Origin of the sequence: Aliarcobacter vitoriensis, assembly GCF_048320235.1 — a bacterium.
GTDB lineage: Bacteria > Campylobacterota > Campylobacteria > Campylobacterales > Arcobacteraceae > Aliarcobacter > Aliarcobacter vitoriensis.
In genome coordinates, this window is record NZ_CP182882.1 from 1,555,112 (window position 1) to 1,670,454 (window position 115,343).

The window sequence follows — 115,343 nt, forward strand, 5'->3', positions numbered from 1 at the left end:
GAATTGCTACAATAGATGAAATTCAAGATATTATAGAAATTTGTAAAAGTGTTGGAAACAATAATATCATACTTCTAAAATGTACAAGTGAATATCCAGCGCCATTATACGAAGCCAACTTAAAAACTATCTCAAATATGAAAGAAACTTTTGGAGTTGAAGTTGGTTTTTCTGATCACACAATGGGTTATATTGCTCCAGTTGTTGCAGTAACTTTAGGTGCAAAAGTTATAGAAAAGCATTTTATTATTGATAAAACAATGGGTGGAGTAGATTGTAAATTTTCTTTAGATAAAGAAGAATTCCATGAAATGATAAAAGCCATAAGAGATACTGAAAAATTAATTGGAACTGTAGATTATAGTCTAAATGAAAAAAGAAAAAAACAAAGGAGATTTGCAAGAAGTCTATATGTTTCAAAAGATATAAAAACTGGTGAAGTTTTTAGTGAAGATAATATAAAAAGTGTACGACCATTTTATGGACTTCATCCAAAATATTTAAAAGACATTCTAGGAAAAACTGCTACAAAAGACTATAAATTTGGAGATAGAGTTGAAAATAATTTTTAAAGATTTTATATTTTTAAACAAAAATGAAATTGAAGAAATTTTAGAGCTTAGAAACCAAACATATATAAGAGAAAATATGATTAATACTGAACTAATAAGTTTAGAAAATCATATTAATTTTATAAATTCTTTAAAGGCCTCAACAAATAAAAAATATTTTGCTATTTTTTGTGAAAATGAACTTTTTGGCTCAGTTAATTTTGTAAAAAATGAAAAAGAACTTAGTTGGGGATTGTACTTTAAGAATGACTCAAATCCTATTTTAAAATCAGTTTCAACTTATATATTTTTAAATTTTATTTTTGAAATATTTGATGAAGATATTCACTCCTTTGTAAAAAAGAGTAATCTACAAGCAATAAATTTTAATAAAAATTTTGGTTTTGAAAGTTTTAAAGAAAATATCGAATATTTTTATTTGAAACTTTCTAAAGAAAATTGGGAAAAACATAAAAACTCAAAATTAATAAACTCTATTAAAAAATATTTAGATAAAATAGAATATAACTTTAACTAAAGAGAAGAACTATGCAAAAGCAGATTGAACAAATAATAATTGAAACCCTAAAAGAATTAAATGAAGAGTTAGAAAATGAATTATTTATAAATCCAACTTCTAAAACAAAATTATATGGTGGAACTGGAGCATTAGATTCTTTAGCACTTGTGAGTTTTATTACTGATTTAGAAGATAAGATTTCTGATAAATTTGAAAAAAATGTAATTCTAGCAGATGAAAAAGCAATGAGTGCAAAAACATCTCCTTTTAGAAATATTGAAACTTTAACTTTATACATTAAAGATTTACTGGAAAATTAATGAGTAAAATTATACTTATAACTGGGACTTCAAAAGGTATTGGGAAAGCTATAGCAAACTATTATTTGGAAAAAGACAATATCGTAATAGGTTGTAGTAGAAGTGAAAGTTCTATAAATCATAAAAATTATAGACATTTTTCTTTAGAAATAAACAATGAAATAGCTGTTGTAAATATGATAAAAAATATAAAAAAAGAGTTTCAAAAGATTGATATACTTATCAACAATGCTGGGATTGCATCAATGAATCACATTTTGACAACTTCAATTGATACTATTTCAAAACTTTTTAATACAAATTTTATAGGAACTTTTTTGTTTACAAGAGAAGTTTCAAAAGTTATGATGAAACAAAAGAATGGAAAAATTATAAATTTTACAACAGTTGCAAAGCCACTTAGACTTGAAGGAGAAGCTGTTTATGCTTCAAGTAAAGCTGCTATTGAAACTTTTACTCAAACTGCTTCAAAAGAGTTAGCTCCTTTTAATATTACTGTAAATGCTATTGGCCCAACACCAATCCAAACTGATTTAATCAAAGCTGTTCCTAAAAATAAAATTGATGAACTCTTAAATAAACAAACTATCAAAAGATTTGGTACTTTTGAAGATATTATGAATGTGATTGATTTTTTTTGTGATGATAAAAGCAACTTTATAACAGGTCAGATAATTTATCTTGGTGGAGTAAATAACTAAATGAGTTTTGTAATAGAAAGATTTAAAAGTTTTAACCAAAAGAAAGCACTAATATTCGAAGATATTTCACATACTTATGAAGAGTTTATTCTTCAAATAGAAACTTATAAAAGAATTTTAAATGAAAACAAAATATCTTCAAAAGTAGTTGCAATTTTAGGGGATTACTCTTTTTATAATTTGGCACTTTTCTTTGCTTTATATGAAAATAAAAATATTATTGTTCCTATTACTACTAATATACAAAAAATTCAAGATGAGTTTATACAAGAGTCTTTTTGCAAATATGTTATAGAAACAAATAAAAAAGAACTATTGATAAAAAATTTGGAACAAAATCATTCTCACAATATGATAGAAAAACTAACAGCTAATAATAACTCTGGATTAGTTCTCTTTTCTAGTGGAAGTACTGGCAAACCAAAAGCTATGATTCACAATCTTGATAATCTCTTAAACTCATATAAAGATAAAAAAGAAAAATCAATGAATATGTTGGTTTTTTTGATGTTTGACCATATTGGCGGATTGAATACAGTTTTTAACGCTTTTTCTATGGGTACAACTTTGATTATTCCAAAACAAAGAGATGCTAAAACTATTTGTGAATTGATTGAAAAATATAAGATTATGCTACTTCCATCTAGTCCAACATTTTTAAATCTGATTTTAATTTCTGGTGAATATGAAAAATATGATTTAAGTAGTTTAAGGATGATAACATATGGCACAGAAACAATGCCAAAATCACTACTTTTAAAACTAAAAGAGACTTTTCCAAAAGTAAAATTTTTGCAAACTTTTGGAACAAGTGAAACAGGAATTAGCACAACTAGTTCAAAATCATCTGATTCTTTATTTATGAAGCTTGAAGATATAAATTCTGAATACAAGATAGTTGAAAATGAGCTTTGGTTAAGAAGCCAAACTCAAGTTTTAGGATATTTAAATGCTTCAATGGATAGCTTTACGAGTGATGGTTGGTTTAAAACAGGTGATTTAGTAGAAGTTCTTGAAGATGGATTTTTAAAAATTATTGGAAGAAGTAAAGAAGTAATAAATGTAGGTGGACAAAAAGTATTACCAAGTGAAGTTGAAAGTATTATTTTAAGTCTTGATGAAATAGATGATTGTATGGTTTATGGTGAAAAAAATGCTATAACTGGGCAAACAGTTGTTTGTGATGTAGTTTTAAATAAAGATATTGAAAATATAAAAAAAGTTATAAGACTTTTTTGTAAAGACAAACTTGATGCTTTTAAGATTCCTACAAAAGTAAATATTGTTGAAAAAACTAATTTTAATGATAGATTTAAAAAAATCAGAAGGAAAGATTAAAGTGAAAATTTGTACTGTTGTTGTTACATATAATCGATATGAGTTATTAAAAGAGTGCTTAGATTCTTTAATAAATCAAACATATAAAACTGATATTTTTGTTATAAATAATGCTTCAACTGATGGTACACATACAAAAATAAAAGAAGATGGTTATTTAAACAATGATAATCTTATTTATAAAAAATTAGATAAAAATTTAGGTGGTGCTGGTGGATTTTATCATGGTACAAAATTTGTTTCAGAAAATAATTACGATTATGTATGGTTAATGGATGATGATGCTGAACCGGAATTAACTACTTTAGAAGAATTATTAAAAAATACAAATAACAAAATATATAGTGCCTATGCTCCTAAGGTTATGATTGGGACAAAAGAAAAACATACTCTTTCTACTTTTGGGCATAGAGGAAATTTTGATTATATAAACTGCTTACCTGCTTTTCAAAAGCCACTTGATATAAATGAATATAAAAAAGAAAAATCTGAAATAGAAATGGCTTCATTTGTTGGAATTTTAATTCCTATCTCATCAGTTAAAAAAGTAGGTTTACCCGAAGAGAGATTTTTTATACATCATGACGATACAGAATATAGCTTAAGGCTTATAACTATCGGGAAAATACTTATGGTAAATAGTGTAAGTATTTATCATAAAGAACAAAGACAAGAAGAGAAAATACAAAGACAATTTTTATATTCAAAAAAAAATAGAATAAAATTTGAAAAACTTTGGTTAAAATATTTTGGACTTAGAAATTCTATTTTTATAGCATTAAAATATGGAAAAGGTTTTAAAAGATATTTGTTAATACTAAAACTGTATGTTGATTTAATAAAAGATATTATTTTGTATGATGACAAAAAATATATTCGACTTAAATTTGCAACTAACTCTTTTTATGATGGTATAAAAGGGATTTTTAATAATGAAAAACCGACAAAGATTTTGAAAGGTAAAAAATGATAGATTACATCATAGTAGGAGCTGGTCTTGCAGGAGTTGTAATAGCTCAAAAAATTGCAACTGAACTTAATAAAAAAGTCTTAATCATAGAAAAAAGAAATCATACTGCTGGAAATTGTTATGATTTAAAAGATGAAAATAATATTTTAATTCATAAATATGGACCTCATCTTTTTCATACAGATAATAAAAAAGTACTTGAATATCTATCAAATTTTACAACTTGGGATATTTATAATCATGAAGTTTTAGCCTATATTGATGGGAAAAAGGTTGTAATACCTTTCAATTTTAATACTTTATATGAAGTTTTTCCAACTCAAAAAGCCAAGATTTTGGAAGAAAAACTTTTAAAAAATTTTGAATACAACTCTAAAGTTCCTATTTTAGAATTAAAAAAATCAACGGATAAAGAGTTGTCATTTCTAGCAGACTTTATATATGACAAAATATTTGTAAATTATACGGCAAAACAATGGGGTATGAAACCAGAAGATATGGATGGAGCAGTTACAGCAAGAGTTCCAATATTTATTGGTCGAGATAATAGATATTTTAACGATACTTATCAAATGCTTCCTAAAAATGGTTATTCAAAAATGATAGAAAATATGTTAAATCATAAAAATATAAAACTAATGCTAAATACTGATTTTAAAGATATTTGTGAAATAAAAGATAAAGATTTTTATCTTTTTGATAGAAAGTTTGATGGGAAAGTTATATATACTGGGCAAATTGATGAATTGTTTGATTATAAGTTTGGAGAACTTCCTTATAGAAGTGTAGATATGAGATTTGAAACTATTGAAAATGAATTTTATCAAGAAAAAGCAACAGTAAATTATCCGAATAATTACGATTTTACAAGAATTACAGAGTTTAAACATATTCATCCAGTAAACTCAACTAAAACAACAATTTTAAAAGAGTATCCTCAAGAGTATATAAAGGGTAAAAATACTCCATATTATCCAATATTTACACAAGAAAATCAAAAAATATATAATCAATATTTAAAATATTCGCAAGAATTTCAGAATCTTATATTAGTAGGAAGACTTGCAGAGTATAAATATTATGATATGGATGATATTGTAACAAGAGCTTTAGAAGTTTTCGAGGAAAATTTTAAATGAAAATTTTAATAACAGGTGGAGCAGGATACATAGGAAGCCATGTTGCTAAACAACTTTTAGAAACAACAGATTATCAAATAACTATTTTAGATAATCTATCAACAGGTAGTATTAAAACTATAAAAACTTTACAAACTATAAAAACTTTTGATTTTATAGAACTTGATTTAAAAGAGTTTGATAAGGTAAAAGAAATATTAGAAAAAAATAGATTTGATGTGATTATTCATTTTGCTGCATTTAGTATAGTTTCAGAATCTATGCAAAACCCTTTTAAATATTATTTTAATAACACGGTGAATACAACAAATTTAATAAAATGTGCAGTTAAAGCAGATGTAAAAAAATTTATCTTTTCAAGTACAGCAGCAGTTTATGGAGATGTTCAACAAAATTCAAATATAAGAGAAGATTTTCCAACAAATCCTATAAATCCTTATGGAATGAGTAAATTAATGAGTGAAAAAATACTTCAAGATACAACTAAAATATCAAAAAATTTTAAATATATAATATTTAGATATTTTAATGTAGCTGGGGCTGATATGTTTTATAAAAATGATCTATTAATTCCAAGAATTGGGGAAAGACATGAACCTGAAACTCATCTTATACCACTTGTAGTAAAAACGGCTTTAAAAAAAAGAGAAGTTTTAAATATCTATGGAGATGATTTTGATACATTTGATGGTAGTTGCATAAGAGATTATATTCATGTGGAAGATTTGGCAAATGCCCATATTGAAGCTATTACTTATCTTGATAAAAATGAGAGTGATATTTTTAATTTAGGATACGCAAAAGGTTATAGTGTAAAAGAGATTGTAAATAGTATAAAAAATATAACAAATTGTGATTTTAAAACTCAAATTATAGAAAGAAGAGGAGGGGATCCAGCTTTTTTAGTATCAGATAATGGTAAGATTTTAGATAAAATGAAATGGAAGCCAAAATTTAATAATTTGGAATTGATTTGTAAAAGTGCATATGAATGGGAGAAAAATATATGAGTAAAGAAATAAATAAAATGATGAATAGATTTAAAAATGTATCAATCTTTGGAGCAGGAAGTCTTGGATTTAAAGCTTATGAATATTTAATAAATTGTGGTGTAAAAGTTGATAACTTTTATGACAATGAACAAAGTAAGCATAATTCTATATTTTGTGAGTGTGAAGTTTTAAATCCTGAATTAATTCTTCAAGAAAAACCTTTATTAGTCATAGCATCTACTTGGGAAAATCAAATTGTTGAACAGCTAAAAAATATGAATTATGAAAATTATACTTTTATAGATATTCTCGGATTTGAAGAAGAGTATAAAATATGGAAAGAAAATAGAGTAGCTAGTGATTTAAACTTAGAATTTTTTCAAAAAAATACTAAAAATCTTTTAAAATGGAATGTTCCAAAATTAATAAAAAATTCAAATGAAATTTGGGCAAAAGAGTTGGTACAAATATATGAAAGAGATATTTCTTTTCCTGCTTCATTATCTCCAGTTGCAGGTGAACTTTATCGTTCTTTAGTACTAAATATTGCTCCTAAAATAATTGTAGAAATTGGTATTTTTATGGGAGCTTCTACTCTTTGGGCTGCTTCAGCTTTAAAAGATTTAGAAATAGATGGAAAAATTTACTCAATAGATTTATTTAATAATAAAAGGATTGATGAAAATCATTTTGAATATGTTAAAAATATTATGAAATCCGCAGAAGTATCTGATATAGTAAATTTATTTCAATTAAATTCTTATATTGATTTTGAAAAATTTATACCAAACCTTTCTAATAAAAAAATAGATTTTTTATTTATTGATGGAGATCATACTCCAAGAGGAGCAACATTAGATTTTCTAAAATTTAATGATTATTTAGCTGTTGGAGGATATATTATGTTACATGATATATTTCCAGAATATTGTGGTTGGGAAGGACCAGCTTTTATTATTGAGCGATATATAAAAAATAGTGAGAATTTTGAATTATGCCAAATATATACTACTCCCAATAATTATGGATTAGCATTGGTTAGAAAAATAAAATAAAGGAATTATTTTGACTAAAAAAGATTTAGGAATAGTAATTTGTAATTTTAATAAAGTTGGTTATCTAAAAGGTTGTTTAGAAACTTTATATAAATCAAACTTTGAGAATTTAACTTATGATGTGATAGTTGTAGATAATGCTTCAACAGATGGAAGTAGTAAATTTGTAAAGGATAACTATCCACAAATTATACTTTTAGAAAATGAAACTAATACTGGTGGTTCAGGTGGTTTTGATAGAGGTATAAGATATACTATGCAAAAAGAATATGATTATGTAGTGTTATTAGATAATGATATTTTACTTGAAGTTAATACTATTTTAAATCTTCACAAATATATAAAAATAAATCCAAAAGTTGGAGTAGTTGGCTCAAAAATATGTACTATGGATAATAAAGATATTTTACAAGAGATGGGATCATTTATAGATTTTGATAATAAATTTAATATATATACTCCTTTAAAATCACATAAAGATGATAGTTTTTTACCTGAAATTGTAGTTTGTGATTATGTTCCTGCTTGTTGTATGATAACGTCTAAAGAAGTATTAAAAAAAGTTGGAAGCTTTAATACACATCATTTTATATATTGGGATGATATGGATTGGTGTACTAGAGTAAAAAAGTCTGGATATGAGATCCATGCTATAAACAGTTCAAGAGTATTTCATAAAATGGGAGCAGCAAATCATACAAATACTTTTGGCTTTTACTATTTTGAAAGAAATAAAATAATGTTTTTTCTTAAATATTTAGAAGATAATAAATTTGATAATTTTGTAAACAGTATTTGTAATTGGTTAATTTCACTGACTTTTTTTTCAAATTTAAAAGGAAACTATGCTACTCCTAAATCTTTTTTATGTGCTATTGATGATCTGTTTATTGGAAAATTAGGTAAAGAAGATAATAGCATTTTTATAAAAGAACCTGAACAAAATATATTTGATAAATATAATTTAAAAAATACAGATAATATTATAATTCATATGCAAAAAGATATGTATTCAAATAGAAGAGTTTATTTACACTTAAAAACTTTCTATAAAAATATATTTATATATTGTGGTGAAGAAAACTATGATTTAATCAAATCAAATTTTGATGAAAAAATAGTTTTACAAAAAGAGTTTTGTAAGACAAATTTTAAAACAATATTTTATGTGCAAGAGCATATCTTAGATTTTAAAGAAGATAAAAATTTTGATGATAGTTATATTTTTATAGATCAATTTCTAAATGTAGTAAATCTAAATGAGATAAAAAACTTAAATAGTCAATATAAAATGTATGAAGATATATTTAAAAATATATATCAACCAGTTTTGTATAAAAAGTTTAGAATGATAAGAGATAAATTATTGAAAGATTTATAATGAAAAGCTTATTAGATAAAGATTTTGAAAAATATTTAAATGATGAAAACATAAAATATATATCTTTTGATATTTTTGATACATTGGTTTTTAGAAAGATTAATCAACCAGTAGATATTTTTGAAATTATGGCGAATTATAAATATATAAAAAATATTTTTGGTAAAAATAATAATTTTAAAGAGTTGAGAATTATAGCTGAGAAAGTTGCAAGAGACAAATCATCAGAAAAAGAGATAGCTTTAAATGATATTTATAGAGAATTTGAGTATCTCAGTAAAAAACAACAAAATAGATTAATAAAACTAGAATTAAAAGTAGAAAAAGAAAATTTATTTATAAATTATCATATTGAAAAATGGATAGATCTAGCTTTACAACATGGTAAAAAAATAATTTTTATATCTGATATGTATCTAAATAAAGAGCAAATAAAAAAAGTAATTTTAAATAGATTGATAAATTTTAAAAAAATTGAAGAAATTTTTGTTTCTAGTGATATAAAAAGAACAAAATATGATGGAGATATTTATAATTATATTTTAAGTAAGTGTAATATTAATTCATCACAAATTCTACATATAGGAGATAATTTATTATCAGATATATCACAAGCTAATGAAATAGGAATATCTACAATATTTTATAAACCTAACTATTTTTATTTAGAACAATTAAGACATGAAAAAAGTTATTATTTGTTTTCACAAAAAACTGTGTCTTATAGAAATTTAGCATCATTAAATAATCCATATAAAAATGAAAAGTACAAATTCTTTTATAATTTTGGGGCTACGATTTGTGGACCGATATTTTGGGAATTTTCTCATTGGTTGATTAATATTTGTTTAGAGAATAGATTATTTAATATAGGATTTATATTAAGAGAAGGAGATGTTTTTAAAGACTATTTCCAAAAAATTCTAAAATATAATGGTTTAGAGAAGAATTTTATCTTAAAAAATATTCATACTTCAAGAAAAGCACTATTATTATCAACATTAACAGAAGAAGATTATAATTTAGACTTTAAAAATTTAAAATTTTTTAGAAAGATTACTTTAAAAGATTTTTATAAAAGATTTGATTTACTTATTGACAATGAAGAACTTAAAAAATATGATAATGAAGAATTAAACAATTTAGACCATTTGAAAAGTTGTATAAACCAAGATATAAAAGGTAAAATAGAAAAAATATTAGAAAATAAAGAAGTAGAAAAAAAACTTTTTTTAGAGTATTGGAAAACTATTGATTTAAATGATGAAAGTATAATATTTGATTTTGGTGCAAATTCATCTATGCATAAAAAATTATCTTCATTGCTTATTAATCCTAACTTCACAAATATTTTATTTTATAGAACAAAACAAGGAATTGAAAATAGCATCAATCAAAAACAATATACATTTATACCTTATACTCAACAAAATGAATATAAGATAAATCTATTAAGAAGAAGTCCAGATATATTTGAAATTTTATTTAATGGATTATTAGGCACAACTTTGGGATATGAAAGAATAGAAAAAAAAGTAGTGCCAATAATAGATAAAAATATTACAATACAAGATAAAAATATTATAAAAGCTTTTATAAAAGGTATTGATAAATACTTTAAAATTTCAATTCAATATAAGCAAGATTATTCAAAATTTACTCCAAATGATATTTTAAATCTTATGACGAGAGTAATAGAATTTCCTACGATTTATGAAACAAAATATTTAGGAGAACTTTTAATAAATACGAGTGATGATGCAAGTAGTTTAATACCCATTATTTCTACAAAGTCTATTGAAAAATTAAAACAAAATGGAATAGATGAAACATTTTACAATTTTAAAAACAATTTGTATAAAGATTGGGTAGATATACCTTGGATACAAGGAACCATCACACAAGTTGATCCAAACTATTTAAAAAATAGATATCTTTCAGATAATACAAATCAACTTTATATTTATAAATTACTAGAACAAATAGATAAATATTCACATATAAAAGAGTTTTGTATTTATGGAGCAGGTGAGTTTTTTTTACAACTTTTACCTGAATTATTATTAAGAGGGATTAAAGTAAACTACTTGATTGAAACAAAGCCTAAACAAAATAAGTTTTTTGGATATGATGTTTTATCTCCAAATGAGATAGCTAAAACCGAACAAAAGAACTTTATCATCGCTTCAGGTGCTTTTGCTTTGGCTATGAAAGAAAAGTTAGAGTATGAGTTTAAACTATTAAATAAAAGCATAAATAATTTAATATATCTTTCTTAAGTATTTAATATATCCTTTAAATTTATATAAATTATTTTATCTCTAGGTATACCATTTTTAATTAAATCTTCTATAACACTTTTTTCTTTATTAATTAAACTTATTAGAATAACATCAAAATCATAATTTTTAATATTTTGTAAATTAACTATTGGTAAATGTATATTTTTATTTGAAATAGATTTATCTATAATTAAATTGATTTTATCAAAATATTGTGAGTATATAAGTCTTCCAAATAATCCATAACCATATAAAGCTACTTTATTGTAGCTATTAATAGTTTTTTCTATATTTAAAAGCACCGAACTTAAAATAGTTGGAAATAGATTTAAACTTTCATTGCTATATTTTTCAAAAGATTTAATAACTGATAAATTATTTATCAAAAATTCTGTATCCGAATATTCAGTAATTAAAGAATTTAAAGCTTCAGAAGTGTATTTAACCATATTAAAAGTATGAATTCCTCCTACTAAAAATTTTGCAATTTTTACATTTGGTAAATATTCAAATTTATATTTTTGTATATATAATTTACAAAATAAATCAAAATCTGAAGCTAATTTGTAATCTGTACGAAATATTGATTTAGATATTATATTTTTTTTAATAAATGTACTTTGATGGATAAATGGCATCTCTGAAGTAAAAAAACTTTCTAATTCTTTTACTTCATGTTCTCCTATAACTTGAAAATCTTTATTTACATAATAAGAATTTGAATATAATACATCTGAGTTATATGTTTTAGAAAAGATTTTATTTAAAACATTATTTAAAGCAAAGCTATCACCTGCATTCATAAAATTTATCCACTCTCCAGTTGCAACATCAATTCCTTTATTCATAGCATCATAAATTCCACTATCAGGTTCGCTTATCCAATATGTTATATATTTCTCATATTTTTTTATTATATCAACTGTGCCATCACTACTAGCACCATCAATAACTATATACTCTATATTCGGATAATCTTGCTCTATCACACTTTTAATAGTTTGTTCTAAATATTGTTCTGCATTGTAAGTTACTGTTACAACTGTTATTTTAGGGAGATTATTTTGCATTTTTATACCACTCATAAACTTTTTTAATACCATTTTCTAACTCCACTTTGTGTTTCCACCCAAGATTATGGAGTTTTGATGGATTTGTCAATTTTACCATAGTTCCATCAGGTTTTTGAGTATTAAAATATAATTCACCTTTAAAGCCTACTATATCTTTTATAAGATATGCTAATTCTTTGATAGATATATCTTTACTTGTTCCTATATTTATATGCGTATTTCTTATCTCTTTTGAGTCTTTTTCATAAGTATTTTTGAAATCTATATTTTCTAGTAAAAACACACAAGCATCTGCCATATCTTCTGAATAAAGAAATTCTCGTCTTGGTTTTCCACTTCCCCAGATTTCAATTTGAACTTTGTTCAAATTGGTGTTAGGTTTTACGAATTCTGTATTATGTAATCTTATTCCATATTCTTCTAAAACATTGAGTATTTCTTGTTTACTAGATTCTCTTGTAATAATTTTATCTTCTTTCTTAGCACCTAATTCATAGGACTTAACACATTTAATTGGATTTTTATTTAAATCTTCTTTTATAGCTTCCCAATTGTTTTCTTCTAAACATTTTCCTAAATGTATTTTACGAAGTAAAGCTGGTAATACATGAGAAGTTTCTAAATCAAAATTATCATTTACTCCATATAAATTTGTTGGCATTACAGATATAAAATTTGTACCATATTGTATATTATAACTTTCACACATTTTAATCCCAGCTATTTTTGCAATGGCATACGGTTCATTTGTATATTCAAGTTTACTTGTAAGTAGGCAATCTTCACTCATAGGTTGAGGTGCATTTTTAGGGTATATACAAGTTGAACCAAGAAATAAAAGTTTTTTTACTTTATGTACATATGATTGATGAATAATATTATTTTGAATTTGTAAATTTTCATATATAAAATCTGCTCTATAAGTGTTATTTGCTTTTATTCCACCAACTTTTGCAGCAGCAAGTATTACATATTCTGGTTTTTCATTTTCAAAGAACTCAATAACTGCTTTTTGATTTATCAAATCAAGCTCACTATGAGTTCTTGTGATTAAATTTTCATAACCTTTTGTTTTTAAATTTTTTACTATTGCTGAACCAACTAATCCTTTATATCCTGCTATATAAATTTTGCTATTTCTATTCATCTATTTTTTACTCAAAATAACTCATAATTTTATATCCACCATCTTGTAGATAAACATCTTTTGTCATTAGTTTTAAATCATTTTTCATCATATCATTTACTAAATCTTGTAAATTAAATTCTCTTTTCCAACCTAGTTCTTTTTCTGCTTTACTTGGATCTCCTAAAAGTAAATCAACTTCTGTTGGACGGAAGTAACGGCTATCGACTTCAACTACAGTAGTGTTAAGTGTTAAGTGTGTAGTGTTAAGGTTTAGCTCTTTAGCTCTTGCTTCATCGATTGAGTTGATAATCCCTTTTTCATCTACACCAACACCTTCAAATCTAAGATTTATTCCAGCATATGCAAATGCAAATTTTACAAAATCCCTAACTGTTGTTGTTTGTCCAGTTGCTATTACCCAATCTTCTGGTGTATCATGTTGAAGAATGAGCCACATCATTTTTACATAATCTTTTGCATGTCCCCAATCCCTTTTTGCATCTAAATTTCCAAGATATAATTTATCTTGAAGTCCAAGTGCTATTTTACTTGCAGCTCTTGTTATTTTTCTAGTTACAAATGTTTCACCTCGAACAGGTGATTCATGATTAAAAAGTATTCCATTACAAGCAAACATTCCATAAGCTTCTCTATAATTTACAGTTATCCAATAAGCATACATTTTAGCAACTGCATATGGACTTCTTGGATAAAATGGAGTTGTTTCACTTTGAGGAGTTTCTTGTACTTTTCCATATAGTTCAGATGTACTTGCTTGATAAATTTTTGTTTTATTAGTCAATCCCAAAAGTTTAACAGCTTCTAAAATCCTTAAAGTTCCAGTTCCATCTGCATTGGCAACATATTCAGGTGTTTCAAAACTCACATGTACATGGCTCATAGCTGCTAAATTATATATTTCATCGGGTTGTACTTCTTGGATAATTCTAGTTAAATTCATACTATCTGTCATATCTCCATAGTGTAAGATTAGATTCCTATTTTCTACATGTGGATCTTGATATAAGTGGTCAATTCTATCTGTATTAAAAAGTGAAGACCTTCTTTTTATTCCATGAACTATATAATCTTTTTTTAGTAAGAATTCAGCTAGATAACTTCCATCTTGACCTGTTATCCCTGTTATTAGTGCTACTTTTTTTGATGTTTTAGGTGCTATGTATTCTGTGTTAAGATTTTTTTGCATATTATATTTTCTCTTTTAATTTTTGTTGTAGTTTTGTGAGCATAGCTAATATTTGATTTGTTTTTTCTATAAATATTTTACCACTAATTTTATCTAAATACTCTATATCCATTGCTATATATGTTTGTGTCATAAATTCAGCTGCTGAACCTTTCGCAATATCCAAAAATCTTATTTGCTCTTTTATTGATTCTTTTTCCATACCTTCTGCTATATTGCTAGGAATAGAAAGTCCTGCTCTTGTAATTTGGTCTTTAAATCCATAGTCTTTTAAATTTACAAATTTTTTATAAATATCTGCCGATAATCTTGCACTTATTTTCCAAACTTCTAGCTTTTCACATTTCATAATACTTCATTCCTAGCACTTAACACAATCTTTGGTAGTCATCTTCAAATCGTATAATATCATCTTCACCAGTATAACTTCCCACTTGAACTTCTATTATAACCAAAGGTTTATTAGTATCATTAGAAAGTCTATGGATTTGTCCAGCTTTTATATATGTACTTTCATTTTCATTTAATAGAAATTCTTTACTATCAATTTCAACTGTTGCAACTCCACTTACAACAACCCAATGTTCATTTCTAAATTTGTGTTTTTGTAAAGACAATCGTTTTTTCGGTTTTACTTCAATTCTTTTTATTTTGTATCCATTTGATTCTTCTAAAACTGTGTATGTTCCCCAAGGACGATTACCTGTGGAGTTGGTGCTAAGTGTTGAGTTAAAAGTGCTATGTTTTATTTTTTCTACAATATTTTTTACTTTTTGTGTTTCACCTTTTTTTGTTATTAAAATAGCATCATTTGTATCAACTACAATAAAATCTTTTAACCCAATAGTAGCAATGACTTTTTTTTCATTATCACTATAATAAAAGTTGTTTTCGCAACTCTCTTCATAGCATTTAATACTTAGTTCTTTACACTCTTGCACAAGTGAATCAAAACTTCCAACATCACTCCAAGAGATATTTGAAGGGATTACTTTTACTATATTTGATTTTTCCATAACAGCATAATCTATGCTATTTTCTGGAATACTTGCCATATCTTCATATTTTATTCTAATAATCTCACTCTTAGAAGCATTATTAAAAGCTTCAATTGATTGATTATAAATCTTTGGTGAATATTTTTTCAATTCATTCAAAAATACTCCTGCTTTAAAACAAAACATTCCACTATTCCAGTAATAGTTTTTAGATTTTAAATATGAAATGGCTGTTTGTAAATCTGGTTTTTCATGGAAAGCTTTTACATCATACTTATTTACACTTTCTATATATCCAAATCCTATTTCGGCAAAGGTTGGAGTTATCCCAAAAGTTACAAGTTTATCTTCAGACGCGAATTTTTCTGCCTTTTCAATAACTTCTTTATACTCATCCTCATTTTTGATTAGATGATCACTTGGTGTTACTAAAACTATTTCATTTTCATCGAGTGATAAACATGCAAGTGCTATTGCTGGAGCAGTATTTTTAGCCATTGGTTCTAAAAGATATTTATTGTTTTGTTTATTTAATTCTTCAAGTTGATCCAAAGCTAAGAAATATTGTTCAGTATTTGAAACTATAAGTTGAGAACTACACAGTTTAGAGTTTCTCTCAACTGTTAATTGAAACAATGATTTGTTGTTAAATAATTTTACAAACTGTTTTGGCATAAGTGTACGACTAATTGGCCATAGTCTTGTTCCATTGCCACCACATAGTATTATATTTGTCATTTATATAGTTCTATTTTAATAAAACTTCTAGCTTTTCTTAAATCTTTTATTTTATTTTTTACATCTTTTTTATCATCTTTTAATATACCAAAAATAGAATCATCTTTTTTTTTGTGTACTTTATTACTCTCAATCATCTTAAACTCCTTATAGTGGTATATTTTAATTCTCTAAACAAAGAAAACTAAATAGTATCTTATTTTATAATTCCAAAGTAATAATTTTGTTTTTCTCAATTCCTAAATCATCAATTAAATATTTTATTATCTCTTCTTCTCTTCCTAAAACACTAATTAAAATTTTATCATATTCCATATTTTTTAAGTTTTTTGGGTGATTATTTTTATCAGCTATATCTACATAACCTACTATTTTATCTGGTATTAAAGCTTGAATTGTTTTTCCTATTGTTCCATTGCCGTATATTACATATTTATAATTCATATTGGATAAATCGTTTAATTGATTGTAAAAGAGTCTAATATTGTTTTCAAAAATTTGTTTATTATTTTTTAAAAGTGCATCTTTGATATAGTTTGTTTTTAAATTGATAGATTGACTCTTTTTATCACTTTTACAGTTGGATATATTAAAATGATCTAATAAAGATGTGTACAATCTTATATATTGTTTTGCAATAACAGTATTATCAAATTTTTTTCTAGAATGTTTAATAGCATTATCTCTAGTAAGTTTATAATGAGTTTGTAGCCATTGTATTCCTTTTAAAAAATCCATACAATCAAATGGCCTTGCTTTATAGCCGTCTATTTTGTGTTCAATTATATCTTTGGGTCCAGTTGAATCAAAACAAACTACAGGCGTACCACTTGACATTGATTCAACAAGTGTTTTCCCAAATGCTTCGTAAGTTGAAAGAGCCAAAAAAATATCTGCACTTGAATAAATTTTATTTAATTTTTTATCATCATTGATTTTCCCAAATAATTTATACTCTATGCCCAATTGTTTTATGCTATCTTCATCTGCATTACCAAATATAGATAAAAAATAATTCTCTTTTGGAAGTAGTTTGATAACTTCTTGTAGTTTTTCAAAACCTTTATATGGGTCTTGAATATTGTTTGCACCAAATAAAAGAATGATTTTATTTTGAGGTAAATTAAAAAATTTCTTTTGCTTACTTTTGTTGTATACTTTAAACAATCCTGTATCAATGTTATTAAAAATAGTTTTAATTGGAAATTCTTTAAAAAGAATACTTTTTTTTGCTTGTTTGGTAATCCAGTTACTTATTCCTACAATTTGGATATGATTTGGAATGTTATATTTTTTATATTCAAAAATCCAATAAGATAAATCTTTTTTTTTACTACTGTTTAATTGGGGACATTTTTGGCAACCGCACTTTTTATATTTTTTACAATCAAAGCTATAATGACAACCACCAGTCATTGGCCACATATCTCGAAAAGTCCAAATGATTGGTTTTTTTATATCTTTTAAATGAGAAATATCGATAAAGTTATCATTGATCCAGTGGAGATGGATTATATCTGCATCTTTAAAAATTTGTAATTTTTTAAAATCAAATCCAAAAAAACCAGTTGAAAATATAAAATTTAATTTGTTTGGATACTCATAAAGAACCTGTTTTTCCAATCTATTTCTATTGTTTAATTCGTCTGTTATCTCTATTACACTAGAGTCATTTAGATTATTAATACTATTTGTTAATATTGCCGAGTCTATATTTAATTTTTTTAAAGCTTTATGTAGCCACATAGCACCTCTTGCTGCTCCACCACTCAAACTTCCAGAAACAATATGTAAAACTTTCATATTTAGTTATCATCTCCAAAAATATCTCTAGTATAAACCTTGTTTTCTACATCTTTAAGATTTTGGTTTAATCTATTTGCTACTATTACATCAGAAACCGTTTTAAACTCTTCTAAATCTTTTAATACTTTTGAATTAAAAAAAGTATCTTCATTTAGTACTGGTTCATACACTATTACTTCTATACCTTTTGCTTTTATTCTTTTCATTATTCCTTGAATTGCTGAACTTCTAAAGTTATCTGAGCCTGTTTTCATTACAAGTCTATAAATACCTACAACTTTGGGACCCCTTTTTATAATACTATCAGCTATAAAATCTTTTCTAGTAGAGTTTGATTTTACAATTGCTTCTATTAAATTACTTGGTACTTCTTTATAATTTGCTAGAAGTTGTTTTGTATCTTTAGGTAAGCAGTAACCTCCATATCCAAAGCTTGGATTATTATAATGATTTCCAATTCTAGGATCTAAACCAACACCATCAATTATCTGTTTAGTATCAAGGTTATGTGTTTGAGCGTAAGAGTCAAGTTCATTAAAGTATGCAACTCTCATAGCAAGATATGTATTTGAAAATAGTTTAATAGCTTCAGCTTCTGTTGAATCTGTAAACAAAATTGGAATATCTTTTTTTATAGCACCTTGTTCTAGTAGTGAAGCAAAAAGTTCTGCTCTTTTACTTTTTTCACCTACAATAATTCTACTTGGGTATAAATTATCATATAAAGCTTTTCCTTCTCTTAAAAACTCTGGTGAGAAGATTATATTATTTGTATTAAACTTCTCTCTTAAGCTTTTTGTATATCCAACTGGAACTGTTGATTTTATAATCATAGTTGCATTTGGATTTATCTCTAATACATCTTTTATAACTGCTTCAACAGATTTTGTATTAAAGTAGTTTGTTTGTGCGTCATAATCTGTTGGAGTTGCAATAATTATAAAATCTGCATCTTTATAGGCTTCATTTTTATCTAAAGTAGCTTTAAAATTTATACTGTCTTTTTTTAAATACTCTTCTATCTCTTTGTCTTCTATAGGAGATATTTTATTATTTAGCATTTCTACTTTAGAGGGTATTATATCAAGAGCTATTACATTATTATGTTGAGATAGAAGTAATCCGTTTGAAAGCCCTACATAACCTGTTCCTGCGATGGCGATTTTCATCTTATCTCTTTTTTGTACAAAAATAAATTTCTCCTGCAGCTTTTGTAATACCCATTAATTCAATTTCTTTAGGGGTTAAAAAATCTTCAGCATAAATTACTTCTACTTTCCATCCACTTTCTTCTAATCTTTTTTTATAGTCGCAACCATAATTTCTTACATGATCAGGGTGTCCATAGTGCTTCATTCTCTCTTTTGGATCTGTTATTGAGAAGTCTTCTTCTGTAGGACCTTTTGTCATTATTGGTACAAGTAATATAGCCCAGCCATCTTTTTTTAAAACTCTATTAAGTTCTCTCATTGCTTTTTTATCATCTTGAATATGCTCTAAAACATGGCTACAATAGATATAATTAAATGATTCCTTTGGATATTCTATATTTGTAATATCCATTTTAATTTTTGCATTTTTATCATATAAATCTGCTGTTAAATAGTTTTCTTTAAATAAATTTGTAAACTTTTCAATAAATATTTTTTCAGGAGCTATATGTAACAAATTATTGTTTGCAATATCTTTATTTTTAATCTTATCTTTTATTACCAACCAACTTAATCTATGTCTTTCTAATGAACCACAAGTTGGACATAAGGCATCTTCTCTTGGTATGTATCCAAAAGAATTAAATTTCTCATTGTCTGTTTCACATATTGGACAATATCTTGACATTATTTTTTCCTTTGTATTTATTTTTTTGCTACTACAAAAAAGCCAGCACTCTCAAGCGACCAACCTCTATGTAAACTATCAAGCCATGGAGCTAATTTTTGTGAAGTATACCAAAATGGAATTAAAAAGGCTTTTGTAAAAGTTTTACGAATTTTTGAACCCTTTATCCATTTTAGACTAAAATAATTCATTTTCAAAAACCACATAGTAAAAAATCCTGTAGTTGGTTGAACTTGAATATCTTTATAACCTGCTTTTTCAAACATATATTTTAAACCATAAGGTGTATATCTAAAATAATCATGTGGCGCTTCATGAATCCACCACATCCAAGGAACTTGTAAAATTATAGTTCCATTATCTTTTAATATTCTATAACTTTCATTTAAAAATATTTGAGGTTCACAGAGATGTTCCATTACAGAAATTGAAATTATCGTATCTGCAAAGTCATTTTCTATTTCTATCTTTTTATTTAAATCAGAAATAATATCTGCTTTAGAGTTATGTAAAGTTTTTGTCCAATCAACACCAACATATTTATCTACATATTGTAAAAAGAAGTCTTTGTATGGAGCAGTGCCACAACCTAAATCAACCAATATACCTTTATAATGTTTTGAGTACTCTAAAAGCCATTTATCTGTAATATTATATCCTACCCAATTATATAGTTTTCTATTATGATGAAATTTACTTGGTTTCATATTAAAATTCTTTGTACAGTTCTAATATAAGCACTCGGATAGCATCTATCTACAAAAGTTTCTTCATCTGCATTGTCATATCTTGTACTACATGCCAACCTTAATCTATCATCACCATTTTGAGAACTTCTATGCACTGTAAAGTTAGACATAAATATCACATCTCCAACTTCACAAGTAGCAGGAACAAAATCTGATTCATTATAACACTCTGGCTTTATTTCCCAACTAGAACTACTATTTTCAATAGATGGCAATACTCCATTTTTATGACTTCTAGGAATAACTTCAAGAGGATATCTATTTGCATCAATATCTACAAGAGGAATCCAAACCACAAAACCATCCAAACTACCCTGAACAGATGGAAAGTCTTGATGAGCTACTAATCCAAAGTAACCATTAGGGATTTTAAGACTATCTGCCTGTATATGCACGACTTGCCCCCCCGGAATCACTATATCATTCCATCCAAAATTTTCTTTTACAAAATTTTGAATATTTTCATGATGTAAAAGGTTATATAAGCGCATCTTTCGCCAAAGAGAACCAGCAGTCTTTTTATACCTTTCAATATCTACTTTATGAAGTAGCTTCATTGAATCATAAACATCATTTGGTATCTCTTGATTTAATAATTTCAATTGATTATCAAAGTGCTTTTTAATACTTACTATAGTTTCATCAATAACTTCTTTAGAAACTAAAGATTTTGCTACATAAAACCCATTTTCGACATAACTTTTTATTATCTCATTCATACAAGTTCCTAGTAAAAATATAATTATTAAGTCCTTCATAATTTTGAACTTGTACTTTTTTAGATTCGATAAATCCAGATTTTTTAATTATATTTATAATCTCAATAGTATGTTTATTATTATCTTCTAATTCAATAAATATTGATTTTAAAGTTTTATTTTTTAATGTATTAATTGCGCCCTTTATTACCGCCATTTCCGCACCATCAACATCGATTTTTATATGTTCAGGAGCAGGTAATGAATATTTTTCAATGAAACTATCAAGATTGTATGTCAAAACATTTTGAGTAAAGTCTGGTATGAAATTTTCTTTTTCTCCAACTTTTTTAGCTTTGTCTAAAATTTTCATATGTCCTCCCCCCTCAAACTTCGCGATAAACATATTCCCTATACTATTTTTATCACTTATTGCAATATTAAATAATTTATGTTGATGTTTAGAATTTTTATTCAAATAAGAATTAGCTCCTAAAAGTGAAAAATTTTGTATTTCTGGTTCAAATGAAAATACCTTTAGAGATTTTTGCATAGCATACACTGAAAATATTCCATTGCTAGCACCAATATCGTAAAAAACTGAATCTTCTTCCAAACTTTCTATATAATCAAGCATTTCAGGCTCAATATATTCGATACCAACTGCTTGCCATAAAGTTCTTTTCGAATTTGTAAAATAACAACATTCAACATCTCTAACTTTAACTTTTGTTATATATTTATCTATATTTTCTACAGATTCTATAAAATCTAATTTCTCTTTCTCAACAAGCTCTTCCAGCGGTATAAATTTTTGCATTTTAATTTTCCTTCAATACAGCATAACCAAAGCCAGTTTTACCAAATGTATTTCCATTGTAAATCATATATCTTTTACCTTTATGATCATAAACAAACGGATACTCTATCATTTCACTGTCCCATCCATTTTCACTCACATCAATTCCGACTTCATTATCTTTTCTAGTCCAATCTATTCCATTCTTAGACTCTGCATATCCTATACGATAACTACTATTTTTATTTGTTCTATAGTTTTGTAAGTTTCTATGTGAGTACCACATTTTATAAGTGTCATTATCTTTTAAAACACAAGCTCTTACAATTCCACATTCATTTTCATCTTTATAATCGATCGCAACTTTTCCTTCTCGTTTCCAATCAATTCCATTATCAGATTCTGCATATTTTATATGATAAAATGGCTCACTTTTACCATCATATTCAACCCATTTTGTATTTGAGAGATACCACATTTTCCAAATACTACCCTCTTTTAATATAAAAGGAGCCGCATTAAAATAAGGCTCTTTATAGGTTCTATCAAAAAGAGGTCCTTTTGAAAACTTTTTAAAAGTTACACCTCCATCTTTACTTATTGCTAATCCTATTGAGTTATGATAAGCAATAGTATTTCTTACATTCCAACCAATATAATACATCCATACTTCATTTCCAACATCTATGACATGTGAAACCATAGCACCACAATCATCAAACATTCCAATTTCTCCAAAACTTAAGACTGAGTGTTTATGTGTATATAAAATATTCGATGGATTATCTGCTTCTACCTCAATATATGAAATGTTAGTTTTATTGTTAATATCTCTTGCCGTGAAATATATTCTTAATACATCTTCAGAAACTTTATATACTGTTGGTACAGAAGCATAACCTTTTGAATTCCATTCATAATTTGTATTAGGTTCATATACTAAACCTTTTTTAATCCATTGCATGTTACCCTACTTATATAAATAAACTGTATATTCATACAGTCCATAGTCATTTCGTATGATAAAGTTTCTGCTTACTCTCTTAGTTAAAAAATTAGCCATATCATCCAATGGAACATGAAATAATGTATCTATTTCCCAATCTACTTGTTTTGACATTACATTAAATGCTATACCTTTATTACAATATTTATATATTAAACTTATCATCTGCTCAAAATATTCAAACATATTGTTATAAGATAAATTACGTTTTTCTGTAAATACTCCATTCATGACAATATAATCATAGTTATTTTGTAAAAGATTTTTATCCTTTAAGATATCCCCTAGTATATAATTATTCGTAGGAAATTTTTGTCTAGATTCATTGAAAAATTTATTTGATATTTCCAATCCAGTATATTCAATATTATTTATATTATTCTTTTGTATAAATTCATATAGATGTGAAAGTCCACAACCATAATCTAAAAGGGAAACTTGTTTAGTAACCTGAAATGATTTTTCACGAAAGTTAACAAGCTCAAGCATTGTTTGATATCTAAATTCAACCTGCTCTTCTTTTGTCCAATCCACTCCTCGTGGGGTGTCTCCAAATTTTTCAAAACACTCTTCATAATGTTCTACAATCACTTGATACTTCATTATAATCCTCGCAATCTGTTACTCGGAACTTTTGATTTCTCGGTTTCTGTCGGAGAATAGACAGAATCATCGTCTGTATTCTTAAAAATTACAGCACCTGAACCAATTACATTTGCTTTACCTATACACACATTATCTGCTATAGTGCAATTTACGCCTAAAAACGAACTTTCTCCTATAGTTACATTTCCTGAAACTACCACATGAGAAGCTAAAAAGCAGTGATCTTCTATAGTAGTATGGTGCCCTATATGATTACCACTCCAAAGGATACAGTTATCACCTATTTTAGTAAATGGTTGAATTACATTGTTCTCAAAAATAAAGCAATTTTCACCTACTGGTGTATTGTAGTAAGTAGCTTTTGAACTTATATAACTTACACACTCATACCCTTTTGATTTTGCATCAACAAATTTTTGAACTCTTAACTTATTTACTTTTTTATAGCTTATAGGGATAAGCATTTTGTATTCATTTGGTGGATATTTTTCTATTAATTCTTCATATGCAATTACTGGTAAATCATGAAATTTTTCTTTTTCAAGAAACTCTTTATCAACCGTAAAAGCTACCACTTCATGTTCACTGTCATTTGTCAAGTAAAAGTGTGCTATCTCAGCTATCTGTCCAATTCCAAAAATTATTACTTTTGCCATTGTTTATTCCTTATTAAATCAGTTCATATCTGAATAGCATTTGTTTAATTTCAATCACACTATTAAACATTAAGATATCTATTACAGATAAATGTGATATAAAATCATTTTTAAATTGTTTATATTCAATAAATTGTGTTTTTAAAAAATTTAATTTTATATTTTCTTCTTTAAACTTCTCTTTATTGTAAAGTTCTTGTCCACCTATTGAATTAATATAAACTCTAGCTTCTAACTTTTTACAAATATCTATAATTTTATCTTGAGCTTTTAAGCTATTTTCTTTTCCTATGTCGCTTGAGTATATAAATTTTATATTAATTTTTAAATAATTTGATATCTCTTCCAAAGAGTAACCAATAAATTTAGCTAAATTTTTTTCTTTATTATTTAATATCGCTTCAATTATTGGAAATATATCAAAGAAATAAGGTGTCTTTTTATATGCCATCTCTATTGTTTTTAAAAGCTTTTTGCTATTGTTTCCAACTTCTATTTCATTTATAAGCTTATTTTGACTTGCATTTATTAGCTCAAGTGTAAACTGTTGAGCCTTACCATCAACTAAAATAGAGTTTCTATTTATGTATCCTTTATTTATATAATTTACATCATCATATATTACAAAAGTGTCCACAGCATTTATAAGTTGCCAATAGCCAATATATGGGAAAAGATATGGTTGCATTATTGCTAATGTCATTATAAATTATCCTTTATTATTTCAATAATAGTATCTTGGATGTTTTGTTCAAGTTCTGCATAAATAGGCAAACAAAGTATCCTTTTGCTTATATCTCTTGATATTTTGCACTCTTGTTTTGGTTCTATATAATCAAGTGTATCAAGTGAAGGATAAAAATATCTTCTAGGGAATATATCTTTTTTGCTTAAAGCTTTTTGTACTTTTAAAAGTTGCTCTTCATTTTTAAAAACTACAGGAAAGTAACTGTAGTTTTCTATTGCATTTGCATTTTGCTTTTGAAATTGAACTAAATCTTTTAATTCTTTTCTATACTTTTCCAAAATAACTTTTCGTTTTTCTTTTATCTTTTCTATATCATCAAGAATACAAAGCCCCATCGCAGCTTCAAATTCATTCATTTTTGCATTTGTTCCCAAGTGAGGGATCTCTTCTTGATTTTTAATTCCAAAGTTAATAAGATATCTAGCTTTTTGCACAAGCTCATCATCATTTATGATCAAAGCTCCACCTTCAATAGTGTGAAAAAGTTTTGTAGCATGGAAACTAAGAGTTGAAATATCTCCATAGTTTAATACACTTGTATTTTTATATTTTACATCAAAAGCGTGAGCTGCATCATAAACTACTTTTAGGTTGTATTTTTTTGCAATCTTTTTTATATCCTCTACATTGCAAGGATTTCCAAATACATGAGTAGCAACTATAGCAGATGTATTTTTAGTAATTTGCTTTTCTATTTTTCTTGGATCAATATTTAAGCTATTTGGGTTTATATCAGCAAAAATAGGTAAAAGTTGATTTGTAACAAGTGAACTTGTTGTAGCTACAAAACTAAAAGGAGTAGTTATAGCGAAACCTTTTAATTCTAATGTTCTATACGCTATTTCCAAAGCAACTGTACCATTTGCAACTAATACAATATTTTTAACTCCAAGATATTTTGCTAATTTTTTTTCTAGTTTTTGAACTAGTGGACCATTGTTTGTAATCCAACCATTTTCATATATCTCATCGATATATTTTAAATATTTTTCTTTATTTGGTAGATAAGTTTTTGTTACATTAATCATTAAATATTTTTTGCCATTGTTTTGAACTTTCTTTTTCAGAATAATTATCATGAACTATTGAAATATTATTAAATTTTGCATTTTGGTCAATTAATTTCAATATTCCATTTGATAAATCTTCGATAGAATAAAATATTAAATTCATATTTTTGAATAAATCATACATATTATTTTCCCGATTTAGATAAACAGTTTTTCCTAAGCCTAAAAGTGAAATAATATTTCCTCCTCCTTGTTGCCTATTATGATTAAAAATTGCTAAGTCTATAGTTTCTAAAAAATCTAAATAATCTTGTGGAGTTAATAGTGTATCAATATGATGAAAATCATTTTTAAATAAAAGTTTTCCCAATTGTATGATTTTGTTTGCATAAATTTTATCTCCATAAGATAAAGGACAATAGATTTCAAATTCTTTATTTTCTAAATTAGTAAGTAAATTAAATATTTCTTCATGCCTATTTGTAATCGTAGCAGAATTTCCAACTAAAATTTTTAATTTTTGATTAACCTTAAACGTAGAAATTTCTTTAAAAAGATTCTTTGGATAAAATGGGCATTTCCATAAAGTACCAAATGTAAAGTATTTGTTTTTGACATATTCAAAATCATATATATTTAAAGTTATGAAATTACGAATATTTTTAATAATTTGATTTCTAAACCAAGTTTGTTTTTCAGGAAAATAAAAATCCCCACCCCACATAACCCAATAGCATTTTTTAAGTAATTTTTTATTGAAATAGAGCAGTATATCAACTTTGTCTCTCCAAAGTCCATGAAGTATAATTTTTTTTGCCATTTTCATATATTTTAAAAGTGTTATAAATATATCATCATCTGTATGTAAAAACTCTACTTTGTGTTCAGGAGTTAATCCGTATTCATATTTTTCACTCGTGATAAATACATAGTGGTGATTATCTCTTCCAAAATTTTCATCTACAAAATCTATAAATGGAGCTAAAAATTTATCAAGAATCATCACATGTAGTATTTTATTTTCATTCATTTTTGTACTTCTATGGATTTTTTTACTCTATTTATAATTTCTTTAAAATAAATATGATTTTTATAGCCTAATTTTAGATGGTAATAAATATAAGCTATTCTAGTAGATTCATCTAAATTAAAATTTATATTTATATTATATTTTTCACTATATGATTTAAAACTTATTGCATTAAAACTATTCCCATATTTATCTATATCATCTTTATTAAAACCTAAATATACAAGATTATTTAGTAGTTTTTGGAAATATGCTTTATTTTGATTTTCAAACTCTCTTAAAGTAAGATTTTCATCTCTACTAAGCCCTAAAGTTAATAGTAGAATATCATTTGATTTATATCTTAAAAGATTCATAATAGGTATTTCAAATCTATCTTTAAATGTTTTTTCATAATTGCTTAAATACACTTCCAAATTTTTAAAAATATCTTCTACACTTTTTAGTTCTATTAAATTTAAATTGCTATGTTGAAACTTATTTTTTATCTCTTTTATTGAATTCTTATCAAAATATAAAGCCTTAAAATCATACTCTGGAAAATCTTTTATTATTTCATTTATGTACTCTACAAACTCCTCATCTTCCAAATTCTCCTTAGTAGCCAAAAATCCTACACAATTTGGTTTATACATATTTTTTAACTCTTCACTTAAAGGTTCACTCAAACTATGCATAAATTTTGCTTCATTGAACTTTTCATGGTTTTTATCTATCAAAGTATATGGAGAGTTTAGAAGTTCTTCACCAGAGTCATGATTTTTAAAAGATATAATAGCTTTTGTACCTATATATTGTACTGGTAGATTATATGTGAAAGCTTTGCTTTCAACATCATACATATCATCGATTTTTTGTATAAACTCATTTGCTTCTATAGTATCAATGAGTTTGTCATCTAAAAAAACATCGATTTTTTGAGGTTCATCACTACCTATTTTTTTTGCAAAACCTAAAAAAGAAAAAAAACTTTCTGTATGAAGTACTCCATAAGTTTTATTAGGTTGTATAGGACTAGTCATTAGTTACCTCTTATAAAATTTATATCTATTTTATCAAATATAGTATTAAAAGCATTCAAAACTTCATCAATTTGTTTTTCTAAAATTTTATTTGTAATATCTTGATTTTTTAAAATATTGTGATATGGTAAAACAAGTTTAAAAAATCTATTAAAAATATTACAAATCATAGATTGTGGATAGTTTTCAAAAATTACTTGAAACTCTTTATAAAAAGTATTTTTATCCAAATTATTTAGCTTTTTTAACACTTCTTGCTCTTTATTTATTTCATTTTTATCTAAACTATCTAAATTACTTTTTGAGATATTATTTAAATTATTTAAAAACTCAATTTTAAATAATTTTTTAGATATATTCTCAAAATTAAGATGATCTAGTTTTAAAGGAAATGAACCTTTAAAGTATGCTCCTGAACTTAAATTATATATTTTAGTCTTAGGATGAATACTTATTGTTTCTTCAAGACTATCTATCATATCGATATATTCTCTAAAAGTAGGAACTTGGGCTTGTAAATTTCCTTTTACATAAATGATATCTGTTTTAAAATCTCCACAATTTTCTACATTTAAATTTACTTTTCTTGAAGATTTATGAGTTCCTATATGAGTTTTTCCATTTTTATTATCAATTGAAGCATCTATTCCTAAAAGATAAATTTCACTACTTCCGAGTTTTGCTAAAATATCAACTCCTAAATCTCCAACTGTAACTCCACTTAAAAATCCAAAACCAGAAAAAAGTTCAAGAGCATTTTGTAAAAAGTAGATATTTGTATCTTTTAATTTTGTACTAAAAAGTTCATAATCTAGTTTTATTGATGCTAAGATAATAGAGTTTTTATACATTAATTCATCTGTATTAAATTGTTCTAGCATTACATCTTTTTGCCCATCAATAACCAAAATAATATCTGGAATAATATTTAAAATTCTAAGATGCTTTAAAACTGCACTTGCAGCAACTATTATGAATTGTTCTTGATTTAGATATATCCATTCTAAATTTTTTGCTAAAGATACTCCAGCTCCCAAGAATAAAATCTTTTTATTTTCTAAGAAATTGTATTTTTTTGAAAGATTTATAATATTTATTTCTTCTTCAAAAAAGTATTTATATCCTCTTTTTAAACTTATTATAAATTCACTAAATGGATATCTCATTTGAGAATTTTCTGTAAGGTAAGAGTTCAAATCATTGAGTATTGACTTATAATCTTCATTTATTAATTCAAAATGTATTAGATTATTTAATTCAAATTGATACTCTAGAAATTCATTTGTAAGTCTTTTTATATTTAAATTATTTTCATCTATAGCAAAAAATAGTTTTGACTCTTTTGATATACTTTCATAATCACATAAAAAAAGTGAAAGTCTAAATATTTCTAGATTTGGTTCAATTATCAAATATACTTTTGCATTTAAGTGTTTATGGAAATCATTTATATGTACACCAAGTAATGTTCCAATAAAAATAAATTTATTAATTTCTATATTTATATTTCCAAATTTTTGTATATATTCATTTAGATATAAAGAGCTATTTAACTCATTTTCATAGTAGTTTCTTTTTTCTATATTCTCAAGTTTTATAAGTGTAAAAGCATTGCTAAATTCAAAACTATTAATCCTATTAAGTGAATCAGAAAAGGGCTCAATATTATATAAGTTTTGATTTTTTTGTAAATCTATTAATTTAAATTCATCATCTATAAATTCTAAAGAATATTTTTCTTTATTATTTTTTTCAAAATCAATTATTTTTTTATATAATTGTGAATGATGTATTTTTAAAAAATTAATATTATTTAAATAAATTATATTAAGAGTTTTTTGTAATTCTTCTATTTGCTTTGCTTTATCCATTTAGTAGTATAATAAAAGCAATATTATAAAAAGGTTATTTATGACAGAAGCACAAATTCAACTACAAAATGCACTGACAACTACATTTTTAGCAAATTTAGCGTTTTTGAGTGAATATGATAATGAACTCTATCATAGAATTGAGAATCTATCAAAAATGATAGAAGAAGGTACTTATGTAGAGAGATATGCTTTAGAATTTATTATGGAAAATGGTGATTTTGATATTTTAGATACTCAAACAAACCAGTATATCTATGGAAAGAATCCTAGAAAAATAAATAGTGACTTGCTAGAAAAGATAGATTTTGAAAATACTAAGTCTTTTTCAAGTATAGAAGGTTTTTTTGAGTATAAAAATTCTCCTACAATAGATATAAATTTTGAATTTAAAGGCGAATTCGGCTCTTTACTTCAAAGCTATTTGCATGAGTATTCACTTACTTTAAATGATTTTTTGGATAATAAAACAAAAAAATATAAAAAGATAGAAAAATTTATATTTTTTGGTACTTTTTTAGGGCGACATATTCCAGCAGTTGCACAAAAAATAGATGCTTCTTTATATATGGTATTCGAATCAAATCTTGAGATCTTTAGACTTTCACTTTTTACAGTAGATTATACAATTTTAGCAAAAAACAGTGGAGTAATCTTTTCAATTATGGATGATACATTAGACGTTGAGAAAAAAATATCACTATTTTTAAATATAGGAAGATTTGATAACTATCTAATAAAATTTATAGATATAAATACGAATGTAGACAAGTATTACTATACTTTGATATCTTTATTAAATACAATGAAAGCTACAAAATATGATTTCTTAAGAAGATTATATGTCTATGTAAATAAAACAACAAATTGTATAAAAGAGGGCTATGATTTTTTACTTTTTGATAGATTAAAAGAAGAATTAAAGATTTTAAAAGATACTCCAGTTCTATATTTAGCAGCAGGTCCTTCTTTGGATGAAAATATAGATTGGATTTATCATAATCAGGATAAATTCTTTATAGTTACTATTGGTTCTGTTTATAATAAACTTTTAAATAAAGGTATAAGAGTAGATTTAGTTACAACTTTGGATGAACAAAAATGGTTAGAAAGAGTTCAATTTTCAAATGAAATTTTAGAAAAATCTTCTAAACATACAATTTTCTTTGCATCAGCTATCACAAATGAAAAAATATTAAAAAAACTAAATAAAAAGAATCTTTTCATATTTGAAATTTATGAATCATTTTTTAAAAATAATTATGCTTTTGATGGACACAGTATAGGTGAAGTAACTTTAGATATTTTACTGCAATTAAATATAAAAAATATTTATTTAATTGGATTAGATTTAGCTTTAAATCAAAAAACTGGATATACGCACTCAAATAGTGCTGGATCTGGAGTATCCAAAGTTGATATTAATCATAAAGAGAAATCTTTTAGTAGAAAAAGTTTAGTTACAGTAAAAGGAAATTTTGAAAAAGAGGTAAAAACAATAGAACTTTTTTATAGTTCTATAAAAGATATAGAACAAAAACTTATCTTGAAAAATGAATCAACAACAATATATAATTTATCGAAACATGGGGCATATTTTGAAGGTACAATACCTTTAAATTTGGAAGAAGTAGATATAAAAAGTTTTAAAACTATAGATATAAAATATTTTGATTTACAAAATAATTTAAAAAAGTTTTCAAAAGATAGTTTAGATGAAAGTCGAAAAAAATCTTTTATAGATGAGATAACTTTTTTACAACAAAATTTAAAAGAACAATTAAATGCTATCAAGGAATATGATTTTAAAAATTATATAGATTTGAACTCTATAATATTAGATTTCTTGCAAAATATTAAAGATAATGATATTTTAATTTTATATAAAGTTTTACATAATTATTATGAGATGGTTATTCCATATTTAAATTATCATTTTAATGATTCAAGATTAAACCAAGAGTATAAAAAAGTAGAGAAAATAAAGGATATTTTCACTACACAAGTTGAGAATTTAATAAACGATTATATCTTTTGTATAAATAAAATCATATAACTATTTTAATAAGTAGGTATATAATATTTCTTAGACTATTGAAGTAGTCTAAGAACATTTTGAGAAACAGAATTAGCTTGGCTGATTGCAAATGAACCAGCTTGAGAAATAATGTTCAATTTATTAAAGTTTGCAGATTCTTGAGCATAATCAACATCTCTGATGATAGCTTCAGCAGCTTTAATATTTGTAGATTGAGTAAGTAGATTTCTTACTGCACTTTCTATTTGATTTTGAGTTGAACCTACATCTCCTCTATATGTATTTAATGTAGTAATAGCAGCATCAACAGTTTCTTGTGAACTTCCAGCAGTAGCTACAGATATAGTTCCAGTTTGATCTAGATTTCTAAGAGCAGTTAAGCCTAATCCAGTTGTATTTGCTCTGATAGATTTCATAGATATCATATCATCAGATTTTTCTCCAACTTGGAAACTATGTCCAGCAGTAGCTGCAGCACCAGAAGTTCTATCTGCTTGTAAAAGTTGTAAACCATTGTAGTTTACTTGTTTTGCAATATTATCAAGTTGCTCTAATAATTTACTAATATCTTTAGAAATAGATGCTCTACCTGCTGTTGAAGTAGTAGCAGTATTTGCTTGGATAAGTTTAGATTTAACTGTATCTAGAATTTTAGATTGTTCATCCATAGATTTATCAGCAATTTGTAGTAAAGTTACAGCAGAATTACCGTTAGCAACACCTTGATTTATAGATGTAACTTGAGTTCTAAGTTTATCTGCAATAGCAAGACCAGAAGCATCATCGCTAGCTTTATTGATTTTTAATCCTGTACTTAGTTTTTCTAGTGAATTTTTTATACTATTGTTTGTATTCGTTGCCGCTTCTTGAGCTGTAAGTGAAGATACATTTGTATTTATTCTCATAAATAGTCCTTGTTTTTAATTTATGTAACATAAGTACATATAAATTATTTAGGCTATTATTACAAAGTAATTCATAAAATTAGTTTAAATTGAATAAATTTTTATAGAATAAATAAAGAAGAGGAAAAATTCCTCTTCTTTTTAATAAAAGAGAATGCTAAATTAAGACTTAAATTATTGTAAAAGTCTTAATACATTTTGTTGAGTAGCATTTGCTTGGCTGATAGCATATGAACCAGCTTGAGAAATGATATTCAATTTATTAAAGTTTGCAGATTCTTGAGCATAATCAACATCTCTGATGATAGCTTCAGCAGCTTTAATATTTGTTGACTGAGTCATAAGGTTTCTTACAGCAGACTCAACTTGATTTTGAGTAGAACCTACATCTCCTCTATATGCATTTAATGTAGTAATAGCAGCATCAACAGTTTCTTGTGATGTACCAGCAGTAGCTGCACTGATAGTTCCAGTTTGATCTAGATTTCTAAGAGCAGTTAACCCTAATCCAGCAGTATTTGCTTGAATAGCTTTCATAGATATTGTATCACCAGATTTTTCCCCAACTTGGAAGCTATGAGCAACACTTGCACTAGCACCAGAAGTTCTATCTGCTTGTAAAAGTTGTAAACCATTGTAGTTTACTTGTTTTGCAATATTATCAAGTTGTTGTAAAAGTTTACTAATATCTTTAGAAATAGCTCCTCTACCTGCTGTTGAAGTAGTAGCAGTATTTGCTTGGATAAGTTTAGATTTAACTGTATCTAGAATTTTAGATTGCTCATCCATAGATTTATCAGCAATTTGTAGTAAAGTTACAGCAGAATTACCGTTAGCAATACCTTGATTTATAGATGTAACTTGAGTTCTAAGTTTATCTGCAATAGCAAGACCAGAAGCATCATCTGAAGCTTTATTAATTTTTAAACCAGTAGAAAGTTTTTCTAAAGATTGTTTTATACTGTTATTTGTGTTTGTTGCTGCTTCTTGAGCTGTAAGTGAAGATACATTTGTATTAATTCTCATCGTGTGTCCTTTTGAGTTTATAAAATAGTTTGTGAATATTTAAAATATTCTCAGCCTAAAACCTTCTTGTCTCTTGAAAAAGATTCAAGCATAGAGTCTGAAATTTCTTTCTACTCTTCGGATTGCATCCAACCCTAAAATTTATAAAGGAATTATTATATAACTTTTCTTAAATTTAGATTAAATATTATAACTTTTTTAAAATAACCCCACTTTCAATATGTTCTGTAAATGCAAACTGGTCAAATAGGGCAAATTTCACTATTTTATGTGTTTTTGTCAATTCAAATAAATCTCTATGTAAAGTTTGAGGATTACACGAAATATATATGATATTTTCAAAGTTTTTAGCTAAATTTCTAGTAGTATCATCTAGACCACTTCTTGGAGGATCCATAAAAATAGTTTCAAAATCATAACTATCTAAATCTATATTTTTAAGTCTATTAAAATCTCTAACTTTATTTAAAGCTTGTACAAAATCTTCTGCACTCATTCTTATAAATTCTATATTTTCTATATTATTTAATTTACAGTTTCTCAAAGCTGATTTTATAGAAGTTTTTGATATCTCAGTTGCTAAGACTTTTCTAAATTTTGTTGAAAGAGGAATAGTGAAATTTCCACCACCACAATATAGTTCGCATAAATCTTTTTTTGAATTTGAAGTATTTTTTAAAACCCACTCAATCATCTGCACATTTACAGCTGTATTTGGTTGAGTGAAGCCATTTTCTTCATAGGCAAAGAAAAAATCTTTATTTTCTATATTTAAAGTTTCATTTATAAAATCATGACTTAAAACTATTTTTTGTTTTCTACTTCTTCCAATTATTTTTATATTTAGTATTGATTCAAGCTTTTTTGCTAAATCAATCCAATCTTGTTCTAGTTTTTTGTGATAAATCAAAGTTACAAGCATATCGTTTGTAGAACTACTCAAAAACTCAATAGCAAAAAGTCTAAAAGATAAAATCATATCACTTTGAAGTTCATTTAAAATCTTTGGCATAAGATTTGAAATATTAGAACTTACCATTTGACATTCATCTATTTGTAAAATATTTTTATTAAAATCATTCATAGCAAAGAATAAAATATCTTTATCATTTTTTTTATCTTTTTCCCACCAAATTCTAAATTCAGCACGATTTCTAAAGTTTTGTTCACTACTTTTTATAATATCAAAATCACAATTTGTAAAGTTTTCAAATCGTATTTTTTCTCTTTGAATTTTATAATTTAGTTGTTCATCGTAAGTTTTGTCATATAGTGTACAGGAAGCACAAGTGCTAAAATAGTTGCAATTCATAAAATCTAATCCTTTATTAAAAGTTGCATTATAAGAAAATATTGGTAAAAGTAGATATAATCTTCCAATTTTTAAAAAGATGAGATATGAAAGATAATTGGCAAGAACAACTACAAAATTTATTAAATTGTGATTTAAAAACACTTTATCCCCTAGCACGAAGTTTAAATAGGAAGTTAGAATTTTATGTAGGGCCAACTAATAGTGGAAAAACATACAATGCTATGCAAGAGTTAAAAAAAGCAAATAGTGGATTATATCTAGCACCTTTACGTCTTTTGGCACTCGAAGGATATGAAGATTTAAAAGAGTCAAATATTGATGCTTCTTTGGTTACAGGAGAAGAGCAAATTTTAAATGAAGATGCTTCTCATATTTGTTCTACGATTGAAATGATAGATTTTGATTTAGATATTGATATTGCAGTTATTGATGAAGTTCAAATGCTTGAAGATAATGATAGAGGTTGGGCTTGGGTAAATGCAATCATAGGAGTTCCAGCAAAAAAAGTTATTATGACTGGAAGTGTAAATGCTCTTGAAGCTGTAAAAAAAATAGCACAATATTTGGGTGAAGATTTAGAAGTTATAAGACATAAAAGAAAAACTCCTTTGATAGTATTGGACAAATTTACGAGTTTAGATAAACTTGAAGATGGAACAGCTTTAATAGCCTTTTCAAGAAGTGATGTTTTAAAACTCAAACAAAAACTTCAAAAAAAATACTCTGTTTCAGTTATATATGGGAATTTGTCTCCTGAAGTAAGGCGAGATGAAGCGAGAAGATTTAGAGAGAAAAAAAGCCAAATTTTAATAGCAACGGATGCTATAAGTATGGGATTAAATCTTCCAATTAAAACAATTTTATTTACAACTGATACAAAATTTGATGGAGTTAGTAAAAGAAAAATAAGTGTAAATGAAATAGTGCAAATAGCTGGTCGTGCTGGAAGATTTGGTCTTTTTGAAGCTGGATATTTAGGAGCAACTAGAAGAGATGTTTTGAGTTATATTTCAAAAGAGTTTGAAAGTCCAATCAAAACTATAAAACCACCTTTTAAAGTAAAAATAAACAACAATCAATTAGAAGCTTTGTCAAGTCATATAGAAACAAAATCTTTGACAAAAATATTGAAATTTTTTGCTGAAAATATGGTCTTTCAAGGTCCTTTTATAGCTTCAAATATCTCTTCAATGCTAGAAGCTTCAAAAATAATTGATACAAAAATAAATCTTAGTTTAGAAGAAAAATATCTTTTAGCTCAAGCTCCTATTACTACAAAATCTACTATTATTTTACAAGCATTTGATAGTTATATTGCAACAATCATCAAAAAAAAGGTTAATCATTATAAACCTTCTATTACGCTACCTAAAAAAGCTATAACTCAAAAAGATTTACTTTTAGTGGAAGATGAAGTTAAAAAAATATCTCTTTATCTTTGGCTTTCATATAAATTTCCAGAACTTTTCCCAGACAATGAAAAAGCATATATTCTAAGGAACTATTTTAATAGCTTTATTGAAAAGTCATTAAAAGGTGTTTTAATAGATGAAAAAAGATTTGAAGATAAACCAAAATTTAAAACTGAAAGAACAAAAAAACAAGATAGAACATCAGATAAAAGAAGAGATAGAAATCAAAAAAGTAATAAAAAAAGGTTTTAATAGTTTTTTAGTTAGAATAAAAGACTGTTAAGTATGTGAAAATATAATAAGGAAATTTAGTGTTAAGTTTTTTCAAAGCTGATGAAGATAGCTTTTTTAAAGAGTTAATGTCAAGTAAAATTGATGTAAATAAGCTTAAAAAATATATCGATAAGGGTGTAGATATAAATTTTACTGATGAAAAAGGAAGGACGGTTCTTTTTGAATTAGCTAACAAAAAAAAATTTGATGCAATAAAAATTCTATTAGCTTTGGGTATAGATATCTATAAAGAGGATACTTTAGGCAAAACTGTCTTAAGTGAAGCTTGTGAAAAATATGATTTTATGATGGTTAGATTTTTGCTTGAAAATGGTTTTGATATAAATAGAAAGAATTCTAAAGGAAGGACTATTTTACAAGATAATGTTCTTTTAGGAAATATAAAAGTCTTTCAAATACTTTTAAACTACAATGTAGATTTTGATATAAAAAGTGATGATGAAGAAACTGTTCTTTTTGATGCTGTTGAAAATGGTAATATTGATATTTTAAAAAAAGTTATAGATAGTATTAAAAATATAAATGTTGTTGATAAAAATGGACAAACTGCACTTTTTAGAGCAATCTTAAAAGATGATTTAAGAATTGCTTTAACTTTAATCCAAAATGGAATAGATGTCAATATAGTAGATAAATATGGACAAAATGTTCTTTTCAATACTATCTTACAGGGCGAAAAAAATCAAATAGTTTTAAAGCATCTAATTCAGCGTAGAATAGATTTGAATATTGTGGACCAAAGAGATAAAACAATTATTGATGAGATATTTTATATTATTACTTTACAAAAATATGATAAAGATTTGGAAGATAAAAGATATAGCTTGATTTCTCAAAAAGATGATTATTTATCTTTAGCTTTGCAGATTATTGATGGTGGATTTAAAGTTGATACTCCTGATAAATTTGGAAAAACAGTATTACAAAAAGAGATAGAAAAAAGAAATTTTATAACAGCAGAATTTTTAATAAATTGTGGTGCAAATATAAATATATTAGATGAATATGGAAGAAATTTAGTCCATACAGAGATTTTAAAAGGTTATTCCAACAATAAAATTATAGATTTTCTTATTTCAAAAGGAGCAAATTTAAATCAAAGAGATAACTTTTTTAAAAGTATAGTTGAAAATTTGATTGATTTAATTTTGATTTCAAAGGGTGAAAAAACAAGTAATTCAACTTTAAGTGAGTTTGTAAAAGAAGATGCAGGATTTGATATATTACTAAAAAAAGTTTTATCTCAAGGTGCTAATTTGAATCATAAACAAGTAGATGGTAAAAATTTAGTATTTGATTTAATAAATTATGATAGCTTTGATATTTTAGATATTTTAGTTGAGTATGGGATAGAATTAAATTGTATAGATTATGATGGAAATACACCTTTGATGTGTATGATTGATGATGGATTGAAAGTTGAAGATAGAACACTTAAAGCTTATTTTGTAAAAAGATTACAGAATTTTTTAAAATATAGAGTAAATCTTAATATTCAAGATAAAGATGGAAAGACAGTAATTCACAAAGCTGTAATTGCTGATGATTTAGTTGTTGTTGAAAAATTAATGGTAAAAAAAGCAAATTTAAATCTACAAGATAATCATGGTAGAACAGCACTCCATCATACTCAATGGAAAGGAAATTATCAAATTGCAAGATGGTTGATTTCTGCTGGTGCTGATATGAATTTACCTGATAATAGTGGGTTTAATATTTTAAATTATGCAGCTATTTTAGGACATACTAGACTTGTAATTACGCTAATATCATCTGGTATTTTGATGTATAATAACAATGTTAAAAATAAAAAAGTTGCTCAATTTTTTAAAACAAAAGAAAAAGTTTTAGATAAGTTTTTAGTTGCTGAAAATATTTCTGATCCTAAAATGCAAAATGCTTTAGCAGAAGTTGTTACAAATTTTAAAAAAGAAATAAATGAAGCTTTAGCTTAAAAAAGGTTATAAAATGAATAAAAAATCAATAATTATATTAGCTGCTGGTGCAGGAACAAGAATGAAATCACAACTTCCAAAAGTTTTACATAAGATTTCTGGAAAACCTATGCTTTATTACTCTATAAAAGAGGCTTTAAAACTTAGTGATGATATTACGGTTGTTTTATATCATCAATTTGAAAAAGTAAAAGCTGAAATAGAAAAATATTTTAAAAATATAAACTTTGTAATTCAAGACCATAAAAACTTCCCTGGAACTGGTGGAGCAGTTATGGGAATAACTCCAAAATATGAAAAAGTTTTGGTTTTAAATGGAGATATGCCCTTAATTCAAGCAAGTGAATTAGAAAAATTTGATATTGATGCAACTATTGTTATGTCAGTTTTAAAGCTTCAAAGTGCAGATGGATATGGAAGGGTAATTATTGAAAATGGAAATGTTAAAAAAATAGTTGAACAAAAAGATGCTTCTAGTGAAGAGTTAAAAATAACAACAGCAAATGCAGGAATTTATCAGTTTGATACAAAATTCTTACTTGAAAATTTATCAAAATTAGATAATAACAATGCCCAAAAAGAGTATTACATCACAGATTTAGTTGAAATGGCAATAAGCCAAGGAAAAGTATTAAAACCACTTATTGTAAATGAAGAAAACTTTAAAGGAGTTAATTCAAAAGTGGAATTAGCTGATGCTGAAGTAATCCATCAAAATAGAATAAAAAAAGAGTTTATGAAAGCTGGAGTAATTTTTAGATTGCCTGATACTATTTATATAGAAGAAGGTGTTGAAATAGAAGGTGAAAGTATCATTGAAAATGGTGTAAGTATTTTAGGAAATTCAAAAATTATAAACTCTCATATTAAAACAAATAGTGTTGTTGAGAACTCTATTGTTGAAAATAGTGATGTTGGACCAATGGCTAGAATTAGACCTGATAGTAAAATAGTTTCTACTCATATTGGAAATTTTGTAGAAACGAAAAAAGCTATTTTAACAGGAGTTAAAGCTGGACATTTGTCATATTTAGGTGATTGTGTTATTGATGAAGGAACAAATATTGGTTGTGGAACAATAACATGTAATTATGATGGGGTAAATAAACATCAAACAATTATTGGGAAAAATGTTTTTGTGGGAAGTGATACACAGTTTGTAGCACCTGTAACTATTGAAGATGATGTACTAATAGGAGCTGGAACGACTGTTACTGGAAATGTTAAAAAAGGTGAGTTATATTTAACACGTGCAAAAACAAAAACTATTGATGGATATTTTTATAAACATTTTGCCAAAAAAACTAATGAGAAAAAATAATGCTTTTAAAAGATAAAAAGATCTTAGTAGGTGTTACTGGTTCTATTGCAATTTATAAAGCTTTAGAGTTAATAAGACTTTATATAAAAGCTGGAGCAGTTGTAAGAGTAATTATGACTGAAAGTGCCAAAAAATTTATAAATCCTATTACTTTTGAAGCAATTTCCCAAAATAAAGTTTTAGATGAAAATAGTGAAAATTGGGATAAAAACCAAGATTATAATCATATTGATATTGGAAAATGGGCGGATATTTTTGTAATAGCTCCAATTAGTGCAAATAGCATAAATAAACTCGCTTGTGGAATTGCATATAATTTACTACTTCAAACAGCTTTAGCTTATACTAAAACTAAACTTATTGCACCAGCAGCTAATACAAATATGATAAATAATCCTATCACAAAAGAAAATCTTGAAAAGTTAAAAAATTATAATTATAAAATAATCTCTTCTCAAGTTAAGGAACTTGTTTGCAAAGATGTTGGTGATGGAGCTATGGCTGAACCAAAAGATATTTTTGATATTACTTGTAGAGAGCTTTTAAAAAAACAATATTGGCAAAATAGAAAAGTAGTATTAAGTGGTGGTGGTACATTAGAAAAAATAGATGATGTTAGATATATTTCAAATTTTTCGAGTGGAAAAATGGCTACAAGTTTGGCAACAGCTTTGTATTATTTTGGTGCAGATGTTAGTTTAGTAACTACTAGAGGATATGAAAACTTACCAAAAGATATAGACTTAAAAATTGTTGATAGTTCACAAAGTATGTTTTTAAATCTTGGTGAAAAATTAGTACAAAAAACTCAAAAAAAAACATTTTTATTTATGGTTGCAGCTGTTAGTGATTATGTTCCAGAAAAAATTTTTGAAGGAAAACTAAAAAAGGAGAGTTTAGGAGAAGTATTTAATCTAAATTTAGTTCAAAATATTGATATTTTAAATAGTTTGAATAAAACAGATATTATTTCTATTGGATTTAAAGCTGAAATGGATAAAGAAAATGCCAAAACGAATGCACAAAATATGTTAAAAAATAAAAATCTTGATGCAGTTTGTCTGAATATTTTAGATGAAAATAATAGTTTTGGAAGCAATGATAATAAAATAGAACTCATTTTAAAAGATAAAAGTTTAGATTTTGAAGGAGAAAAATTAGAAATTTCTTTAGATATTTTGACTAATTTAGAAAAAGAGTTTAAAGAATGTTAGAACAGCAAAACCCACAACACATTGCTATTATTATGGATGGGAATGGAAGATGGGCAAATGAACGTGGACTTAAAAGAACAGCTGGACATGAAGAGGGTGCAAAAGTTGTAAGAGAAATCACAACTTATTGTGCAAAAATGGGTATAAAATATCTTACTTTGTATGCATTTTCAACTGAGAACTGGAAAAGACCAAAACTTGAAGTTGAATATCTTATGAAACTTTTGGAGAAATATTTAAAAAATGAATTAGAAGTTTTTTTAGAGAATAATATTCGATTTAAAGCCATTGGAGATTTGAGTAAATTTTCAAATTCTTTGCAAAATACTATAAAAACAATCGAAGAAAAAACATCTATTTGTAGTGGACTTACTCAAATACTTGCATTAAATTATGGTTCTAAAGATGAAATATTAAGAGCAATAAAAAAACTAAATGAACAAAATTTGGAAATAAATGAACAAAATTTTGAATCTTGTCTTGATACAGCTGGGTTTAGTAGTGTAGATTTACTTATTCGTACAAGTGGAGAATTAAGACTTTCAAACTATTTATTATGGCAAAATGCCTATGCCGAGCTGTTTTTTACTTCTACTTTATGGCCAGATTTTAATAGTTGTGAACTTGAAGATATAATAGAAGATTTTAAAAAAAGGCAAAGAAGATTTGGAGCATTATAGAAGTTTAAAAGTATTAATTTTAAGTCTTGCACTTTCAATATTACTATTTATTAAATTTGGTTTTGGTTTATTGTTTTTACAATATTCATTGTTTTTTTATATTTTAGTAGTGCTTTGTTCTTATGATTTAAAGTATAAGGCAGTTCCCGATTATCTACTTTTATTTGTATTTATAGCATCATTTTTTATAACATTCTTTGAATTTTTAGAGAGTTTACAAAATGCTTTATTTTTAAGTGGAGCAGTTTTTTTACTAAATTTTTTAGTTACATTTTATATACAAAATATAAAATCAAGAATTTTAAAAGATGAAAGCTTGAAAACAAAGACAGCTTTAGGTGAAGGTGATATTCCTTTGATATCTTCTATTGGAGTGGTTTTAGGTTTACAAGAAGCCATTTTTACTATATTCTTAAGTGCAATTCTTGGTATAATACATACAATTTATGTAAAAGCAATAAAAAAAGAGAGTGAAATACCATTTATTCCTTCTTTAGTTATTGCCTTTTTTTTGGAATTCTTTTTCCATATTTCTAACCACTTGAAGGATTTTTATTGAGATTAAATAACTATTTATATTCACAATTATCACTTACATTTTTTCCTATATTTTTGGGACTATTTTTTATAACATCAGTTGTTTTTTTAGTAAGAATAGCATCTTTAACTTCTGTAATTACGATGGATTTTTTTGAATTATTCAAGCTTTATAGTTACACTATGCCCCAAATTATATTTTATACTATGCCAATTTGTTTTTTTATATCTTTGGCTATAACTTTATCAAAATTGTCAGGTGAATATGAGCTTACTGTTATTACATCTTTTGGATTAAATCCACTAAAAATTTTAAAAATATTTTTGCCTATTACGATTATCGTATCGCTTATACTATTAGTTATTTCTATTGGACTTATTCCAAAAACTAAGTATCTTACAAAACAGTTTATGGAAGTTAAGAAAAAAGAGGCAAATTTTAATATAAAAGAGAGTGAATTTGGGCAAAAATTTGGTGATTGGCTTATATATATTAGCTCTAAAAAAGATAAAAACTATCAAGAAGTTAAACTTTTTAAAACAGAAAAAGAGCAAGAGCATTTTATTATAAGTAAAGAGGCTATTTTAGACAATGATGAAGGAAATCTAAGTTTTAAATTAATAGATGGAAAAGTTTTTGTTATAAATGAAAAAGAAAAAGAATTTAATCAAGTAAATTATAAGAATATGTACATAAATGATGCTATTGCAAGTGGTTCTATTGATGATTTTACAAATAGCTATAATTACTGGTTAGAAAATTTTAAAGATAAAAAAGATATTGATGATTTTATATTTTTTGTTTTAACTTCATTTTTTCCTTTAATATCTTTATTTTTGGTTATAACTTTTGGTTATTTTAATCCAAGATATGAAAAAAATAGAACTGTTGCTTACTCTATTGTTACAGTTGTTCTATATTTTATACTTGTAAAATATATTGGAGATAAATCTTTGCACTCTATTTATTTGATACCTATTTTTTGGTTAATTACAAGTTATATTTTATATAGTAAAACTATAAAAACAGAGTATTAGTTTGAATTTAAAGTTTATTTGTTCTTATGATGGAAGTGTATATTTTGGAAGTCAAAAACAACCAAATCAAAATACAGTTGAAGATGAACTTTTAAGAGTCTTTAAAACTTTTGATATCGATACAAAAATTATTTTTAGTGGTAGAACAGATAAAGATGTTCATGCTACTAAGCAAGTTTTTAATTGTCAAATTCCAGAACATTTTAGTGATTTTTTTAAGTTAAAAGATATTTTAAATAGACGACTTCCTATTTCAATAAAAATACTAAAAATATCAAAAGTAAATGATGACTTTCACTCAAGATTTAGTGCAAAAAGAAGAGTTTATAGATATTTGATAACTACAAAACCAACAAACCCTTTTAATTCAAAATATATAACGTATGTAAAAAATATAGATGAAGAGCTTTTAAAAGATGCTATAAAAGAGTTTATTGGTTCTTTTGATTTTCAATATTTTCATAAAACTGGAAGCGAAAAAGAGAATACAAAAAGAGAGATTTTTGATACAAAGTTTTATAAATATAAAGATATTTATGTTTTTAAATTTACTGCAAATTCATATTTAAGAAGTCAAATAAGACTTATGGTAGGATTTTTACTTGCAATTAATGATAAAAAATTAACTATACAAGATTTAAAAGAGCAGTTAAATTTAAAAAAACATATATTTAAAACCCCAGCAATTGCAAATGGTTTATATCTTGCTCAAATAAAATATTAAGGATAGAATATGAAAAGTTTATTAAAAGTGGTATTTATTGTAATTTTTTTAAATATATTTTTATTTGCAAATTCCGAAATTAGCATACAAAAAGATATTTCTCTTGTTGGTGGTGAACAAAATCATGAATTTACAATATCTTCAAACTTTCACAAACAAGAGTATTTAATACAAGTTTATCAACCAAAATCAAAAGCGTTAGAAAATGGTTATCCAGTGGTATATATTTTAGATGGAAATGCTACTTTTCCGTATGCTTCGGTTATGGCACAAGCTATGGATAATATGTCTTATCGTACAAAAAAAGTTCCACCTTTGATAGTTTCTATTGGATATGCTTCAAAAGAACTTTTTGATATAGAAGCAAGAAGTTCTGATTATACTCCTCCATATGAAGGTGAACTAAAAACTCCACAAAATCGTGGAAGTTCACAATTTACTCAAGGTGGAGCAGAAGAATTTTATAGTTTTATACAAAAGCAATTAAAACCAATTATTGAAAAAAATTATAAGGTAGATAAACATAAACAGACTTTGTTTGGACACTCTTATGGTGGACTTTTTACTCTTTATTCTTTTTTAAATCATCCAAATGATTTTCAGAATTTTATAGCTGCAAGTCCATCTATTTGGTGGAATGATTCTTTGATATTAAAAAATTTGAAAGATAATATAGAGTTTAAGAATCCTACAAATTTAATTTTGAGTGTAGGAGAAATTGAAAATAAAGGCAAAAATCCAACAGATATTGATATATTTGCTTCATACTTTAAAAATAGTGTAAATTTACAAACAAAGGTTTTAAATATACAAAATGCTTCTCATCTTGAAGCACTATTTCCAGCACTAAATCAAATTTTTAAAATAGAACAATAAAATGTTTTTAAGATTTCTAATCATTTTATTTTTTTGCGTAAATCTTTTTTCTTATGAGTTTAAATTAAACCCAAAAGATACAAATTTGATTAATAATTCAAAGCAGAAAACAGCCATTTTAAAAAGATTGGAAAAATATAAAGAGTTTAAAATAAAAGCTAAAAGTCTTGATATAGATAAAAAGTTGGCACAAACAAATTTTTTTATAAATAGAACTTTACCAGAATATGATAGTCAAAGTGTAGGAATAGATGATTATTGGATGACACCAAAAGAGTTCTTTTTTAAAGGTTTTGGTGATTGTGAGGATTATGCTATATCTAAATATTTTACTCTTTTAGAATTAGGAATAAAGAAAGAACATTTGTATTTGGCTATTGTAAGTGTTAAAGGAAGTGCTGGAACTCATATGGTTTTACTTTATATAAAAGATAAAAATTCATCACCTTTAGTACTTGATAATCTTAGTTTTAAAGTTCTTCCTTTTACAAAAAGGGTAGATTTAACTCCTATTGTTGCTTTTAATGAGATAGATTCTTATCAATTTACAAAAGATAAATTTACACAAAAGGTAGTTATTGACTGGCAAAATGACAATAAATGGGAGAGAATCTTAAATAGAGTCTATAAATTGGGCGAATAAATAAAATTTTTATATACTCTTGACAAACATTGACTCAATAAGCTATAATTCTTTAGCAGTTTATATATTAGAGTGCTAAATTTATAAAAGTGGTTATGTTTATGATAGATAAAAAAGAGTTTTTACTACAATCTATTATCAAAGCTTATATAGAGCATTTAGAACCAATAGGTTCAACACAACTAAAATCTATGTATGATTTATCATACTCTCCTGCAACTATTAGAGGTTATTTTAAGAAGCTTGGAGATGAAGGTTATTTAGTTCAAGAACATATAAGTAGTGGAAGAACTCCTACAAATGAAGCTTTGAAACAGTATTGGAGTGGAAGATTAGACTTTGATTTAAATAGTATAAATATAAAAGCTTTAGAGTATTTTAGTTCAAAAATTGGTTTAACAGTATTTTTGAAAAAAGAAAAAAAAGATATTTTAAAAAATATCATAAATGTTGAAAACAGATATATGATTTTGGAGTTTTCAACTTTTGCAGTTAGTATAAAATATAGTGATGCTTTGAGTAGATTTTTAAAAGATTTTATAAATTTTGATTTAAAAGATATTTTAAAAATTTCAAAAGATGTAGGAGCATATGAGTTATATAATAGTATAAATCAAAGTTTACAAAGCAATGATTTTGAGATTTTCAACTATAAAGAGTTTTTCTCTTTAGCACTAAATTTTGATTTTGATGAGTTTACAATAGATAGGTTTTTAAAAGGTTATATTATCGATGAGCTAAAAGATGGCTTGTATTTTGATAATTTTTTACCACAAAACTATATTGGTATTTGTAAATTCTGCAAAATCAATAATGAAGATGTAAAAATATTGGTTATTGGTGAATTATCAAAAGATTATGGATATTTTTTTGAACAAATTAAACAATTTTAGGAGAATATAATGAGTGAAGAGACAAAAGAAGAAATTTTAAACGAAGAGCAGACTAACAAAGAAGAGTGTTGTCAAAACAGTCAATGCTGTGAAAAACAAGAATCTGAAAATGGTGAAGTAAAAGAAGAGAGTTTAGAAGAAAAAGTAGCTAGACTTGAAAATGAATTAAAAGAGAGTGAAGATAAATTTTTAAGGGTTCATGCTGATTTTGAAAATATCAAAAAAAGACTTGAAAAAGAGAAATACCAAGCAATAGATTATGCAAGTGAAAAATTTGCAAAAGATTTATTAACTCCACTTGATACTTTGGAAATGGCATTGGCTTCTTCAAAAGCTGGAATTGATTCAAGTGAACTTTTACCAAAATTAAAAGAGGGGATAGAACTTACAATAAAAAGCTTTTTATCGACTTTTGAAAAACACAACATTATAAAAGTTGATACAGATGGAGAGTTTGATCCAAATGTACATAATGCAGTTATGCAAGTAGATAGTGCAAATCATGAAACTGGACAAATAGTTGCTGAGTTACAAAAAGGTTATTTGTTAAAAGATAGGTTACTTAGACCTTCGATGGTCTCTATTTCAAATTAATTTTTGAAAATAATGACCGCGATGTCACTAAACTATAAATAGAATTTAAAATTTAAAAATCTTAATAAAAGGAAAAAAAATGAGTAAAGTAATTGGAATAGATTTAGGAACAACAAACTCTTGTGTTGCTGTTTATGAAAATGGTGAAGCAAAAATTATCCCAAATAAAGAAGGGAAAAATACAACTCCATCAATTGTTGCTTATACAGATAAAGGTGAAGTTTTAGTAGGTGATCCAGCTAAAAGACAAGCTATTACAAATCCAGAAAAAACTATATATTCAATCAAAAGAATTATGGGATTAATGATGAATGAGCCAAATGCAAAAGAAGCTCAATCAAAAGTTGGTTATAAAATTGTAGATAGAAATGGAGCAGCAGCAGTTGAAATCGCTGGAAAAGTTTACACTCCACAAGAAATCAGTGCAAAAATTTTAGGAAAACTAAAAGCTGATGCAGAAGAGTATTTAGGAGCAAAAGTTACAGATGCAGTTATCACTGTACCAGCTTATTTCAATGATGCACAAAGAAAAGCTACTCAAGAAGCTGGAACAATTGCTGGGCTTAATGTACTTAGAATTATCAATGAGCCAACAGCAGCATCTTTAGCTTATGGTTTGGATAAAAAAGGTGAAGAAAAAGTTTTAGTTTACGATTTAGGTGGAGGAACTTTTGACGTTACAGTTTTAGAAATTGGAGATGGAACATTTGAAGTACTTTCAACTGATGGAAATGCTTTCTTAGGTGGAGATGACTTTGATAATGCAATTATTGATTGGCTTGCAAAAGAGTTTAAAGATGAAAATGGCTTTGACATTAAAAATGACAAAATGGCATTACAAAGACTTAAAGATGCAGCTGAAAATGCTAAAAAAGAACTAAGCTCTGCTGAATCAACAGAGATTAATTTACCATTTATCTCTATGGGAAATGCAGGACCAATTCACTTAGTTAAATCTTTAACTAGAGCAAAATTTGAGTCTATGACTGAAAATTTAATAAATGAAACACTATCTCATATCAAAACAGCATTAAAAGATGCTAGTTTGGATAAAGGTGAAATTGACGAGATTATTATGGTTGGAGGAAGTACAAGACTTCCTAAAGCAAATCAAGTTGTAAGAGAATTTTTTGGAAAAGACTTAAATAAAGGAGTAAATCCTGATGAGGTTGTTGCCGCTGGTGCAGCTGTTCAAGCTGGAGTTTTAAGAGGTGATGTTAAAGATGTTCTTTTACTAGATGTTACACCATTAAGTTTAGGAATTGAAACTTTAGGTGGAGTTATGACAAAACTTATTGAAAAAGGAACTACAATTCCTGTTAAAAAATCTCAAGTTTTCTCAACAGCTGATGATAACCAACCAGCAGTTTCTATTCATGTTTCTCAAGGTGAGAGAGAATTTGCAAGAGATAACAAATCTTTAGGTATGTTTGAACTTTCAGATATTCCAGCAGCTCCAAGAGGTGTTCCTCAAATTGAAGTAACATTTGATATTGATGCAAATGGTGTTTTAAATGTAAGTGCAAAAGATAAAGGAACAGGAAAAGAAAATAAAATTACTATTTCTGGAAGTTCTGGATTAAGTGATGCTGAAATTGAAAAAATGGTAGCAGAAGCAGAAGCAAATAAAGAAACAGATGCTAAGAAAAAAGCAGTAATTGAAGTAAGAAATCAAGCAGATGCATTATTACACTCTACAAGAAAAACTTTAGAAGAAAATGAAAGTGCAATAAGTGAAGAAGAGAAAAAAGCTATTGTTGATGCAGCAGCTGAACTTGAAGAAGTTTTAAAAGATGAAAATGCTACAAAAGAGCAAATTGAAGAAAAATTAAAAAATTTAACTGATAAATCTCATAAATTAGCAGAAGCTATGTATAAAAAAGATGGTGAGCAAAATGCTCAACCAAACCAAAAAGCAAAAAAAGATGACGATGATGTTATCGATGCGGAAGTAGAGTAATCTCTACTTCATGCAAAACAATATAATATTACTAATCCTTACTACAATTTTATTTACTTCTTGTGCAACTAAAAAAAATGATATAAAGCCTTTAGAAGTTGTAGAAAAAGTAACTCAAAAAGAGCGAATGGAAAAAGTGTCTTTTGCCCAAATTAAAGGCTTTTTTGAAGATGATTTAAACTATGCTTTGGAAGTTTTTAAAAAAGATTGTCAAAAATCTAAAAGATTTGAAGAGTTAAAAACTGTTTGTGAAAAAGCTCAATATGCAACTGATGGGGCTATGTTTTTTGTATCAAACTTTATTCCTTATAAACTTTATGATAATAATTCAAATGATGAAGGAACGATAACTGGATATTATGAACCTTTGTTGTATGGAAGTTTGAAAAAAACTTCAAGATATAAATACCCAGTTTATAAAATACCAAAGAATTTAATCACATCTGATAATGCAAGTTTAAAAGGTTACAAATCAACTGGTAAGCTTGTAGGTAAAAATATAGTTCCTTATGATACAAGAAAAGAGATAGAATTAAATCCAAATAATAAAAATTTTGAAGCCATAGCTTATGTTGATGATAAAATAGATCTTTTTTTCTTACAAGTTCAAGGAAGTGGTAAAATCAAACTTGATACTGGTGAAATAATAAATGTAGGATATTCAGGACAGAATGGACGACCATATACAAGTATAGGAAGATATTTTATAGATAATGAAATAATCAAAAGAGAAGATATTTCAGTTCAAACTATAAAAGAGGCTTTACTTAAAAATCCTTCAAAAATAGATGATATCCTAAATTTAAATGAGAGTTATGTATTTTTTCAAGTTTCAAATCAAGGAGCAACAGGAGCTTTAAATACTGTTTTAACTCCAAAAAGAAATATTGCAGTGGATAGAAGTTATATACAACTTGGAACACCAGTATTTTTAAGTACTCAAAATCCTATAACAAAAGAGCCTATAAATCAAGTGATGGTTGCCGCTGATGTTGGTGGAGCAATAAAAGGCGAAATACGAGCTGATTTTTTCTGGGGATTTGGAGATGAAGCATATAATTATGCTGGAAGAATGAAAGAAAAAGGTAAAATGTATATTCTAAAACCTAAATATTGATAGAGATGAATTAAATTTATTTTTAATTCATTTTATTATTTAAACACTATTTTTTGTTACCAAAAGTAACTTGAACTAACAAATTTGAAAATTCTTTTGTAAAAATTGTCCATTTTTTTCATTTAAATCGTCTTACTATATAGAGAAACAAATTCTCAAAATTAATACAAAGGATTTAAGATGAAAAGAAAGATTTTCATATCAGTATTAACATCAATGATGTTAAGTGGAACAATGTTAAATGCAAAAGAGATAAGTTTGCAAGAAGCAGTAGAGAATATAGTAAAGAAATATAATGTAACATATATTTCAAAATCAAAAGATTTAAAGAATAAAATAGTAGATTCAGAAAAGTTAGGTTTCGGGGGGGGGTACGGTATTAGATAGTTTAAATAGTATTTTAAATCCAAATGATTTGAAAGCTATTCAAGAAGATGGTGTAATATATATAATAGAAAAACAAAAATATCAAAACTTTGGTAATACTACTGTTTTAGATGAAATATCTGTAAATAGTGGAAATTATCTAGGAAGTACAACAGAGAACTCAAACTCATACACAACAGGAAGTATGAATACTGCTACAAAACTTGATTTATCTATTCGTGAAACTCCACAATCAGTAAAAGTTTTAACAAGAGAATATTTAGATGATGCAAATATCACTTCATACCAAGAGTTATTTGATAATATTACAGGTGTAACTACAAATAGAATGGATGAAAGAATACAACCAACCGCAAGGTCATTTGATGTGGATTATTATCTTATTGATGGAATTCCAAGTGTAATGGGATTATCAGAAAGAGACCCAGATTTAATTATTTATGATAGAGTAGAACTTGTAAAAGGTGCAAATGGACTTATGACAGGTGCAGGTAATCCTGGAATGGGAATGAATTTTATACGAAAACATGCAAATAGTAAAGTATTTAAAGGAGATATAAATTTATCTGCTGGTTCTTGGGATGATTATAGTGCATCACTTGATGTACAAACACCACTAAATAATGATGGCACTATAAGAGCAAGATTAGTAGCAAAACATCAAGATAGTAAATCTTTTTTAGATCATTATGAAAAACAAAAAGATACTTTTTATGGTGTAGTTGATATGGATTTAACTGATACTACACAACTATCTTTAGGTGCAAGCTATGAAAAACTTAATAGAAATTGGGTAAAATGGGTGGGATTACCTGCTTTTTATACTGATGGTACTAGAACAAATTTTGATAGATCAACAAATATCAGTTCAGATTGGACTTATTGGAATAGTGAGACTACAACAATATACGCAAAAGCAACACAATATTTATATGAGGATATTTCTTTAAATATAAATTATTTATATAAAGAATATACTCCTGAAACTGCCTTATTCTTTTTTGGTGGAAAAGTTGATAAACAAACAAGTTTAGGTAATGGATTCTTTTCTCTTTCATCAGTTGATAGCAAATCAAAGGAAAATAATATTGATATATATACTTCTATTCCATTTAAACTTGTAGGATTAGAGCATGAAATAGTAACTGGTTTTATGTATAATAAAAATGAATTAGTGAAAAGTAAAAGAGGAACTCCTGTTTTAAGTAGTAAGAATTTATATTTTAATAATATAAATATTCCTTTAGCAACTCCAATTATGAGAAATAGAGATGGAAATTTAGATGAAACTATACAAACAGGAATATATTTAGCTGGTAAATTTTCTTTAATGGAAGATTTAAAACTTATTACTGGAGTTAGAGTTTCAGATTGGGAATATAAAAATAAAACGACTGGTGCTGGGAATAGAGAGTTTACAAATGAACTTACACCTTATGCAGGGTTAGTTTATGATATAGATGAAAATCATTCTATTTATGCAAGTTATACAGATATATTTAAAACACAAACAAGTAAAGATAGAAATGACCAATATCTTGACCCAATAGTAGGAAAAAACTATGAAACTGGTATCAAAGGTGAATACTTTGATAAAAGACTAAATACTGCATTATCTATCTTTAGAGTAGAGCAAGATGGAGTTGCTACAAAAGATGAAAGTGGACCAAACATAGTTACTGGTGGAACAGCTTTTAAAGCTGCAAAAGGAGTTGTAAGTAAAGGAGTAGAGTTTGATATAAGTGGTGAAATAACTGATAACTGGAATTTATCTTTTGGTATAGCAAACTTTGAGGCAAAAGATGCTCAAGATGAAAAGTTCAATACAAGTTCATCAAGAACAACAGCAAATTTATTTACCAAATATAAAATCAATAAAGATTTTGCTATTGGTGGAGGATTAAACTACAAAAGTAAGATTTATTCAGGAAGTGGAGCAAGTCAAATCACTCAAGATGCTTATATTGTAGCAAATGTTATGGCTTCTTATGATTTAACAAAAGATTTAAAACTTCAGTTAAATATCAATAACTTATTTGATAAAAAATATTATTCTGGTATAGGCTCAGATAATATGCACTATGGTGAACCTAGAAGTTTTGCTGTAAATATGAGATATTCATTTTAAGATTTATAAAGAGAGTTTTGCTCTCTTTATATTTATTTAAGGTTAAATTATTATAATTGCAATCTACTTTTTTAGAAAAGTAAAATGCGGGAGTAGCTCAGTTGGCTAGAGCTTCTGCCTTCCAAGCAGACTGTCGCGAGTTCGAGTCTCGTCTCCCGCTCCATAAGCCTTATGTAAAAAGTAAATAACTCTTTACATAAGGCTTTTTTATTTCTTTTGTGCTTCCATAGCTCAGCTGGATAGAGCAACGCCCTTCTAAGGCGTAGGCCGTACGTTCGAATCGTACTGGGAGTACCACTTTAAATATTTAAAATACTAGAAAACTTTTCCACCAACACCTACACCCACATGACCACTACTGTTTACATGAGCAGAAACACAGCCACTTAAAGTAAATATTGTAAATAGAATTAATAGTATATTTCTTAATTTTTTCATATCGTCTCTTTTTGATTTATTTTAACTAATAGTTTAGTGAAGATTTGATTTGAAAGAAATTAGATAGAGAAAATCTCTATCTAAAAAAGTGAATTAAGCAATAACTGCTAGAGTTTGCCCTTCTTCAACAGATTTTGAAGGTTCAACTAAAATTTTTGAGATTGTTCCAGCAACTGGTGCAGTTATATCTATCTCCATTTTCATAGCTTCTAAGATCATTATTTGTTGATCTTTTTCTACTTTATCACCTTCTTTTACAAGTATTTTCCATACATTTCCATTTACTGCTGCTGGTACTTCTGTACCATTGTAAACTGGTTTTGCTGGTGCTTGTTGAACAGGTGCTGCTTGAACTGGAACTTGTTGTACAACTTGAGGTTGAACTACTGGTTGTGATACTTGAATATTATCTACTATACCATCTGCTACTGTTACATTAAATCTTTGCCCGTCTACTATTACTGTGTAATTCCCATTTGCCATTTTCTTTTCTCCTTTGTTATTAGTACAATTTTTTGTTTCATTTTTTCTTACATTTAAAGGTGCTTCACCTTTTAAAAATGCAATACCTTTCTCATCACAAGCAGCAGCTATGAAGATATTCTCTTCAGTTGCTTCTATTCCTTCAATTTCTAATCTTTGTTTCCAAACATCAATTCTTTTCTTCGGATCAGCATCTGCTAAATCCAAAGGATTTTTTGTTGTTGGTTCAAGTTTTAGTTTTTCACTTGCTAATGCGATAATATCTTTATCAGCAGGAACTGGTGTTTTACCAAAATAACCTAAAACCATTCTACCATAACCTGGAGCTATTTGCTTCCATGGTCCAAACATAACATTCGCATAAGCTTGTTGCCAATAAAATTGAGAAACAGGTGTAACAGATGTTCCAAATCCACCTTTTACAACTACTTCTTGCATAGCTTTTATCACTTGAGGGAATTTGTCTAAAGTTCCATTGTCTCTCATCATTTGAGTATTTGCAGTTAAAGCACCACCAGGCATTGGAGAGAATGGTATAAGTGGTGATACTTGAGTAGCTTCTGGTGGAAGGAAGTAATCTTTCAAGCAATCAGCTAAAACTTCTTCATATTGAAGTATTTTATCTATTTGTAAACCACCTAAATCATAGTTCATACCTTTTGTAGCATGAAGCATAGTTAAAATATCTGGTTGAGAAGTTCCTCCGCTAACAGGAGATGCAGCTAAATCTATACCATCTGCACCAGCATCTAAAGCTGCAAGATAACAAGCAACTGAAACACCAGCTGTTTCGTGAGTATGTAATCTAATATGAGTAGAGTCACCTAAAAGTTTTCTAGCCATTTTTATAGTTTCATAAACTTTATTTGGACTACTTGTACCACTAGCATCTTTAAAACAAATAGAATCAAATGGTAAGCCACTATCAAGAATACTTCTTAAAGTTTTTTCATAAAATGGTACATCATGAGCACCTGAACAATTTGGTGGTAAATCCATCAAAGTTACAACAGCTTCGTGTTTTAGTCCATGATTTTTTATACATTGAGCTGAATATTCTAAATTTTGAACATCATTTAAAGCATCAAAATTTCTAATAGTTGTTGTTCCATGTTTTGCAAAAAGTTTTGCGTGAAGGTCAATTAGCTCTCTTGAACCAGTATCCAACATAACAGTATTTATACCTCTTGCTAATGTTTGTAAGTTAGCATCAGGACCTACAATAGATCTAAATTTATCCATCATATCAAAAGCATTTTCTTGTAAATAGAAGAATAAAGATTGAAATCTTGCTCCCCCACCAAATTCAAAGTGATTTATTCCTGCCTCTTTTGCAGCTTCAACAGCTGGAAAAAAGTCATTCATCAATACTCTTCCTCCAAAAACAGATTGAAATCCATCTCTAAAAGTTGTATCCATAATATCTATATATTTTTTAGCCATACTTCTATCCTTGAACTTTGTTGTGATGCTCTATTGCTGCCATTATAGCAGCTACTTTTCTTGCATCTACTGAACTATTTACAACACTTGGATTTGTAATAGTGTTATATATTATATTAGGAGCTGGTACTTCTAATTTTTCTTTTGTAGGAAAAAACTCAACAAAATTTACACCTTTTGCTTTGAGTAAAAATCCGACAATTAGCAAAATTGTAGAGACTAGACCCATTACTATAAAAAAGCTAGTAATAGCTTGAATTAAACCTTCCACTTCCATCCTTTTGTTTGTTAAGACGTAACAATTTATTAAAAGACTTATTCTATGCAAATTTTATAAATTCTTCTTCTTTTTAAGTGCTTTATAAATTGTTAGATATTGCTAATTTTAGTTAAGATTTGTTAAAATGATTTCATGAAAAAAGAGACTTTAGAAAAACGAACAAAAATTGCAAATGATATAATGTATTATATTTACACTCATATTGATACAAACATTGATATAGAAGAACTTAGTATAGATTTAAATGTTAGTAAATTTCATATGCACAGAATATTTAAAGAGATTTTTGGAAGAAATATATATGAAAGTATCAAATCAATAAGGCTTCAAAAAGCTTCAAATTTACTTCTAACAAATAAATACTCGACAATTTCAAATATTGTAAATTCTTGTGGTTATTCTTCTCAATCTTCATTTATTAAAATATTTAAAGAAAGATTTGGAATGAGTCCAAAAGAGTGGAAAAATGGTGGATATAAAGATTATTCAAATAGTATTATTAATACATCACGATTTGCAATGCAGTCAAAAGCAAATTTCAATAATATTATACCAACTATTGTTAAGATGGCATCTATTGAGAGTTATTATATAAGAAATCAAGGATATAATAGAAATATTGAAGCAACATGGCAAAAGCTTCAAACTTGGGTTTTGACAAATAATATAACTTCATATAAAAGGGCTGCACTTTTTCATGATAATCCAACTATTACTCCACTTAGTGATTGTCAATATATCGCTTGTATTATTGTAGATGATGATGAAAATGTACAAAGTGATAGATTACCAAAATTTAAAATAGCAGAAGGTGTTTATGCAAAATTTGATTTAAAAGGTAAATCAGAGGATTTATTGCCTTTTATACAGTGGGTTTATCACGAGTGGTTACCACAAAGTGAATATGAAACAACTACAAAACCATCATATGCTATTTATGATAAACTTGATTTTAGTGATGGACATAATGAATTTGAGTTTAGTTTTTATGTATCAATAAATTTTTAAAGAACAGCTTTTAACCATTTATTTAAAAACTCTTCTCTTGAGTATAATTTCGCTCCTAAATCGAACTTATATTGCATATAAGGGTGTCCTAAATTCCAAAATTCAAAATTTTCATTTTGTAAATGTGTATTTAATAAAACCATTTGCAATTTTCCCCAATCTTTGTATGCTTTATCTTTTGATGAAAATCCAGTAAGAGAAGTATATGTTTTTTTTATCTTATATCCTATTTCTCCAGCTATTAAATTATTGTTTATATCATAAAGTTCTGCACAAAAAAGTTCAAAATCTTCACTTTTTTCATATTTCAAATTTAAAAGTAATTTTTCATAATTTTCTTCAAGCCATGAATCCTTATGATACTCTTTGATTTTTTTTAATACAGCTAGAAAATCATTGTTTATACAAAATTTGAAATCATTTTTATTTAATAGTTTTTTTACTTTTTTACTAATATGAATATCACAGAACTCTAAAACTGCATATTCAAATTGAATTTCAGGAAGTAAGTATACCTTATCTTGAATATTTATTGAAGTTGAAATAAATCCAAAAGTACAAAGTTTTGTGTAAAAATCTTTTGAAAAATCATCACTTATATAGTAATTTGTAGTTGTATTTGGGTATATAATTTCAAAAAGATTTTGTGATGTTAAGTCATCTTTATTTATTAGATATAAAAATTCTTGGCTCATAGCTTTTTAAAATAGGAAATAATCCTATTTTAAAATTTCTCCCATTCATCATCTTGATTTGTTGAAGGTTCTATATTTTTTTGTTTTGAAACTATTTTTTTATTCTCTACTTTTTTAGTTTCTATATTTTGTATTCTTGAAGGTTTTTTATATGTATTTTCAACTTCTTCTTTTCCAATGAAATCTTGAGAAGATGATTCTTCAACAATTTTTTTAGCTATTTCATCAGCTTTTATTGCTATATCTTTTGTATCAGCTGCAATACTTGCATTTTTTTGTGTTTGTTGATCAAGTCCTGTTACAGCATCATTAATTTGTGTAATTCCAGCTTCTTGTTCTTTTGAAGCTGTTGCTATTTCATTGATAGTTTGAGATTGTTTTTCTATATTTTCTAAAAGTTCAGTATATCCTTTAATCATTTCAAAACTTATCTCTTTACCTTCATTTGCTTTTAAAGTAGCACTTTCAACTATATCTTTGATTTGTTTAGCTGCTTCTGCACTTCTTGAAGCTAGATTTCTTACCTCTTGTGCAACCACTGCAAAGCCTTTACCTGCTTCACCTGCTGTTGCAGCTTCTACTGCGGCATTTAGTGATAAAATGTTTGTTTGGAAAGCAATATTATCAATAACTGAAATAGCTTCATTGATTAGGTTTACTTGGTTATTTATTTCATCCATTGCAGTTGTAGTTTCGTTTGCTAAGTTTTGCCCTTTTTTAGCAGAGTTACTAACTTCACTAGAATATTTTGCCATAACAGATACATTATTTGCATTACTTACAACTGTTGATGTAATTTCTTCTAAAGCAGCAGCAGTTTCTTCTAAACTAGCAGCTGCTGCATTTGAACTTTGATTTAAAGTATTTACATTTTCTAGTAGTTCATTTGAACTATTCTGAAGCATTAATCCTGTGCTATAAGATTGTTTTAAAAGTTCAGAAATAATATCTCCTAATTCATTCATAGCAATAGATACTTTAGCATAAGGATTTGGAAATCTATCTGTAAAGTCATGTTGTTTAAAACTATCAATAACTCTTAAAAGTACATTTATATCTCTTGCGATTGTATTTTCTAAATAATTTTGAAGATTTTGTAATAACTCTTTTAATGTTTTTAAATTAGCAGTATCTGGTTCTTTTTCAATTTTTGCTAACATATTACCGCTTGATAGTTCTCTTACAAATTTATCTACATTTGCTATAAATTCATCATCTTTAATAATAGATATTTCAGTTCTTTTTATATTTTCATTTACTACTTTTGCTATCTCTCCAAATTCATCATTGCTATCTAGCTTAATTAAAGATGTAGATTTACTCTCTTCATTAATAAATGCAAAAAATTCAAGAACACCATCTTTTACTTTTTTCAAAGAGCCACTTATTAAATTTATAGTTAATAAAGTGAAGATAATACCTATTGTAGAAATAATCAAAAATATAACTGCAATTTCAACAACTGAAGATTGTGCTTTTTTAACTGTATTTTGAACCATATTCAAAGAAAAATTAAAAGTTCTATTTTTTTGTTCAGTCATAAGTTTACCAAATTCATTTGATATAGGGATCATTACATTAACATTTTTTTCATACTCTTTGAATATTTCACTTTGATTATCTAAATTTGTATTTGATATAAGATTTGATATTAATCCATCAAGAGTTACATAAATTTTTCTCCAATCTTCGTAAGCCTTTTGGAGTGAAGCTGCAGCTTTTTTACCTGCTTCTGTATTTCTTGGAATATCTTGAAAAATTTTCCAATTTTTATCAATAATTTCCCAACTATTTTTTCTTTGTGATGCTATTTGTAATAGTCTATCTTTATTATTTTCAGAACTATTTAGTGTTAAAACATCAAGTGTTTGAGCTCTTATTGACATTCTTTCTGCATTTAAATCAGATAAACTAAGTAAAGCAGGAATTCTTTCATTCCCTATATTTTCTAAATCATTTGATACATTTTTTGCACTATTAAATGAAACTAACCCTATTACTATTAAACCGAAAATAAATACTAACGAGAGTATTTGTAATCTTCTTTTTACAGACATTTTTTTTCCTTTGTAGATAATTTTCAGTATTGTATCTAAAAAGTATTATAAGAAAAATTAATTTATGAAATATTTAAAGGGATAGTTATTTCACATTTTGCACCTTTTAATAATTTATCATTAAAAGATGTTTCAGTATTTGAAACTACAATATTCCCTTGTAAATGTTTCGTTACTATTTCTAAAGACATATATAGTCCAATTCCTGTTCCCTGACTTTTATGTTTTGTTGTAAAATAAGGTTCAAAAATTCTATCTAAAAATTCATCTTTTATTCCGCTACCATTATCATTTATTGTAATAATTAAATTATTATTTGAAACATAAGTAGTGATTTTAATAAATCTATTATTTATATCTTCTTCTTGTAAACTATCAATTGAATTTGAGATAATATTTAGGATAACTTGAATAAGTTCATTTTCATAGTTTAATACTTTTATATCTTCTATCTCTTTTATTATGGTTATGTTGTATTTATCTAAATTAATTTTTAAAAGGTTAATAGCTTTTTTAATAGTATTTGAAATAAAAAATTCATCTACTTCTTTTTCTTTTGAGAAAAAATTTCTAAAATCATCTATGGTTGATGAAAGATGTTGAGAAGAGTTATTTATACTCTCTATAGACTCAAAAAAATCTTTGTCTTCTAATATATTCATATCTTTTTTTAGTTTCAATGATGTCGCTACTGTAGAAATAATAGATAATGGTTGTCGCCACTGATGGGCGATATTTTCAAGCATTTCTCCCATAGCAGCCATTTTTGATTGATGATTTAAAAGATTTTCTTTTTGGATAATTTCTTTAGATTTTTTTTCAACCAAATCTTCAAGGTTAAGATTTATTTGATTAAGAGATTTTGTTTTTTCTTCTACTAAAAGTTTAAGAGATTTATTAATCTTTTTTAATTCATAATTTCTATATAAAAATCCAATAATTATTAATAAAATAGGAATAAATATATAAGTGATAGTTTCATAATCGAACTTTGTTTCAAATTGAACATTTCCCCATCGACTTGTAATATTTGTAATTTCTTCAGTTGATATTGAATTTATAGCTTTATTTAAAATAGGAATTAATTGTATATAATCATCTCGTACCATAAATTTTAATTCAAAATTTATACCACTGTTACCAGAGATTTTTAAGTCATTAAACCCATATTTGGCTATTGAGTAGCTAAGTGTTGGTTTTATATCTATAAAAGCGAATGCTTTATTCTTTGAGACTAATTCTAAACCATCTTTTATGCTATCTACTAAAATTAAATCTAAATTGGGATAATTTTGTTTTAAAAGATTATGAGCTGTGAAGTTATTTCCAACAGCAATTTTTTTATTTATAATTTGTTCAATATTTTCAATAAAGTTTTCATCTTTTTGTGTAACTATTGATATAGGAAAACTTAAATATTTATTTGAAAAAACTGCATATTCTTTTCTTGAAATAGTTTCTCCTACACTAAAAATAATATCACTTTCTTTATTTTTTAAACTCTCTAATTGCTTGTTAAAATTATTAAAAAAAATATTTTGTGTTTTTAAATCTAGTTTCTCAACTATTAGTTTCCAATATTCATAAGAGATACCTAGTGGTTGCTCTTTTTCTGTAAAACTAAATGGCTGCCAGTTTGTTGTGATTGATACTCTTAAATTAGTATTATTTATAAAGTTTTGTTCTTCTTTGGTTAATTCAATATTTTGTGAAAATAAATTTGTAAAAAGAAAAATAGTTATTATAAATTTTTTCATATTTTTCTCCTTATATTTAGAGGTAATCTGTATTATAACAAAAAGTCAATCTTTTTTATACTTTTACCAATTTTTTCTCTTTTATAGGTATATTTATTATCCCTGCAAATATTGCTAAAATAATATCTAAGTACCACATAAAAGTGAAATCACCATAATTATCTACAAATAAACCACCCAAATATGCACCGAAAAATCCACCAATTTGATGAGATAATAAAGTTAGACCAAATAAAGTTGCTAAATATTTTGTTCCAAAAAGTTTTCCTACAATTCCTGCTGTTGGAGGAACAGTTGCTAACCATGTAAAACCAATTGCAATAGAAAAAATATAAAAAGTTAGTTCTGTTTTAGGAGATAATAGATAAATAATAATCATCAAAGCTCTACTTGTATATATCCAAACTAAAATATATTTCATACGATATTTTGTACCTAAATAACCAGCATATAAACTTCCAAATATATTAAATAATCCAATTAAAGCTAAAGAGTAAGCTGATACATTTGCACTATGTCCACAAAGAGCAACTTCATAAGGTAAATGAGTAACCAAAAAAGCTACATGAAAACCACAAGTAAAAAATCCTAAATGCAAATATATATAACTTTTATCTTTTAAAGCCACTATTAACTGCTCTTTAAGTTTTGTATTGTCTTCTTGTACTATTTGTACTTGTTCTTTTTTCTCTTGGTTTGTTAAAATTCTTGCTAGAGGAATTGTTAAAAGTGTAGAAAAAGCAAGAGCTAACATAGAGTAAATCCAACCAAAACCATTTATAATTGCTTGTGTAAGTGGAGCAAAAACAAACTGTCCAAAAGAACCTCCTGCATTTATAAATCCACCTGCAAAAGAACGTTTTTCATTTGGAAGATTTTTAGCTGTTGCTCCTATAAGTATAGAAAAACTTCCAGCACCAGCACCAGCAGCAACTAAAAGACCTAAAGTAAGAATTAGTGAAAATTCTGAAGATATAAAAGGAGTTAAAACTAAACCAAAAAACATTAGTAATGCACCAAAAACTAAAACTCCAAAAGAGCCTTTTTTATCTGCAACTGCACCAAAAATTGGCTGAACTGCTCCCCAAATAAGTTGCCCAATAGCTAAAGCTAAACTAATTGATACAATATCAAGAGTTGTTGAAGAGTTTATTGGAGCTACAAAAAGTCCTAAACTTTGTCGCACACCCATAGTAATTGCTAAAATAAGAGAAGATGAGAGAATTAAAAGCCACATTGCTTTGTTTTGTTGTTGAGTCATTTTTTAAACCTTTTTTTTAATTTCTAAAGAGTCTATTTTTTGAATAGTTTCATAAAATATTTCTAAATTAGATTTATGAATATTTTGTTCAATATAATTTTGAGCTTTATCCCAATACTTTTGAGCATCCATTTGTAATTCTAATCCTTTATGCGTAAGAATTAATAATTTTGCTTTTGACTTTTCAATATTTTGAAGCTCTATTAAATCTTTATTAATAAGAGGTTTTAGATTTCTTACTAAAGTTGTTCTTTCAAGATTTACAATTTCTGCAAAATCATTCATTTTTATAGGTTGAACTCTTTTTAGATTTACTAAAAGTGAGTATTGAGTTACATTAAGTTCGCAATTTTTTAAAAAATTATCATAAATTGATGTTATTTTTCTTGCAGTTCTTCTTATATTTGTACAATGACAAAGAGTTTTTTGATTTAGTTTCAATTAATATCCTTATTAAAGTGTATATACACTATCTTAAGATTGAATAATAAAATATAGTTCCTTAAAATAAAATAGTATGAAAAAAGATTAATCTTAGTTTAGATATAATCTCATAAAATTTCAAAAATCACTCACTAATTAGGATAATCATGTCAAAACAACTATTACAAAAACAAGCAGATACGATAAGATTTTTAGCTGCTGATATGGTACAAAGAGCAAACTCTGGACATCCAGGTGCTCCAATGGGATTAGCAGATATTGCAACAGTTTTAAGTAAACATTTAAATATAAATCCAGCTGATGAAAAATGGCTAAATAGAGATAGACTGGTTTTTTCAGGTGGTCATGCAACAGGATTAGTTTACTCTTTACTTCATTTATGGGGCTTTGATGTATCTGTAAATGATATGAAAAACTTTAGACAAACTCATTCAAAAACTCCAGGACATCCAGAATATGGACATACTCATGGAATAGAAATCACAACTGGACCATTGGGACAAGGTATAGCAAATGCTGTTGGTTTTGCAGCAGCTGGAAAATATGCACAAAATTTACTTGGAAATGATGTAATAAATCATAAAGTTTATTGTCTTTGTGGAGATGGAGATTTACAAGAAGGAATTTCTTATGAATCAACAGCAACAGCAGGGCATTTGAAACTTGACAATCTTGTAATTATTTATGATTCAAACTCTATTACAATTGAAGGTGATACAAGTATTGCTTGGAGTGAAAATGTTAAAAAAAGATTTCAAGCTATTGATTTTGAAGTAATAGAAATAGATGGACATAATTTTGAACAAATTGATAAAGCTTTAGTTCAAGCTAAAAATTCAACACAACCAGTTTTAATAATAGCAAAAACGGTTATTGCAAAAGGTGCAGTTACTCTTGAAGGAAGTCACCATTCACATGGAGCTCCACTTGGAGTTGATGAAATAAAACAAGCAAAAATAAAAGCTGGATTTGATCCAGAAGTTGATTTTTTTGTAAGTGCTGATGTAAAAGGTGCCTTTGATAAATTAATAGTTGGTTCAACTTTACAAAATGCTTGGAATGAAAGTTTGAGTTTGGAAACTAAAGAGAAAATAAAAGAGCTACAAAATCCAAATTTTGACTCTATTGTTTATCCAACTTTTGAAGCAGGAAGTAGTGTTGCTACAAGAGATTCAAACCATAAAATATTAAATGCAATAGCTTCTTTCGTTCCAAGTTTTTTAGGTGGAAGTGCTGATTTAGCTCCATCAAACAAAACTGAATTAAAAGGTATGGGGGATTTTCCAAATGGTAGAAATATCCATTTTGGTATAAAAGAACACGCAATGGCTGCGATTACAAATGCTATGAATTTATATGGATTATTTAGAGTTTATAGTGCAACTTTCTTTGTATTTAGTGATTATTTAAAACCAAGTGCAAGAATAGCAGCACTTGCAGGAATTCCTCAACACTTTATTTGGACACACGATAGTATTGGAGTTGGAGAAGATGGACCAACTCATCAACCAATTGAGCATTTAAGTCAATTTAGAGCATTACCAAATTTTTATACATTTAGACCAGCTGATGCTACTGAAAATGTGGATTCTTGGAAAATTGCACTTAAAATGTCTGCACCTACTGCTTTTGTTTGTTCAAGACAAGGTTTAAAAGTTTTAAAAGATGAAAAAGCTTTTGGAAGTGTAGCAAATGGTGGATATTTATTAAAACAAAGAGAAAATGCAACTATAACAATTATGGCAAGTGGAAGTGAAGTAAATTTAGCACTTCAAACAGCTTGTGACTTAGAAAAAGATGGAATATTTGCAAATATTGTTTCTGTTCCTTGTTTTGATTTACTAGTAGAGCAAGATGAAACTTATATAAATAAAATTATTGATAAAAATACAAAAGTTTATGCAGTTGAAGCAGCTAGAGGTTTAGAATACTATAAATTTGCTGATGTTGTTTTTGGAATGGAAACTTTTGGAGCAAGTGGAAATGCAAATGATTTATTTGATGAATTCGGATTTACAGCGGATAAATTAAAAGCGAAAATTTTAGCTGATTTAAAATAGAGATTAAAATTAAAAGGAATTAGTTTGTTAAAAGGATTTATCGCTTTGCTAGTTTTTCAATTTCTAGGAGAGTGTATATCAAAACTTTTTGATTTATTAGTTCCTGGTTCTGTAATTGGAATGTTACTTCTTTTGCTATTTTTATTTATAAGAAATGGTAGTTTTAAAAGTCTTGATAATGCTGTCTCTTTACATTTAAAATATCTCCCTTTATTATTTATCCCTGCTGCTATGGGAATTATTACGCAAGTTGATATTATTACAAAAGAGTTTTGGGCTATATTTATAGCACTATTTTTTGGTACTTTAATTGCTCTTGTTTTTGCAGCTAAGCTTATGGATTTTTTAACTTCAAAGGTGAAAAAAGATGAACTTTGAGGCATTGGCAAACTATATAAATTCAACTCCTCTAATATGGCTAATAGTAACTTTAGGTGCCTATAAAATTGGAATAATAGTATATGAAAATTTTAATAAACACACTTTACTTCAACCGATAATTATTGCATATATGATTATTTTACCTATTATTGTATTATTTAATATTCCTTTTGAAGAGTATTTTAAAGGTGTGGAGATGATAAACTTTTTTTTAGGACCTGCAACTGTTGCTTTAGCACTTCCTTTATATAAAAACTTAAAATATATAAAAACTCTTTTTATTCCTATTGTTATAACTCTTATTGTTGCTGGAGTTGCTTCTATAATTGTAGCAGTAGCTCTTTTATATATTTTTGGAGCAGATTTACCAACAATTTTATCAATGACAACAAAATCAATAACTGCACCAATAGCAATAATAACTTCAGAGCAAATTGGAGCAATACCATCTTTGGCGGTTGGGTTTGTTTTAATAGCTGGAATTATAGGAGCTTTATTTGGAACTTTGGTATTTAAAATATTTAAAGTTAAATATGAAACTTCAAAAGGTTTTGCTCTTGGTTTAATATCACATGGAATTGGAACTGCAAGAGCAGTTGAAATTGGAGAAAAAGCTGGTGCTTTTGCTGCTCTTGCTATGGGACTTTGTGGAGTAATTACCGCAATATTTTTACCAATTATAATAAATTTATTAAAGTAATAAAGGAAGTTTTTGAAAGAGTCTCTTTTTATATATGGAACACTTATGCCAAACTGTCCAAATGCATATGTTTTAGAAAATATTGTAGGAAAATTTGTCCCAGCAATTGTAAAAGGAAAACTAATAGATGCAGGTTGGAGTGCTAGTATGGGATATCCTGGAATTAGGCTTGAAATGGGAAATGATAATATTCATGGATTTTTATTTTATTCTGATAATTTGATAAACCATTGGGAGAAACTTGATATCTTTGAAGGTGAAGAGTTTGTAAGAACTCCTATAACTGTAGAAAGATTTGATGAAATAGAGGTTGAAACATATATTTACACATTAAAAGATGAAATAATTGAGATGTATGAAGACAAAATATGATTTTGCCTATTTCTATATTTGTATTAACACTTTTATTTGTGATAATTCAGCCCAAAAATATTCAAATAGGAACAAGTGCAATTATAGGAGCAATTGTTGCTTTAATTTTTGGAGTTGTGGATTTTAAAGATGTTTTAGATGTAACTTCTATAGTTTGGGATGCAACTTTAGCTTTTATTGGAATTATAATTTTGTCTATGGTTTTAGATGAGATTGGCTTTTTTGAGTGGGCTGCACTTAAGATGACAAAATTATCAAATGGAAGTGGAATAAAAATGTTTATTTATTCTATTTTATTAGGAAGTTTTGTTTCAGCTCTTTTTGCAAATGATGGAGCAGCTTTGATTTTAACACCAATCTTACTTGTAAAAATGAAAATTTTACAGTTAAATAATAAAACAATAATAGCTTTTTTACTTGCTGGTGGTTTTATAAGTGATAGTGCTTCCTTACCTTTTGTATTTTCAAATCTTACAAATATTGTAACAGCAAACTATTTTGATATAGGATTTATAGAATATTTTTTAAATATGATTATTCCATTTATTGTAAGTGTTATTGCTTCAATATTTTTTTTATGGTTAATTTTAAGAAAAGATATTCCTAAAAGAGTTGAAATTAGACTTTTAAAAGAACCTAAAAGTGCTATAAAAAATATTAAATTATTCTATTTTTCTTGGATATTTTTGGCATTCTTGCTTATTGCTTATTTCATTTCTGATTCCTATAAACTTCCTATCTCAATTTTTGCTTTAGGTGGGGCAATTGTATTTTTAATAATTGCAAATTTTTCAAAAAGTGTAAAAGCATTAACAATTATCAAAGATGCTCCTTGGCAAATAGTTTGGTTTAGTATAGGGCTTTATATAGTTGTTTATGGACTTAAGAATGCTGGATTAACAGATGAAATAGCCAAAATTCTACACTTCTTAGCTTTACAAGGAGATACAATTGCTGTAGTAGGAACAGGATTTATAAGTGCAATTTTAAGTGCCGTTATGAATAATTTACCAACTATTATGATTATGGATATAGCATTAAAAGATATAGGTAATAGTTCTATGATTTATGCAAATATTATAGGATGTAATCTTGGACCTAAAATGACACCTTTTGGAAGTTTAGCAACACTTCTTTGGCTTTATGTTTTAAGTAAAAAAGGTGTAAAAATAAGCTTTTGGCAATATAGTAAATTTGGCTTGATTGTTACTCCACCTGTTTTAATACTTGTGTTATTAAGTGTGTAAGATTTTAATTAAGGATAAAGGTGAAATAAAAAAGCTTAGTGTGTAAATATAAACTTGATTTAAACCAAATTTACTTTTATGCTATAATAAAACTACTTTAATGATAAAGGATAAAATATGAAGAATAAATGCTTATCTACACTAATTCTTGGAAGTTTACTTTTTTTAACTCAAGCAAATGCTGATACAGTCAAAGAAGAGATATTAAAAGATGAAACAAAAATCAATATAAAACAACAAGAGTTAAATAAAGATATTGAGGAAGCTAGAGTAAAATATAGTAGTAAACCTTCTAAATTAGAGGAAAAACAACTAAAATATAAAGACAAACAAAAAGAGTTAGATTCTAAAAAGCAAGAGCTAAAATATAAAAAAGATAATATTGAGTTATTAGAAAAGATTGAAGATAAACGATACCAAATTCATTTAGAAAAAATAAAATCTAAACCAGATATGGATAAAATTGAAAAACTAACTAAAGAAAGAAATATTTTAGAAGAAGAATTTGATAAAAACAGACCATAAAAGAAATCGATGAGTTTTAGTAACTCATCGACCCAGCATTTAATAATCCAATTGATATTGATAAAAATGCCATCAAAATTCCTACTGGAACTACACCTTTATTGATTTTTTCATTAAAAGAGAATTTTCCACTAATTCTTGTAACAACAAATGCAAAAACAAGCTGAATAATTATAGCAACAGCTCCCCAAAATGCAAAATCTAAATAAGAAACAGAATTCTCCAAAGCACTATAAAGTGGAATAGAAACCCCAATAATAGCCCCTCCAAAACCTAAAGCAGCAGCTATATTATTTTCTTCAAAAATAAGATTATAATCATCGTATGGAGTAACAATAGCATACAAATAAAGAAAAGCAACTACCAAAACGATTGCTGTAAAGAAAAATCCTAGAAAACTTAAAAACAGTCCAAAATCCATTTTTTATCCTTTTTTTATTTTATTCTATCAAATTTTCATAAAAATTATATAATTTAAGTAAGATTTAAACAACTATATATTACGATATTCATTATTGATATATAAGGAATATAAAATGTGTAACAATTTACTTTTAGGAAATAGGTTAAATCAAAAAAGTTCTTCAGAGATTTTTACAAATCTCATAGAGAGTAATAGTTGGGATATTCTTATAAAGATGTTCTCTTTAAATATTTTAGATATAAATAGTAGGGATTGCAAAGGTAGAAATGCTTTGTATTATGCAATCATTAAAAATAAATTAGAACTTATAAAAGCATTGGTTGATTTAAGAATTAGCTTATATGTAAGTCCAAATTTGTCAGCTATGAATTTTGCAGTTTATTTGGATAATGTTAAAGTTTTAAGATGTCTAAAAAACTGTGGTTTAAATATAGATATGATTGATGAGATTAATTCTACGCCCCTTATTTATGCACTTTTATATAAAAAACAAAATAGTGTAAATTTTTTGATAAGTAATGGTGCAAATTTAGAACATGAAGATTTTATGGGAAATTGTGCAAAAAATTTAGTTTGATTTATTTGTTATAAAATTTTAAGAGCAAATTAAATCCAATATTTTTTCACTGTTTTTACAAAAATTACCATTTTTTTCTATTAAAAGTAAATCTTTTGCATATCCTTTTGAAGTAGTAAGCTTAGAGCTTTCTATTTCAATACCAAAATCATCAAAAACTTTTGCTATATAAGCAAATAAACCTTTTTGGTCTTTAGTATGTATTTTCATAGATGCTAAATATTCACTATGATTACAATCTATTTTAATATCGTTTCTTTTTATGATTGGTTTTTTAAGTTTTATATTTCTATTCATATCAAAAGAATCATTTATAATCTCTTCTATTAAATATAATTCTTCATCTAAAGCCTTTTTAGAAAAAGATATTTCAAAAATTTTCTTTTCATCATATAGTTTAAATATATTCATACCATTCATATCTAAATATTGAAGTTTACCCAATAGATATCCTAGATTTAGAGGGATTTTTCTAGTGATCCTTATCTTTAGATAGTTTTCATTGATGATATCAAAACTATAAGTTGATACATCTTTTGCCTTTATTGCAATATCTAAAATATCGACACTTTTTAATCGTAAAAACATCTGGTTGGAAGATATTTGAGATATTTTTCTTTTTAGTATATTTGGTAAATCTTGATAATTTGGTAAAGTTTTTATACGATTTAGCTTTGAAACTCTTGTAATACTTGCACGAATTAACTCTGGGTCTTGAAAAGCTAAAATACTTTTTTTGTACAAAACTTTTAAAAGTTCTGCTGTTGAACTATTAAAAAGATATTTATTAACTGCACAAATATCACAATATGTTAGGACATATAATATTTTTATCTCATTAATATTTTTGAAAAGACCTATGAAATTTAAAATAGTTTTTTGTGAGTAAATATCTTCATTCATAGAAATTCTTGACATTTGGTCGTGGTATCTTATGATATTTGCACCAGTTTTTATAAGTTCATCATCAAAACCAAAGTTTTTCATAGCTTTTTTGAAAATATTTTCTCCAATTATATGGTGGTCTTTTCTTCTTCCTTTACCAATATCATGATAAAGTGTAACAAGCCTTGTTAATATTTTTTCATCTTTAGTTAAGTTATCATAAATATCTTTTATAAAAGAATCGTCTATATTTGTAACAAGTTTTAAAGCTTGTAAAGAGTGAATATCAACAGGATGTCTATGATAACCATCAAATTGAGATAGATGTAAGATTTTCTTAAAATTAGGAAGTAAGATGGATAGGAGTTCACTATTATAAAAAAGTTTTAAAATAGGGTATAGATTTTCATTGCATAAAAGAGTTTTAATATCTTTTTTTATATTTTTACTTATTATTTTTGGTCTTTTTGTTTGACTTGCAAAATATACATAAGATCTATCAAACCCATTTATATTTTGTGGAAAACTTATCAACTCTTTTAATAAACTTGAAAGTTTTACACTTTTTCTATTAAAAGAACAAAACAACCTATTTTCTATGATATATATACCTTTTTCGTATCTATATTCTTTTAAATTTTTCAAATTCTCTGTATCAAAAAATATTGATTTTACAAATTTAGAACTCATATTTGAGTGAAAATTATGAATTGTATGTAAAGAAGAAAAAACTTTTGACATAAACTCAAATTCATTTTTAAATCCTAGCTTTTTACTTAACTCTGGTAATGTATCAAAAGATATTAAATCGACTTTCTTTTTATGAATTGTATGTAGAGTATTTCTTGTTTGAAATATAAAATCTAAAGCATTTGTAAATTTTTTGTAAGAATTGATATTTAATTTTGTTCCTACTAACTCTTTTGCTTTTTGAACATCATAGACAACATTTAAAATCCAAAAAAGCATATTTGCTTCTCTAATTCCTCCATACCCTTCTTTTAGATTTACTTGCATATCTAAAGGGTGTTTTTTTAATCTTTGAGTGTGCATATAAAGTTGTTCTTCAATAAATTTTCTTTTTTCTATTTGTCTCAAATTTTTTACAAATATTTCAAAATTTTGGTAAATTCTTTTTGAACCAAAAATATGTCTAGATTCTAAAAGAGAAGTTTTTATAGTAATATCATCTTTTGCTAATTCATAAAGTTCATCAATCTCATCAAGTCTTACGACTCTTAAACCAAGTTTTAAACCACAATCCCAAGCAAAAGCTACAAATCTTTCTATAATTTTAGAAATATCGTAAGAATGACTATTTTTATATAAAATCATAATATCAATATCTGAGTGTAAACATAGTTCAACTCTTGCATAAGAACCTAAAGCTATAAAACTTATGAATCTATTGTTTTTAAAATTTGAACTTACATAAGAGAATATTTGAAATAAGAATTTATCAATATTTCTAGTATGTTTTTTGAAAAATATTTTACTGTTATTTGTATTTGCACTTTTTAAATAATCTAAATAAGTTTTTTTAAATATTTTTGAAGTATCGAAGCTATTTTCACTAAAGTTATTTAAGTGAAAATTTTTAATCATTTTTTTGAAATCCCTATATTAAACTCTAAAATCATATTTTCTGCTAATCTATCTAAATTTGATTTATCATTTTTATCTTGTACATCAAGTGATAAATTCAAAATATTTTTATGGTATCTTTCCAAAAAAGTTAGTATATTAGGTGATTTTTTATAAGGGTTATTTATAGAAGTTCCCAAATTTATAAGTTCTAATACTGTGTGCTTTTTGCCCATAAATGCAGCATAATTTATAGGTTTAACACCAAAATAGTCAGCTTTATTTAAAATATCACCATTATAAGAAGAAATAAGTTTTATATAGTTTTCTTTATCTTTAAAGATTGTTGTGTGTATTATATTTCTTCCTTTCTCATCTACAAAAGTGCAATCAGCTCTTAGATTTAATAGAAGTTTTACAATATCTTCTTTATCGTTTAGTATTGCAAACTCTAAAGCTGTAAAACCTTTGTCATTTTTACTATTTATATCAACTCCAGCATTTATAAGATTTTTAATTGTCACTAATAACATTCTTCTATCTTCTGATTTTTTTGTTAAATCTTGTTCTAAAAGTCTAAAAATTATATTGTTCCCATTTATATCTGTTTCATTTAAATTAATATTTTTTGTTCTTAAGATTTTAAATATTGAAATATTAAAATTCAATAAAGTAGGAAAAAATAGTGGTTCATTTTTAGAGTTAAAATTATTTACATTAATATGATAGTTCTTGATAAGTAATTCTAATATATCTTTATATTGGGCATTTTGTACTATTTGATTTTTATAAATATCTTCTAAAAATATTTCATTTTCAATGTTTAAAAGAATATCAATCAAAATTTCTATTATAGATTTTCCATACTTATTTTTATAATCTAATTTTGCACCTTTTTCAATATATAGTTTTATTAAATCATAATTTTCTATTCCACTAAAAACTAAAATATCTAGAACAGTTAAAGCTTCTATATTTTGTCTATTTAAGTTTAATTTTTCTAAATTATTTAATAAATAGTGAATCAAATCTCTATCTAAACTTCTTGTTATATTAAAAAATATAGTTTCATTTTGATTGTCTATTGCTTGAACATTTATATTAAGTTGAACTAACTCTTTTATTAGTTCTGCTTGAGAATCTCTTTTTGATGTTTTTGAAATTTGTAAGAAGTATTCTACAGCTTTCATCAATATATTTTTATTTTCACTATTTTTTATATTTAGATTAAATCCAAGTTCACTAGCTCTTTTTATAAAATTAATTCCTTTAATGCCTTTTGTAACAATATAAAATAGGTAACTTTGTTGATTAGCATTTATTATTGTTGGATCCGTACCCTGATTTAATAAATATAAAGCTAAATCGATATTTTTTAGAGAATTATCTAAATGTAAGATAGTGTTTCCAGCACTATTTTTATGGTTTATATCAATTTTTTTTAAGGATATTATTTTTTTTATAATATTTAAATTTCCATTGATAATTGCATCAAATAGTACATTGTTTCCGTTGTTATCACAATTTGTAAAAAGAGTTGATTTTTGTATTAAAAATCTAATAAGTTTATTATTTGAATTGTGTATTGATTCTTGTAAAACTGTTCTATTTTGCTTATTTAAATGGTTTAAATCTGCACCAAAATCTATTAAAGTATCCAATAGTCTAGTATCTTTTGAATAAATTGCATAAAATATTGCACTCTCTTTTAAATTATTTTCAAGTTCTATATCTATTTTATTTTCTAGCAACCACAAACAAGAATTATATAAATCTTTTTTACAACAAGATAGTAATATGGGCTCATCATTAATATATAATGAGTTTAAATCAATTTTTGATTTTGTATAGATTTTATTTATGTTTTCGATATTAAATTCAGGATTTATCAACTCTTTTATTAAATCTTCATTTGAATATTTGTTGAAACTATTTAATAATCCTAACATTACTCTCCCATTTTTAAATAAATTAAATGATTATATAACAATATAAATAATTTTAATGTTAATAAAAATTAATAAACTATTTTATGTTTCGTTTTTACACACAAATATATACAAAAATATTAAATTTAACACTTTAAGCATAAAATAAGAATATTTTTAACTTTCTTTTATGTTTTTTAGGATAATATTTTACCGTCCAGCGCTGGAGACTTTAATCTCTAAAAGGACTACTTTATGGAAACAATGTCTGATATGTCATATATTATTGACACACTCTACGTACTGTTTGCAATGACTTTAGTTGTTTTTATGTATCCTGGCTTTGCTATGTTAGAAGCGGGAATTGTTAGAACAAAAAATGTTACTGCTGTCTTAGTTATAAATATTCTTATTTTTGCAATTGCATCATTAGGTTTTGTATTAATTGGTTACTCAGTCGCTTTTGGCGAAGGATTAAATGATGAATCTATTAATTATGCAACGGTTTTATTTCAAATGGCTTTCGTTGGAAAGGCTATGAACATTATGAGTGGTGGTATTAGTGAAAGAGTTAAAGTTGTACCAATAGCGATATTTACGCTAATTATGGCTACAATTTTATATCCATTGGTAGTTAATTTAACTTGGGGAGCAAACTTCTTAAAAGATACTATATTAGATATATCATCTATGCATGATCTAGCTGGATCAACAATTATTCATAGTACTGGTGGTTGGGCTTTACTAGCTGCTTTATTGATAATTGGAGCAAGAACAGGGAGATATACTAAAGATGGTGGAGTTAGAGTTATTCCAGCTTCAAATGTACCTTTAGTTACTCTTGGTGCTTTACTTTTATGGATTGGTTGGTATGGATTTAATGGTGGAAGTGTTGGGACAATGTCAACTAAAGCAGATGCTGATTTAGTAGCACTTGTAATCTTAAATACAAATACAGCTGGTTTTGCAGGAGCTATTACTGTAGCAATTATTATGTATGCAATGTACAAAAAATTTGATATCACTATGATTTTAAATGGTGGATTAGGTGGATTAGTATCAATTACAGCTGGAGCAGATGTAATGGATGTTTATACTCCTATTTTAGTAGGTGCAATTGGTGGAGCTGTTGTTGTTGCTAGTGTATTTATGTTTGATAAATTAAGAATAGATGATCCTGTTGGGGCTTTATCTGTGCATTTAACAAATGGAATTTGGGGAACATTAGCAGTTGGAATTTTTGTTAGTGATATCTCATTCTTAGCTCAATTAAAAGGTGTTGTAGTTGTTGCAATATTTGCTTTTGTAAGTTCTTTTATCTTGTTATTTATATTAAATAAAATTATGCCTATAAGAACGAAAAAAGATGATGAATTACAAGGACTAGATGTTGGAGAATGCGGATTAGAAGCTTATCCAGAGTTTAAACGAGCATTCTAATATAATATTAGTTTAATAAACTTTTGTTAAAATAATTGAACTAAAGAAAGGATTGATCTTGAAAAAAATAGAAGCGATAGTAAAACCATTCAAATTTGAAGAAGTTAAAGAAGCATTAGTTCAAGCTGGAGTTGCTGGTATGACTGTATCTGATGTAAAAGGATATGGAAGACAACAAGGACACAGTGAACTTTATAGAGGTGCTGAATATGTTGTTGATTTTTTGCCAAAAATCAAAATAGAACTAATAGTTGCAGATGAAGATGTTGATTCTACTCTTGCAGTTATTATTGAAGCAGCTAAAACTGGAAAAATTGGAGATGGAAAAATATTTGTTTCTCCAATAGAAAAAGTTATAAGAATAAGAACTGGTGAACAAGATGAGGAGGCTATTTAATGGCAAAAACATTTACTATAAATGAACCATTAGATATGCACTTACATTTAAGAGATAACGACATGCTTCGGCTTGTCGCTCCTCTTACATCAAAAACTTTTAGTGGTGCTTTAGTTATGCCAAATTTAGTTCCTCCCGTTACGACCAAAGAGGCTTTATTATCTTATAAAAATAGAATACTTAGTGCATGTAATGGGGATAATTTTATTCCTTTTATGACTTTATTTTTTCAAAACAATTATAGTTATGAATTTTTAGAAGATATAAAAAATGAGATTATAGGAATAAAATTATATCCAGCAGGAATTACTACAAACTCTGAAACTGGAGTTTCATCTATGGATATTGAAGTTTTAAGACCAACTTTAGAGATTATGAGCCGCCTTGGAATACCTCTTTGTATTCATGGAGAAACAAATGGTTTTGTGATGGATAGAGAAAAAGAGTTTATGCCAATCTACGAGAGTTTGGCTATTGCTTTTCCAGATTTAAAAATTATTATGGAGCACATTACTACAAAAAATGCAGTGGAACTTCTTGATAAATATCCAAATCTTTTTGCAACTGTAACTTTACATCACTTGCTTATAACTTTAGATGATTTAGCTGGTGGTATGTTGAAACCACATTTATTTTGTAAACCAATAGCTAAAACTCCAATTGATAGAACAGCACTTTTAAATGCTGCATTAAAAGCACATCCAAAACTTATGTTTGGAAGTGATAGTGCTCCTCATCCAAAACATAAAAAAGAGTGTTGTGGCTGTGCTGCAGGAGTTTTTACTTCACCTATTGCTTTACAAGTATTAGTCGAATTATTTGAAAAACATAATTCTTTAGATAATCTAAATGATTTTGTATCAAATAATGCTAAAAGAATATATAATCTGAATTTAAAATCAAAAACTATAAATCTGGTAAAAGAAGATTTTATAGTTCCAAATGTTTATGAATATAAAGAAGAGAAAGTTGTACCTATGTATGCAGGTGAAACTTTGTCTTGGAGTTTAGAAGACAATTAAAATAGGCTAATTTTTTTAGCCTATTGGAATAGAACTGGCTTTTCTTTCACTTAAAAGTTTTTTGATATTTTCAGCATTTTCTTTGGCTTTTTGATCTCTTTCTTCTCTCATAATTCTAAGTGATTCTAGTGTTTCTTGTTTTTCTTTATCCAGATTTGATTTTAGCTCTATTGCTTTTCTATTATTTGATATACCACAAACAGCAGAAAACTTCTCTTTTTTATTAACATAAACTATACTATCCGAAGATGCTGCATTTTTATTAAATACAATTACATCTCCTTCTTTTAGATTTAAAATTTCTAAAGCTGTCATTTCTGTTTCAGCCATAATAGGCTCTATTTTCATTCTTGCACCTGAAATTAGAGTTTTAATGTCTTGTTTACGACTAAGTTTTTTATTTTTACCTTCACTAAAAATCTTATCAACAATTTTATTTAAAAGTGGTTCTATATATGAAATAGGATAACAAATAGATAAAAATCCAGAATCTTCATCAATTGTTATTTCAAATACAACTAACAGAACTATATCGTGATCTGAAACAATTTGAATAGCATTTGCATTTGTATCACTTGATTCAATTTTGAAATTCAAACTAGATACATCACTCCAAGTTTTGTATAAAATTTTTATGAACATTCTATAAAAATGTTCAAGAACTTTTATCTCAATTTCAGTTAATTCTCTATCAAGATTATCCATAGTATTAACTGCACCACTTCCTAATAAATCAGCAATTACTTTATGTGAAATCGTAGGGTTACACTCAATTACAATTTTCCCATCAAGTGGTTTCATAGAAAGAGTACTAAGTGAAGTTACTTGAGGAATAGATAGTATAAACTCACCATAAGTCATCTGTTCAATTGATGTAAGTTTTACATCAACAACTTTTCTAAGCATTGAAGATAAGTCATTTGTAAATTCTCTGAGCATTTTATCATGCATTGTTGTAAGAGCTTTTAATTGATCAAGTGTTACTCTATTAGGTTTTTTAAAATCATATATTGAGTAGTTTTTTTCTTTAGCTGTAAATTTATCAAGTGGATTAGTTCCATCAAAATCATCACCTTGTTCAGCAATATCTAAAAGAGCATCTATTTCATCTTGACTTAAAAATTCTGCCATATTATCCTCTTAACTCAATATCAACATCAATAGCACCCATCTCTTTTATCATTTTTATAGTGTCAATTATTTCTGTCATTGGTACTTTCATAACTTTCATTGAACGTACTAAATCTGATATTGTTGGGTCTTTTTTTGTATTTATCATTGCATTATTTATATCAATTACAGGTTTATTTGCAATTCTTACATCATCACCTATATCTTCACCTTTATTTACTGAAGGATTATTCCAATTTTCTTCAGATAAATCAGATTTATTAATTCTAATTGTAAATGAATCTCTTGCAATTGTAATTGGAGATATAACAACATCTCCACCAGTTATAATTGATTCTCTGTTTACATCTATAATTAATTTTTTTCTAAATGTAGAATCAAGTTCTATGTTTTCAACCTTAGATATAAAACTTACAATAGACATATTTGTAGGTTTGAGAACCTCAATAGTTCTTGTATCAAGTGCAGTTGCCAATCTTTGTCCAAAAGTTTCATTAATCTTTTTTTCTATCAAATCTGCATTTTTTGCAGAACTTTTTACTAAACTTAATTGAATAGATTTTTCATTTTGTAGTTCATACTCTAGTTCATTTTCAACAGTAGCACCCTCATATATAAAACCTGTTGTTTTGTTATTTGTATTTGCAGTTACAGTTCCTTGTGCAACTGCATAAACATTTCCATCTACACCTTTTAATTGAGTTAGTAAAAGTTCTCCATAATCTATTGATGTTGAATCACCAATAGTTGAAACTGTAACTTTTATTTTATCACCTTGTCTTGAAAATGGTGGCAAATCAGCAGTTACCATAACAGCTGCAATATTTTTTGAATTTATAGAACCAGCTGGAATTTTTATATAAGAATTTGTAAGAAGATTTTGTAAACTTTGCATTGTAAATTTTGACTTATCTCCTGTTCCAGCAAGTCCTACAATCAGTCCATAACCAATTAGTTGATTATCTCTTATTCCTATGACATTTGATATATCTTTAATAGTTTGAGAAAATAAAGAAGATGTTAGTAGTAAAATAAAAATAAATATTTTCAAAAAAATCCTTCATAAACTTTTAATAATTATTTTATCAAAAATTTAATAAAAAAAGGTATAATCTAGGCAGTATTTTATTTTATTAGGGCAAATATTGAATATTTTTATCTATGGAAATCAAAGTTTTAAAAAAGATATACAAAAAATTTTACAAGATTCAAAAATAAATGAAGCATTAGAAGATTTAGATATAGTTGAAATAGATGATATTAAAAAATTAAAAGAGAATATAGCTTCAAATCCAAATAATGTATATTTAATTGATGATGATAAAATAATTAAAAATAAGAGTAAATTTAGTTTTTTAAAACCTAAGGATGGTATTGAAGAAGAATTTTTACTTGAATGTGGAGTAGATGATTTATCTATCGATTCCTTAGAAGAAATACCGAATTATATTATAAGAAAATTTAATAGACAGACCTTACAACAAGAAGATGAATTCGCTATAAAAGATGAAAGTTTGGCATTAGATTTAGATAGTGAATTATCCAAACTTTTAGAAAGTGAAAATCAAGAAGAAACAATAGTTGAAGATGATTTAAATATTGAAGAACCTATAGGATTAGATATAAAAGAACTCGATAATTTAATTGAATCTAAAAGCATATATGAAGATAATAAAAAGGATGGTAATTTTAATCCATTAGAATCTTTTAGTGAAGATTTTGGATTAAATAATATATCTTATGACTATGATGATGACTCCATTTATAATGATAATACAAAAAGTGATGAAGATATTTTATCTGATATTTTAAATTCAACTAATTTAGATGAAGATGATTTTCAATCTATTAGTGAAACTTTTGAAGATGTCAATTTTTTAGATCAGATTTTCCCAAATAAGTCTATTTTAGAAAAAGTTATTGAAGATAAAACAAATGAAGATTCTTATGATTATGTAGAGAATAACTTTGAAGAGTTGGAAAATATTGAACCTTCAAGATTATTTGAAAATATTGAATTAAAAGATGAAATTGATGCTACAATAAATCAAAATAACGATATAATTGAAGATTTAGAAGAACATAAACAAGAAATAATTTTAAATGATGCCGAAGAAGATGATGAGGTGCAAGGAGATGATATGAGTGATGAATTTTTAGAGTTGGATGGTTTAAATGAACAAGATTTAATTTCTGCTTTAGAAGATATTCCTAATGCTATTATTGAAACAAAAAATGAGAATATATTGGAAACAAAAAATGTTAATAGTGTAGAACTTGATAGTTCAAATGTTCAAGATATAGCTAGTTTGATTTCTAAATTATTAAATAATAAAACTTTAGAGATCACTATTAAAATAAAAGATTAAATATGGATTTACTAGCAATATCTCAAAATACAGTTAAGCTTATATTATTAATAGGACTTCCATCGCTGATTGTTAGTATGATTATAGGACTAGTAATTTCTATTTTTTCTGCTGTTACACAAGTAAATGATGCTTCATTATCTTTCGTTCCAAAGATGATAATTGTTTCAATCTTTATATTAATTACACTTCCTTGGGTTGGTGAACATATGCAATCTTTTACAACAGAACTTTGGAATATAATTTTAATTTTTGGAAGTTAATTTTGATCAATAAACTGTACAATCTAAAGAAAAATCAAACAGAACAGAAATTAATAGAAAAATCTACTTTAGAACAAGAAGTTTATAGAATAGATGAAGAGATGCAAACTGTTCAAAATAGAATAAATACTGCAACTGTTGAAAAATTTGGTTCAATTTCCGATTTTATGATACTAGCTATGCATAAAGATAGTTTAAGATTTTATATAAAAGAACTTTTAACGAAAAAAAATGCTTTGATAAAAAAAATTGAAGAGCTTTTAAATGACATTATAGAACTTCAAAAAGAGAGTGAACAGTATAAATATATTTTAGATGAAGAGAAAAAAGAGAAGAATAAAATTCTTATGGATATGCAAGCTTTGGAATCTGAAGAGTTTATACAAAGTAAATATATAAGGGCTTAAGTTGATTTATAGATTTTTTATTACACTTATTTTTGCAATAACTTTAAATGCAAATGTAGAAACAAGCAGTTCTTTAACTAGACAAAAAATGGAAGTTTTAGAATTAAAAAATGAGTTAAATAATTTTTATACAGAAAAAGAGAAAGAATATCAAAATAATAAAAAAGAGATAGAAGGAATACTTACTAAAATAGAACAAGAAAAAGCTGAAATAAAAAGATTATATGAAAAAAATGAGGAAGTTTTAAAAGATATAAGAGCTGAGATTAAGAAAAAATCTATAAGAGTTTTTGAACAGATGAAAGCAAAAGTAGCAGCAGAAATTTTTGATCAAATGATACTAGAAGGTAAACTTGAAGATGTTTTTGATATAATCCTTAGACTAAAGGAATCAAATATTTCTAATATTATGAAGTTTTTAAGCTTGGAAAATGCTTCAATCTTAACACAAAAACTTGAGAGATATAATAAAGACAAAGACAGAAGGGACTGAAAAATGGCAGATGAAAATGAAATAGTAAAAAAACCATCAGATGGTAAGGGGTTATTGATAGTTTTATTAGTTCTTGTAATTGTACTGATAATGGCTGTTGCTGGTGGGACATATTTTTTATTAGATAAAATTTCAAATACTAATTCAAGTAGTGAACAAACGAATGAGGTTCCAATAACAAATAATAACCAATCTTCAGGTGCTGAAGCTAAATTTAAAGCAGATGTTAATGAATTAGTTTTAAATCTCACAGATTCAAGAGGTAGAGAAAAGATTATGAAGTTATCTTTTTCTATTAGAAGTAGTGACCCTACAATTGAAAAAATAGTTCAAGATTATTTAGCTGAAATTACTGATGTTGTTATTACTCAAGTGAGTTCAAGAAGTTCTGAGGAGTTATTGACTGTTGGTGGTAAAAGTCAATTAAAAGATGAACTAATAAGTGAGATAAATAATATTTTAAACTATGTTACAAGGACGAATAGTAATGTAGTAAATAATATTTTATTTACTACATTTGTAATAAAATAGATGATAGTAGCAATAAAGAAAAGAAAAAAAAGTAATAATATTTTAAAAATATTTTTTATTATCTCTCTATTTTTGGGGATAATGTATTTGGCATATTTAAACCAAGAGAAAAATATTGCAAAATTAGAGTTGCAGAAAGCTCAAGAAGAAGAATTAAATCTTATAAAATTTGAAAATGAGAAAAGAGTAAAAGAGCAGCAAGATGCTCAACGAATTATTTTAATAGAAGCTGAAAAAGTTGTAGATTTAGTTGGTCAAGAATATATAGAAGATGTTAAGATTGTAAAAAATAAGATAGTATATATTTTTAAACCAAATACAAATATTGAGGCTATTACAATTAGATACGGAGCTATGGCGTTAGTAAAAAAAAGTTTTAATGATGTTGTAGTTGTAGTAGATATAGAACATATTTTAAAAAGTAGGTTAAAATAATGAAACAAACTATATTATTAACTATTATAACGATTGTTTTTACAGCTTGTGGTGCTTTATCTCAACCTGAGATTAATTTTTCAAAACCAGAACAACAAATTCCAAGAGAAATTCCAGTAGTAAAAAATAAAAAGGGTTCTTTATATTCAGTTCAAGGAACGTCATTATTTGCAGATAAAAAAGATTTACAAATTGGAGATATTATTCAAGTTGAAATTAATGAGGGGTTAACTCAAAAAAGTGATAATAAAAGAGAGTTAACAAGTGATAGACAAACAGACTATGGTGGAGGGATGTTTGCTGCTATGGGAGGAAATAATTTAAGTGGAGCTGTTGGAAATGCTACTGATAAGTTTAATGCAAATCTGGGAGTAAATTTTAATACACAAAGTAGTGATAGTGATAAAGGAAAAGTAAAAACAGAAGTAAAAGAAAATTTTGATACCAAAATTTCAGCTGTAATAGAAGAGACTTATCAAAATGGGAACTATTTTATAAAAGGTAATAAAGAAGTTATTTTAGATGGTCAGAAACAAGAAATCATAATAACTGGAGTTATTCGTCCTTATGATATATCATCTGATAATTCTATAAATTCATCACAAATTGCTAATTTAAAGTTATTGTATAAGAAAGATGGTGTTGAAGCAGATATATTACAAGCACCATGGGGAACAAGAATACTAAGAGCAATATGGCCATTTTAAACTAAAATTAAGAAATGTAATGTAATAATTTTAAAGATTATACAAAGGAGTTAATATGTTTTCCACTTTAAGTGTTGCACAAACTGGGCTACATGGTTCAAGATATGCAATAGACAATGTTGGTAATAATCAAGCTAATCAAAATACTCCTGGGTATAAAAAAAGAGTTGCTAACTTAAGCGAAATTGGTCAATATGGCGTTCATATAACTGGACGTGGACTTAGTTTTGATGGAGTTTCAAGAGTTACTTCTCAATATATGTATGACAAATTTATACAAGAAAGCACAAAAGCAAACTACTATGATAAATTAACAAATATGCTAGGTGGTGTTGAGACTATTTTTAAAGAGACTAATGATAGTGGTTTTTCTATAGATTTAAATAGATATTTTCAATCAGTTGAAAATTTAAGAACAAATCCTAGTTCTCAAGTATATAGAAGTGCTTTACAAAGTCAAGGTGCAGTTGTTGTTGAATCATTGCAAAATTTATATACAAGTGTTCAAAAACAGCAATCAATAGAGAGAACAGAATTATCAACAGATATTAAGAAAGTGAATCAAATTTTAAAAGAGATTGCTGATACTAATGCGAAAATAGAAAAATATGATCCTTCAGTAAATGATTTATTAGATAAAAGAGATTTATTAGAGCTTGAGTTGTCAAAATATGTAGATGTTGATATAAATAGAGACCAAGGTTTTTATGAGATAAAAATTGGTAATGTTGTAGCTTTAAGTAATGATGTATTTGCAAGACAAATAGAAATAAATGATGTAAAAACTAATCAGGTAGATAAATATAATCTTTTAAGAACAAATGCAGACGGTTCTACAACAGTGTTTGACTCTTTAAAATATGAAGATGATGGATTATTTACACCAAAAGCACCTTATGATAATGATGATGTTATTACTTATAAACTAAACAATGAGTTTTCTGTTAGTGTAAGAATAGGTGAAAGTGTTACAGGTGATTGGCTTGGCGATGGTAATATAACTACTATGGTTGTTGATAATGATAATTTAACAAGAGCTATGATGGTAAAAATAAACAATGATCCTAATATGAGTAAAGTTGTAACAGCATATAATGGAGAATATGTAGAAGAAAATGGTAAAAAAGTCCCTATGTATCCAAATAGTGATAATTATCTTCGAATAGAGTCAAATATAGAAGGTAAAGAAAATGATTTTATAGGTAGTTTTAGTATAGAAAGAAAAACTGGAACAGATATAGATTCAAGAGAAAAGATATATAGAAATGAATCAGAAAGTAAAGATGCACAATCTGATACAGTTTTGAGAATTTTGGATCATGATTTGAATTTGAAATCAGGAACTATAAAAGCACAAGTAGAGAACTTATCTACTTCAAATTCAAATAATAAATTTCAATCTTATCTTGATATGTTAGATAATTTTGCTCAAACATTAGCAGATATTACATCTTCTTACATTAGAGTAGGGCAAGATGATTATGTATATGGTAGAAATGCTTCAGACGAACACAATACTTCACCATTTCCTCCAAATGGTGGAGATATTGTGGATTTAAATTTATTTAGTGGAGCTAGTGTAAAAACATTGAAATTCAATAAGAATGCAGTAAATGATTTAAAACAAGAAAACCTTGATTATTTAGCTTCAATACAATGGAAGAAAGATTTGTCTTTTGAAGGTAAAGCACAAGATCCTGATTCTAAAAATGTTACATCATTAACTGAATATTTTAGAAATTTAAGAGTAGGTGTATCTTCTGATAGAGAAGATTCTAGGTATGCTTATGAAGTACAAGATTCAATATCTCAAAATTTAGGAACATCATACAATGATGTTGTTAGTGTAAAAAAAGATGATGAGTTGATTGATTTAATGAAATTTCAAGCAGCATTTAGTGCGAATGCACAAGTTATTACAGCAGTTGATGAAATGATACAAACTCTTCTTGGTATGAAGAGATAAATTTTATAAAAGGAGTAGCAAATGGCAAATGGAATTTTAGGTTTAGGTTCTGGACAAGCGGCATCACTAAATAGTGATTTAATAGAAAAATTAAAAGCAGCTGATAGAAAAGCTACGATTGAACCTTTAGAAAAAAAACTTGAGAATTTTACTTCTGAAAAAGAGGTAATTTCTAAAATTAGTACAAAAGTTGATGTTCTTCTGAATGCAGTTAGTTTATTTAGTTTAAATCAATCAAGTGGTGTAAATTCTTTTAATCAAAAAAGTGCAAATGTTATGGGAGATGGAGTAGTTTTTGATTCTGATGATTTAAGTTCTCTAAAAATAGGAAGTTTAAGTGTGAAAGTAGAACAACTTGCTCAAAAAGATGCTTGGCAAACAGATATTGTAAGTGGTTCTAAAAGTGATCTTGTAAACCAGGGTAAAATTACTATAAATGGTAAAGAAATTGATACAGATGGAAAAAGCTATACAGATTTAGTTAAAGAGATAAATAATATAGATGGAGTTCAAGCTTCACTTGTAGATAGTTCTAGTGGTGGATTTAGATTATCACTTAAAAGTACAGAAACTGGATTAGGCAATAAAATAGATTTTAATAGTAAAGATGTAAGTGGAAATAATCTTGGTATTAGTGATGGAGCTAAAGGCTTATTTGAAGCAGATTCTACTAATGAAGAAACTTTGAAAAAATATAATGTTTTAAAAGCACAAGATATGCAAATGAAAGTTGATGGAGTTGATTACTCAAATAGTACAAATACAGTTACAATAGATGGATTAAAAATAACAGCTACAAAAACTGGTGGAGAATCTACAATTAATATAGATAATGATACTACAACTTTATCAAAACAGATGCAAGATTTTGCAAATGCTTATAATGATTTAAGAACTGAAATAGAAAATGAAATCTATTCAAGTGAATCAAGTATTTATGATAAAAGTGCTTTAAGAGATATGTTGTCACAAATTAAAAACAATCTTTTTGGTACAGGGAATAGTGATAAATCTTTATTTAGTTTTGGTTTTTCATTTGATGAGAAAAGTGGTAATTTAAATTTTAGCACAAAAGATTTTGAAGCATCTATAAAAAATGGAACGAAAGATTTGGAAGATTTATTTGCTGGAGTTCCTGAAAAAAAAGGAATAGCTACTTTACTAGATGAAACTATTAGTATTAGTGGCGTTAAAAAAGGTTTAATTGATTATGAATTAAGTATGCTTTCAAGAGAAGAATCTATGAAAAAAGATAAGGAACTTGCAGAAACAACATTGGATAATAAGTATTCTATAATGGCACAACAGTTTGCATCATATGGAGTTATAATAAATCAAATGGAAGCTTCATTTTCTAGTTTGAAAATGTTAATTGCTCAATCACAGGTTTCAAACTAGAATATGATTTTTTATCATCTTCTATTTAAGCAAAGATATTATATACTCGAAAAAATGCTAATCTGGAGTTAAATATTTATGGGGATTGAATTATATAATCAACAAAATGCAATATCAGATGATCCTTATGTTTTAGTTTTAAAACTTTATGAAGGGATAATTAAATATCTTTCATTTGTAAAAAATGCTATACAAGAAGGTGATGTTGAAAAAAAGTTTACATATATAAATAAATCAATTGCAATTTTTGATGAACTTAGAAATGTACTTGATTTTGATGGTGGTGAAGTGTCTTATTATTTAGATGGTTTATATTTATATCAAATTGAGACTCTTTTTAGTGCAGGAATTGATGATAATATAAACTCTATTAACCAAGTTATGAAAGTTACACAAGGATTAATTGACGCATGGAAAGAAGAGACAAATCTTTAAAAATTTTAAATGAGTTAAACTATATAGATTCATTAGATTCGTTTGACAAAGCTAATTCTTTAGTTGTTTGGTACAATGATAATTTTACACATAATGCAATAGAAGATTTAGATTTAGAACTTTCTGATTTACTAAGATTTGAAGAACTATTTTATAAAAATTTACAGTTCTTAAAACAACAACAAGCAGTAGCAAGAATTGAACTCAATAAAATAAAAAAGATGAAAAGTTTTTTAAAGAATTAAGCTTTTTATCTCTATTCTTTTAATAAAAATGTATTCTCTTATATTTTTTGGAATTTTTTTTATTCTACACTCTTCTTTGAATTCTTTTTTCATTGTAATATCAGTTTTTGGGGCAATATAGATAAATTCTTTTGTAATAGAAATATTTATTTTATCTGAAATAGTAATCTCTTTTTGTTTTAAAATTTCTTTTCTTTGTAAAAAACTCAGTAGTATTCCTCTTCTTTTTAAAGATTTATCTATTATTCTAATATTTAAGTTATCATCGTTTTGATTTTCAAATATTTCTAATTCTTCAATTTTTTTTATAGGATTTATGTTTATACTTAAAGAGTTTAAATCATTTTGAAGATATTCAAATGAATTTATAACGCCTTGTTTAAATTCATCTAAGAATTTATCTGAAAAATTGTGTCTAAAATAGTTTCTTTTATACTTCTCATCAAAATTTGAATTATCTATAAAATATTTTATATTATTTTTTTGCAAAAAAACTTCTAATTCATCTTTTGAAGTACTTAAAAGTGGTTTGTAAATTTTGTAATTCTCTTTATGTTCAACGTTATTAAATCCAATTAGTTCAATAAGCCCAGCTCCTTTTGATAGTTGCATAAAAAACCACTCTAATTTATCATTTAATTGGTGAGCAGTTATCAAAATTTCGTAAGAGTTTTCTTTTATAATTTCTTCAAAAAAATTGTATCTTATATCTCTAGCAATTTTTTCAAAATTTGATAAATCTTTAGTTTGAATATCTTTTATAAAGATTTGTTTATTATATTTTTTTGCTAGTTCTTTTGCATATAAAATTTCATCTTTGGATTGTTCTCTTATATTATAATTTACTATTGCAATATCAAAAGGAATATTCTTTTCCAAAAGTAAGAAAAATAGTGCAGTAGAATCAATACCAGCTGAAAAGGCTAAAAGATTTTTTGATTTTTCAACTACACTAAAATCTAAATTCATTACTTTATAACTGTTGCAAGTAGTTTATCTCCAGCAAGTTCTGTTACTTTTACAGTATAAACTTGCCCAAATTTCAACTCTTGTTCACTTTCATTGTCATTTATATAAATTTCTCCATCTATATTTGGAGCCCAAATAGTTTTTCTAGCACTCAATAAATATTCATGTTCATCACTTTCTCCATCAATGTAAACCTCAAAAGTTTTACCAATTTCATTTTCTAGTGATATTTGAGTAGTTTGTGCAATTATTTCTCCTAAAATTTCTGCTCTTTCATCAATTAATTCTTGTGCTATTTTATCGTCTCTTAAAGTAGCAGTTGTACCTTCTTCATCTGAATATGAAAATACATTTGCTCTATCAAAATTGAACTCTTCTACATATTTACAAAGTTCTTCAAACTCTTCTTCTTTTTCACCTGGATGTCCAGTAATAAATGTAGTTCTTACAAAAGAGTTTGGTTTACTTTTCATATGATTCATGAGCTCATTTAATTTCTCTACCCCTTTCCCTCTTTTCATAATTTTTAGCATATTTTGTGATATATGTTGTAAAGGCATATCAAAATAGTTTACAAATATTTTGGAATCAGCAATTTTATCAATCAAAGATATTGTAGTTGTAGAGGGATAAAGATATAAAATTCTAGCTGTTTTGATACCTTCTATTTTTTCAACTTCATCTATTAAAAGTTCAAGACCATTTTTTTCTTCCATATCTCGTAAATATGAAGAAGAATCTTGCGATACAAATGAAAAATCAATAAATCCTTTAGAAACTAGATGTTTAACTTCTTTTACAAGGGATTGTAAAGTTCTTGAGTGAAGTTTTCCTTTAAATGATGGAATTGCACAAAATGAACAGGCTTGATTACAGCCTTCACTTAATTTTACATAAGCGTGATATGAAGAACCTGTTATTACCCTTTCATTATTTTCACTTGCTAAAAATACTTCATTTGTAAATTTACTTCTTTTTTCATTTACAAGTAAATCTATTTTGTCATAATCTCCAACCCCTGTAAAAACATCGATTTCAGGAAGTTCACTTTGAAGTTCTTCTTTATATCTTTCACTTAAACACCCAGCCATTACTAAAACAGACTCTTTTTTTCTATCTTCATGAAGATTTAATATTGTATTTATACTTTCTTGTTTTGCACTATCTATAAATCCACATGTATTTACTATGATTACATCAGCATTTTGTGTATCATCTGTTAGTTCATAATCACTTAATCTTCCTAACATTACTTCACTATCAACTAAGTTTTTTGTACAGCCAAGACTTACCATATGTAGTTTTTTCTTTGGTTTTTGTGTTGAAAATTTCATTAATCTACTTTATCTTTATAATTTTTTGTGAATTTTAGCATAATCGTTTATTTTTGTAAATTAATATAAAATAAGATATTATCATCGTATATATTTTTAATTTAAGGAGTATAGATATGATAAAAAAATCTTTTTTAAGTATATTATTCATTGCAGTTATTTCAACTTTATTTTTGACTTCTTGTAGTACAAAACAAAATGGATTAGATAATATGAAAACTTTAAAAAATACAAAATGGAAAGCTTTAGTTTTAAACAATGTAGATGTTAAAAATGATAGAAAAGTTGCAAATATTAATTTTGAAGAAGATGGAAGAGTATTTGGTAATTTAGGATGCAATAATTTCTTCTCTAGTTTTAAAGAAGATAATGGTAAATTAACTTTAGCACAAGCTGGAAGTACAATGATGATGTGTCCTGATATGACAACTGAGCATAACTTTTCGAGTGTATTAAGTAATGTAAAAAGTTATGAAATAAATGGTAAGAATTTACGATTTTTTGATCAAAACAATAAAGAAATAGCAAAATTTATAAAAGAGTAATTAAAAAATACTCCTTTATAACCAAATATTATCAAGTAATCTTACATTTCCAAATCTTACGACAACCAAAATTATTGTATTTGACGGTTCTATAATATTGATTTCATTGAAATTTTTATCTACAATGGTAACATATTCTATATCTAAAGAGTTCATAATTTTATATATTTTATCTTTTACAGCTTTGATATTTCTTTCTCCACTTGCAATTAATGAACCAGCCATGTAAAGTGATTTTGATATAAGCAAAGCATTCTCTCTTTGAATTTTATCCAAATAAACATTTCTTGAACTAAGAGCTAAACCATCAACTTCTCTTACAATATCACAAGGAATAATATTGATTGGTAAAAATAGATTTTTTACCATTTGTTGAATAAGCACCAATTGTTGAGCATCTTTTTTACCAAAATAAGCATTTGTTGGTTGTGTTAAGTTAAATAATTTTAGTACAACTTGTAAAACTCCATCAAAATGACCTGGTCTTGTAAAACCTTCTAAAACATAGCTATTTTGAGGAGCTTTTATTAAAACTTCTTCATTTGTGTATATTGTAGAAACTTCTGGCATAAAAAGATAATCCACCTTGCACATTTGACAAATTTTTATATCAGCTTCATCCTTTCTAGGATATTTGCTTAAATCTTCATTTGGTAAAAATTGTGTTGGATTTACAAAAATAGATACAATTACAATCTCATTTTCTTCTTTTGCTTTTTTTATCAAAGATATATGTCCATTATGTAAAGCACCCATTGTTGGTACAAAACCAACACTTTTCGTTATATTTTTTCTAATATTTTGTAACTCTTCTACTGTTTTTATAACTTCCAATTTTTTTCCTTATTCAAATTTATTTCTCTTCATAATTTGGATTTAATTTTAGTAAAACTAAATCAGCAAACATATTTCCTATTAATGTTAAAAATGCTCCAATTATAAGTATTCCCATAATGACTGGATAATCATGACTTAAAGCACTTTGATAAAATAGCAATCCCATACCATCTATTGAAAATATCGTTTCAAGTATTACGCTTCCACCAATAACTCCAGGTAATGAAAGACCTAAAAGTGTTATAACTGGCGGATATAAATTTGGTAAAATATAGTATCTTAAAATCGTTTTTTGACTTAATCCTCTTGCATTTGCGAAAAAAATATAATCACTTTTCAAAATTTCTATTGTCAAAGCTCGTATATATAGAATCAAACTTCCAATTCCACCAAAAACTATTATAAATATTGGAAGTGCTAAATGCCAAGCAAAATCTAAATAGTAAGCAAAACTTCCATCATTTGCTACACTATGAAGTCCAGCTATTGGGAATAGTTCAAATTTTATAGAAAAAATCAATACTAAAACAAGAGCCAAATAAAAAGATGGCATTGAAAAACTTAAAAGTGAAAGTTGATTTGTAAATTTATCAAAAAAACTATTTTTTTTCATAGCTGATTTTATACCAAAATATAGTGAAATGATAAAAATTAAAACCATTGATATAATATTTATAGTTAAAGTTATGGGAATTCTACTTAAAATTTCTTCTTTTACTTTTTCTCCACTTGCAAATGATATACCAAAATCAAGTTGTAAAATATTTGTGATCCATGAAAAAAACTGTATATATAAAGGTTTGTCAAGTCCATATATAGCTTTTAGTTGTTCTATTGCTTCAGGAGTAATATTTGGATTTAACTCTCCACTTGCAAAAAATGAGTTTGGAGCTAAATTTATAGCAATAAAAGATATTAAGCTAATAATAAATAGCATAACAATAATGTATAATAGTTTTTTTACAAAGATATTCATGGGCAAAATTATACAAAAGATAGGATTAAATGATAGGTATAGATATAGTAAGTATAGATAGAATAAAAAAGATGTATGATAAGTTTGGTGAGAAGTTTTATGATAGATTTTTGAATAAAGATGAACAAGAGTTTGTAAAATCATATCAAACAGCTGCTGGATTTTGGGCAGCAAAAGAAGCAGCAAGTAAAGCAATAGGAACTGGAATTGGAGAGATTTGTTCTTTTGATGATATAAAAGTAAAAAAAGATAAAAACAATGCTCCAAAGATAAAATATAGTAAAACTTTAAGAAAAAAATTTAAAATTAAAAAATCATATCTAAGTATTACCCATGACGGTGGATTTGCAATAGCCGTTGTTGTAAATAGTCTAAAAAAAGTTAAAATTTGATATAAGTCAAATGATATTAAAAAAATATTTATTAGAATTACACAATCTATTTAAGAACTTTTCAAGATGGATACCCCAAATGTCTCCTAACATATCCATCTTGAATATTATTTATTTTTAGTTAAAAATCTCTCTAAGATAATTTTTGCGGCTATTGAGTCTATTCTTCCATCTCTTTTATATTTTATTTCGCCTTTTATTAAATCTTCAGCCTCAATAGAACTCATATTTTCTTCACAAAATTCATAAGGAATTTTTAGTTCAAGTAAATTCACAAAGTGTTTTATTCTATTTTGCATATCTTCACTTGAAGTAGGAAATCCAATTATAAGTTTTTCTATTTCCCACTCTTTTAAAAAGGTATTTACATCAGCAGCAGCTTGGTTTCTATTTTTTCTTAAAATTGCATTTTGAGGTGTTACTATATTACTAGTCAAACAAATAGCAACCCCAATTCTTTTTAATCCAACATCAATACTAGCTAATTTCAAGATAAAAGCTCATTTGCTAAGTTAAAATTATTGTTTGAAGTCATAAGATGAATTTTTGGATGAATTTTGTTTATATCATTGAATAAATCTCGACTTAATTTCATTCCGATTTTATACTCTTCATCTTCTCCTATATTATGAGCCTTTTCTAACTCATCAATCCAAAATTGTGGCACATGAATACCTGGAACTTGTGCAGATAAAAATAGTGCTGTTCTAAGTTTTGTTATAGGGAAAAGTCCAAAAATAAGTTGTGCTTTTTTCTTTTCACCTTCTACACCTTCTTTTGCTATATCAAAACTCTCTAGCAATTTTTTTGCATTTTCTATATCAAAAACTGGTTGTGTAATAACACCTACTGCTCCATTTTGTATTTTTAAAAACATCTTTTTTTCTAAAGAACCAAAGCTTTTAGCATAAGAGTTTACAACTCCAAAAGGGAATATCTGTTTTGGTTCGATTTTAAAAGGTCGTCCAGCAAAATCCATACCATAATTAAAAGATTTTATCATCTTTAAAAGCATTAGTGAATTTGCTTCAAATACTCCTTTACTATTTGGTTGGTCACTCATTTTGGCAGGATCTCCTGTTAGTGCTAAAATTGCTCTTATGTCAAAATCATTTGCCCCTAGTAAATCAGATTGCAAAGCTATTTTATTTCTATCTCTCATTGTCATTGTTGCAATAGCTGGTTTATTGAACTCTTGTTGAAGTTTAACTGCTGCAAATAAAGAGTTATATTTTAATTTTGCTAAAGGACTATCTGTGCAAGTAAATCCATCTACTTTTTCATTAATTTTGAATTTTTTAATCTTCTCAATAATATTATGCATAGATGGTTCATGTTGAGGTGTTGTTTCAAGTGTTAAATACTTATCTTCTTGAAGTTTTTTGATGAGTGTTTCAAACATTTTAAGATATCTTCCTTTTAAACTATTTAGTTAAATTTAGATATTATTATATCTTTTAAAGACTAAAATTAGGGATAATTTATGAAATTAGCAGTTTTTGATTTTGACTCAACACTTATGGATGGAGAAACTATAGATTTTCTTGCAGATGCCTATAATGTTGGGAAAGAAGTAAAAAAAATAACTGAAGAAGCTATGAGTGGAAGACTTGATTTTTTTGAATCACTTACTACTAGAGTATCTTTATTAAAAGGTATGCCTTATGATAAAGTTGTACAAATTTGTAATAACTTACCTTTGATGAATGGCTCATATGAGTTAATAACTGAATTAAAAAAAATGAACTATAAAGTAGTTTGTTTTAGCGGTGGTTTTAGATTAGGAACAACTCCTGCTAAAGTAAAATTAGGGCTTGATGCAGATTTTTCAAATATTTTACATGAAAAAGATGGTTTTTTAACAGGACTTGTTGGTGGAGATATGATGTTCTCATACTCAAAAGGAGATATGATAGAAAGATTACAATCTCTTTTACAAATAAGTAAAGCAGATACTTTAGTTTGTGGAGATGGTGCAAATGATTTGAGTATGTTTGCAAAAGCTGATACAAGAGTGGCTTTTTGTGCAAAAGAGGTACTTAAAAAAGAGGCAAATATTGTAGTTGATACAAAAGATTTGACAAAAATTTTAGATTATATAAAGGCTTGATTTATGGGATTAAAAGAAGATATAAACTATTCACTTTGGTGTGATTTTATTGAGAGAGATTTTTTAGAAAATAGATTTCAAGAGATAATAAAAGATGGAATTATCCACGGAGCAACTTCAAATCCAGCAATTTTTGAATCATCAATTACGAGTTCTGTTGCTTACAAACAACAACTTGATATGCTTCAAGCAAATAATGAAAAAACAATCTATGAAGAGTTAGCTTTAACAGATATCAAAAGAGCAGCTTTTTTATTGGACAATCTAAATAAAAAAAATAGTGATGATGGTTTCATCTCTATTGAAGTTGATCCACTTTTGTGCGATGATGCTTCAGCAACTATTGATGAGGGTATAAGATTATACCAATCAATCAATGCTGATAATGTAATGATAAAAGTTCCAGCAACACAAGCTGGATATATTGCTATGAGAGAGTTAAGTTCAAGAGGAATACATGTTAATGCAACTTTGATTTTTTCTCCAGAACAAGCAATTAACTGTGCAAAAGCTTTAGATGAAGGAATAAAAGATTCAAACAAAGATACAAAAGCTGTAATTTCAGTATTTGTTTCACGATTTGATAGATTAATGGATAAAGAGTTAAGCCAAAAAGGTTTACAAACTTCAAAACTTGGTATTATGAATGCTATTAAATGCTATCATGAAGTAAATAAGTTTGAAAATTCAAATATTAGAACTCTTTTTGCAAGTACAGGTGTAAAAGGTAATGAATTAAATCCAAGTTATTATATAGATAACTTAATTTATCCAAACTCTGTAAATACTGCACCTTTAGCAACTATTGAAGATTGGGTAAAAGATGGTAAGAAAGAAGTATCCTCAAATGTAAGTGAAGTAGAATGTGATAAATATTTTGAAACTTTAAAGAAAGAAAATATTGATATGAAAAAAGTCTATGAAAAACTTTTGGAAGATGGTTTAGAAGCATTTAAAATCTCTTTTAGAGATTTATTGTCAAAACTTAAACACTAATTAAGTTACAGTGGATAAAATTTATCCATTAGATAAGATATAAAGGTAAAAAAATGAAAAATTGGACACCAAATAGTTGGCGAGATTTCCCTATAAAACAACAACCAACTTATAATGATTTAGAAGCTTTAAAACAAGTAGAAAAAGAGATAGCTTCATATCCTCCATTGATTTTTGCTGGTGAGGCTCTAAACTTGAAAAAACAACTAGCAAAAGTTGTAAATGGTGAAGCTTTTTTACTTCAAGGTGGAGATTGTGCAGAAAGTTTCAATGCTTTTAATGCTACAAATATAAAAGATTTATTTAAAGTTATTATGCAAATGGCAGTTGTTCTTACTTTCTCAGGAGGTTGTCCTGTTGTAAAAGTTGGAAGAGTTGCTGGGCAATTTGCAAAGCCTAGAAGTTCTGATTTTGAAGATATAAACGGTGTAAGTCTTCCATCTTATAGAGGAGATATTATAAATGATATCGATTTTACAAGTAGTGCAAGAGAACCTGATGCTCAAAAACTTATAAAAGCGTATAACCAAAGTGCAGCAACTATGAACCTTTTAAGAGCATTTGCAAGAGGTGGAATGGCTGACTTGAATCAAGTGCATTTATGGAATTTAGACTTCGTAAAAGATAATACTTTAGGTTCAAAATATGAAGAACTTGCAGATAAAATATCTCAAAGTTTGGCATTTATGAAAGCCTGTGGAATAACAAGTGAAAATACTCCACAATTAAATCAAACTACACTGTTCACATCTCATGAAGCACTTTTACTAAACTATGAAGAATCACTTACTAGAAGAGATTCTATCACAAAAGATTGGTTTAACTGTTCGGCACATATGCTTTGGATTGGAGATAGAACAAGAGAACTTGATGGAGCTCATTTAGAGTATTTTAGAGGTATAAAAAATCCTATTGGTTGTAAAGTTGGTCCATCTATGAAAGAAGATGAACTAATAAGATTAATAGATGCATTAAATCCTGAAAATGAAGCTGGAAGACTAAATTTAATTGTAAGAATGGGAGCAGAAAAAATAGCTGATCATTTCCCAAAACTACTAAAAAAAGTTGAAGATGAAGGTAAAAAAGTTCTTTGGTCAAGTGATCCAATGCATGGAAATACAATAAAAGCAGAAAATGGTTATAAAACTAGAGATTTTGAATCAATCTTGAGTGAAGTAAAACAGTTTTTCCAAATTCATAAGGCTCAAGGTTCTTATGCTGGAGGTATTCATCTTGAGATGACAGGACAAAATGTTACGGAGTGTACAGGAAGTAAATCAGCTGCTATTACTCAAGCAGGTTTAGCTGATAGATACCACACTCAATGTGACCCAAGATTAAATGCTGACCAAGCTTTGGAATTAGCATTTATGATAGCTGATACTTTAAAAGAAGCTAGAAAATAAGAAAGTAGTGTTCTACTTTTTTATTGGATTAAAAACTCTTTAAAATAGTGTTTTATTGCAGTTTTTAACTCCATTTCTTTTATCTTATTTTTTTTAACACTTTTTATTCTTGATATAAAAATATATCTTTCCACTAGATTTAGGCTTTGAATTTTTTGATAAATATTTAGTATAAATTCACTATTCTCTTTTAAATTTTTTGAAGTTTGCTCTATATAAATAGTATGCAGTTTTTCTATCTCTTCAATAAAATCTTCCAAATTTAAATCCAAAATAAATAAAATATCATTAATTGAAAAATTAGGATTTAGTGTCTTTGAATATTTTTCTAAAACTATTGTTAGGTCTCTTAATTCATCATTCTTTGTATCAGAGTTTAAAAGTAAATTATATAAGTTTGGTTTTGTTGTTTTCCAGTTGTGTAAAGTAGCTCTTGAAACTTCATATTTATTAATAATATCTTTTATTGATGTCAAACTATTTACCTTTTTTATAAATATTGAATACTACAAGTTAAATAATTAGACAAAAATATCAAATAAATTAAAAATATATTAATCTATTTATAATATTTAAAGATTTAATAAAATATAATCCTACTTTTATCAAATTATTTGATAATTTAGTATATATTTGTTTTTTATAACAAATAATTTTATATGGGGTTATATATGAAAAAAATTATATGGTTAATAACATTATTTGGATTATTTTATTTATTTGGAGCAGTAACTGTACAATATAGATTATTTCCATTTGAACAAATAGTAAAACTAAGAAATTCTTTCAAAGCTAATCCAATTTTGGTTAAACCTTATTATATAGATAAATCATCACAATTTAAAGTTTTATCAAAAAATGATAAATATAAAATTGTGATGATAGGAGATTCTATTACCGATGGTGCAGAATGGTATGAATTATTAAATATTGATAATATTCAAAATAGAGGAATTGGTGGAGATACAACTGATGGTTTACTAGCAAGATTGGATAGTATTAATCAAAGTATAAAAAAAGCTTTTATTATGATAGGAATAAATGATATAGGAATGTATAAGTCTATTGATGAGATCTATGATAATTATGTAAAAATAATTAATACATTAGAAGAAAAAGGTATAAAAATATATATTCAATCAACATTATATGTTGGGAAAAACTATCCAAATTCAAAAAATATCAATTTAAAAGTTGATGAATTAAATAAAAAATTGAAAGAATTGGCAAAAAATAAAGATTTAACTTTTATTAATTTGAATAAAATCCTTGCACCAAATGGTTATTTAGATAATAAATACACAAATGATAATGTTCATTTAAATGGAGTAGCATATCTTTTGTGGGCTGATGAAATAAAAGACTATATAAAAAATTATATTCTTTTTTAAATTCTGTAAAGATACTTAAAGTACAATACAATTAAAAAAATAATTGAATTGAGAGATAAAAAATGGAGATATTTGTTCTTTTTATAGCTTTATGTATTTTTATAGTGATAATATTTTATCTTTTAAGTTTAGATAAATTAGCAAAATTAATAAGAGATGAAAATAATAGTATCACTATTATTCATCGAGCTTGGGTTTGGACACAACTCATTCCAATTTGGTCTGTGGTAGCTATAATCGTATATCATATTAAGATACTAGAAGCTACAAAAGTTTTAGAGCTAAATTTGAGTTTACCGAAGAATACTATAAAATATCCAGAAATTATAGGATGGGTTTTTGCTTTAGCATTTTTGTATAGTTGGATACCAGTTATTGGTGCAATTGTTGGATGTTCTGTGTGGATTATTTATTGGATAAGAATCATTTTGACATCAAAACAAATATATAATTTGAAAAATTAAAATATATAAAAACTAGAAAGATTTTTCTTTTTAGTTTTTATAAAAAAATCTTTTTATACTCTTCTTCATCCCAAGCAACTACAAGCTTATCACCATATTCAATAACTGGTCTTTTAAAAAGCATAGGCTCTTTACAAAGCCATTCATATTTTCCATTTTCATCTAAATTTAACTCTTTTAAATTTAGAGTTTTATACTTTGTACCTTTACTATTAAAAAGGATATTTATATCAGCTTTTTTTGTCCAATCTTTTATTTGAGAAGCTGTTGGAGATTTTTGTTTAAAATCAAAAAAATTAACTTCGATATTATTGTCTTTAAAGAATTTTAAAGCATTTCTTACACTTCCACAAGTTTTTATACCATAAACTGTAATCACAATAATTTTCCTATTCAATAATTTTTGGAACTATAAAATACCCATTTTCACTTTTTGGAGCATGATTCAAAATATGATTTGATAGTTCTAAATTTTGAGATGAAATATCTTCTCTTAAAGGTGTTCCACCACTTACTGTGCTAAATGTTGCTTCAATATTTGATACATCAATATCATTTAAATTTTCAACAAAATCTAGCATTTGAGAGATATCATTTTTCATTTTATCTTTTTTTGATTCATCAAGTTTTAGGCTTGAAAGTTTTTCTAATTTTGCTATTAGTTTATCATCAACTATTGTCATCTTCAAATTTCCTTCAAATTTTAGTTTTTTATTTTATCAAAAAAGAGATTATTTGCTTCTTTTATTATAAAACTCTTTTTTAAACTCTTCCCAATTATCTATTAATATAGCTTCTCTTGCTTTTTTCATCAGATCCAAATAGTAGTGAATATTATGAATAGAAGCTAATCTAAAATAAGTTATTTCACCAGCTCTTAAAAGATGGTTTAGATATGCTCTAGTGAAATTTTTACAAGTATAGCATTCACAACTTTCATCTATTGGTTTATCATCTTCTTTAAACTGGGCTTTTTTGATATTTAGTTTTCCAAAAGTTGTAAATAATGTACCATTTCTTGCATTTCTTGTAGGCATAACACAATCAAACATATCAACACCTCGTTCAATATTTTCTATCAAATCCTCAGGTGTTCCAACTCCCATTAAATATCTAGGTTTCTCTTTTGGCATAAATTGAGTAGTCCATTCAACCGTGTCATACATATCTTGGTTTGGTTCGCCAACACTAAGTCCACCAATAGCAAAACCATCAAAATCACTCATAGCACAAAGTTGTTGCGCACTTAGCTTTCTAAACTCTTTGCTAGTTCCACCTTGGATAATTGCAAAGATGTTTTGATGTGTTCCAATACCTTTTGATTTTTGTTCCATATGATAATCTATGGCTTCTTTTGCCCATTTTGTAGTTCGTTCAATAGATTTTTTTATTCTTTCATCTGTATTTGGAAGGGCAACTAAATCGTCTAAAATCATCATAATATCGCTATTTAACTCATATTGAGTATCCAAAACACTTTTAGGTGTAAAGTAGTGTTTACTTCCATCAATATGAGATTTAAACATTATTCCATTTTCATCTGGTTTTGAGTTATCACTTAAAGAAAATGCTTGAAAACCACCTGAATCTGTTAAAAATGAGTTTGGAAATTTTGAAAAACTGTGAAGTCCTCCAAACTTTTTTATAAGTTTACTTGTTGGTCTTAAATACAAGTGATAAGTATTTCCTAAAATGATTTTTGCTCCAAGTTTTAACATATCGTTTGCATCAAGTGCTTTTACAGTTCCTTGAGTTCCAACAGGCATAAAAACAGGAGTTAAAATAGTACTATGAGCTGTTTTTATCGTACAAGCTCTTGCCCCTTGTGAAGTTGCGTCAATTTGAAATTCCATAAATTAAATAAACCTTTTTTTTAAATAAGATTGTAGTTTATCTAAAATCTACTATTAAACTTTTTAAGATATAATTTTGCCTATGAAAAAAATATTAATTATACTTGATGGAATTATTGCAAAGAAGTTATTACAGAGAATTGTTGAAGCAAATACTGGTGATAATAGCTACGATGTAGTTTATATGAATGATATTATTTTACCATCACAAAAGCCTTCAAATTTCACATTTTATAAGTTTGATCCAACTTCAAATTCAAAACTTTCAATGGTTTTAGAAAAAAATATCCACATAGAAGTTTTGATGGCACTTAACTCAAAAGATGAAATGTTAAGTGTGATAAAGAATCTTAGAGATTATAAAAAAAATCTTCAAATAACAGTTTTAGATTATTGGGGAATAAAAATAGATGACCCATATTTGAATATATATAGAGGAATTGAAGTTTTAGCAAATGGAATGGTTGAAAGATTACCAAATGTTCCAGTTTTAGCTCAAAATATTGGGCTTAAACAAGGTGAAATAATGGAAATAAAAATTCCATTTGGAAGCTCTTATGCTTATCGTTCTATTGATTCAATAGAGCAAAAACAGTGGAAAATATTTGGAGTTTATAGAAATCAAAAAATGATAGAGATAAAACCATTTTTGATTTTAAAACCAAATGATTTAATCTTAGTTATTGGAAAACCTAGTATTTTGATGAATATTTATAATGCTATAGGGAAAACAACAGGACAATTTCCTATGCCATTTGGAAGCAAGATTTATCTATATTTAGATTTATATTTAGAAAATGAAAAGAGTGTAAAAAAAGCTATTGATGAAGCCAAATTTATGAATAATAGACTCAAAAACTCTTTACTTATTATAAAAGTTACACGACCAACTACTGTTAAAATAATGGAAACAATAAAAGAAGAAGTAAAATATTTTCCTACAATTATTTTAGAAATTGATTACTCAAATAAAGGTTTTATTCAAATCATTAAAGAGGATAGAAGAAAATACAATATTGGTCTGTTGATGCTTACTATGGCTATGTTTAAAAATAAAGAAAATATTAGGTTTTTACTTGATTTAAAAATACCTATTTTTAAATTTGGAAAAGAGAGTTTAAAGGCTGTAAAAAGTGTAGTTGTAGTTTTAAACGAAAGTGGCTCTTATGAACAAATTTCTCCTGTTGTTTTTGATGTTGCAACACAACTAAAGATAAAAACAAAAATTTTAGATTTTGATCCAATTGGTGAAAAAGATGCTCAATCAAATCTTATAAATCACTTTGAGAGTCTTGCAAAAATTTTTAATGAAAAACTAGAAATTATAAGAGGTTCTGAAAATCCAATAAGAGAGCTAAAAAAACAAAAAGATATTTTGCAGATTTTACCTCTAAAACAAAAGATGTTTAGAAATCGCTCTTTTATTAAATTTTTCTATACAAATAGTGATTTAGTAGCATTTGATATGAATAAATTTAATCAAATTTTAGTTCCAGTATCTGAAGATTAAAAAAAGGAATTTTATGACAAATGAAGAGCTGTTTCAAGCCAGAACAAATCCAGATTTTTTAAAATATTTGGAAGAAGCAAGACTTAACTCTATAAAATCAAAAAATATAGCTTTGATGTATGAAACACTTGATTCTATGTTAGTTTTAGATTTAGATGAGGACAAAGTAAATGAACTTTATCAAACTATTTTAAAAACAGCTTTTGACAATGTTGAAAAGATAATAGAAAAAAAAGTTAAGTTAAGTTTAGAAGAAGATAACTTTTTTTATACAAGAGCTTTATATGAACATGCAATTGAAAAATGGACGAACGAAAATTTAAAAGGTGCAAAAGATTTATTTTTCGTAATTTCTAATATTACTGATGATGAGATTTTACAAAAATCTTTAAATGTTTTATTGATTTTTTTATCAAAAAATACAGATTTTGACACTTTTTATGATAAATATGTTTTTAGTGATTCACCAATAGAAGATGAAAAATATGGTTATTTTATTACAAGTTTCAATTTTGATAAAGATGATTTTTTAAAGCAAAACAGTGAAATTTTAGAAAAAGAGTATGAAAATTTACAATATCTAATAATGGAGAAAAAATAGTGAGAGTTCATTTTATAGGAATAGGTGGAATAGGGCTTTCAGCACTAGCGAGATTTTTAAATTTTGATGGACACAATGTAAGTGGAAGTGATATGAAAAGTTCAGCTATCACAAAAGATTTAGAAAAAGAGGGAATAAAAGTATCTTGCCCACAAGATGCTTCAAATATTAGTGAAGATTTAGATTTAGTTATATATTCAGCTGCTGTTACAGATGAAAATCCAGAATTAATAGAGGCTAGACTTAAACAAATAAGAACTTTATCGAGAAAAGAAGCACTTCCTATAATATTAGGAGATAAGAAAAACTATTGCGTTGCAGGAGCTCATGGTAAATCTACAACAACAGCTATTTTAGCAACTATCTTACAAAGTAGTGCATTGATAGGAGCAATTTCAAAAGAGTTTGGTTCAAACTTTAGATATGTAGATAAAGTTGTAGCTTTTGAAGCAGATGAAAGTGATGCTTCTTTTTTACTTTCAAATCCATATTGTGCAATAGTTACAAATGCAGAACCTGAACATATGGAGTACTATCATTATGATTATGAAAAATTTTATGAGTCCTATGAAACATTTTTAAGTTTGGCAAAAAAAAGAGTTGTAAATGCAGAAGATAAAGATATACAAAAACTAAAAATCGAAGATGCCATATATCTGTATCCATCAAAAGATATAAAAAACCTTTGTTACACTATAAAAGATGGACAACCTTGTACAAAATTTACTCTAAAATATTATGGAGAGTTTGAAGTTTGGGGCTTTGGTTTTCACATAGCTTTAAATGCCTCTTTAGCAATACTTGCAGCTTTAAATGAGCTTGATATTGAAACGATTAGAAAAAATCTTTTAAATTATAAAGGAATCAAAAAGAGATTTGATATTGTTCAATCAAATGATAAATTTGTAGTAATAGATGACTATGCACATCATCCAACAGAGATAGAAGCAACTATGAAATCAATAGAACTGTATGATAATCTTACAAACTTTAATAATAGAATAGTTCTTTGGCAACCACATAAATATTCAAGAACTTCTGATAATTTAGAAGGTTTTAAAAAGTGTTTTAGAAGATGTGATGAACTTATCATTTTACCACTTTGGACAGTTGCTGGAGAGAAAAAAATAGATATAGATTTTGAAAAAGAGTTCGCAGCTTATAATCCTATATTTGCTGATAGAGTAGTAGCTTATGAAGGTAAAATAGAACTTATAAAAGATGATAAAATTATCAAAACTTATGATGAAGGAATTTTTTTAGGTGTTGGTGCAGGAGATATAACTTATCAGTTGAGGTATTAATATAAATAAAAGTTGCAGTAAAATTTATTTTACTACTACTTTTCCATCTTTTATCTCAATTTTTCCTAATAATTCATATTCAAAAACTTTATCACTATACTTAAAAACAGCTTCATTGTATGGAGGATTTGTTTTACAATAATCTATAAAATCATCTTTTACTTCATCTTTTTGAATAGACCCAAATTGTGATACAAACTCAACAACATCATAGATAGCTTTTGCTTTGCCTTTTGCTAAAAGTTGATTTGTCCCTTCACTTTCTCCAATTCTATGAGGAAGAACATAGATATCTTTCTGCATTTTTATTGCATATTCAATACTTCTCATACTTCCTGATTTTAAATCAGCATAAGCAACTATTAAAATATCTGATAATGCAACTATAATTTCATTTCTTATAGCAAAATTTCTTGGTAATGAAGGAGTGTTTTGCTTAAATTGACTTAAAACCAATCCTTGCTGCTCAATATCACAAATCATTTTTTTATTTATAGCTGGATAGCGAATATCAAGCCCTGTTCCACTTACCATAATAGTATTATTAAATCCAGCAGATTTATGAGCAATAGTATCTATTCCTATTGCTCCACCACTTACGATTACATTTCCAGATTGAGATAATAAACTTACAATTTTTTGTGTCATATTTGCAGAATATTGGCTTGGATTCCTACTTCCTATTACACCAATTTTTTTTCTTTTTAGTAGTTCTAAATTTCCTATATAAAATAAATCTTTTGGATATTTACTCATTATCTTTAGTTCTGGAATTTGAACTTCAATATGATTTATCATAAAAAAACTCAAAGGTAAGGAAGTTGATTTATAAAAATTAATTCAACTTCATTTAATAGATTTTTAGACTCTTTCAAAACTTTAAGTGTAATATCATAAGGATGTCCAATTGCTATTGCATAACCATTTTTTTTAGCTATATTTATGGCTGATTTTAGTTGTTTTTGAACAGATACAAAATCTCTATCATTATCCAAAAAAACATCTCTTACGATATAAGGCATTTTATATTTAATTGATAACTCTTTTGCAGTAGAATTTGGAGAAGTCTTACTATCTACAAATATAAAATTATATTTTTTTAAAGCACGAAATAGTTTATCCATAGCTTCATAATTTTGTGTAAATACTGAACCTGTGTGGTTATTTGTATAAATTGCATTTGGATACCACTCTCTTAATTTTTTTACTCTTTTCTCTATTGTTTCATAAGAGTCGTTTATATTTAATGTATTTTCCTCAAAATTTTTAAATCCGCTTGAGGCTTGTAGTGGAAAATGTATCATATAAAAGGGTAAATTTTTTGCAATTTTAGCAGATTCAGGATGCCCTTTTGTTGGAGGTAAAAAAGCCATTGTTACGGGATAACCTAAATTTATGATTTTATCTTTTTGGGTTTTTGTTACCACATCATCTATTACTATTGCTAATTTTGGTTTAGATTTTGAATCATATTTAAATGAATCTTTTTTTGTTATAAGTGATTTTTTATCTTCTTTTTTTTGTTTTGGATCTTCAATAATTTCGTCTTTTATTTCAGAAACTGGTTCTTCTTTGATTTCAATATTTTTATTATTTTCTTGTGTGATTTTTTTAGGTTCTTCTTTTTCTATCTCTTCAACTTTTTTAAATACATCATCTTTTATATCTTTTTTTAGATTCTCTTCATAAGCTTCTTTTTCATCTAATTTTTTTATAGTATCTATTAAAATATCTTTTTTAGAAGAGTTTATATTTGATAAAACTTCTTCCATCACTTCTTCATTTGTATATAATTTCTTTTCTTTTAAAATATTGTCACTTTTTTCAATTTTTATATTTTTGATATCTTTATCAAAAAGGAAGTAAGTAACCGCTAAAAATGATAAAATGATTAGTAGTACAATGATAATATTTTTAGCTAAGTTCTTTTTTCTTAAAGCTTTTTTTATTGGGGATATTTTTCGTTTTTTTCTAGTTTTTTTAGTCATAAATAAAAAAGATATTTCAAGAGCGAAAGCTCTTAAAATAATTAGTTAGTTTCTTGATTTACTATTTTTTTAGAAGCAATCCAAGGCATCATATTTCTTAATTTAACACCAGTTTGCTCTAATAATGAAGCTCTTGTATATGCTCTTTCAGCATTCATTCTTGGGTATCCTGCTTGTCCTTCAAGGATAAAGTCTTTAGCAAATACACCATTTTGAATCTCTTTTAAGATTTGTCTCATAGCTTTTTTAGATTCATCATTGATAACTCTAGGACCACTTACATAATCCCCATATTCAGCAGTATTTGAAATAGAGTATCTCATATCTGCAATTCCACCTTCATACATTAAATCAACGATTAATTTCAATTCATGTAAACACTCAAAATATGCCATTTCTGGTTCATATCCAGCTTCTGTTAATACTTCAAATCCAGCTTGAACTAAAGCAGTTGCTCCACCACAAAGAACAGCTTGTTCTCCAAAAAGGTCAGTTTCAGTTTCATCTTTGAAAGTTGTTTCAATAATTCCTGTTCTTCCACCACCAATTGCACTTGCATATGCTAAAGCAACAGCTTTTGTATCACCACTTGCATCTTGATGAACAGCAATTAAGTCTGGAATTCCTCCACCTTTTGTAAATTCACTTCTTACAGTATGTCCTGGAGCTTTTGGAGCAATCATCATAACATTTGTTTTTGAGCAAGGAATAATTCTTTTGTAGTGAATGTTAAATCCATGACCAAATGCTAAATATGCACCATCTTTTAAATTTGGTTTGATTTCATTTGCGTAGATATCAGCTTGATTTTCATCTGGTAAAAGAATCATAACTACATCAGCAATTTTTGTAGCTTCAGCTACTGTTAAAACTTTGAAACCTTTAGCTTCAGCTTTTTTCCAAGAACTTCCATCTTTTCTTAAACCAACAACAACTTCAACACCACTATCTCTTAAATTTTCAGCGTGAGCGTGTCCTTGTGAACCAAAACCTATCATTGCAACTTTTTTTGATTTGATTAACTCGATATTACAATCTTTGTCATAGAATACATTTATTGCCATTTTTTATCCTCTGTTTTTAAAAAAATTTAGTAAGATTATACAAAAAGCTAACTAAATATAAGATTTAAACCACTACAATATAGTTAAATATAAAAAGGATATAAAATTGTTAAAAGAGTTATTTATAAAAATTCAAAAAAATATAAAAGATTTTTCAAATAGTGAAAAAAAAGAGTTAGAAAAATTTATAAAAGATGAAATTGTAATAAAAATAGATGAAAATTATGAGATAAATTCAAAATACAAAATAGCAACTTTAAAAATAGAAAAAAACTTTGCTATATTGGAAGATTTACTAACACCACTTAAAAATATAAAAATTGAATTAGATGAATTAAATGGAGCATTTGATAATGATTTAGTTTTAGCAAAAAGAGTTTTTAATCCAAGAAGTAAAACAAAAGCAAAAATTATCAAGGTAATTGATGGAAAAAAAGCTGAACTTTTGGTATATATTAATGATAAAAAATTTTATACACTAAAGGAACATATAGAGTTAAAAAGTAATAAATCTACAAAATACCAAGAAAATGATGTTTTGATTATTGACAATAAAGATTTTGAAGAGATTAAATTTATTGGAAATTTAGATGAGCCAAAAATAGATGAATTTATATCTTTATACTTAAATGGTGAAACTTATAGAGATGAGATAAAAATTGAACCAGAATCTTCAATGAATGATGAAAAACAAAGAGTTGATTTAAGAAATTTACCATTTTGTACTATTGATCCAAATAGTGCAAAAGATCATGATGATGCAATATATTATGATGAAAAAAGTCAAATATTATATGTAGCAATAGCAGATGTTTCATTTTTTGTAAAAGAGAATAGCGAACTCGACAAATTGGCATATAAGAAATCTTCAACTATATATTTACCTTCAAGAACTTTACCTATGCTTCCTGCTATTTTAAGTGAAAATCTTTGTTCATTAAAAGAGCAAGAAGAACGATATGCTTTTGTATTTAAACTGGAATTAGATTTAAAAACTTTGAGTGTTAAAAAATCTGAACTTTTTGAAGCTGTTATCAAATCACATAGGAATTTTTCTTATGGTAGAATAGACAGAGTTATTGATGGGTATTTTGATACTTATACAAGCTTAGAAAAAGATATTTTTGATGATTTACTTTCTCTTTATGAAGTTACAAAAAAACTTAGAGTAAAAAGATTAAAAAAAGGTTTTGATTTTAGAACTCAAGAAAATAGACTTAAACTTAAAAATCATCTTTTACAGAGTATAGAAGTTGAAACTTCTACTGCTTCTCATCAGTTAGTAGAAGAGTGTATGTTATTGGCAAATATTGAAGCTAGTAAAAAGGTTGGAAATATTGGAATTTTTAGAATTCATGAAGAACCATCTTTTAAGAATATTTCAAAATTAGTTGATGATGTAAATATTTTGGGAGTTAAAGCAAAATTACAAGATAGTGTAAATAGTACAATTACACATATCCAAGAAGAGGCAAAAAAAGCACTTTTAAGTAGTGAAATAGATGAACTGATAATTCAAAGCTTAACTCAAGCAAAATATAGTTCAAAAAATTTAGGGCATTTTGGTTTAGGATTTTCTTCATATTCTCATTTCACAAGTCCTATACGAAGATACTCTGATTTGGTTTTACATCGTATGTTAAAAACAAAACAAATACCAAAAGATATAGATGATATTTGTTTACATATATCAAATCAAGAAAGAAAAATAGATACTATTGTATGGGATTTTGAAGATAGAAAATATGCAAGATGGGCGAAAAATAATATTGGGACTGAGTTAAAAGTAAAAGTTGTTGATATTCAAAGAGCTAAAGCTGTTTGTTATGATAAAATGGTTGGATTAAAAGTTGTTTTGGAAAATTACAAAGCACAAAAACTATTCTCAAAAGTAAAAGTAAGAATAGTTTCTGTAAATATAGCAACTAAAATTATAGTTGCTACAATACTATAAATGTACGCATTTATTTAAAGAAGCTAAATATGGTTCAACTTGTTCGCTTGTAACATATTGACCAATTAGCTTTTCTTTTTCATTTACAAAAATTGGAGCAACCAAGTTTATAATTGAATGCTCTACAGGATCTTGTGAAACAACTATAAAATAAGTTTCAAAATCATCTTTTGAACTAATTTTTAATTTTTCTAAACTAGATTTATCTATAACAAAATCAAATGATACTTTATTTAATGCTTTGATATTTATAACAGATATTTTAGTATCTTTATCTAATTTCAAAAATGAGAAAAACTCATCAACTTTTTCGATTTCTAAACTTGAATTATTTTCAAAACCTAGTATAGGAAGAACTATTTTGTACATTAAAAACCCCTTAATTAAAAAATAATAAAATTATAATAAAAGAAAACTTAGGATAATATTTTACTTATGTATAAAAATGAATTCGATAAATATTTACAACAAAATAAAAAGTTTAATGCTTATATGTTTTATGGACAATCCACGTTTTTAATAGAACAATACTCTTCTTTAATTGCAAAAATAGTTGCTTGTGATGATGAGATAGAAAAATTGTATTTTGAAGAGTACAATTTTAAGTATGCTAAAGATAGGCTTTTACAATCATCACTATTTGCTTCAAATAATGTAATGCTAATAAAAGTAGAGAAGAAGATACCCAAAAAAGAGTTAGATACTTTGATTGAAGCTTGTAACACAAATAAAGATAGTACTTTGATACTTGCTTGTATGGGTGATACAGATTTTAAATCTATGGAAACAAGCTTTAGTTTAAAAAATAATGCTTGTGCTGTTAGATTTTTTTCTTTGAATAATAATGAAGCAATAGGTTTTTTGCAAAATGAAGCAAAAAGGCTGAAAATTGATTATGAAGATAGTGCTTTAAGTCATTTATATTTTATGCATAGGCAAGATTTGAGTTTGGCTTCAAATGATTTGAATAAACTTGCTATTTTAAATGAAAAAATAAGTATTAAAACTATTGATTTACACTGTTTTGGTGTTGGAAGTGTAAATTTTGATGATTTTTTACAAAATCTACTTAATTTTAAGGATATAAGTGAAGATATAAAAAGTTTGTTGGAAGAGGGGATGAATGAGATTTTTATATTAAATCAAATTGCATCTTTTATTCAACAACTATTTATGATTAGTTCTCATGCAAGAATTTATGCTGTTGCAAATCCTATTGAAATTTTAGGATACAATCCTCCAAAACATATTTGGGAAAGTAAATCAAAATTAGCAATAAATATAAAACCGAAACAATTTTTAAAGATGTTAGAGTTTATATTAAAACTTGAATTAGAGATGAAAACATCAAAAATAGATAATATAAACCTATATCTACAAGCTAGTTTAAGAAAATTTATAGTTTTGTTTAGATAAAATCACAAACTTTACAAAAAAATTAATCCTTGCTGATAGACTAGGAAATGTAAAGAAAATCGGCACAATCTATAAGGAGAACAAATGTCAAAATTAAAACATTATGAAACAATGTTTATTTTAAAGCCTACATTAACTGAAGAAGAGACTGTAGCACAACTTGATGGTATAAAAGCACTATTTGAAAAAAATGGAGCTGAAATTGTTGCAACTGAAAATATTGGAATTAAAGAGTTAGCATACGAAATTGAAAAATGTAAAAGAGGTTACTATTTTGTAGCTTATTTTAAAGCACCAGCTGCTTCACTTGCTGAAATTGAAAGAAATTATAGAAATAATGAGCAATTAATAAGATTTATTTTTATAAAATATGAGTCTAAAAAAGAAGTTACTTCTTGGACAAAAATGAGTGAAGAAGCTATAAAAAGAGCTGCTAAGTAATACTTAGAAAGGACCTTATATGTATAATAAAGTAATTATGGTTGGAAATTTAACTAGAGATATAGAATTAAGATATTTACCATCTGGTTCTGCTTTAGCTAAAAGTGCTATTGCAACATCTTTTAGATTTAAGTCACAAACTGGTGAACAAAAAGAAGAAGTTTGTTTTTTAGATTTTAATATGTTTGGAAGGGCAGCTGAAGTTGCTAATCAGTACTTAAAAAAAGGTTCTAAAGTTTTACTAGAAGGAAGACTTGTATTTGAACAATGGACTGCACAAGATGGAACTACTAGAAGTAGACATTCATTAAGAGTTGATGAAATGAAAATGTTAGATTCAAAAGGTTCATCAGAACAAGGTGGATATAATCAAAACTATAATCAACCTATGCAGAACAACCAATATAATGAACCTTCTAATTCGTATAATAATGATTACAATGGTGCAGGAAGAGAACAGCAAAAACCAAGAGTTGAGCAGAATATTCCTGAAATTGATATAGACGACGAAATACCGTTTTAGAAAAAAGGAGTTAATTATGGCTGAAAGAAGAAAATACGGAAAAAAATCTTGTAAATATACAGAGATGAAAGTTGATTTTATTGACTACAAAAATATAGATTTATTAAAAATTTCAATGAGTGAAAGAGGTAAAATTATGCCTAGAAGACTTACTGGAAATTCTAAGAATGCTCAAGAAATGGTAGAAAAAGCTATTAAAAGAGCAAGACATATGGCATTAGTTCCATATATTGTTGATACAAAAAATATCACAGATACAGCTTACGCAAAAACATTCTTATAATATAAAATTTATAAAAATATAAAAGGAAGGAGATTTTATCTTCTTCCTTTTTTTATTTATAAAATAGGACTAATATTGAAAAATAAACTAAAAATAGCTTTAAAACTTCGTTTTGAGTACTATAATTTATATGAAAATAAAGAGCTAGAGTGGCATAAAAAGTATAAAAATCATAATTTATATAGTGTTGTTGTAGAAAGTTTTAAGTATGATTTTAAAGAAATTGGTCAAAAGATGCCTAAACTTTTAGAAGAGTTTGAAGAAAAATTATAGTTTTTCCCAAACAGTTCCATTTGTTGTATCCATAAGCGAAATATTCATTGATGATAATTCATCTCTTATTTTATCAGCAGCTTGGAAATCTTTCATTTTTTTAGCTTCATCTCTTTGTTTTATTAAATCTTCAATTTTTTGTTTTGTCATATCATCAATTCCAAATTGAAAATATGAGTAAGCATCCTTTCCTCCAACACCAATAGAATTTTCTAAAAACTCTATATTTGAAATAATTTCTTTTTTTAGATTTTTATCTTTAGGGTTTGAATCTAGTTTATCATTTGCAATATTTATCATTTCATCAATAATTGAAAGAGCTATTGAAGTATTTATATCATCATTTAAAGCATTTAAAATATCTTCTTTAAATTTACCATTTACATTTAAAGATTCAACTCCATAAACTCTTTTTTTAAGTCTATAAAGCTTATCAAGTCGTTTTTTAGAAGCTATTAAATCTTCTTCATTAAAACTTAAATCAGCTCTATAATGAGTGCTCATAAGATAAAATCTTATAACTTCACCACTGTAAGATTTTAAAACATCTTTTAAAAAAAATGAATTACCTAATGATTTACTCATTTTTTCACCATTAATATTTACAAAACCGTTATGCATCCAATATTTAGCTAAGTGTTGATTTGTTGCACATCTTGTTTGACTAGCTTCATTTTCGTGGTGAGGAAAAAGCAAATCTGCTCCTCCAGCATGAATATCTATTTGAAATTTTTCATTTTTATAAGCTAAATGTTTATCAATCATTGCACTACACTCTATATGCCATCCAGGACGACCTTTTCCAAAAGTTGCACCAAAACTAATATCATTCTCTTTTTCAAATTTCCATAAAGCAAAATCAGCATTATTTCTTTTTTCTTTATTTATCTCAACTCTTGAAATAGTATTTTCATCATTTATTTTTTTTGATAAAGTCCCATAATTTGGATCTTTTGAAACATCAAAATAGATACTATCACTTGTTTTATATGCGATATCTTTTAAAAGCAGATTTTCAATCATATTTTTCATAGCCTCAAGATTTTCAGTTGCTTTTGGTTCTATGGAATTTGCTAAGATATTTAAAGATTTCATATCATTTTTATATGCTTTTATATAAAAATTTGTGATTTCTTCTAAAGTTTTACCACTCTCATTCATTTTTTTGATGATTTTATCATCAATATCAGTAAAATTCTTTGTCATAATTACTTCATAACCATTTTCTTTTAAAACTCTATGAAGTAAATCAAAAGCAATAGCACTCCTTGCATGACCCAAATGTGAATCATCGTAAACCGTTGGTCCACAAACATAGATTTTTGCAATATTTGGTTTTATTGAGCTAAATTCTACTTTCTCTTTTTTTGAAGAGTCATAAATGTAAAGCTTTTTCATTTTATTTAAATAGTGCTTCTAATGATGAAGTATCATTAATTTTTACTTCATTTTCTGTATTGTTTGTAGTTGAAATATCTTTATTAGATTCAATTTCTACCAATTCAATATCATATTTTGTAAGCATTGAAGCAAGTCTTATATTTAGCCCAGCTTTTCCTATAGCTTTTGATTTTTGATCACTAAATATTGTAACAATAGCTTTACCTTTTTCATTTCCATTTGGAGTTGATTCAACTTTTACACTATTTACTATAGCAGGAGATAAAGATCTTGCAATAAACATCTCAGGAATAGCTGAATACTCTATACAATCAATACTTTCATTGTGCAATTGACTTGAAACAGAGTTTATTCTTACACCTTTTACACCAACAATAGCACCAATTGCATCTATTTGAGGATTTGTAGTTGTAAGGGCTATTTTTGATCTAGTTCCAGGAATTCTAGCACTAGCTTCAATTATTATTTTTTGATCTTTAAGTTCAGGTACTTCCAAAGTTAGAAGATTCTCTAAAAATTTTGGGCTAGTTCTTGATAATTCAACAATAAGACCTAAAGTTTTATCTATATTTACAGATTTTACAACAGCATTTAAAGTATCACCAACTTTAAAACTCTCACCTTTAATTCTATTTTTTCTTTGTAGAATACCTTTTATTTCACCAATTTCAATAAAAGTGCTATCATTTTTATCAATTCTTGTTACAACTCCAGAAACAGTTTTCCCTATTTTTTCTTTGTATTTAGATAAAACATTTTCTTCAACAAATCTTTGAAGTCTATATTCAAAGTTAGAAGATAAAATTGTTGCGGCATTTCTTCCCATATTCTCAAATTCTAACTCATAACTTACAAAGTCACCTATATCTAAATCAGAATTGATATTTTTTGCATCATCAAGAGATATGAAATTTTCTTTATTTAAAGGATTTCCTTCTTCATCTTTTGTATCTTCGTTTAATCTTATATCATCATTTGCAACTACTTCGATTTTTTGAAGAAGGATAAGTTTTTTATTTGCTCTATCAACATTTGCATCAAATATTAAAGAGTGATCAACCATTTTTTGTGCAGTTTTAATTAAAGCTTCTTTAAGTGCATTTTCAACATCAGTAATTTTTATCCCTTTTTCATAAGCAATAGAGTCTAAAATATCTATTATTTTATCCATAATAATTTTCCCTTTTTTTAACATTGAAATGGTAATTGTGATTTTTCAATGCGAGTTTAATACAATAGTATATCAAAAATACCTTTTATACAAATTAAAGCAATTTTTGAATAGAATATCCGATTAATTATCAAAAAAAAGGTTTAATAAATGGAATTATTACTTGCTAGAAATGAGCTAAATGAAAAGCCAAAAAAAGTACAGTTAGACAAAATAAAAGATGAGTTAGCTAAAGATAAACAAAAGATTTTTTATTTTGATAAAGACAATTCACATAAAGATATGATGGCTTTAGTTGAAGCTTTGGAAAAAATTGGATTTAATATATATTTTAGAGAAATAAAATACGGTTTAGCTGATGATGAGTATATGTATGAGGTTCATGCACTTTAATTTTAAGTGTTAAAAAATATGAGTAAAAAACTATTTATACAGACTTTAGGTTGTCAGATGAATGGCACAGATAGTCAGCATATTCAAGCAGAACTTGAAAAGCATAAAGGCTATGTTAAAACTGATAAACTAGAAGATGCAGATTTAATTATCATAAATACTTGCTCTGTTAGAGAAAAACCTGTTCAAAAACTATTTTCTGAAATAGGGCAATTTAATAAAAAGAAAAAGAATGGTGCAAAAATTGGAGTTTGTGGTTGCACAGCTTCACACTTAGGACAAGATATTATAAAACGAGCACCATATGTTGATTTTGTTTTAGGAGCTAGAAATATATCAAAAATAAAAGATGTTGTTGATATAAAAGGTTCAGTTGAAGTTGCTATTACAAATGATGATTCACAATATGAGTTTGCAACTGCAACATCAAATCAATATAGAACGAGTGTAAATATATCAGTTGGGTGTGATAAAGAGTGTACATACTGTATAGTTCCAAGTACTAGAGGAGAAGAAATTTCTATTCCACCAGAAATGATAGTTTCTCAAATACAAAAAGCTGTTGACCAAGGTGCAGTTGAGGTTATGCTTTTAGGGCAAAATGTAAACTCTTATGGAAGAAGATTTAGCGATAAAAGAGGAAAATATAGTTTTACTAAACTTCTACAA

The 115,343-nt window shown here is 26.4% G+C and carries 120 protein-coding genes and 2 tRNA genes (2 of these 122 running past the window's edge); 70 read left to right on the top strand and 52 right to left on the bottom strand.

Annotation, left to right across the window (positions count from 1 at the left end; all coding sequences use genetic code 11):
• The 11 genes in view from pseI to ACNSOS_RS07800 are tightly spaced (at most 11 nt apart) and all read left to right on the top strand, a layout consistent with a single transcriptional unit that may run on beyond the window.
• Positions 1-572 carry the 3' portion of a pseudaminic acid synthase gene (gene pseI / locus ACNSOS_RS07750; RefSeq protein ID WP_418184839.1) on the top strand. 460 nt of this gene lie to the left of the window's left edge, so 572 of the gene's 1,032 nt are visible here — the last part of the coding sequence; its start codon lies off the left edge, out of view; its stop codon occupies positions 570-572.
• Entirely contained in the window at positions 556-1,089 is a 534-nt protein-coding gene (locus tag ACNSOS_RS07755) for a hypothetical protein (RefSeq protein WP_418184840.1), read from the top strand. The genes pseI and ACNSOS_RS07755 overlap by 17 nt, the downstream gene beginning before the upstream one ends.
• An 11-nt stretch (positions 1,090-1,100) precedes the next feature.
• Complete coding sequence (locus tag ACNSOS_RS07760; RefSeq protein ID WP_418184841.1) at positions 1,101-1,391, top strand: hypothetical protein; 291 nt, start codon at positions 1,101-1,103, stop codon at positions 1,389-1,391.
• On the top strand, positions 1,391-2,092 hold the full coding sequence (locus tag ACNSOS_RS07765; RefSeq protein ID WP_418184842.1) for an SDR family NAD(P)-dependent oxidoreductase: 702 nt from the start codon (positions 1,391-1,393) through the stop codon (positions 2,090-2,092). Before ACNSOS_RS07760 ends, ACNSOS_RS07765 begins: the two co-directional genes overlap by 1 nt.
• The gene (locus ACNSOS_RS07770; RefSeq protein ID WP_418184843.1) at positions 2,093-3,430 is read left to right on the top strand and encodes an ANL family adenylate-forming protein; all 1,338 of its coding nucleotides are present in this window, start codon (positions 2,093-2,095) and stop codon (positions 3,428-3,430) included.
• Between the two features lies 1 nt (position 3,431).
• The gene (locus ACNSOS_RS07775) at positions 3,432-4,400 is read left to right on the top strand and encodes a glycosyltransferase family 2 protein (protein ID WP_418184844.1); all 969 of its coding nucleotides are present in this window, start codon (positions 3,432-3,434) and stop codon (positions 4,398-4,400) included.
• Positions 4,397-5,539 carry a UDP-galactopyranose mutase gene (gene glf, locus ACNSOS_RS07780; RefSeq protein WP_418184845.1) on the top strand — a complete coding sequence of 381 codons (1,143 nt, stop codon included), beginning with the start codon at positions 4,397-4,399 and terminating at the stop codon, positions 5,537-5,539. Before ACNSOS_RS07775 ends, glf begins: the two co-directional genes overlap by 4 nt.
• A complete protein-coding gene (gene galE / locus ACNSOS_RS07785) occupies positions 5,536-6,549 on the top strand; it encodes a UDP-glucose 4-epimerase GalE (RefSeq protein WP_418184846.1) in 1,014 nt (337 codons plus the stop codon). The genes glf and galE overlap by 4 nt, the downstream gene beginning before the upstream one ends.
• A complete protein-coding gene (locus tag ACNSOS_RS07790) occupies positions 6,546-7,586 on the top strand; it encodes a class I SAM-dependent methyltransferase (protein ID WP_418184847.1) in 1,041 nt (346 codons plus the stop codon). Before galE ends, ACNSOS_RS07790 begins: the two co-directional genes overlap by 4 nt.
• Positions 7,587-7,596: 10 nt before the next feature.
• Complete coding sequence (locus ACNSOS_RS07795) at positions 7,597-8,967, top strand: glycosyltransferase family 2 protein (protein ID WP_418184848.1); 1,371 nt, start codon at positions 7,597-7,599, stop codon at positions 8,965-8,967.
• Positions 8,967-11,246 carry an HAD-IA family hydrolase gene (locus ACNSOS_RS07800; protein WP_418184849.1) on the top strand — a complete coding sequence of 760 codons (2,280 nt, stop codon included), beginning with the start codon at positions 8,967-8,969 and terminating at the stop codon, positions 11,244-11,246. The genes ACNSOS_RS07795 and ACNSOS_RS07800 overlap by 1 nt, the downstream gene beginning before the upstream one ends.
• Here the strand turns inward: ACNSOS_RS07800 and ACNSOS_RS07805 are convergent.
• The 20 genes from ACNSOS_RS07805 to ACNSOS_RS07900 all read right to left on the bottom strand — a co-directional run bounded on the left by ACNSOS_RS07805 (position 11,243) and on the right by ACNSOS_RS07900 (position 30,234).
• Positions 11,243-12,319 (bottom strand): glycosyltransferase family 2 protein, encoded by a 1,077-nt coding sequence (locus ACNSOS_RS07805; RefSeq protein ID WP_418184850.1) that lies wholly within the window; start codon positions 12,317-12,319, stop codon positions 11,243-11,245. The genes ACNSOS_RS07800 and ACNSOS_RS07805 overlap by 4 nt on opposite strands.
• The gene (locus ACNSOS_RS07810; protein ID WP_418184851.1) at positions 12,309-13,469 is read right to left on the bottom strand and encodes a GDP-L-fucose synthase family protein; all 1,161 of its coding nucleotides are present in this window, start codon (positions 13,467-13,469) and stop codon (positions 12,309-12,311) included. The genes ACNSOS_RS07805 and ACNSOS_RS07810 overlap by 11 nt, the downstream gene beginning before the upstream one ends.
• A gap of 7 nt (positions 13,470-13,476) precedes the next feature.
• On the bottom strand, positions 13,477-14,658 hold the full coding sequence (gene gmd, locus ACNSOS_RS07815) for a GDP-mannose 4,6-dehydratase (RefSeq protein WP_418184852.1): 1,182 nt from the start codon (positions 14,656-14,658) through the stop codon (positions 13,477-13,479).
• A gap of 1 nt (position 14,659) precedes the next feature.
• Positions 14,660-15,007, bottom strand: a complete 348-nt coding sequence (locus tag ACNSOS_RS07820) for a four helix bundle protein (RefSeq protein ID WP_418184853.1) — start codon at positions 15,005-15,007, stop codon at positions 14,660-14,662.
• A gap of 19 nt (positions 15,008-15,026) precedes the next feature.
• A complete protein-coding gene (locus ACNSOS_RS07825; RefSeq protein WP_418184854.1) occupies positions 15,027-16,394 on the bottom strand; it encodes a mannose-1-phosphate guanylyltransferase/mannose-6-phosphate isomerase in 1,368 nt (455 codons plus the stop codon).
• Positions 16,391-16,531, bottom strand: coding sequence for a hypothetical protein (locus ACNSOS_RS07830; protein WP_418184855.1), 141 nt, complete (start codon positions 16,529-16,531; stop codon positions 16,391-16,393). The genes ACNSOS_RS07825 and ACNSOS_RS07830 overlap by 4 nt, the downstream gene beginning before the upstream one ends.
• Before the next feature lie 64 nt (positions 16,532-16,595).
• Entirely contained in the window at positions 16,596-18,197 is a 1,602-nt protein-coding gene (locus ACNSOS_RS07835) for a glycosyltransferase (protein WP_418184856.1), read from the bottom strand.
• Between the two features lie 2 nt (positions 18,198-18,199).
• Positions 18,200-19,369, bottom strand: coding sequence for a nucleotide sugar dehydrogenase (locus tag ACNSOS_RS07840; RefSeq protein ID WP_418184857.1), 1,170 nt, complete (start codon positions 19,367-19,369; stop codon positions 18,200-18,202).
• Position 19,370: 1 nt separating this feature from the next.
• Complete coding sequence (locus ACNSOS_RS07845) at positions 19,371-20,039, bottom strand: class I SAM-dependent methyltransferase (protein WP_418184858.1); 669 nt, start codon at positions 20,037-20,039, stop codon at positions 19,371-19,373.
• A gap of 17 nt (positions 20,040-20,056) precedes the next feature.
• Positions 20,057-20,746, bottom strand: a complete 690-nt coding sequence (locus ACNSOS_RS07850; RefSeq protein ID WP_418184859.1) for a methyltransferase domain-containing protein — start codon at positions 20,744-20,746, stop codon at positions 20,057-20,059.
• On the bottom strand, positions 20,743-21,507 hold the full coding sequence (locus ACNSOS_RS07855) for a phytanoyl-CoA dioxygenase family protein (protein ID WP_418184860.1): 765 nt from the start codon (positions 21,505-21,507) through the stop codon (positions 20,743-20,745). Before ACNSOS_RS07855 ends, ACNSOS_RS07850 begins: the two co-directional genes overlap by 4 nt.
• Positions 21,500-22,306: an FkbM family methyltransferase gene (locus ACNSOS_RS07860; RefSeq protein ID WP_319087448.1), complete on the bottom strand. Its 807-nt coding sequence runs from the start codon at positions 22,304-22,306 to the stop codon at positions 21,500-21,502. The genes ACNSOS_RS07855 and ACNSOS_RS07860 overlap by 8 nt, the downstream gene beginning before the upstream one ends.
• A gap of 1 nt (position 22,307) precedes the next feature.
• Positions 22,308-23,249 (bottom strand): hypothetical protein, encoded by a 942-nt coding sequence (locus ACNSOS_RS07865; protein WP_418184861.1) that lies wholly within the window; start codon positions 23,247-23,249, stop codon positions 22,308-22,310.
• Between the two features lie 6 nt (positions 23,250-23,255).
• Positions 23,256-23,894: a class I SAM-dependent methyltransferase gene (locus tag ACNSOS_RS07870; RefSeq protein WP_418184862.1), complete on the bottom strand. Its 639-nt coding sequence runs from the start codon at positions 23,892-23,894 to the stop codon at positions 23,256-23,258.
• The gene (locus ACNSOS_RS07875; protein WP_418184863.1) at positions 23,894-24,553 is read right to left on the bottom strand and encodes an acetyltransferase; all 660 of its coding nucleotides are present in this window, start codon (positions 24,551-24,553) and stop codon (positions 23,894-23,896) included. The genes ACNSOS_RS07870 and ACNSOS_RS07875 overlap by 1 nt, the downstream gene beginning before the upstream one ends.
• A gap of 13 nt (positions 24,554-24,566) precedes the next feature.
• Positions 24,567-25,256 carry a WbqC family protein gene (locus ACNSOS_RS07880; RefSeq protein WP_418184864.1) on the bottom strand — a complete coding sequence of 230 codons (690 nt, stop codon included), beginning with the start codon at positions 25,254-25,256 and terminating at the stop codon, positions 24,567-24,569.
• On the bottom strand, positions 25,256-26,329 hold the full coding sequence (locus ACNSOS_RS07885) for a DegT/DnrJ/EryC1/StrS family aminotransferase (RefSeq protein ID WP_418184865.1): 1,074 nt from the start codon (positions 26,327-26,329) through the stop codon (positions 25,256-25,258). Before ACNSOS_RS07885 ends, ACNSOS_RS07880 begins: the two co-directional genes overlap by 1 nt.
• Positions 26,322-27,341, bottom strand: a complete 1,020-nt coding sequence (locus ACNSOS_RS07890) for a TDP-N-acetylfucosamine:lipid II N-acetylfucosaminyltransferase (RefSeq protein WP_418184866.1) — start codon at positions 27,339-27,341, stop codon at positions 26,322-26,324. The genes ACNSOS_RS07885 and ACNSOS_RS07890 overlap by 8 nt, the downstream gene beginning before the upstream one ends.
• The gene (locus ACNSOS_RS07895) at positions 27,338-28,363 is read right to left on the bottom strand and encodes a hypothetical protein (RefSeq protein ID WP_418184867.1); all 1,026 of its coding nucleotides are present in this window, start codon (positions 28,361-28,363) and stop codon (positions 27,338-27,340) included. Before ACNSOS_RS07895 ends, ACNSOS_RS07890 begins: the two co-directional genes overlap by 4 nt.
• On the bottom strand, positions 28,363-30,234 hold the full coding sequence (locus tag ACNSOS_RS07900; protein ID WP_418184868.1) for a 6-hydroxymethylpterin diphosphokinase MptE-like protein: 1,872 nt from the start codon (positions 30,232-30,234) through the stop codon (positions 28,363-28,365). The genes ACNSOS_RS07895 and ACNSOS_RS07900 overlap by 1 nt, the downstream gene beginning before the upstream one ends.
• A 40-nt stretch (positions 30,235-30,274) precedes the next feature.
• Between ACNSOS_RS07900 and ACNSOS_RS07905 the strand changes: the two genes are divergently transcribed.
• On the top strand, positions 30,275-32,290 hold the full coding sequence (locus ACNSOS_RS07905; RefSeq protein WP_418184869.1) for a 6-hydroxymethylpterin diphosphokinase MptE-like protein: 2,016 nt from the start codon (positions 30,275-30,277) through the stop codon (positions 32,288-32,290).
• 35 nt (positions 32,291-32,325) lie between these two features.
• On the opposite strand, the gene ACNSOS_RS07910 is transcribed toward ACNSOS_RS07905, so the two are convergent.
• The 3 genes from ACNSOS_RS07910 to trmA all read right to left on the bottom strand — a co-directional run bounded on the left by ACNSOS_RS07910 (position 32,326) and on the right by trmA (position 35,515).
• Positions 32,326-33,177 carry a flagellin gene (locus tag ACNSOS_RS07910; RefSeq protein WP_026804170.1) on the bottom strand — a complete coding sequence of 284 codons (852 nt, stop codon included), beginning with the start codon at positions 33,175-33,177 and terminating at the stop codon, positions 32,326-32,328.
• A gap of 174 nt (positions 33,178-33,351) precedes the next feature.
• Positions 33,352-34,203, bottom strand: coding sequence for a flagellin (locus ACNSOS_RS07915; protein ID WP_418184870.1), 852 nt, complete (start codon positions 34,201-34,203; stop codon positions 33,352-33,354).
• 187 nt (positions 34,204-34,390) lie between these two features.
• Positions 34,391-35,515, bottom strand: a complete 1,125-nt coding sequence (trmA, locus tag ACNSOS_RS07920) for a tRNA (uridine(54)-C5)-methyltransferase TrmA (RefSeq protein ID WP_418184871.1) — start codon at positions 35,513-35,515, stop codon at positions 34,391-34,393.
• Between the two features lie 86 nt (positions 35,516-35,601).
• Between trmA and ACNSOS_RS07925 the strand changes: the two genes are divergently transcribed.
• The 18 genes from ACNSOS_RS07925 to ACNSOS_RS08010 all read left to right on the top strand — a co-directional run bounded on the left by ACNSOS_RS07925 (position 35,602) and on the right by ACNSOS_RS08010 (position 53,588).
• Positions 35,602-37,182, top strand: a complete 1,581-nt coding sequence (locus ACNSOS_RS07925) for a helicase-related protein (RefSeq protein WP_418184872.1) — start codon at positions 35,602-35,604, stop codon at positions 37,180-37,182.
• Between the two features lie 59 nt (positions 37,183-37,241).
• Positions 37,242-39,179: an ankyrin repeat domain-containing protein gene (locus tag ACNSOS_RS07930; RefSeq protein ID WP_418184873.1), complete on the top strand. Its 1,938-nt coding sequence runs from the start codon at positions 37,242-37,244 to the stop codon at positions 39,177-39,179.
• Positions 39,180-39,192: 13 nt separating this feature from the next.
• Complete coding sequence (gene glmU / locus ACNSOS_RS07935) at positions 39,193-40,500, top strand: bifunctional UDP-N-acetylglucosamine diphosphorylase/glucosamine-1-phosphate N-acetyltransferase GlmU (RefSeq protein WP_418184874.1); 1,308 nt, start codon at positions 39,193-39,195, stop codon at positions 40,498-40,500.
• Positions 40,500-41,714: a bifunctional phosphopantothenoylcysteine decarboxylase/phosphopantothenate--cysteine ligase CoaBC gene (coaBC, locus tag ACNSOS_RS07940; protein WP_418184875.1), complete on the top strand. Its 1,215-nt coding sequence runs from the start codon at positions 40,500-40,502 to the stop codon at positions 41,712-41,714. The genes glmU and coaBC overlap by 1 nt, the downstream gene beginning before the upstream one ends.
• Complete coding sequence (locus tag ACNSOS_RS07945; protein ID WP_418184876.1) at positions 41,708-42,394, top strand: di-trans,poly-cis-decaprenylcistransferase; 687 nt, start codon at positions 41,708-41,710, stop codon at positions 42,392-42,394. The genes coaBC and ACNSOS_RS07945 overlap by 7 nt, the downstream gene beginning before the upstream one ends.
• Positions 42,381-42,953, top strand: a complete 573-nt coding sequence (locus tag ACNSOS_RS07950; protein ID WP_418184877.1) for a prepilin peptidase — start codon at positions 42,381-42,383, stop codon at positions 42,951-42,953. The genes ACNSOS_RS07945 and ACNSOS_RS07950 overlap by 14 nt, the downstream gene beginning before the upstream one ends.
• Positions 42,950-43,969 (top strand): LptF/LptG family permease, encoded by a 1,020-nt coding sequence (locus tag ACNSOS_RS07955; protein ID WP_418184878.1) that lies wholly within the window; start codon positions 42,950-42,952, stop codon positions 43,967-43,969. The genes ACNSOS_RS07950 and ACNSOS_RS07955 overlap by 4 nt, the downstream gene beginning before the upstream one ends.
• 1 nt (position 43,970) lies before the next feature.
• Positions 43,971-44,693 (top strand): tRNA pseudouridine(38-40) synthase TruA, encoded by a 723-nt coding sequence (truA, locus tag ACNSOS_RS07960; protein WP_418184879.1) that lies wholly within the window; start codon positions 43,971-43,973, stop codon positions 44,691-44,693.
• A gap of 9 nt (positions 44,694-44,702) precedes the next feature.
• A complete protein-coding gene (locus tag ACNSOS_RS07965; RefSeq protein WP_418184880.1) occupies positions 44,703-45,569 on the top strand; it encodes an alpha/beta hydrolase in 867 nt (288 codons plus the stop codon).
• A gap of 1 nt (position 45,570) precedes the next feature.
• A complete protein-coding gene (locus ACNSOS_RS07970) occupies positions 45,571-46,212 on the top strand; it encodes a transglutaminase-like cysteine peptidase (RefSeq protein WP_418184881.1) in 642 nt (213 codons plus the stop codon).
• Positions 46,213-46,313: 101 nt separating this feature from the next.
• Positions 46,314-47,105, top strand: a complete 792-nt coding sequence (locus ACNSOS_RS07975) for a heat-shock protein (RefSeq protein ID WP_418184882.1) — start codon at positions 46,314-46,316, stop codon at positions 47,103-47,105.
• Between the two features lie 9 nt (positions 47,106-47,114).
• Positions 47,115-47,699 (top strand): nucleotide exchange factor GrpE, encoded by a 585-nt coding sequence (gene grpE, locus ACNSOS_RS07980; protein WP_418184883.1) that lies wholly within the window; start codon positions 47,115-47,117, stop codon positions 47,697-47,699.
• 79 nt (positions 47,700-47,778) lie between these two features.
• Positions 47,779-49,659 carry a molecular chaperone DnaK gene (dnaK, locus tag ACNSOS_RS07985; RefSeq protein WP_418184884.1) on the top strand — a complete coding sequence of 627 codons (1,881 nt, stop codon included), beginning with the start codon at positions 47,779-47,781 and terminating at the stop codon, positions 49,657-49,659.
• A gap of 10 nt (positions 49,660-49,669) precedes the next feature.
• The gene (locus ACNSOS_RS07990) at positions 49,670-50,776 is read left to right on the top strand and encodes a murein transglycosylase A (protein WP_418184885.1); all 1,107 of its coding nucleotides are present in this window, start codon (positions 49,670-49,672) and stop codon (positions 50,774-50,776) included.
• A 180-nt stretch (positions 50,777-50,956) separates the two neighbouring features.
• Entirely contained in the window at positions 50,957-51,163 is a 207-nt protein-coding gene (locus ACNSOS_RS07995) for a hypothetical protein (RefSeq protein ID WP_418184886.1), read from the top strand.
• A gap of 28 nt (positions 51,164-51,191) precedes the next feature.
• Positions 51,192-53,291 (top strand): TonB-dependent siderophore receptor, encoded by a 2,100-nt coding sequence (locus ACNSOS_RS08000; protein WP_418184887.1) that lies wholly within the window; start codon positions 51,192-51,194, stop codon positions 53,289-53,291.
• 86 nt (positions 53,292-53,377) lie between these two features.
• Positions 53,378-53,454, top strand: a tRNA-Gly gene (locus tag ACNSOS_RS08005).
• A 57-nt stretch (positions 53,455-53,511) separates the two neighbouring features.
• Positions 53,512-53,588, top strand: a tRNA-Arg gene (locus ACNSOS_RS08010).
• Positions 53,589-53,606: 18 nt separating this feature from the next.
• Here the strand turns inward: ACNSOS_RS08010 and ACNSOS_RS08015 are convergent.
• From ACNSOS_RS08015 to ACNSOS_RS08025, 3 genes are all read right to left on the bottom strand, one after another.
• Positions 53,607-53,729 (bottom strand): hypothetical protein, encoded by a 123-nt coding sequence (locus ACNSOS_RS08015; RefSeq protein WP_418184888.1) that lies wholly within the window; start codon positions 53,727-53,729, stop codon positions 53,607-53,609.
• A gap of 93 nt (positions 53,730-53,822) precedes the next feature.
• On the bottom strand, positions 53,823-55,655 hold the full coding sequence (locus ACNSOS_RS08020) for a biotin/lipoyl-containing protein (protein WP_113892333.1): 1,833 nt from the start codon (positions 55,653-55,655) through the stop codon (positions 53,823-53,825).
• A gap of 4 nt (positions 55,656-55,659) precedes the next feature.
• Positions 55,660-55,926, bottom strand: a complete 267-nt coding sequence (locus ACNSOS_RS08025; RefSeq protein ID WP_113892335.1) for an OadG family protein — start codon at positions 55,924-55,926, stop codon at positions 55,660-55,662.
• A 141-nt stretch (positions 55,927-56,067) separates the two neighbouring features.
• On the opposite strand from ACNSOS_RS08025, the gene ACNSOS_RS08030 reads away from it, so the two are divergent.
• Positions 56,068-56,943 carry an AraC family transcriptional regulator gene (locus tag ACNSOS_RS08030; RefSeq protein WP_113892337.1) on the top strand — a complete coding sequence of 292 codons (876 nt, stop codon included), beginning with the start codon at positions 56,068-56,070 and terminating at the stop codon, positions 56,941-56,943.
• Here ACNSOS_RS08030 and ACNSOS_RS08035 read toward each other — a convergent pair.
• From ACNSOS_RS08035 to ACNSOS_RS08055, 5 genes are all read right to left on the bottom strand, one after another.
• Positions 56,940-57,638, bottom strand: coding sequence for a hypothetical protein (locus tag ACNSOS_RS08035; RefSeq protein ID WP_418184889.1), 699 nt, complete (start codon positions 57,636-57,638; stop codon positions 56,940-56,942). The two genes, ACNSOS_RS08030 and ACNSOS_RS08035, sit on opposite strands and share 4 nt — an antisense overlap.
• A gap of 29 nt (positions 57,639-57,667) precedes the next feature.
• Positions 57,668-59,695, bottom strand: coding sequence for a HAMP domain-containing methyl-accepting chemotaxis protein (locus tag ACNSOS_RS08040; protein ID WP_418184890.1), 2,028 nt, complete (start codon positions 59,693-59,695; stop codon positions 57,668-57,670).
• 62 nt (positions 59,696-59,757) lie between these two features.
• Positions 59,758-61,452, bottom strand: coding sequence for an ATP-binding protein (locus tag ACNSOS_RS08045; protein ID WP_418184891.1), 1,695 nt, complete (start codon positions 61,450-61,452; stop codon positions 59,758-59,760).
• Between the two features lie 55 nt (positions 61,453-61,507).
• Positions 61,508-62,713 (bottom strand): MFS transporter, encoded by a 1,206-nt coding sequence (locus ACNSOS_RS08050; RefSeq protein WP_418184892.1) that lies wholly within the window; start codon positions 62,711-62,713, stop codon positions 61,508-61,510.
• Positions 62,714-62,716: 3 nt separating this feature from the next.
• Positions 62,717-63,154 (bottom strand): MarR family winged helix-turn-helix transcriptional regulator, encoded by a 438-nt coding sequence (locus tag ACNSOS_RS08055; protein ID WP_113908809.1) that lies wholly within the window; start codon positions 63,152-63,154, stop codon positions 62,717-62,719.
• A 149-nt stretch (positions 63,155-63,303) separates the two neighbouring features.
• Between ACNSOS_RS08055 and tkt the strand changes: the two genes are divergently transcribed.
• The 6 genes from tkt (at position 63,304) to ACNSOS_RS08085 (ending at position 68,442) form a co-directional block, all read left to right on the top strand.
• On the top strand, positions 63,304-65,217 hold the full coding sequence (gene tkt / locus ACNSOS_RS08060) for a transketolase (RefSeq protein WP_418184893.1): 1,914 nt from the start codon (positions 63,304-63,306) through the stop codon (positions 65,215-65,217).
• Between the two features lie 24 nt (positions 65,218-65,241).
• The gene (locus ACNSOS_RS08065; RefSeq protein ID WP_418184894.1) at positions 65,242-65,595 is read left to right on the top strand and encodes a CidA/LrgA family protein; all 354 of its coding nucleotides are present in this window, start codon (positions 65,242-65,244) and stop codon (positions 65,593-65,595) included.
• A complete protein-coding gene (locus ACNSOS_RS08070) occupies positions 65,585-66,298 on the top strand; it encodes an LrgB family protein (protein WP_418184895.1) in 714 nt (237 codons plus the stop codon). The genes ACNSOS_RS08065 and ACNSOS_RS08070 overlap by 11 nt, the downstream gene beginning before the upstream one ends.
• Positions 66,299-66,310: 12 nt before the next feature.
• Complete coding sequence (locus tag ACNSOS_RS08075) at positions 66,311-66,670, top strand: gamma-glutamylcyclotransferase family protein (protein WP_418184896.1); 360 nt, start codon at positions 66,311-66,313, stop codon at positions 66,668-66,670.
• The gene (locus tag ACNSOS_RS08080; RefSeq protein ID WP_418184897.1) at positions 66,667-67,917 is read left to right on the top strand and encodes an arsenic transporter; all 1,251 of its coding nucleotides are present in this window, start codon (positions 66,667-66,669) and stop codon (positions 67,915-67,917) included. The genes ACNSOS_RS08075 and ACNSOS_RS08080 overlap by 4 nt, the downstream gene beginning before the upstream one ends.
• 117 nt (positions 67,918-68,034) lie before the next feature.
• Positions 68,035-68,442, top strand: a complete 408-nt coding sequence (locus ACNSOS_RS08085) for a hypothetical protein (RefSeq protein ID WP_418184898.1) — start codon at positions 68,035-68,037, stop codon at positions 68,440-68,442.
• Between the two features lie 16 nt (positions 68,443-68,458).
• Here the strand turns inward: ACNSOS_RS08085 and ACNSOS_RS08090 are convergent, their stop codons facing one another.
• On the bottom strand, positions 68,459-68,863 hold the full coding sequence (locus tag ACNSOS_RS08090; protein ID WP_113908798.1) for a DUF350 domain-containing protein: 405 nt from the start codon (positions 68,861-68,863) through the stop codon (positions 68,459-68,461).
• 115 nt (positions 68,864-68,978) lie between these two features.
• On the opposite strand from ACNSOS_RS08090, the gene ACNSOS_RS08095 reads away from it, so the two are divergent.
• The gene (locus tag ACNSOS_RS08095) at positions 68,979-69,443 is read left to right on the top strand and encodes an ankyrin repeat domain-containing protein (protein ID WP_113892360.1); all 465 of its coding nucleotides are present in this window, start codon (positions 68,979-68,981) and stop codon (positions 69,441-69,443) included.
• A gap of 18 nt (positions 69,444-69,461) precedes the next feature.
• Here ACNSOS_RS08095 and ACNSOS_RS08100 read toward each other — a convergent pair whose 3' ends face one another.
• Together ACNSOS_RS08100 and ACNSOS_RS08105 are read right to left on the bottom strand one after the other, a co-directional pair.
• Complete coding sequence (locus tag ACNSOS_RS08100) at positions 69,462-71,933, bottom strand: HD domain-containing protein (protein WP_418184899.1); 2,472 nt, start codon at positions 71,931-71,933, stop codon at positions 69,462-69,464.
• The gene (locus tag ACNSOS_RS08105; protein ID WP_418184900.1) at positions 71,930-73,861 is read right to left on the bottom strand and encodes an ankyrin repeat domain-containing protein; all 1,932 of its coding nucleotides are present in this window, start codon (positions 73,859-73,861) and stop codon (positions 71,930-71,932) included. The genes ACNSOS_RS08100 and ACNSOS_RS08105 overlap by 4 nt, the downstream gene beginning before the upstream one ends.
• A 234-nt stretch (positions 73,862-74,095) precedes the next feature.
• Between ACNSOS_RS08105 and ACNSOS_RS08110 the strand changes: the two genes are divergently transcribed.
• The 3 genes from ACNSOS_RS08110 to pyrC are packed head-to-tail and all read left to right on the top strand — an operon-like array spanning position 74,096 to position 76,699.
• Positions 74,096-75,280: an ammonium transporter gene (locus ACNSOS_RS08110; protein ID WP_418184901.1), complete on the top strand. Its 1,185-nt coding sequence runs from the start codon at positions 74,096-74,098 to the stop codon at positions 75,278-75,280.
• 58 nt (positions 75,281-75,338) lie between these two features.
• On the top strand, positions 75,339-75,677 hold the full coding sequence (locus ACNSOS_RS08115; RefSeq protein ID WP_113892368.1) for a P-II family nitrogen regulator: 339 nt from the start codon (positions 75,339-75,341) through the stop codon (positions 75,675-75,677).
• Positions 75,677-76,699, top strand: coding sequence for a dihydroorotase (gene pyrC, locus ACNSOS_RS08120; protein WP_418184902.1), 1,023 nt, complete (start codon positions 75,677-75,679; stop codon positions 76,697-76,699). The genes ACNSOS_RS08115 and pyrC overlap by 1 nt, the downstream gene beginning before the upstream one ends.
• A 15-nt stretch (positions 76,700-76,714) precedes the next feature.
• Here pyrC and fliM read toward each other — a convergent pair whose 3' ends face one another.
• Positions 76,715-77,830, bottom strand: a complete 1,116-nt coding sequence (gene fliM, locus ACNSOS_RS08125; RefSeq protein WP_113892372.1) for a flagellar motor switch protein FliM — start codon at positions 77,828-77,830, stop codon at positions 76,715-76,717.
• A gap of 1 nt (position 77,831) precedes the next feature.
• Complete coding sequence (locus ACNSOS_RS08130; RefSeq protein WP_113892374.1) at positions 77,832-78,881, bottom strand: flagellar basal body P-ring protein FlgI; 1,050 nt, start codon at positions 78,879-78,881, stop codon at positions 77,832-77,834.
• Positions 78,882-78,975: 94 nt separating this feature from the next.
• Between ACNSOS_RS08130 and ACNSOS_RS08135 the strand changes: the two genes are divergently transcribed.
• The 11 genes from ACNSOS_RS08135 (at position 78,976) to ACNSOS_RS08185 (ending at position 87,079) form a co-directional block, all read left to right on the top strand.
• The gene (locus tag ACNSOS_RS08135; protein ID WP_418184903.1) at positions 78,976-80,199 is read left to right on the top strand and encodes a hypothetical protein; all 1,224 of its coding nucleotides are present in this window, start codon (positions 78,976-78,978) and stop codon (positions 80,197-80,199) included.
• 2 nt (positions 80,200-80,201) lie between these two features.
• Positions 80,202-80,462: a flagellar biosynthetic protein FliQ gene (locus ACNSOS_RS08140; RefSeq protein WP_113892378.1), complete on the top strand. Its 261-nt coding sequence runs from the start codon at positions 80,202-80,204 to the stop codon at positions 80,460-80,462.
• Between the two features lie 2 nt (positions 80,463-80,464).
• The gene (locus ACNSOS_RS08145) at positions 80,465-80,869 is read left to right on the top strand and encodes a hypothetical protein (RefSeq protein WP_418184904.1); all 405 of its coding nucleotides are present in this window, start codon (positions 80,465-80,467) and stop codon (positions 80,867-80,869) included.
• 1 nt (position 80,870) lies between these two features.
• Complete coding sequence (locus tag ACNSOS_RS08150) at positions 80,871-81,362, top strand: hypothetical protein (protein ID WP_113908790.1); 492 nt, start codon at positions 80,871-80,873, stop codon at positions 81,360-81,362.
• A 3-nt stretch (positions 81,363-81,365) separates the two neighbouring features.
• Positions 81,366-81,893: a flagellar basal body-associated FliL family protein gene (locus tag ACNSOS_RS08155; protein ID WP_418184905.1), complete on the top strand. Its 528-nt coding sequence runs from the start codon at positions 81,366-81,368 to the stop codon at positions 81,891-81,893.
• Between the two features lie 87 nt (positions 81,894-81,980).
• Entirely contained in the window at positions 81,981-82,328 is a 348-nt protein-coding gene (locus ACNSOS_RS08160; RefSeq protein ID WP_258238037.1) for a hypothetical protein, read from the top strand.
• On the top strand, positions 82,328-83,035 hold the full coding sequence (locus ACNSOS_RS08165) for a flagellar basal body L-ring protein FlgH (RefSeq protein ID WP_418184906.1): 708 nt from the start codon (positions 82,328-82,330) through the stop codon (positions 83,033-83,035). The genes ACNSOS_RS08160 and ACNSOS_RS08165 overlap by 1 nt, the downstream gene beginning before the upstream one ends.
• A gap of 55 nt (positions 83,036-83,090) precedes the next feature.
• The gene (locus tag ACNSOS_RS08170; protein WP_418184907.1) at positions 83,091-85,001 is read left to right on the top strand and encodes a flagellar hook-associated protein FlgK; all 1,911 of its coding nucleotides are present in this window, start codon (positions 83,091-83,093) and stop codon (positions 84,999-85,001) included.
• A gap of 21 nt (positions 85,002-85,022) precedes the next feature.
• Positions 85,023-86,399 (top strand): flagellar filament capping protein FliD, encoded by a 1,377-nt coding sequence (gene fliD, locus ACNSOS_RS08175; RefSeq protein WP_418184908.1) that lies wholly within the window; start codon positions 85,023-85,025, stop codon positions 86,397-86,399.
• 78 nt (positions 86,400-86,477) lie between these two features.
• On the top strand, positions 86,478-86,834 hold the full coding sequence (gene fliS, locus ACNSOS_RS08180) for a flagellar export chaperone FliS (RefSeq protein WP_113892394.1): 357 nt from the start codon (positions 86,478-86,480) through the stop codon (positions 86,832-86,834).
• Complete coding sequence (locus ACNSOS_RS08185) at positions 86,810-87,079, top strand: hypothetical protein (RefSeq protein WP_418184909.1); 270 nt, start codon at positions 86,810-86,812, stop codon at positions 87,077-87,079. The genes fliS and ACNSOS_RS08185 overlap by 25 nt, the downstream gene beginning before the upstream one ends.
• On the opposite strand, the gene tilS is transcribed toward ACNSOS_RS08185, so the two are convergent.
• Together tilS and rimO are read right to left on the bottom strand one after the other, a co-directional pair.
• On the bottom strand, positions 87,068-88,048 hold the full coding sequence (gene tilS / locus ACNSOS_RS08190) for a tRNA lysidine(34) synthetase TilS (protein ID WP_418184910.1): 981 nt from the start codon (positions 88,046-88,048) through the stop codon (positions 87,068-87,070). The two genes, ACNSOS_RS08185 and tilS, sit on opposite strands and share 12 nt — an antisense overlap.
• Positions 88,048-89,382: a 30S ribosomal protein S12 methylthiotransferase RimO gene (rimO, locus tag ACNSOS_RS08195; protein WP_418184911.1), complete on the bottom strand. Its 1,335-nt coding sequence runs from the start codon at positions 89,380-89,382 to the stop codon at positions 88,048-88,050. The genes tilS and rimO overlap by 1 nt, the downstream gene beginning before the upstream one ends.
• Positions 89,383-89,498: 116 nt before the next feature.
• Here rimO and ACNSOS_RS08200 point away from each other — a divergent pair, with 116 nt between their 5' ends.
• Positions 89,499-89,927 (top strand): META domain-containing protein, encoded by a 429-nt coding sequence (locus ACNSOS_RS08200; protein ID WP_418184912.1) that lies wholly within the window; start codon positions 89,499-89,501, stop codon positions 89,925-89,927.
• A 15-nt stretch (positions 89,928-89,942) separates the two neighbouring features.
• Here ACNSOS_RS08200 and panC read toward each other — a convergent pair whose 3' ends face one another.
• The gene (gene panC / locus ACNSOS_RS08205) at positions 89,943-90,761 is read right to left on the bottom strand and encodes a pantoate--beta-alanine ligase (protein WP_418184913.1); all 819 of its coding nucleotides are present in this window, start codon (positions 90,759-90,761) and stop codon (positions 89,943-89,945) included.
• A 19-nt stretch (positions 90,762-90,780) separates the two neighbouring features.
• Positions 90,781-91,740, bottom strand: coding sequence for an ABC transporter permease (locus ACNSOS_RS08210; RefSeq protein ID WP_418184914.1), 960 nt, complete (start codon positions 91,738-91,740; stop codon positions 90,781-90,783).
• 29 nt (positions 91,741-91,769) lie between these two features.
• Between ACNSOS_RS08210 and acpS the strand changes: the two genes are divergently transcribed.
• Positions 91,770-92,132 carry a holo-ACP synthase gene (gene acpS, locus ACNSOS_RS08215; RefSeq protein WP_418184915.1) on the top strand — a complete coding sequence of 121 codons (363 nt, stop codon included), beginning with the start codon at positions 91,770-91,772 and terminating at the stop codon, positions 92,130-92,132.
• Between the two features lie 107 nt (positions 92,133-92,239).
• On the opposite strand, the gene ruvX is transcribed toward acpS, so the two are convergent.
• Positions 92,240-92,623: a Holliday junction resolvase RuvX gene (ruvX, locus tag ACNSOS_RS08220; RefSeq protein WP_418184916.1), complete on the bottom strand. Its 384-nt coding sequence runs from the start codon at positions 92,621-92,623 to the stop codon at positions 92,240-92,242.
• Positions 92,620-93,534 carry a methylenetetrahydrofolate reductase gene (locus tag ACNSOS_RS08225; protein WP_113892411.1) on the bottom strand — a complete coding sequence of 305 codons (915 nt, stop codon included), beginning with the start codon at positions 93,532-93,534 and terminating at the stop codon, positions 92,620-92,622. The genes ruvX and ACNSOS_RS08225 overlap by 4 nt, the downstream gene beginning before the upstream one ends.
• 81 nt (positions 93,535-93,615) lie before the next feature.
• Here ACNSOS_RS08225 and serB point away from each other — a divergent pair, with 81 nt between their 5' ends.
• From serB to ACNSOS_RS08240, 3 genes are read left to right on the top strand one after another with little or no spacing between them, the layout of a single operon-like run.
• Entirely contained in the window at positions 93,616-94,242 is a 627-nt protein-coding gene (gene serB, locus ACNSOS_RS08230; protein ID WP_418184917.1) for a phosphoserine phosphatase SerB, read from the top strand.
• A 3-nt stretch (positions 94,243-94,245) separates the two neighbouring features.
• Positions 94,246-95,238, top strand: coding sequence for a transaldolase (locus ACNSOS_RS08235; protein ID WP_418184918.1), 993 nt, complete (start codon positions 94,246-94,248; stop codon positions 95,236-95,238).
• Positions 95,239-95,291: 53 nt separating this feature from the next.
• A complete protein-coding gene (locus ACNSOS_RS08240) occupies positions 95,292-96,644 on the top strand; it encodes a class II 3-deoxy-7-phosphoheptulonate synthase (protein WP_113908778.1) in 1,353 nt (450 codons plus the stop codon).
• A 20-nt stretch (positions 96,645-96,664) separates the two neighbouring features.
• Here the strand turns inward: ACNSOS_RS08240 and ACNSOS_RS08245 are convergent, their stop codons facing one another.
• Positions 96,665-97,120: a hypothetical protein gene (locus ACNSOS_RS08245; protein ID WP_418184919.1), complete on the bottom strand. Its 456-nt coding sequence runs from the start codon at positions 97,118-97,120 to the stop codon at positions 96,665-96,667.
• 195 nt (positions 97,121-97,315) lie between these two features.
• Here ACNSOS_RS08245 and ACNSOS_RS08250 point away from each other — a divergent pair, with 195 nt between their 5' ends.
• Entirely contained in the window at positions 97,316-98,035 is a 720-nt protein-coding gene (locus tag ACNSOS_RS08250; protein WP_418184920.1) for a GDSL-type esterase/lipase family protein, read from the top strand.
• A 62-nt stretch (positions 98,036-98,097) separates the two neighbouring features.
• Entirely contained in the window at positions 98,098-98,499 is a 402-nt protein-coding gene (locus tag ACNSOS_RS08255) for a hypothetical protein (protein WP_418184921.1), read from the top strand.
• 37 nt (positions 98,500-98,536) lie between these two features.
• On the opposite strand, the gene ACNSOS_RS08260 is transcribed toward ACNSOS_RS08255, so the two are convergent.
• Genes ACNSOS_RS08260 through tgt form a run of 3 tightly spaced genes read right to left on the bottom strand, consistent with a single transcriptional unit; the run spans position 98,537 to position 100,352 of the window.
• Positions 98,537-98,878 carry an arsenate reductase family protein gene (locus tag ACNSOS_RS08260; protein ID WP_418184922.1) on the bottom strand — a complete coding sequence of 114 codons (342 nt, stop codon included), beginning with the start codon at positions 98,876-98,878 and terminating at the stop codon, positions 98,537-98,539.
• Positions 98,879-98,888: 10 nt separating this feature from the next.
• Positions 98,889-99,182 (bottom strand): Asp-tRNA(Asn)/Glu-tRNA(Gln) amidotransferase subunit GatC, encoded by a 294-nt coding sequence (gatC, locus tag ACNSOS_RS08265; RefSeq protein WP_113892424.1) that lies wholly within the window; start codon positions 99,180-99,182, stop codon positions 98,889-98,891.
• Between the two features lie 48 nt (positions 99,183-99,230).
• On the bottom strand, positions 99,231-100,352 hold the full coding sequence (tgt, locus tag ACNSOS_RS08270; RefSeq protein WP_418184923.1) for a tRNA guanosine(34) transglycosylase Tgt: 1,122 nt from the start codon (positions 100,350-100,352) through the stop codon (positions 99,231-99,233).
• 82 nt (positions 100,353-100,434) lie between these two features.
• Here tgt and ACNSOS_RS08275 point away from each other — a divergent pair, with 82 nt between their 5' ends.
• Genes ACNSOS_RS08275 through murC form a run of 3 tightly spaced genes read left to right on the top strand, consistent with a single transcriptional unit; the run spans position 100,435 to position 103,767 of the window.
• Entirely contained in the window at positions 100,435-101,862 is a 1,428-nt protein-coding gene (locus ACNSOS_RS08275; protein WP_235826913.1) for a COG3400 family protein, read from the top strand.
• Between the two features lie 13 nt (positions 101,863-101,875).
• A complete protein-coding gene (locus tag ACNSOS_RS08280; protein ID WP_418184924.1) occupies positions 101,876-102,463 on the top strand; it encodes a hypothetical protein in 588 nt (195 codons plus the stop codon).
• The gene (gene murC / locus ACNSOS_RS08285; RefSeq protein WP_418184925.1) at positions 102,463-103,767 is read left to right on the top strand and encodes a UDP-N-acetylmuramate--L-alanine ligase; all 1,305 of its coding nucleotides are present in this window, start codon (positions 102,463-102,465) and stop codon (positions 103,765-103,767) included. The genes ACNSOS_RS08280 and murC overlap by 1 nt, the downstream gene beginning before the upstream one ends.
• Before the next feature lie 24 nt (positions 103,768-103,791).
• On the opposite strand, the gene ACNSOS_RS08290 is transcribed toward murC, so the two are convergent.
• From ACNSOS_RS08290 to ilvC, 3 genes are read right to left on the bottom strand one after another with little or no spacing between them, the layout of a single operon-like run.
• A complete protein-coding gene (locus tag ACNSOS_RS08290; protein ID WP_418184926.1) occupies positions 103,792-104,565 on the bottom strand; it encodes a DNA-processing protein DprA in 774 nt (257 codons plus the stop codon).
• An 8-nt stretch (positions 104,566-104,573) separates the two neighbouring features.
• Positions 104,574-105,755, bottom strand: a complete 1,182-nt coding sequence (locus ACNSOS_RS08295; RefSeq protein ID WP_418184927.1) for a divergent polysaccharide deacetylase family protein — start codon at positions 105,753-105,755, stop codon at positions 104,574-104,576.
• Positions 105,756-105,796: 41 nt separating this feature from the next.
• On the bottom strand, positions 105,797-106,819 hold the full coding sequence (gene ilvC / locus ACNSOS_RS08300) for a ketol-acid reductoisomerase (RefSeq protein WP_418184928.1): 1,023 nt from the start codon (positions 106,817-106,819) through the stop codon (positions 105,797-105,799).
• A 106-nt stretch (positions 106,820-106,925) separates the two neighbouring features.
• Between ilvC and ACNSOS_RS08305 the strand changes: the two genes are divergently transcribed.
• Positions 106,926-108,773, top strand: coding sequence for an RNB domain-containing ribonuclease (locus ACNSOS_RS08305; RefSeq protein WP_418184929.1), 1,848 nt, complete (start codon positions 106,926-106,928; stop codon positions 108,771-108,773).
• Here the strand turns inward: ACNSOS_RS08305 and fliW are convergent.
• Positions 108,768-109,142 (bottom strand): flagellar assembly protein FliW, encoded by a 375-nt coding sequence (fliW, locus tag ACNSOS_RS08310; protein WP_113892442.1) that lies wholly within the window; start codon positions 109,140-109,142, stop codon positions 108,768-108,770. The genes ACNSOS_RS08305 and fliW overlap by 6 nt on opposite strands.
• 66 nt (positions 109,143-109,208) lie before the next feature.
• Between fliW and holA the strand changes: the two genes are divergently transcribed.
• The 5 genes from holA (at position 109,209) to ACNSOS_RS08335 (ending at position 111,709) form a co-directional block, all read left to right on the top strand.
• Positions 109,209-110,189 carry a DNA polymerase III subunit delta gene (gene holA / locus ACNSOS_RS08315; RefSeq protein WP_418184930.1) on the top strand — a complete coding sequence of 327 codons (981 nt, stop codon included), beginning with the start codon at positions 109,209-109,211 and terminating at the stop codon, positions 110,187-110,189.
• A gap of 84 nt (positions 110,190-110,273) precedes the next feature.
• A complete protein-coding gene (gene rpsF / locus ACNSOS_RS08320; RefSeq protein ID WP_418184931.1) occupies positions 110,274-110,630 on the top strand; it encodes a 30S ribosomal protein S6 in 357 nt (118 codons plus the stop codon).
• A gap of 19 nt (positions 110,631-110,649) precedes the next feature.
• Positions 110,650-111,153, top strand: coding sequence for a single-stranded DNA-binding protein (locus ACNSOS_RS08325; protein ID WP_113892448.1), 504 nt, complete (start codon positions 110,650-110,652; stop codon positions 111,151-111,153).
• A gap of 16 nt (positions 111,154-111,169) precedes the next feature.
• Positions 111,170-111,436, top strand: a complete 267-nt coding sequence (rpsR, locus tag ACNSOS_RS08330) for a 30S ribosomal protein S18 (protein WP_113892450.1) — start codon at positions 111,170-111,172, stop codon at positions 111,434-111,436.
• A gap of 75 nt (positions 111,437-111,511) precedes the next feature.
• The gene (locus ACNSOS_RS08335; RefSeq protein WP_418184932.1) at positions 111,512-111,709 is read left to right on the top strand and encodes a hypothetical protein; all 198 of its coding nucleotides are present in this window, start codon (positions 111,512-111,514) and stop codon (positions 111,707-111,709) included.
• Here the strand turns inward: ACNSOS_RS08335 and cysS are convergent.
• Positions 111,704-113,107: a cysteine--tRNA ligase gene (gene cysS, locus ACNSOS_RS08340; protein WP_418184933.1), complete on the bottom strand. Its 1,404-nt coding sequence runs from the start codon at positions 113,105-113,107 to the stop codon at positions 111,704-111,706. The genes ACNSOS_RS08335 and cysS overlap by 6 nt on opposite strands.
• 1 nt (position 113,108) lies before the next feature.
• Complete coding sequence (nusA, locus tag ACNSOS_RS08345) at positions 113,109-114,281, bottom strand: transcription termination factor NusA (protein WP_418184934.1); 1,173 nt, start codon at positions 114,279-114,281, stop codon at positions 113,109-113,111.
• A gap of 150 nt (positions 114,282-114,431) precedes the next feature.
• On the opposite strand from nusA, the gene ACNSOS_RS08350 reads away from it, so the two are divergent.
• Both ACNSOS_RS08350 and miaB read left to right on the top strand, forming a co-directional pair.
• A complete protein-coding gene (locus tag ACNSOS_RS08350) occupies positions 114,432-114,674 on the top strand; it encodes an HP0268 family nuclease (protein WP_113892458.1) in 243 nt (80 codons plus the stop codon).
• Between the two features lie 18 nt (positions 114,675-114,692).
• On the top strand, positions 114,693-115,343 hold the 5' portion of the coding sequence (gene miaB, locus ACNSOS_RS08355; protein ID WP_418184935.1) for a tRNA (N6-isopentenyl adenosine(37)-C2)-methylthiotransferase MiaB. It continues 654 nt past the right edge of the window; the window shows 651 of its 1,305 coding nt (coding positions 1-651); it begins with the start codon at positions 114,693-114,695; the stop codon falls past the right edge of the window.

Bases quoted from the DNA above. Each gene is read 5' to 3' on its own strand.
- ACNSOS_RS07810 (WP_418184851.1), bottom strand. From the start codon at position 13,469: ATGAATAGAAATAGCAAAATTTATATAGCAGGATATAAAGGATTAGTT.
- gmd (WP_418184852.1), bottom strand. From the start codon at position 14,658: ATGCAAAAAAATCTTAACACAGAATACATAGCACCTAAAACATCAAAA.
- ACNSOS_RS07800 (WP_418184849.1), top strand. From the start codon at position 8,967: ATGAAAAGCTTATTAGATAAAGATTTTGAAAAATATTTAAATGATGAA.
- ACNSOS_RS07805 (WP_418184850.1), bottom strand. From the start codon at position 12,319: ATGCAAAATAATCTCCCTAAAATAACAGTTGTAACAGTAACTTACAAT.
- rpsF (WP_418184931.1), top strand. From the start codon at position 110,274: ATGTCAAAATTAAAACATTATGAAACAATGTTTATTTTAAAGCCTACA.
- ACNSOS_RS07830 (WP_418184855.1), bottom strand. From the start codon at position 16,531: ATGATTGAGAGTAATAAAGTACACAAAAAAAAAGATGATTCTATTTTT.
- coaBC (WP_418184875.1), top strand. From the start codon at position 40,500: ATGCTTTTAAAAGATAAAAAGATCTTAGTAGGTGTTACTGGTTCTATT.
- ACNSOS_RS07860 (WP_319087448.1), bottom strand. From the start codon at position 22,306: ATGCAAAAATTTATACCGCTGGAAGAGCTTGTTGAGAAAGAGAAATTA.
- ACNSOS_RS08250 (WP_418184920.1), top strand. From the start codon at position 97,316: ATGAAAAAAATTATATGGTTAATAACATTATTTGGATTATTTTATTTA.
- ACNSOS_RS08295 (WP_418184927.1), bottom strand. From the start codon at position 105,755: ATGACTAAAAAAACTAGAAAAAAACGAAAAATATCCCCAATAAAAAAA.
- ACNSOS_RS08030 (WP_113892337.1), top strand. From the start codon at position 56,068: ATGAAAAAAGAGACTTTAGAAAAACGAACAAAAATTGCAAATGATATA.
- ACNSOS_RS07900 (WP_418184868.1), bottom strand. From the start codon at position 30,234: ATGGATAAAGCAAAGCAAATAGAAGAATTACAAAAAACTCTTAATATA.
- ACNSOS_RS07970 (WP_418184881.1), top strand. From the start codon at position 45,571: ATGTTTTTAAGATTTCTAATCATTTTATTTTTTTGCGTAAATCTTTTT.
- ACNSOS_RS07905 (WP_418184869.1), top strand. From the start codon at position 30,275: ATGACAGAAGCACAAATTCAACTACAAAATGCACTGACAACTACATTT.
- ACNSOS_RS08070 (WP_418184895.1), top strand. From the start codon at position 65,585: ATGAACTTTGAGGCATTGGCAAACTATATAAATTCAACTCCTCTAATA.
- ACNSOS_RS07845 (WP_418184858.1), bottom strand. From the start codon at position 20,039: ATGTCAAGATATTGTCCAATATGTGAAACAGACAATGAGAAATTTAAT.
- ACNSOS_RS07765 (WP_418184842.1), top strand. From the start codon at position 1,391: ATGAGTAAAATTATACTTATAACTGGGACTTCAAAAGGTATTGGGAAA.
- ACNSOS_RS08280 (WP_418184924.1), top strand. From the start codon at position 101,876: ATGACAAATGAAGAGCTGTTTCAAGCCAGAACAAATCCAGATTTTTTA.
- ACNSOS_RS08040 (WP_418184890.1), bottom strand. From the start codon at position 59,695: ATGTCTGTAAAAAGAAGATTACAAATACTCTCGTTAGTATTTATTTTC.
- ACNSOS_RS07885 (WP_418184865.1), bottom strand. From the start codon at position 26,329: ATGATTAATGTAACAAAAACTTATCTACCAAATAAAGAAAAATATTTA.
- ACNSOS_RS08255 (WP_418184921.1), top strand. From the start codon at position 98,098: ATGGAGATATTTGTTCTTTTTATAGCTTTATGTATTTTTATAGTGATA.
- ACNSOS_RS08050 (WP_418184892.1), bottom strand. From the start codon at position 62,713: ATGACTCAACAACAAAACAAAGCAATGTGGCTTTTAATTCTCTCATCT.
- rpsR (WP_113892450.1), top strand. From the start codon at position 111,170: ATGGCTGAAAGAAGAAAATACGGAAAAAAATCTTGTAAATATACAGAG.
- ACNSOS_RS07965 (WP_418184880.1), top strand. From the start codon at position 44,703: ATGAAAAGTTTATTAAAAGTGGTATTTATTGTAATTTTTTTAAATATA.
- ACNSOS_RS07820 (WP_418184853.1), bottom strand. From the start codon at position 15,007: ATGAAATGTGAAAAGCTAGAAGTTTGGAAAATAAGTGCAAGATTATCG.
- ACNSOS_RS08105 (WP_418184900.1), bottom strand. From the start codon at position 73,861: ATGTTAGGATTATTAAATAGTTTCAACAAATATTCAAATGAAGATTTA.
- ACNSOS_RS07770 (WP_418184843.1), top strand. From the start codon at position 2,093: ATGAGTTTTGTAATAGAAAGATTTAAAAGTTTTAACCAAAAGAAAGCA.
- tilS (WP_418184910.1), bottom strand. From the start codon at position 88,048: ATGAATTTAGATTTTAGTGTAGTTGAAAAATCAAAAAATCTTTTAGCC.
- ACNSOS_RS08035 (WP_418184889.1), bottom strand. From the start codon at position 57,638: ATGAGCCAAGAATTTTTATATCTAATAAATAAAGATGACTTAACATCA.
- ACNSOS_RS07890 (WP_418184866.1), bottom strand. From the start codon at position 27,341: ATGAATGAAAATAAAATACTACATGTGATGATTCTTGATAAATTTTTA.
- ACNSOS_RS07855 (WP_418184860.1), bottom strand. From the start codon at position 21,507: ATGAATGAGATAATAAAAAGTTATGTCGAAAATGGGTTTTATGTAGCA.
- ACNSOS_RS07790 (WP_418184847.1), top strand. From the start codon at position 6,546: ATGAGTAAAGAAATAAATAAAATGATGAATAGATTTAAAAATGTATCA.
- holA (WP_418184930.1), top strand. From the start codon at position 109,209: ATGTATAAAAATGAATTCGATAAATATTTACAACAAAATAAAAAGTTT.
- ACNSOS_RS08015 (WP_418184888.1), bottom strand. From the start codon at position 53,729: ATGAAAAAATTAAGAAATATACTATTAATTCTATTTACAATATTTACT.
- galE (WP_418184846.1), top strand. From the start codon at position 5,536: ATGAAAATTTTAATAACAGGTGGAGCAGGATACATAGGAAGCCATGTT.
- ACNSOS_RS08110 (WP_418184901.1), top strand. From the start codon at position 74,096: ATGGAAACAATGTCTGATATGTCATATATTATTGACACACTCTACGTA.
- rimO (WP_418184911.1), bottom strand. From the start codon at position 89,382: ATGAAATTTTCAACACAAAAACCAAAGAAAAAACTACATATGGTAAGT.
- ACNSOS_RS08165 (WP_418184906.1), top strand. From the start codon at position 82,328: ATGAAACAAACTATATTATTAACTATTATAACGATTGTTTTTACAGCT.
- ACNSOS_RS08210 (WP_418184914.1), bottom strand. From the start codon at position 91,740: ATGAATATCTTTGTAAAAAAACTATTATACATTATTGTTATGCTATTT.
- cysS (WP_418184933.1), bottom strand. From the start codon at position 113,107: ATGAAAAAGCTTTACATTTATGACTCTTCAAAAAAAGAGAAAGTAGAA.
- ACNSOS_RS07915 (WP_418184870.1), bottom strand. From the start codon at position 34,203: ATGAGAATTAATACAAATGTATCTTCACTTACAGCTCAAGAAGCAGCA.
- fliS (WP_113892394.1), top strand. From the start codon at position 86,478: ATGGGGATTGAATTATATAATCAACAAAATGCAATATCAGATGATCCT.
- glf (WP_418184845.1), top strand. From the start codon at position 4,397: ATGATAGATTACATCATAGTAGGAGCTGGTCTTGCAGGAGTTGTAATA.
- dnaK (WP_418184884.1), top strand. From the start codon at position 47,779: ATGAGTAAAGTAATTGGAATAGATTTAGGAACAACAAACTCTTGTGTT.
- acpS (WP_418184915.1), top strand. From the start codon at position 91,770: ATGATAGGTATAGATATAGTAAGTATAGATAGAATAAAAAAGATGTAT.
- ACNSOS_RS07975 (WP_418184882.1), top strand. From the start codon at position 46,314: ATGATAGATAAAAAAGAGTTTTTACTACAATCTATTATCAAAGCTTAT.
- ACNSOS_RS07870 (WP_418184862.1), bottom strand. From the start codon at position 23,894: ATGAAGTATCAAGTGATTGTAGAACATTATGAAGAGTGTTTTGAAAAA.
- fliW (WP_113892442.1), bottom strand. From the start codon at position 109,142: ATGTACAAAATAGTTCTTCCTATACTAGGTTTTGAAAATAATTCAAGT.
- ACNSOS_RS08290 (WP_418184926.1), bottom strand. From the start codon at position 104,565: ATGATAAATCATATTGAAGTTCAAATTCCAGAACTAAAGATAATGAGT.
- ACNSOS_RS07865 (WP_418184861.1), bottom strand. From the start codon at position 23,249: ATGCAATGGATTAAAAAAGGTTTAGTATATGAACCTAATACAAATTAT.
- pyrC (WP_418184902.1), top strand. From the start codon at position 75,677: ATGGCAAAAACATTTACTATAAATGAACCATTAGATATGCACTTACAT.
- ACNSOS_RS08325 (WP_113892448.1), top strand. From the start codon at position 110,650: ATGTATAATAAAGTAATTATGGTTGGAAATTTAACTAGAGATATAGAA.
- ACNSOS_RS08185 (WP_418184909.1), top strand. From the start codon at position 86,810: ATGGAAAGAAGAGACAAATCTTTAAAAATTTTAAATGAGTTAAACTAT.
- ACNSOS_RS07850 (WP_418184859.1), bottom strand. From the start codon at position 20,746: ATGAAACCAAGTAAATTTCATCATAATAGAAAACTATATAATTGGGTA.
- ACNSOS_RS07875 (WP_418184863.1), bottom strand. From the start codon at position 24,553: ATGGCAAAAGTAATAATTTTTGGAATTGGACAGATAGCTGAGATAGCA.
- ACNSOS_RS08080 (WP_418184897.1), top strand. From the start codon at position 66,667: ATGATTTTGCCTATTTCTATATTTGTATTAACACTTTTATTTGTGATA.
- grpE (WP_418184883.1), top strand. From the start codon at position 47,115: ATGAGTGAAGAGACAAAAGAAGAAATTTTAAACGAAGAGCAGACTAAC.
- trmA (WP_418184871.1), bottom strand. From the start codon at position 35,515: ATGAATTGCAACTATTTTAGCACTTGTGCTTCCTGTACACTATATGAC.
- ACNSOS_RS08170 (WP_418184907.1), top strand. From the start codon at position 83,091: ATGTTTTCCACTTTAAGTGTTGCACAAACTGGGCTACATGGTTCAAGA.
- ACNSOS_RS08155 (WP_418184905.1), top strand. From the start codon at position 81,366: ATGGCAGATGAAAATGAAATAGTAAAAAAACCATCAGATGGTAAGGGG.
- ACNSOS_RS08140 (WP_113892378.1), top strand. From the start codon at position 80,202: ATGGATTTACTAGCAATATCTCAAAATACAGTTAAGCTTATATTATTA.
- fliD (WP_418184908.1), top strand. From the start codon at position 85,023: ATGGCAAATGGAATTTTAGGTTTAGGTTCTGGACAAGCGGCATCACTA.
- ACNSOS_RS08200 (WP_418184912.1), top strand. From the start codon at position 89,499: ATGATAAAAAAATCTTTTTTAAGTATATTATTCATTGCAGTTATTTCA.
- ACNSOS_RS07840 (WP_418184857.1), bottom strand. From the start codon at position 19,369: ATGAAAATCGCCATCGCAGGAACAGGTTATGTAGGGCTTTCAAACGGA.
- tgt (WP_418184923.1), bottom strand. From the start codon at position 100,352: ATGGAATTTCAAATTGACGCAACTTCACAAGGGGCAAGAGCTTGTACG.
- ilvC (WP_418184928.1), bottom strand. From the start codon at position 106,819: ATGGCAATAAATGTATTCTATGACAAAGATTGTAATATCGAGTTAATC.
- ACNSOS_RS07895 (WP_418184867.1), bottom strand. From the start codon at position 28,363: ATGACTAGTCCTATACAACCTAATAAAACTTATGGAGTACTTCATACA.
- ACNSOS_RS08090 (WP_113908798.1), bottom strand. From the start codon at position 68,863: ATGGATTTTGGACTGTTTTTAAGTTTTCTAGGATTTTTCTTTACAGCA.
- glmU (WP_418184874.1), top strand. From the start codon at position 39,193: ATGAATAAAAAATCAATAATTATATTAGCTGCTGGTGCAGGAACAAGA.
- ACNSOS_RS08085 (WP_418184898.1), top strand. From the start codon at position 68,035: ATGAAGAATAAATGCTTATCTACACTAATTCTTGGAAGTTTACTTTTT.
- nusA (WP_418184934.1), bottom strand. From the start codon at position 114,281: ATGGATAAAATAATAGATATTTTAGACTCTATTGCTTATGAAAAAGGG.
- ACNSOS_RS08350 (WP_113892458.1), top strand. From the start codon at position 114,432: ATGGAATTATTACTTGCTAGAAATGAGCTAAATGAAAAGCCAAAAAAA.
- ACNSOS_RS07825 (WP_418184854.1), bottom strand. From the start codon at position 16,394: ATGACAAATATAATACTATGTGGTGGCAATGGAACAAGACTATGGCCA.
- ACNSOS_RS08240 (WP_113908778.1), top strand. From the start codon at position 95,292: ATGAAAAATTGGACACCAAATAGTTGGCGAGATTTCCCTATAAAACAA.
- fliM (WP_113892372.1), bottom strand. From the start codon at position 77,830: ATGGCAGAATTTTTAAGTCAAGATGAAATAGATGCTCTTTTAGATATT.
- ACNSOS_RS08275 (WP_235826913.1), top strand. From the start codon at position 100,435: ATGAAAAAAATATTAATTATACTTGATGGAATTATTGCAAAGAAGTTA.
- ACNSOS_RS07760 (WP_418184841.1), top strand. From the start codon at position 1,101: ATGCAAAAGCAGATTGAACAAATAATAATTGAAACCCTAAAAGAATTA.
- ACNSOS_RS08095 (WP_113892360.1), top strand. From the start codon at position 68,979: ATGTGTAACAATTTACTTTTAGGAAATAGGTTAAATCAAAAAAGTTCT.
- ACNSOS_RS08045 (WP_418184891.1), bottom strand. From the start codon at position 61,452: ATGAAAAAATTTATAATAACTATTTTTCTTTTTACAAATTTATTTTCA.
- ACNSOS_RS07925 (WP_418184872.1), top strand. From the start codon at position 35,602: ATGAAAGATAATTGGCAAGAACAACTACAAAATTTATTAAATTGTGAT.
- ACNSOS_RS08235 (WP_418184918.1), top strand. From the start codon at position 94,246: ATGGGATTAAAAGAAGATATAAACTATTCACTTTGGTGTGATTTTATT.
- gatC (WP_113892424.1), bottom strand. From the start codon at position 99,182: ATGACAATAGTTGATGATAAACTAATAGCAAAATTAGAAAAACTTTCA.
- ACNSOS_RS07910 (WP_026804170.1), bottom strand. From the start codon at position 33,177: ATGAGAATAAATACAAATGTATCTTCACTTACAGCTCAAGAAGCGGCA.
- ACNSOS_RS08020 (WP_113892333.1), bottom strand. From the start codon at position 55,655: ATGGCTAAAAAATATATAGATATTATGGATACAACTTTTAGAGATGGA.
- tkt (WP_418184893.1), top strand. From the start codon at position 63,304: ATGTCAAAACAACTATTACAAAAACAAGCAGATACGATAAGATTTTTA.
- ACNSOS_RS07995 (WP_418184886.1), top strand. From the start codon at position 50,957: ATGAAAAGAAAGATTTTCATATCAGTATTAACATCAATGATGTTAAGT.
- ACNSOS_RS07835 (WP_418184856.1), bottom strand. From the start codon at position 18,197: ATGAAAGTTTTACATATTGTTTCTGGAAGTTTGAGTGGTGGAGCAGCA.
- serB (WP_418184917.1), top strand. From the start codon at position 93,616: ATGAAATTAGCAGTTTTTGATTTTGACTCAACACTTATGGATGGAGAA.
- ACNSOS_RS07880 (WP_418184864.1), bottom strand. From the start codon at position 25,256: ATGACATTAGCAATAATGCAACCATATCTTTTCCCATATATTGGCTAT.
- ACNSOS_RS07990 (WP_418184885.1), top strand. From the start codon at position 49,670: ATGCAAAACAATATAATATTACTAATCCTTACTACAATTTTATTTACT.
- ACNSOS_RS08225 (WP_113892411.1), bottom strand. From the start codon at position 93,534: ATGTTTGAAACACTCATCAAAAAACTTCAAGAAGATAAGTATTTAACA.
- ACNSOS_RS08100 (WP_418184899.1), bottom strand. From the start codon at position 71,933: ATGATTAAAAATTTTCACTTAAATAACTTTAGTGAAAATAGCTTCGAT.
- ACNSOS_RS07945 (WP_418184876.1), top strand. From the start codon at position 41,708: ATGTTAGAACAGCAAAACCCACAACACATTGCTATTATTATGGATGGG.